Annotated in this window: 94 protein-coding genes, 8 tRNA genes and 1 other RNA gene (1 of these 103 cut by a window edge); 25 read left to right on the forward strand and 78 right to left on the reverse strand. The window is 44.3% G+C overall.

Features of this window, described 5'->3' with window-relative positions:
* From lpdA to ampD, 5 genes are all read right to left on the reverse strand, one after another.
* Positions 1 to 813, reverse strand: partial view of a dihydrolipoyl dehydrogenase gene (gene lpdA, locus VPNCDNU1_RS16415; protein WP_101112464.1) — the 5' portion only. The gene continues 618 nt to the left of window position 1, outside the view; 813 of the gene's 1,431 nt are visible here — the first part of the coding sequence; the start codon lies at positions 811 to 813; its stop codon lies off the left edge, out of view.
* A 247-nt stretch (positions 814 to 1,060) separates the two neighbouring features.
* On the reverse strand, positions 1,061 to 2,671 hold the full coding sequence (aceF, locus tag VPNCDNU1_RS16420) for a pyruvate dehydrogenase complex dihydrolipoyllysine-residue acetyltransferase (protein ID WP_104401321.1): 1,611 nt from the start codon (positions 2,669 to 2,671) through the stop codon (positions 1,061 to 1,063).
* Positions 2,672 to 2,702: 31 nt separating this feature from the next.
* Positions 2,703 to 5,366 (reverse strand): pyruvate dehydrogenase (acetyl-transferring), homodimeric type, encoded by a 2,664-nt coding sequence (gene aceE, locus VPNCDNU1_RS16425; RefSeq protein ID WP_104401322.1) that lies wholly within the window; start codon positions 5,364 to 5,366, stop codon positions 2,703 to 2,705.
* 54 nt (positions 5,367 to 5,420) lie between these two features.
* A complete protein-coding gene (gene pdhR / locus VPNCDNU1_RS16430) occupies positions 5,421 to 6,188 on the reverse strand; it encodes a pyruvate dehydrogenase complex transcriptional repressor PdhR (RefSeq protein ID WP_104401323.1) in 768 nt (255 codons plus the stop codon).
* A 312-nt stretch (positions 6,189 to 6,500) separates the two neighbouring features.
* Positions 6,501 to 7,058, reverse strand: a complete 558-nt coding sequence (gene ampD, locus VPNCDNU1_RS16435) for a 1,6-anhydro-N-acetylmuramyl-L-alanine amidase AmpD (RefSeq protein WP_104401324.1) — start codon at positions 7,056 to 7,058, stop codon at positions 6,501 to 6,503.
* Between the two features lie 219 nt (positions 7,059 to 7,277).
* Here ampD and nadC point away from each other — a divergent pair, with 219 nt between their 5' ends.
* From nadC to yacG, 8 genes are all read left to right on the forward strand, one after another.
* Positions 7,278 to 8,165 carry a carboxylating nicotinate-nucleotide diphosphorylase gene (nadC, locus tag VPNCDNU1_RS16440; protein WP_104401325.1) on the forward strand — a complete coding sequence of 296 codons (888 nt, stop codon included), beginning with the start codon at positions 7,278 to 7,280 and terminating at the stop codon, positions 8,163 to 8,165.
* A 294-nt stretch (positions 8,166 to 8,459) separates the two neighbouring features.
* Complete coding sequence (locus tag VPNCDNU1_RS16445; protein WP_104401326.1) at positions 8,460 to 8,882, forward strand: pilin; 423 nt, start codon at positions 8,460 to 8,462, stop codon at positions 8,880 to 8,882.
* Positions 8,882 to 10,570, forward strand: a complete 1,689-nt coding sequence (gene pilB, locus VPNCDNU1_RS16450; RefSeq protein ID WP_104401327.1) for a type IV-A pilus assembly ATPase PilB — start codon at positions 8,882 to 8,884, stop codon at positions 10,568 to 10,570. Before VPNCDNU1_RS16445 ends, pilB begins: the two co-directional genes overlap by 1 nt.
* Positions 10,571 to 10,579: 9 nt before the next feature.
* The gene (locus VPNCDNU1_RS16455) at positions 10,580 to 11,812 is read left to right on the forward strand and encodes a type II secretion system F family protein (protein ID WP_104401328.1); all 1,233 of its coding nucleotides are present in this window, start codon (positions 10,580 to 10,582) and stop codon (positions 11,810 to 11,812) included.
* 305 nt (positions 11,813 to 12,117) lie between these two features.
* A complete protein-coding gene (locus VPNCDNU1_RS16460) occupies positions 12,118 to 12,987 on the forward strand; it encodes a prepilin peptidase (protein WP_104401329.1) in 870 nt (289 codons plus the stop codon).
* A gap of 51 nt (positions 12,988 to 13,038) precedes the next feature.
* Positions 13,039 to 13,638 carry a dephospho-CoA kinase gene (gene coaE / locus VPNCDNU1_RS16465; protein WP_104401330.1) on the forward strand — a complete coding sequence of 200 codons (600 nt, stop codon included), beginning with the start codon at positions 13,039 to 13,041 and terminating at the stop codon, positions 13,636 to 13,638.
* Between the two features lie 37 nt (positions 13,639 to 13,675).
* On the forward strand, positions 13,676 to 14,416 hold the full coding sequence (gene zapD / locus VPNCDNU1_RS16470; RefSeq protein WP_104401331.1) for a cell division protein ZapD: 741 nt from the start codon (positions 13,676 to 13,678) through the stop codon (positions 14,414 to 14,416).
* A 69-nt stretch (positions 14,417 to 14,485) separates the two neighbouring features.
* Positions 14,486 to 14,680: a DNA gyrase inhibitor YacG gene (yacG, locus tag VPNCDNU1_RS16475; RefSeq protein WP_101112476.1), complete on the forward strand. Its 195-nt coding sequence runs from the start codon at positions 14,486 to 14,488 to the stop codon at positions 14,678 to 14,680.
* Between the two features lie 107 nt (positions 14,681 to 14,787).
* Here yacG and mutT read toward each other — a convergent pair whose 3' ends face one another.
* The 6 genes from mutT to ffh form a co-directional block, all read right to left on the reverse strand.
* The gene (gene mutT, locus VPNCDNU1_RS16480) at positions 14,788 to 15,201 is read right to left on the reverse strand and encodes an 8-oxo-dGTP diphosphatase MutT (protein ID WP_104401332.1); all 414 of its coding nucleotides are present in this window, start codon (positions 15,199 to 15,201) and stop codon (positions 14,788 to 14,790) included.
* Positions 15,202 to 15,621: 420 nt separating this feature from the next.
* Entirely contained in the window at positions 15,622 to 15,975 is a 354-nt protein-coding gene (gene rplS, locus VPNCDNU1_RS16485) for a 50S ribosomal protein L19 (protein ID WP_101112478.1), read from the reverse strand.
* A gap of 41 nt (positions 15,976 to 16,016) precedes the next feature.
* Complete coding sequence (trmD, locus tag VPNCDNU1_RS16490) at positions 16,017 to 16,760, reverse strand: tRNA (guanosine(37)-N1)-methyltransferase TrmD (RefSeq protein WP_101112479.1); 744 nt, start codon at positions 16,758 to 16,760, stop codon at positions 16,017 to 16,019.
* Positions 16,761 to 16,786: 26 nt separating this feature from the next.
* Positions 16,787 to 17,341 carry a ribosome maturation factor RimM gene (gene rimM, locus VPNCDNU1_RS16495; RefSeq protein ID WP_101112480.1) on the reverse strand — a complete coding sequence of 185 codons (555 nt, stop codon included), beginning with the start codon at positions 17,339 to 17,341 and terminating at the stop codon, positions 16,787 to 16,789.
* Between the two features lie 25 nt (positions 17,342 to 17,366).
* Positions 17,367 to 17,615, reverse strand: coding sequence for a 30S ribosomal protein S16 (gene rpsP, locus VPNCDNU1_RS16500; RefSeq protein ID WP_101112481.1), 249 nt, complete (start codon positions 17,613 to 17,615; stop codon positions 17,367 to 17,369).
* A 280-nt stretch (positions 17,616 to 17,895) separates the two neighbouring features.
* Entirely contained in the window at positions 17,896 to 19,281 is a 1,386-nt protein-coding gene (gene ffh, locus VPNCDNU1_RS16505) for a signal recognition particle protein (RefSeq protein ID WP_101112482.1), read from the reverse strand.
* Positions 19,282 to 19,449: 168 nt separating this feature from the next.
* Between ffh and VPNCDNU1_RS16510 the strand changes: the two genes are divergently transcribed.
* From VPNCDNU1_RS16510 to VPNCDNU1_RS16520, 3 genes are all read left to right on the forward strand, one after another.
* On the forward strand, positions 19,450 to 20,244 hold the full coding sequence (locus VPNCDNU1_RS16510; RefSeq protein ID WP_104401333.1) for a cytochrome C assembly family protein: 795 nt from the start codon (positions 19,450 to 19,452) through the stop codon (positions 20,242 to 20,244).
* 99 nt (positions 20,245 to 20,343) lie between these two features.
* Positions 20,344 to 21,609, forward strand: coding sequence for an HlyC/CorC family transporter (locus tag VPNCDNU1_RS16515; protein WP_104401334.1), 1,266 nt, complete (start codon positions 20,344 to 20,346; stop codon positions 21,607 to 21,609).
* Positions 21,610 to 21,824: 215 nt separating this feature from the next.
* Entirely contained in the window at positions 21,825 to 23,060 is a 1,236-nt protein-coding gene (locus VPNCDNU1_RS16520; protein WP_104401335.1) for a YbiU family protein, read from the forward strand.
* Between the two features lie 80 nt (positions 23,061 to 23,140).
* Here the strand turns inward: VPNCDNU1_RS16520 and luxS are convergent, their stop codons facing one another.
* The 28 genes from luxS to VPNCDNU1_RS16660 all read right to left on the reverse strand — a co-directional run bounded on the left by luxS (position 23,141) and on the right by VPNCDNU1_RS16660 (position 51,758).
* Positions 23,141 to 23,659: an S-ribosylhomocysteine lyase gene (luxS, locus tag VPNCDNU1_RS16525; RefSeq protein ID WP_101112486.1), complete on the reverse strand. Its 519-nt coding sequence runs from the start codon at positions 23,657 to 23,659 to the stop codon at positions 23,141 to 23,143.
* Positions 23,660 to 23,683: 24 nt separating this feature from the next.
* Complete coding sequence (locus VPNCDNU1_RS16530; RefSeq protein WP_272897577.1) at positions 23,684 to 24,289, reverse strand: transglycosylase SLT domain-containing protein; 606 nt, start codon at positions 24,287 to 24,289, stop codon at positions 23,684 to 23,686.
* Between the two features lie 5 nt (positions 24,290 to 24,294).
* Positions 24,295 to 25,863: a glutamate--cysteine ligase gene (gene gshA / locus VPNCDNU1_RS16535; protein WP_104401337.1), complete on the reverse strand. Its 1,569-nt coding sequence runs from the start codon at positions 25,861 to 25,863 to the stop codon at positions 24,295 to 24,297.
* Positions 25,864 to 26,077: 214 nt separating this feature from the next.
* Positions 26,078 to 28,930 carry a M16 family metallopeptidase gene (locus VPNCDNU1_RS16540; RefSeq protein ID WP_104401338.1) on the reverse strand — a complete coding sequence of 951 codons (2,853 nt, stop codon included), beginning with the start codon at positions 28,928 to 28,930 and terminating at the stop codon, positions 26,078 to 26,080.
* Positions 28,931 to 28,940: 10 nt separating this feature from the next.
* Positions 28,941 to 29,378, reverse strand: a complete 438-nt coding sequence (locus tag VPNCDNU1_RS16545) for a YqaA family protein (protein ID WP_104401339.1) — start codon at positions 29,376 to 29,378, stop codon at positions 28,941 to 28,943.
* Positions 29,372 to 30,325: an NADP-dependent oxidoreductase gene (locus VPNCDNU1_RS16550; protein ID WP_104401340.1), complete on the reverse strand. Its 954-nt coding sequence runs from the start codon at positions 30,323 to 30,325 to the stop codon at positions 29,372 to 29,374. The genes VPNCDNU1_RS16545 and VPNCDNU1_RS16550 overlap by 7 nt, the downstream gene beginning before the upstream one ends.
* 111 nt (positions 30,326 to 30,436) lie before the next feature.
* On the reverse strand, positions 30,437 to 31,567 hold the full coding sequence (locus tag VPNCDNU1_RS16555; protein ID WP_101112492.1) for a sodium ion-translocating decarboxylase subunit beta: 1,131 nt from the start codon (positions 31,565 to 31,567) through the stop codon (positions 30,437 to 30,439).
* 9 nt (positions 31,568 to 31,576) lie between these two features.
* Positions 31,577 to 33,373 (reverse strand): sodium-extruding oxaloacetate decarboxylase subunit alpha, encoded by a 1,797-nt coding sequence (oadA, locus tag VPNCDNU1_RS16560; protein ID WP_104401341.1) that lies wholly within the window; start codon positions 33,371 to 33,373, stop codon positions 31,577 to 31,579.
* A 32-nt stretch (positions 33,374 to 33,405) separates the two neighbouring features.
* Complete coding sequence (locus tag VPNCDNU1_RS16565) at positions 33,406 to 33,663, reverse strand: oxaloacetate decarboxylase subunit gamma (RefSeq protein ID WP_104401342.1); 258 nt, start codon at positions 33,661 to 33,663, stop codon at positions 33,406 to 33,408.
* Positions 33,664 to 34,041: 378 nt separating this feature from the next.
* Positions 34,042 to 34,118 (reverse strand) — tRNA-Arg (locus VPNCDNU1_RS16570).
* 51 nt (positions 34,119 to 34,169) lie between these two features.
* Positions 34,170 to 34,246: transfer RNA gene (locus VPNCDNU1_RS16575), tRNA-Arg, on the reverse strand.
* A gap of 37 nt (positions 34,247 to 34,283) precedes the next feature.
* Positions 34,284 to 34,360, reverse strand: a tRNA-Arg gene (locus VPNCDNU1_RS16580).
* A 52-nt stretch (positions 34,361 to 34,412) separates the two neighbouring features.
* Positions 34,413 to 34,489: transfer RNA gene (locus VPNCDNU1_RS16585), tRNA-Arg, on the reverse strand.
* 37 nt (positions 34,490 to 34,526) lie between these two features.
* A tRNA-Arg gene (locus tag VPNCDNU1_RS16590) sits at positions 34,527 to 34,603 on the reverse strand.
* Between the two features lie 66 nt (positions 34,604 to 34,669).
* Positions 34,670 to 34,762 (reverse strand) — tRNA-Ser (locus VPNCDNU1_RS16595).
* Between the two features lie 27 nt (positions 34,763 to 34,789).
* Positions 34,790 to 34,866 (reverse strand) — tRNA-Arg (locus VPNCDNU1_RS16600).
* A gap of 55 nt (positions 34,867 to 34,921) precedes the next feature.
* Positions 34,922 to 35,014: transfer RNA gene (locus tag VPNCDNU1_RS16605), tRNA-Ser, on the reverse strand.
* Between the two features lie 180 nt (positions 35,015 to 35,194).
* Positions 35,195 to 35,392, reverse strand: a complete 198-nt coding sequence (gene csrA / locus VPNCDNU1_RS16610) for a carbon storage regulator CsrA (RefSeq protein WP_104401343.1) — start codon at positions 35,390 to 35,392, stop codon at positions 35,195 to 35,197.
* Between the two features lie 86 nt (positions 35,393 to 35,478).
* Positions 35,479 to 36,675 carry an aspartate kinase gene (locus tag VPNCDNU1_RS16615; RefSeq protein WP_104401344.1) on the reverse strand — a complete coding sequence of 399 codons (1,197 nt, stop codon included), beginning with the start codon at positions 36,673 to 36,675 and terminating at the stop codon, positions 35,479 to 35,481.
* Between the two features lie 135 nt (positions 36,676 to 36,810).
* Positions 36,811 to 39,393 carry an alanine--tRNA ligase gene (gene alaS / locus VPNCDNU1_RS16620; protein WP_104401345.1) on the reverse strand — a complete coding sequence of 861 codons (2,583 nt, stop codon included), beginning with the start codon at positions 39,391 to 39,393 and terminating at the stop codon, positions 36,811 to 36,813.
* 255 nt (positions 39,394 to 39,648) lie between these two features.
* Positions 39,649 to 40,110 (reverse strand): recombination regulator RecX, encoded by a 462-nt coding sequence (gene recX / locus VPNCDNU1_RS16625; protein WP_104401346.1) that lies wholly within the window; start codon positions 40,108 to 40,110, stop codon positions 39,649 to 39,651.
* Positions 40,111 to 40,224: 114 nt separating this feature from the next.
* Positions 40,225 to 41,265, reverse strand: a complete 1,041-nt coding sequence (gene recA, locus VPNCDNU1_RS16630) for a recombinase RecA (RefSeq protein WP_101112499.1) — start codon at positions 41,263 to 41,265, stop codon at positions 40,225 to 40,227.
* A 372-nt stretch (positions 41,266 to 41,637) separates the two neighbouring features.
* Positions 41,638 to 42,141 (reverse strand): nicotinamide-nucleotide amidase, encoded by a 504-nt coding sequence (pncC, locus tag VPNCDNU1_RS16635; protein WP_104401347.1) that lies wholly within the window; start codon positions 42,139 to 42,141, stop codon positions 41,638 to 41,640.
* A 67-nt stretch (positions 42,142 to 42,208) separates the two neighbouring features.
* A complete protein-coding gene (locus VPNCDNU1_RS16640) occupies positions 42,209 to 43,261 on the reverse strand; it encodes a toxic anion resistance protein (protein ID WP_371410799.1) in 1,053 nt (350 codons plus the stop codon).
* A gap of 21 nt (positions 43,262 to 43,282) precedes the next feature.
* Entirely contained in the window at positions 43,283 to 43,993 is a 711-nt protein-coding gene (locus tag VPNCDNU1_RS16645; protein ID WP_104401349.1) for a phospholipase D-like domain-containing protein, read from the reverse strand.
* On the reverse strand, positions 43,994 to 48,865 hold the full coding sequence (locus VPNCDNU1_RS16650) for a DNA repair ATPase (protein WP_104401350.1): 4,872 nt from the start codon (positions 48,863 to 48,865) through the stop codon (positions 43,994 to 43,996). It abuts the gene before it with no gap.
* Positions 48,866 to 48,929: 64 nt separating this feature from the next.
* A complete protein-coding gene (locus VPNCDNU1_RS16655; protein WP_104401351.1) occupies positions 48,930 to 51,083 on the reverse strand; it encodes a peptidase in 2,154 nt (717 codons plus the stop codon).
* A gap of 30 nt (positions 51,084 to 51,113) precedes the next feature.
* A complete protein-coding gene (locus VPNCDNU1_RS16660; protein WP_237324158.1) occupies positions 51,114 to 51,758 on the reverse strand; it encodes a DUF1449 domain-containing protein in 645 nt (214 codons plus the stop codon).
* 376 nt (positions 51,759 to 52,134) lie between these two features.
* On the opposite strand from VPNCDNU1_RS16660, the gene mutS reads away from it, so the two are divergent.
* On the forward strand, positions 52,135 to 54,666 hold the full coding sequence (mutS, locus tag VPNCDNU1_RS16665) for a DNA mismatch repair protein MutS (protein ID WP_104401402.1): 2,532 nt from the start codon (positions 52,135 to 52,137) through the stop codon (positions 54,664 to 54,666).
* Positions 54,667 to 54,747: 81 nt separating this feature from the next.
* Here mutS and VPNCDNU1_RS16670 read toward each other — a convergent pair whose 3' ends face one another.
* The 14 genes from VPNCDNU1_RS16670 to rlmD form a co-directional block, all read right to left on the reverse strand.
* Complete coding sequence (locus VPNCDNU1_RS16670) at positions 54,748 to 55,269, reverse strand: hypothetical protein (RefSeq protein WP_104401353.1); 522 nt, start codon at positions 55,267 to 55,269, stop codon at positions 54,748 to 54,750.
* Positions 55,270 to 55,460: 191 nt separating this feature from the next.
* Positions 55,461 to 56,447, reverse strand: a complete 987-nt coding sequence (rpoS, locus tag VPNCDNU1_RS16675) for an RNA polymerase sigma factor RpoS (RefSeq protein ID WP_104401354.1) — start codon at positions 56,445 to 56,447, stop codon at positions 55,461 to 55,463.
* Positions 56,448 to 56,506: 59 nt separating this feature from the next.
* The gene (locus VPNCDNU1_RS16680) at positions 56,507 to 57,433 is read right to left on the reverse strand and encodes a peptidoglycan DD-metalloendopeptidase family protein (RefSeq protein ID WP_104401403.1); all 927 of its coding nucleotides are present in this window, start codon (positions 57,431 to 57,433) and stop codon (positions 56,507 to 56,509) included.
* 16 nt (positions 57,434 to 57,449) lie between these two features.
* Positions 57,450 to 58,076: a protein-L-isoaspartate(D-aspartate) O-methyltransferase gene (locus VPNCDNU1_RS16685; RefSeq protein WP_104401355.1), complete on the reverse strand. Its 627-nt coding sequence runs from the start codon at positions 58,074 to 58,076 to the stop codon at positions 57,450 to 57,452.
* On the reverse strand, positions 58,077 to 58,823 hold the full coding sequence (gene surE / locus VPNCDNU1_RS16690) for a 5'/3'-nucleotidase SurE (protein WP_104401356.1): 747 nt from the start codon (positions 58,821 to 58,823) through the stop codon (positions 58,077 to 58,079).
* A gap of 98 nt (positions 58,824 to 58,921) precedes the next feature.
* Complete coding sequence (gene truD / locus VPNCDNU1_RS16695; protein WP_104401357.1) at positions 58,922 to 59,974, reverse strand: tRNA pseudouridine(13) synthase TruD; 1,053 nt, start codon at positions 59,972 to 59,974, stop codon at positions 58,922 to 58,924.
* Positions 59,975 to 59,977: 3 nt separating this feature from the next.
* On the reverse strand, positions 59,978 to 60,454 hold the full coding sequence (gene ispF / locus VPNCDNU1_RS16700) for a 2-C-methyl-D-erythritol 2,4-cyclodiphosphate synthase (RefSeq protein WP_104401358.1): 477 nt from the start codon (positions 60,452 to 60,454) through the stop codon (positions 59,978 to 59,980).
* Between the two features lie 10 nt (positions 60,455 to 60,464).
* Positions 60,465 to 61,190, reverse strand: a complete 726-nt coding sequence (gene ispD, locus VPNCDNU1_RS16705; RefSeq protein WP_104401359.1) for a 2-C-methyl-D-erythritol 4-phosphate cytidylyltransferase — start codon at positions 61,188 to 61,190, stop codon at positions 60,465 to 60,467.
* Positions 61,191 to 61,202: 12 nt separating this feature from the next.
* Complete coding sequence (gene ftsB / locus VPNCDNU1_RS16710; RefSeq protein ID WP_104401360.1) at positions 61,203 to 61,490, reverse strand: cell division protein FtsB; 288 nt, start codon at positions 61,488 to 61,490, stop codon at positions 61,203 to 61,205.
* 158 nt (positions 61,491 to 61,648) lie between these two features.
* Complete coding sequence (gene eno / locus VPNCDNU1_RS16715; protein WP_101112515.1) at positions 61,649 to 62,950, reverse strand: phosphopyruvate hydratase; 1,302 nt, start codon at positions 62,948 to 62,950, stop codon at positions 61,649 to 61,651.
* 77 nt (positions 62,951 to 63,027) lie between these two features.
* On the reverse strand, positions 63,028 to 64,668 hold the full coding sequence (locus tag VPNCDNU1_RS16720) for a CTP synthase (protein ID WP_104401361.1): 1,641 nt from the start codon (positions 64,666 to 64,668) through the stop codon (positions 63,028 to 63,030).
* 215 nt (positions 64,669 to 64,883) lie between these two features.
* Complete coding sequence (mazG, locus tag VPNCDNU1_RS16725) at positions 64,884 to 65,690, reverse strand: nucleoside triphosphate pyrophosphohydrolase (RefSeq protein WP_104401404.1); 807 nt, start codon at positions 65,688 to 65,690, stop codon at positions 64,884 to 64,886.
* 199 nt (positions 65,691 to 65,889) lie between these two features.
* On the reverse strand, positions 65,890 to 68,109 hold the full coding sequence (gene relA / locus VPNCDNU1_RS16730) for a GTP diphosphokinase (RefSeq protein ID WP_104401362.1): 2,220 nt from the start codon (positions 68,107 to 68,109) through the stop codon (positions 65,890 to 65,892).
* 128 nt (positions 68,110 to 68,237) lie between these two features.
* Entirely contained in the window at positions 68,238 to 69,557 is a 1,320-nt protein-coding gene (gene rlmD, locus VPNCDNU1_RS16735; protein WP_104401363.1) for a 23S rRNA (uracil(1939)-C(5))-methyltransferase RlmD, read from the reverse strand.
* A gap of 202 nt (positions 69,558 to 69,759) precedes the next feature.
* On the opposite strand from rlmD, the gene barA reads away from it, so the two are divergent.
* Positions 69,760 to 72,543, forward strand: a complete 2,784-nt coding sequence (gene barA / locus VPNCDNU1_RS16740) for a two-component sensor histidine kinase BarA (RefSeq protein ID WP_104401364.1) — start codon at positions 69,760 to 69,762, stop codon at positions 72,541 to 72,543.
* A gap of 87 nt (positions 72,544 to 72,630) precedes the next feature.
* On the opposite strand, the gene VPNCDNU1_RS16745 is transcribed toward barA, so the two are convergent.
* The 14 genes from VPNCDNU1_RS16745 to rpoE all read right to left on the reverse strand — a co-directional run bounded on the left by VPNCDNU1_RS16745 (position 72,631) and on the right by rpoE (position 85,528).
* Complete coding sequence (locus tag VPNCDNU1_RS16745; RefSeq protein WP_167404815.1) at positions 72,631 to 74,100, reverse strand: sensor domain-containing diguanylate cyclase; 1,470 nt, start codon at positions 74,098 to 74,100, stop codon at positions 72,631 to 72,633.
* Between the two features lie 121 nt (positions 74,101 to 74,221).
* Positions 74,222 to 74,632, reverse strand: a complete 411-nt coding sequence (locus tag VPNCDNU1_RS16750; protein ID WP_104401366.1) for a hypothetical protein — start codon at positions 74,630 to 74,632, stop codon at positions 74,222 to 74,224.
* Positions 74,633 to 74,640: 8 nt separating this feature from the next.
* Positions 74,641 to 75,891: a hypothetical protein gene (locus VPNCDNU1_RS16755; RefSeq protein ID WP_104401367.1), complete on the reverse strand. Its 1,251-nt coding sequence runs from the start codon at positions 75,889 to 75,891 to the stop codon at positions 74,641 to 74,643.
* Between the two features lie 76 nt (positions 75,892 to 75,967).
* Complete coding sequence (gene acpS / locus VPNCDNU1_RS16760; protein ID WP_104401368.1) at positions 75,968 to 76,348, reverse strand: holo-ACP synthase; 381 nt, start codon at positions 76,346 to 76,348, stop codon at positions 75,968 to 75,970.
* Between the two features lie 359 nt (positions 76,349 to 76,707).
* Entirely contained in the window at positions 76,708 to 77,439 is a 732-nt protein-coding gene (gene pdxJ / locus VPNCDNU1_RS16770; RefSeq protein ID WP_104401369.1) for a pyridoxine 5'-phosphate synthase, read from the reverse strand.
* Positions 77,436 to 78,164 carry a DNA repair protein RecO gene (recO, locus tag VPNCDNU1_RS16775; RefSeq protein WP_104401370.1) on the reverse strand — a complete coding sequence of 243 codons (729 nt, stop codon included), beginning with the start codon at positions 78,162 to 78,164 and terminating at the stop codon, positions 77,436 to 77,438. Before recO ends, pdxJ begins: the two co-directional genes overlap by 4 nt.
* Before the next feature lie 143 nt (positions 78,165 to 78,307).
* Positions 78,308 to 79,273, reverse strand: a complete 966-nt coding sequence (gene era / locus VPNCDNU1_RS16780; protein ID WP_104401371.1) for a GTPase Era — start codon at positions 79,271 to 79,273, stop codon at positions 78,308 to 78,310.
* Complete coding sequence (gene rnc, locus VPNCDNU1_RS16785) at positions 79,266 to 79,943, reverse strand: ribonuclease III (protein WP_104401372.1); 678 nt, start codon at positions 79,941 to 79,943, stop codon at positions 79,266 to 79,268. The genes era and rnc overlap by 8 nt, the downstream gene beginning before the upstream one ends.
* Before the next feature lie 10 nt (positions 79,944 to 79,953).
* On the reverse strand, positions 79,954 to 80,859 hold the full coding sequence (lepB, locus tag VPNCDNU1_RS16790) for a signal peptidase I (protein WP_104401373.1): 906 nt from the start codon (positions 80,857 to 80,859) through the stop codon (positions 79,954 to 79,956).
* A gap of 95 nt (positions 80,860 to 80,954) precedes the next feature.
* Positions 80,955 to 82,748, reverse strand: coding sequence for a translation elongation factor 4 (gene lepA / locus VPNCDNU1_RS16795; protein ID WP_104401374.1), 1,794 nt, complete (start codon positions 82,746 to 82,748; stop codon positions 80,955 to 80,957).
* Positions 82,749 to 82,840: 92 nt separating this feature from the next.
* Positions 82,841 to 83,344 carry a SoxR reducing system RseC family protein gene (locus VPNCDNU1_RS16800; RefSeq protein WP_104401375.1) on the reverse strand — a complete coding sequence of 168 codons (504 nt, stop codon included), beginning with the start codon at positions 83,342 to 83,344 and terminating at the stop codon, positions 82,841 to 82,843.
* Positions 83,345 to 83,350: 6 nt separating this feature from the next.
* Entirely contained in the window at positions 83,351 to 84,310 is a 960-nt protein-coding gene (gene rseB / locus VPNCDNU1_RS16805; RefSeq protein WP_104401376.1) for a sigma-E factor regulatory protein RseB, read from the reverse strand.
* Complete coding sequence (locus tag VPNCDNU1_RS16810; protein ID WP_104401377.1) at positions 84,307 to 84,924, reverse strand: RseA family anti-sigma factor; 618 nt, start codon at positions 84,922 to 84,924, stop codon at positions 84,307 to 84,309. Before VPNCDNU1_RS16810 ends, rseB begins: the two co-directional genes overlap by 4 nt.
* Positions 84,925 to 84,949: 25 nt before the next feature.
* Positions 84,950 to 85,528, reverse strand: a complete 579-nt coding sequence (rpoE, locus tag VPNCDNU1_RS16815; protein WP_104401378.1) for an RNA polymerase sigma factor RpoE — start codon at positions 85,526 to 85,528, stop codon at positions 84,950 to 84,952.
* 319 nt (positions 85,529 to 85,847) lie between these two features.
* On the opposite strand from rpoE, the gene nadB reads away from it, so the two are divergent.
* The gene (nadB, locus tag VPNCDNU1_RS16825; RefSeq protein WP_104401380.1) at positions 85,848 to 87,458 is read left to right on the forward strand and encodes an L-aspartate oxidase; all 1,611 of its coding nucleotides are present in this window, start codon (positions 85,848 to 85,850) and stop codon (positions 87,456 to 87,458) included.
* 422 nt (positions 87,459 to 87,880) lie between these two features.
* On the opposite strand, the gene VPNCDNU1_RS16830 is transcribed toward nadB, so the two are convergent.
* On the reverse strand, positions 87,881 to 88,141 hold the full coding sequence (locus VPNCDNU1_RS16830) for an FAD assembly factor SdhE (RefSeq protein WP_101112536.1): 261 nt from the start codon (positions 88,139 to 88,141) through the stop codon (positions 87,881 to 87,883).
* A gap of 241 nt (positions 88,142 to 88,382) precedes the next feature.
* Between VPNCDNU1_RS16830 and ygfZ the strand changes: the two genes are divergently transcribed.
* The 3 genes from ygfZ (at position 88,383) to VPNCDNU1_RS16845 (ending at position 90,581) form a co-directional block, all read left to right on the forward strand.
* Positions 88,383 to 89,348 carry a tRNA-modifying protein YgfZ gene (gene ygfZ, locus VPNCDNU1_RS16835; protein ID WP_104401381.1) on the forward strand — a complete coding sequence of 322 codons (966 nt, stop codon included), beginning with the start codon at positions 88,383 to 88,385 and terminating at the stop codon, positions 89,346 to 89,348.
* A complete protein-coding gene (locus VPNCDNU1_RS16840) occupies positions 89,338 to 89,817 on the forward strand; it encodes an aminoacyl-tRNA deacylase (protein WP_104401382.1) in 480 nt (159 codons plus the stop codon). Before ygfZ ends, VPNCDNU1_RS16840 begins: the two co-directional genes overlap by 11 nt.
* 557 nt (positions 89,818 to 90,374) lie before the next feature.
* Positions 90,375 to 90,581: a DUF1107 domain-containing protein gene (locus tag VPNCDNU1_RS16845; protein ID WP_104401383.1), complete on the forward strand. Its 207-nt coding sequence runs from the start codon at positions 90,375 to 90,377 to the stop codon at positions 90,579 to 90,581.
* 98 nt (positions 90,582 to 90,679) lie between these two features.
* Here the strand turns inward: VPNCDNU1_RS16845 and VPNCDNU1_RS16850 are convergent, their stop codons facing one another.
* The 3 genes from VPNCDNU1_RS16850 to VPNCDNU1_RS16860 are packed head-to-tail and all read right to left on the reverse strand — an operon-like array spanning position 90,680 to position 93,657.
* On the reverse strand, positions 90,680 to 91,894 hold the full coding sequence (locus VPNCDNU1_RS16850) for an FAD-dependent 2-octaprenylphenol hydroxylase (protein WP_104401384.1): 1,215 nt from the start codon (positions 91,892 to 91,894) through the stop codon (positions 90,680 to 90,682).
* A 1-nt stretch (position 91,895) separates the two neighbouring features.
* Positions 91,896 to 93,074 (reverse strand): 2-octaprenyl-6-methoxyphenyl hydroxylase, encoded by a 1,179-nt coding sequence (ubiH, locus tag VPNCDNU1_RS16855; RefSeq protein WP_104401385.1) that lies wholly within the window; start codon positions 93,072 to 93,074, stop codon positions 91,896 to 91,898.
* A gap of 13 nt (positions 93,075 to 93,087) precedes the next feature.
* Positions 93,088 to 93,657, reverse strand: coding sequence for a YecA/YgfB family protein (locus VPNCDNU1_RS16860; protein WP_104401386.1), 570 nt, complete (start codon positions 93,655 to 93,657; stop codon positions 93,088 to 93,090).
* Between the two features lie 237 nt (positions 93,658 to 93,894).
* On the opposite strand from VPNCDNU1_RS16860, the gene zapA reads away from it, so the two are divergent.
* The 5 genes from zapA to serA all read left to right on the forward strand — a co-directional run bounded on the left by zapA (position 93,895) and on the right by serA (position 97,274).
* Positions 93,895 to 94,197: a cell division protein ZapA gene (zapA, locus tag VPNCDNU1_RS16865; RefSeq protein WP_101112543.1), complete on the forward strand. Its 303-nt coding sequence runs from the start codon at positions 93,895 to 93,897 to the stop codon at positions 94,195 to 94,197.
* A gap of 4 nt (positions 94,198 to 94,201) precedes the next feature.
* Positions 94,202 to 94,385: non-coding RNA, 6S RNA (ssrS, locus tag VPNCDNU1_RS16870), on the forward strand.
* A 3-nt stretch (positions 94,386 to 94,388) separates the two neighbouring features.
* Positions 94,389 to 95,012, forward strand: a complete 624-nt coding sequence (locus tag VPNCDNU1_RS16875; protein ID WP_104401405.1) for a 5-formyltetrahydrofolate cyclo-ligase — start codon at positions 94,389 to 94,391, stop codon at positions 95,010 to 95,012.
* A 121-nt stretch (positions 95,013 to 95,133) separates the two neighbouring features.
* Entirely contained in the window at positions 95,134 to 95,790 is a 657-nt protein-coding gene (rpiA, locus tag VPNCDNU1_RS16880; RefSeq protein ID WP_104401387.1) for a ribose-5-phosphate isomerase RpiA, read from the forward strand.
* A 254-nt stretch (positions 95,791 to 96,044) separates the two neighbouring features.
* Complete coding sequence (gene serA, locus VPNCDNU1_RS16885; RefSeq protein ID WP_104401388.1) at positions 96,045 to 97,274, forward strand: phosphoglycerate dehydrogenase; 1,230 nt, start codon at positions 96,045 to 96,047, stop codon at positions 97,272 to 97,274.
* 108 nt (positions 97,275 to 97,382) lie between these two features.
* Here serA and VPNCDNU1_RS16890 read toward each other — a convergent pair whose 3' ends face one another.
* Positions 97,383 to 98,078 (reverse strand): oxidative stress defense protein, encoded by a 696-nt coding sequence (locus tag VPNCDNU1_RS16890; RefSeq protein ID WP_104401389.1) that lies wholly within the window; start codon positions 98,076 to 98,078, stop codon positions 97,383 to 97,385.
* Positions 98,079 to 98,160: 82 nt separating this feature from the next.
* Positions 98,161 to 99,057, reverse strand: coding sequence for a LysR family transcriptional regulator ArgP (locus tag VPNCDNU1_RS16895; RefSeq protein ID WP_104401390.1), 897 nt, complete (start codon positions 99,055 to 99,057; stop codon positions 98,161 to 98,163).
* A gap of 137 nt (positions 99,058 to 99,194) precedes the next feature.
* On the opposite strand from VPNCDNU1_RS16895, the gene VPNCDNU1_RS16900 reads away from it, so the two are divergent.
* Both VPNCDNU1_RS16900 and VPNCDNU1_RS16905 read left to right on the forward strand, forming a co-directional pair.
* Positions 99,195 to 99,824, forward strand: a complete 630-nt coding sequence (locus tag VPNCDNU1_RS16900) for a LysE/ArgO family amino acid transporter (RefSeq protein ID WP_104401391.1) — start codon at positions 99,195 to 99,197, stop codon at positions 99,822 to 99,824.
* Positions 99,825 to 99,851: 27 nt separating this feature from the next.
* A complete protein-coding gene (locus tag VPNCDNU1_RS16905) occupies positions 99,852 to 100,340 on the forward strand; it encodes a YbaK/EbsC family protein (protein ID WP_104401392.1) in 489 nt (162 codons plus the stop codon).
* A 106-nt stretch (positions 100,341 to 100,446) separates the two neighbouring features.
* Here VPNCDNU1_RS16905 and mscS read toward each other — a convergent pair whose 3' ends face one another.
* From mscS to epd, 4 genes are all read right to left on the reverse strand, one after another.
* Positions 100,447 to 101,313, reverse strand: a complete 867-nt coding sequence (gene mscS, locus VPNCDNU1_RS16910; RefSeq protein WP_101112550.1) for a small-conductance mechanosensitive channel MscS — start codon at positions 101,311 to 101,313, stop codon at positions 100,447 to 100,449.
* A 297-nt stretch (positions 101,314 to 101,610) separates the two neighbouring features.
* On the reverse strand, positions 101,611 to 102,687 hold the full coding sequence (gene fbaA, locus VPNCDNU1_RS16915; RefSeq protein WP_101112551.1) for a class II fructose-bisphosphate aldolase: 1,077 nt from the start codon (positions 102,685 to 102,687) through the stop codon (positions 101,611 to 101,613).
* Between the two features lie 152 nt (positions 102,688 to 102,839).
* Complete coding sequence (locus tag VPNCDNU1_RS16920) at positions 102,840 to 104,000, reverse strand: phosphoglycerate kinase (RefSeq protein WP_104401406.1); 1,161 nt, start codon at positions 103,998 to 104,000, stop codon at positions 102,840 to 102,842.
* 139 nt (positions 104,001 to 104,139) lie between these two features.
* A complete protein-coding gene (epd, locus tag VPNCDNU1_RS16925; RefSeq protein WP_104401393.1) occupies positions 104,140 to 105,165 on the reverse strand; it encodes an erythrose-4-phosphate dehydrogenase in 1,026 nt (341 codons plus the stop codon).
* A 303-nt stretch (positions 105,166 to 105,468) separates the two neighbouring features.
* On the opposite strand from epd, the gene VPNCDNU1_RS16930 reads away from it, so the two are divergent.
* Positions 105,469 to 105,705 (forward strand): hypothetical protein, encoded by a 237-nt coding sequence (locus VPNCDNU1_RS16930; protein WP_104401394.1) that lies wholly within the window; start codon positions 105,469 to 105,471, stop codon positions 105,703 to 105,705.
* A 60-nt stretch (positions 105,706 to 105,765) separates the two neighbouring features.
* On the opposite strand, the gene VPNCDNU1_RS16935 is transcribed toward VPNCDNU1_RS16930, so the two are convergent.
* Positions 105,766 to 106,244 (reverse strand): transketolase-like TK C-terminal-containing protein (locus VPNCDNU1_RS16935; RefSeq protein WP_272897578.1); only part of this gene is annotated, 479 nt, incomplete at its 5' end.

A 106,244-nucleotide genomic window follows, 5' to 3' on the forward strand; every position in this document is an offset into this window, starting at 1 on the left:
AATAGCAACAAGAACAGCATCATAGCGCTCAGCTTCTGCTGGTGCTTTTTTGCCTTCCATTGATACGTAGATACCATCTTCTTTAGCTTCAACAGCCGTCACTTTGGTTTCCAGCATCAAGTTGAACTTATCTTTAACTCGCTTGGTGTAAACCTTAACGATGTCTTTATCAGCTGCTGGGATCACTTGGTCAAACATCTCAACAACGTCAACCTGAGAACCTAGAGACTGGTATACCGTGCCCATTTCAAGACCGATAATACCACCGCCCATAATAAGCAGTTTGCCCGGAACTTCTTTAAGCTCTAGTGCATCAGTAGAATCCCAAATACGTGGGTCTTCATGTGGGATAAACGGAAGTTTAATTGGGCGAGAACCTGCCGCAATGATAGCGTTGTCGAAGTTAACTGTTGTTGCTTCGCCTTCACCTTCTACAAGAATAGAATTAGGACCAGTAAATTTACCGTAACCGTTAACCACTGTTACGTTACGCATCTTAGCCATACCGCCAAGACCGCCCGTCAATTGGTTAACCACTTTTTCTTTCCAGATTCGGATTTTGTTGATGTCCGTTTGCGGCTCACCAAATACCACACCGTGATCAGCCATTGCTTTCGCTTCTTCGATCACTTTAGATACGTGTAGCAGTGCTTTAGATGGGATACAACCCACGTTTAGACACACTCCACCTAGGGTGGTGTAACGCTCGATAAGTACCGTTTCTAGACCTAGATCCGCACAACGGAACGCAGCAGAATAACCAGCAGGACCAGAACCAAGTACAACAACTTGGGCTTTAATTTCTTTGCTCATTTTGACCTCTTTTAGTCATTATCCCTAACAGGCTGAGTGGGGGTTCAATGAATTCTTTTTTAGAACGTTTTATTTTCAGACCGAAACAGTTTACAGAGTTGTTAAAGGTGTGAAAAGTAAATCCATTTAGCCTGTGAGCCAGACAACAGTTCGATTGAGATTCGCTTGTTATCAACAAGGCTAAATCAAACTGTCAGCTTGTAATGTAAGGGCGGCTTATAGCCGCCCTGATTTTACGTATCTTGACTTATAGCACCAAGCGACGAATATCGCTCAGACAACCATTCAAGTAAGTGATGAAGCGCGCACCTTCTGCACCATCAATCACACGGTGGTCGTATGAAAGAGACAATGGCAGCTGTAGACGCGGTGTGAAATCTTTACCATTCCATACCGGCTTCATTTCGGACTTGGATACACCTAAGATTCCAACTTCTGGCGCATTTACGATAGGAGTAAACGCTGTTCCGCCGATACCGCCTAGGCTAGAAATAGTGAAACATCCGCCTTGCATATCACCAGCAGTCAGTTTACCTGCACGTGCTTTCTTAGATACAGCCATTAGCTCTTCAGATAGCTCGTAAATGCCTTTCTTGTTCACATCTTTGAATACAGGAACAACAAGACCGTTTGGCGTATCAACTGCGATACCGACGTTCACGTATTTCTTAAGAATGATACTTTCACCATCTTCTGAAAGAGAAGAGTTGAATGCAGGGAACGCTTCTAGCGCTTTCGCTACTGCTTTCATGATGAACACAAGTGGCGTGATCTTCATGCCTGAATCTTTCTTAGCTTCGATTGCATTCTGCTCTTTACGGAATGCTTCTAGCTCAGTGATGTCTGCGTTGTCCCACTGTGTAACGTGAGGGATCATTACCCAGTTACGGTGTAGATTTGCACCAGAAATCTTCTTAATCTTAGAAAGTTTCTGAACTTCGGTTTCACCAAACTTGCTGAAATCAACTTTTGGCCAAGGAAGCAGACCTAACGCAGAACCGTCGCCACTGCCTGAAGCAGCAGAACCAGACTCTAGACGCTTAAGGGCATCTTTAACGTAAGACTGAACATCTTCTTTCAAGATGCGGCTCTTACGACCAGAACCTTTGACCTTAGATAGGTTTACGCCAAATTCACGAGCAAGACGACGAACAACTGGAGAAGCATGAGCGTACTCGTTGTTCTCTTGGAAATCACCCGTAGAGGCAGCTGAGGCCGCTGAGGCCGCTTTTGGTGCTTCCGTTTTTGCTGGTGCCGCCGCAGGTACAGCAGGGGCTGCTTGAGCTGGGGCTGCTGCAGGTGCTGGCGCAGCACCTTCTACAACAAACGTCATGATTAGAGAGCCAGTCGACACTTTGTCGCCCGCGTTAATCTTGATCTCTTTTACTGTACCAGCGAATGGTGCAGGAACTTCCATTGACGCTTTGTCGCCTTCAACAGTGATAAGAGATTGCTCTTCTTCTACTGCATCACCAACTGCAACCATGATTTCAGTAACTTCAACTTCGTCGCCACCGATATCTGGAACATTAATTTCTTTCTCTGCAGACGCAACAGGTGCTGCCGGCGCTGCTTCAGCGACAGGAGCCGCTTCTGCTGCTGACGCAGGTGCAGCTTCAGCCGCACCTTCTGCTTCAAAGATCATGATCAAAGTGCCAGTCGTTACTGAATCACCTTCAGTCACTTTAATCTCTTTCACTACACCCGCTTGAGATGCAGGAACTTCCATAGAGGCTTTGTCACCTTCTACAGTAATGAGGGATTGTTCTTCTTCGACCTTGTCGCCAACGCTTACAAGAATCTCAGTAACTTCAACCTCATCTGCACCAATGTCAGGTACATTAATTTCGATTGCCATTGCTTATCTACCTTCTAAATTAAGCGTTGTCTTATGCGTATAGCGGGTTAGTTTTTTCAGTGTCGATGTTGAACTTTTTAATGGCTTCAACAACTACTGATTTCTCAACATCACCGCGCTTCGCTAGTTCAGTTAGTGCCGCGACTACTACGTAACCTGCGTTCACTTCGAAGTGACGACGTAGATTTTCACGGCTGTCTGAGCGACCGAAGCCGTCAGTACCAAGAACCTTGAAAGATTCAGCTGGAATGAACGCTCGAACCTGCTCAGAGTAGTTCTTCATGTAATCCGTCGCAGCAATAGTTGGCTCATCACCAAGTACTGTTGTGATGTATGGAACTTTCGCTTCTGCTTCAGGGTGAAGCATGTTGTAACGCTCTGCATTCTGACCATCACGAGTTAGCTCGTTGAAAGAAGTTACAGAGAAGACATCTGACGCCACACCGTACTCTTCACTTAGGATAGTCGCCGCTTTACGAACTTCGTTCATGATTGTGCCAGAGCTCAATAGTTGAACTTTAGACTTATCACCCGCGTAAGATTCAAGCTTGTAGATACCCTTGCGAATGCCTTCTTCAGCGCCTTCAGGCATTGCTGGCATTGCGTAGTTTTCGTTCATTACGGTTAGGTAATAGAACACGTTCTCTTGATCTGTACCGTACATGCGACGGATACCGTCTTGCATGATTACCGCTACTTCATAAGCAAACGTTGGATCGTAAGAAATACAGTTAGGGATGGTGTTCGCCAATACGTGAGAATGACCATCTTCGTGCTGTAGACCTTCACCATTCAATGTTGTACGACCAGCCGTTGCACCCAATAGGAAGCCACGCGCTTGTTGGTCACCTGCCATCCACGCCATGTCGCCAACACGTTGGAAACCGAACATAGAGTAGTAGATGTAGAATGGGATCATTGGTAGGTCGTTGGTGCTGTATGACGTTGCAGCAGCAACCCAAGATGCCATTGAACCTAGCTCGTTGATGCCTTCCTGTAGAACCTGACCAGAAGTCGCTTCTTTGTAGTAAGAAACAATGCCTTTATCTTCAGGCGTGTATTCTTGACCGTGCGGGTTGTAGATACCGATCTGGCGGAATAGACCTTCCATACCAAATGTACGTGCTTCATCACAAATAATAGGTACAACGTTTTTACCGATGCCTTTATTCTTAAGAAGAATATTTAGCGTACGAACGTAAGCCATCGTTGTTGAGATTTCACGCTTTTGCTCGCTCAATAATGGAGCAAATTCTTCTAGCTCAGGAACCTTCAGCTCTTGAGTGAAGTTAGGCAGACGCTGTGGCGTGTAACCTTTTAGATCTTTACGGCGTGCGTGAAGGTATTCGTACTCCGCTGAACCTTCTTCTAGTTTCAGGTACGGAAGTTCTTTCACTGCGTCATCAGTTAAGATGTCTTGAAGACCTAGGCGATCACGTAAATGAAGTACGTGAGTCATATCCATTTTCTTAACTTGGTGCGCGATGTTCTTACCTTCAGCCGCTTCACCCATGCCGTAACCTTTTACAGTCTTAGCTAGGATAACCGTTGGGCGACCGCTAGTTTCTGCGGCATTTTTGTATGCAGCGTAAAGCTTAGATGACTCATGACCACCACGCTTAAGAGCGAAGATTTCGTCATCGGTCATATCTGCAACAAGTGCTGCTGTTTCTGGGTATTTGCCAAAGAAGTGCTCACGTACGTACGCGCCATCTTTCGACTTAAATGTTTGGTAGTCACCATCTACAGTCTCGTTCATAAGCTGTAGCAGTTTACCTGTCGTGTCTTTAGCCAGTAGAGCATCCCAGTTGCTACCCCAGATAACTTTAACAACGTTCCAGCCAGCGCCCTTAAATAGACCTTCTAGCTCTTGGATGATGCTACCGTTACCCATTACAGGACCATCTAGGCGCTGAAGGTTACAGTTGATTAGGAAGCATAGGTTGTCTAGCTTCTCACGTGCTGCAAAAGATAGAGAACCACGTGATTCTGGCTCATCCATCTCACCGTCGCCTAGGAAAGCGTATACACGTTGAGCAGAAGTATCTTTCAAGCCACGACCATCAAGGTACTTAAGGAAGCGCGCTTGATAGATTGCTGAAATTGGACCTAAGCCCATAGATACCGTTGGGAACTGCCAGAACTCAGGCATAAGTTTAGGGTGTGGGTATGATGGGATACCTTTACCGTCTACTTCTTGACGGAAGTTATCTAGCTGATCTTCAGTTAGACGACCTTCAACAAATGCGCGAGAGTAGATACCTGGAGAGATATGACCTTGGTAGTAAACCAAATCGCCACCGTCTGTCTCATTAGGAGCACGGAAGAAGTGGTTGAAACATACTTCGTAGAATGCCGCCGCTGACTGGTAAGAAGCCATGTGACCACCTAGGTCTAGGTCTTTCTTAGAAGCACGTAATACGATCATTACCGAGTTCCAACGAATAATGGCACGAATACGGCGCTCTAACGTTGTGTCACCAGGGTAAGCTGGTTCTTGATCGGCTGGAATCGTGTTGATGTAGTTAGTTGTGATGCCTGTTGGCATATCAACACCATCAAGGCGTGCTTTATCTAGAACTTGCTCTAACAAGAATTGTGCACGTTCTACACCTTCTTCACGAACGACTGACTCAAGTGCCTGAAGCCATTCTTGAGTTTCAAGTGCGTCTACGTCATGCTTCGTATCAGACATGGCGATCTATCCTTCTGTTGGTTGGATCTACTTTAAACTTGTGACAAGCCGTGATTACGACTCGTTACCTCGCTGAATTCTACGCAAAGAGCGTTCTCTTCTTGACTCTTCACGAGTTAAATCCAGCAATGTTTCTTCGATATAAGCTAAATGTGAGTGAGACATTTCACGCGCCTGTTCAGGCTGACCAGAAACAATCGCATCCACAATATTAGCTCGATGTTTACTGACTCTATCCACCACTTCTACGCGGCGATGCAATAGCTTTAAATTTTGTAAGACATTTTGCTCAAGCAACGGAGACAAGCTACGCACGATATGCAGCAAAACCACATTATGTGCCGCCTCAGTTAAGGCAATAAGAAACGCCATAACCGCAGAAGCTTCTACTTCTACGTCTTTTTTGTCTTGAGCTTCACGAATTTGCTCTAAGCAGAGTTGGATTCGCTCAAAGTCTTCATCGGTACCACGCAAAGCAGCAAAATAAGCAGATAACCCTTCCATCGCGTGTCGCGCCTCCAGCAAATCAAGCTGGGTTTCGGAATGGGTCGACAATAAGTTCAACAAAGGATCGGAAAAGCTCTTCCATAGGGATTCACTAACGAAAGTTCCACCGCCCTGGCGACGAGTTAACAATCGTTTTGCTTCCAGCCTCTGAATCGCTTCTCGGACCGAAGGACGCGAAACATCAAACTGCTTCGCTAGCTCTCGTTCCGGCGGCAGTTGTTCCCCCGGAGAGAGTGTTCCTTCCAGTATCAACCGCTCCAACTCTTGTTCAATAACATCAGAGAGTTTCGGCTGACGAATCCTTTGATAAGCCATATTTATTGTTCTTCTACTCTTGCAGTCAATTGGTAATACCAATTTCAAATTGGGCGAAAAAATAACATAATTAAAACGTTTCTGTCCAGATAAAACTTGACGCACATCATTGAACGCAGAACAAATTAACCTGGACGTAACAAGAGTGCATTAAAACAGCAATAAAATTGGTCTTACCAATTAATATGTCGCTCTGTGTGACATAAATTAAAGTTATGACAATTTGTTTTTTATGGTAAGTAGAGCTTAGTCACATCTTGGTATTTGACACATTAAACAAGATTACTATCCGGCTAACACGCTGAAAATGTGCTAGTTCGATCCAGTTTTGAGAAGATTGCGAAAATATCGCCAATCAAATGTGAGCCCAGGATCTGACTTTCTCAATGGGGCTATATATTGGTGCCCAGTAATTCTATGTTCTGTGATACTTGGGTACTGGCATTGTAATAACTTAGTTAATTCGACTAATGCGCTGTATTGCTCAGGCGTATAACTGTCAAATTCACACCCTTCCAGTTCAATACCAATAGAATAATCATTGCAGCGTTCGCGCCCAGCGAAACTCGATACCCCTGCATGCCATGCCCTTTTGTCAAAAGGAACAAACTGCACTATTTCACCAGTACGCCGAATCAAGCAATGAGCAGACACTTTGAGGTTTTTAATGACATCAAAAAACGGGTGAAGGGTAGGGTCCAGACTTCCTGCAAAAAAATCATTAACAAATGTGCCGCCATATTGACGAGGAGGTAAGCTAATGTGATGCACAACCAATAAAGAGATATCCTCACCTTCGGGTCGCTCATCGTAATAAGGGGATGCCACTTTATTTATATCAGTAAGCCAATGAGATTCATCGATTTTCATGTTGGTTGATTCTTACAAAACCATTTAGTGAACAGAGTATATACCCAGTAATATACCCAAGTAACCTCAATATGCAGGCATAGTTCACGCTAGAAAAAGCCGAACGAATTAGAGTTAATACTCAACGTAACTAAGTTAGATACAGATAAATAGCTGAATTATCCTCCAAGCCAGAGTATGATGCAGACAATTTCAACCTCTGGTATTTACTGAATTGCGATGAAAAACACACACAACAGCCAAGAACGTCTTGACTACCTAAAACAGCAACTTCCATTGGAAATTACACGTGCGGTCACAGACACCTTAAAAGAAGATTTAGGGGGAACACTTGATCCCGCGGCAGACATTACCGCAGCGTTAATTCCAGAGGATGCAACCAATACCGCAACGATTATTACGCGAGAACACGGCATCTTTTGCGGTCAAGCATGGGCAGACGAAGTGTTCAAGCAACTTGGTGGCGAAGTAAAGATAGAGTGGCACGTTCAAGATGGCAATAAAGTAGAGCCAAATCAAACGCTGTGTACGCTGTCCGGCCCCGCTCGTGCTCTTTTAACTGGAGAGCGCAATGCCATGAACTTTATTCAAACGCTTTCGGGCTGCGCCACGTTGGTTGCACAATACGCTGAAAAGTTGCAAGGCACAGATTGCCGCCTGCTTGATACCCGAAAAACCATTCCCGGTTTACGAAGTGCGCTTAAATATGCTGTCGCTTGTGGCGGCGGATTCAATCATCGTATTGGTGTTTTTGATGCTTACTTAATAAAAGAGAACCATATTGTTGCTTGTGGTGGTATCCGTAAAGCCATTGAAGCAGCCAAAAACCTAAATCCAGGGAAGCCCGTTGAGGTTGAAACTGAAAACCTAGATGAGCTAAAAGAAGCGATTGAAGCAGGCGCAGACATTATCATGCTCGATAATTTCTCTACAGACATGATGCGTGAAGCCGTCAAAATTAACGCAGGTAAAGCGGCGCTAGAAAACTCTGGAAACGTTACTTTAGAGACGATCCGCGAATACGCGGACACCGGAGTCGACTATATATCGGTTGGCGCCCTCACTAAGCATTTGAAAGCAATGGATCTTTCCATGCGGTTTCAATAGCGCAAGTTCGAGATAAAAACCTGATTTGAGCGTTGTCACAAATCTGAAATACTTTATAAATGTAAACTTATGATTGAAAAGGGAGCGCTGCTTCCTTTTTTTAGCCTTATCATAAGGTTGCGACTGATATCACCCACCCCATTTGAACTCACTCGCACTGACTTAGTAACCTACTGAAACAAAGGTAAAAATTCTTAAAGCCTCCTCCAGCAATTTCTTAATTACAGTTTCCTTACCCTTGGCACGCTCCTATCCTCGCTCTGTTTTTATACGACCTTATGAACGGAGTTATTTATGAAAAATAAGAAACAACAGGGCTTTACACTGATAGAGCTGATGATTGTGGTAGCAATTATTGGTGTGTTATCTGCCGTAGCAATCCCCGCTTACCAAAATCATGTTAAGAAGTCTGAAGCAGCTACAGGTTTGGCGACGGTACGCGCCTTAGTAACCAACGTAGATATGTACATCCAAGAAAATGGTTCTTTCCCTACAGACCTAACAAAAGTAGGAGCTACTGACCGGATGAATAAATTAGGAATAATTTCACTTACACAAGATGCTAGTGCAGCATACGGTAATATTCAGTTTCTCTTTGACAAATCATCTATAAACCCAGCAAAAGCGAAGCTTGTTAAAAGTGCAAGCGGTTGGGCTTGTAGCTTCACGGATACTACTAATATAGAAACATCAGAAATACCTAAAAGTTGTAAATAATGCACACCAATTTAGCTAGCATTCTTCGCCAAGCCGATATCATTGGTGAAGAACATGAACTGGCTATTATTGAGCGCATAGGTAGCACCGGGGGCACCGTCCCTAGTGCTATCGCTGCGCTTGGTATTATTCCTGCTTTTGAATTGACTCAGCATATTGCTGAGATTTTTGGTTTATCTGTCATAGAAACCAATCAATACGACTACCTTCCATTATGTGAGCAACTTGGTCTACGAGATCTGATCACTCGCTACAATGCGCTGCCCGTTGAATCCACCAACAATACTCTATTTATTGCGCTATCCGACCCAACGATCGTCGAAGCAGAAGAAGAGTTTCGCTTTGCCACCAATCAGCAAGTCGAAATCCTGCTTTGCGATGAAAGAGAATTAACCAGCTGCATTCGTAGAATGTACGGAAAAAATAGGGTCGATAGCAGTACTGGCGCTAAGGAAATCACGCAAGAAGAACTCGCGGATTTAGTTCAAGTGAGTGACGATGAATTCGAATCGGCAGAAGATCTCAGCTTAGACGATGCACCTGTCAGTCGCTTTATTCATCAAGTTTTGTTCGATGCAGTGCGTAAAGGGGCTTCAGACATTCATTTTGAGCCTTACGAAGAGACGTACCGTATTCGAATGCGATGCGACGGTATTCTTATTCAAGCCAATAGCCCAGCTCCGCAGTTAGGGCGAAGGCTAGCCGCACGATTAAAAATACTCTCAAAACTGGATATTGCAGAACGTCGTTTACCTCAAGATGGTCGCATTAAGCTAAAACTCAGCGACACAACCGCGATCGATCTTCGAGTGTCCACTCTGCCCACACTTTGGGGAGAGAAAATTGTTCTGCGTTTACTGGACAGCAGCAGTGCGAATTTGAACATCGATATGCTAGGCTACAGCGAAGAACAAAAAGCCTTATATATTGAAGCACTACGTCGCCCTCAAGGGATGATTCTGATGACTGGTCCAACAGGGAGCGGTAAAACCGTTTCACTGTACACTGGGCTTAGCATTCTCAACACAGTCGAACGCAATATTTCGACCGCCGAAGATCCGGTAGAAATCAATTTAGCCGGTATCAACCAAGTGCAAATCCGCCCTAAAATAGGTTTCACCTTTGCAGCTGCGCTTAAGTCTTTTTTACGACAAGATCCTGACATAGTGATGCTGGGTGAGATACGAGATTTTGAAACAGCGGAAATCGCCATCAAGGCAGCTCAAACGGGGCACTTGGTTCTATCGACATTACACACAAATTCCGCGGCAGAAACGGTGATCCGGCTAGGTAACATGGGGGTTGAACCATATAACCTCGCATCTTCACTCAGTTTGATCATCGCTCAACGTTTAGCAAGACGTTTGTGCCCACACTGTAAAATACCGCATCAACTATCCCCAACACTGTTAGACAAGTATCGAATTGAATCTGACATCCCCCTTTTTCAAGCGTCAAGTCAAGGCTGCGCTGATTGCAACGCTGGGTACAGCGGTCGAATTGGTATTTATGAAGTCATGCCTTTTGATACTGAACTGCAGCAAGCTGTTTCTCATAAAGCCAGTATTGCTGAAATTGAAATGCTGGCGGTAAAAAACGGCATGAAAACACTCAGTCAATCAGGTATTGAAATATTGAAGCAAGGCATCACGAGCTACCAAGAGCTTCAACGCGTTTTGTATTTGTAAGGAGACATTTTGGATCGTTCAGCTACCCCTCGCCTCAAACTTTACAACTTTCGCTGGAAAGGCATTAACAGTTCAGGAAAAAAAGCCTCTGGGCAATTTCTGGCGTACACCGAAGTTGAAGTACGCGATAAGCTTCGAAGCCAACAAGTTCAAATTAAAAAAGTCAGAAAATCTGGCATTTCGTTGCTCGATAAACTGAGTCACAAAGTTAAAAAGAAAGACATCATGGTGTTCACCCGCCAAATGGCAACCATGCTAGGAACCGGTGTTCCCATCGTGCAATCCTTAAAAATGGTGTCGGATAACCATAACAAAGCAGAGATGAAATCTATTCTATCTCAGGTGAGTAAAGCTGTTGAAGCTGGCACACCAATCTCCAAAGCACTTAGCACATCCAACAGCCTGTTTGATAGCTTTTACACCGACTTGATTGAAACAGGTGAGCAGACTGGTAATTTGTCTGATGTTTTTGAGCGTATCGCTACCTATCAAGAAAAAAGCGAGCAGCTTCGATCCAAAGTCATTAAAGCGATGATCTATCCGGTAATGGTACTTTTGACTGCGATTGGAGTGTCTGTTCTGATGCTCAAGTTCGTCATACCCGAGTTTGAAACCATGTTTTCGGGTTTTGGTGCTGAATTGCCATGGTTTACTCAACAAGTACTCAAACTCTCGCACATAGTGCAAAACGACTTGTGGAAAATGATATTAGGAATCGCTACGCTGTCTATCGCTTTTAAATTTATACGCAAACGTTCATTTAAATTTCGATTAAGAAGTTCGAGGTGGGGGCTTAAATTCCCTATTATCGGAGGCGTTTTTAGTAAAGCTGCCATCGCCAAATTCAGTCGAACACTGGCCACCAGCTTTAATGCGGGAATCCCTATCCTTAACGGTCTAAAAACCAGCTCTAAGACTGCCAGTAATTTGCATTACCAAGTTGCTATCGAACAGGTTTATAAAGATACAGCAGCAGGCATGCCTATTTATATAGCCATGAGAAACACGGAAGCTTTTCCGGAAATGGTATTGCAAATGGTCATGATTGGAGAAGAAACAGGTTCACTCGACGACATGCTCAATAAAGTCGCAAACGTCTACGAATTTGAAGTCGATAACACCGTTGATAACCTCGGAAAATTACTTGAACCACTGATTATCATTTTTCTTGGTGTTGTAATTGGTGGGTTAGTCGTCTCTATGTACTTACCAGTGTTTAACTTAATGAGTGTATTGGGCTAATATACCCAAGTAACCTCAAGATGCTAGGTTCAGCGAGAGTTAACTGGCTTTCAGGCAAGGCATCGATTTGAAGATCTGGTGGTTCTAAATCAAGAATCGATAACGCAGTATGAAAGCCAGTTAAACTCGCCCTTGGGAGCCCATATTCTGCCTCACTTCATCGTCAAAGAACTTGGAAAGGGCTCGTCATTCCGCTGCGTTCTTTTCCTTGAATTGAAACAGAATATGAGGCTCTGAATCCTGTACCTTGAGGTCACTTGGGTATATTCCCATTCGCTATGCACACTTCACCTTAGAGATCATATATGGACGCTTTTCACTACTACCCTTGGCTGTTTCCGTTGATGGCTGCTGTATTTGGGTTGGTCATTGGTAGTTTTTTGAATGTCGTGATTTACCGTCTTCCAAAGATGATGGAAAACGAATGGCGACAAGAGTGTGCTGACTCTTTTCCTGAGTACAACATTGAGCCTTCAACAGAGAAGCTCACCTTAAGCGTCCCACGCTCTACTTGTCAAAAGTGCAACACACAAATCAGAATTCGGGATAATGTCCCCGTGCTCAGTTGGTTGCTTCTACGCGGTAAATGCCACGCTTGCGGCACTGCGATCTCCGCTCGTTACCCGCTTATCGAATTGCTTACAGCTGGTCTCAGTTTTGCTGTTGCAAACCATTTCGGGTTTAGTTATTTCTCTATTGCCCTTCTATTTTTTACTTTTGTACTTATCGCTGCCACTTTCATTGATTTCGACACTTTACTTCTCCCCGACCAACTCACATTACCGCTTATGTGGGCTGGGATAGCACTTTCGCTCTTTGAAATCAGCCCTGTATCCCTCACTGATTCCGTGATCGGTGCAATGGCAGGCTACTTGTGTTTATGGAGCGTTTATTACCTGTTTAAGCTGCTTACTGGCAAAGAAGGGATGGGATTTGGCGATTTCAAATTACTTGCAGCACTTGGAGCTTGGCTGGGTTGGCAAAGTTTGCCCATCATCATCCTGATGTCATCGCTAGTGGGTGTTGTGTTTGGCGTGATTCAGCTAAGATTGCAGAAAAAAGGCATCGAACAGGCCTTCCCTTTTGGTCCTTACCTTGCCATCGCAGGTTGGGTTACCCTATTGTTTGGAAAAGACATCACAAGTTGGTATTTTTCACATTTCCTTGGCATTTAGTTGTGAATCAAAGATAGACTGTTTCACCATTGCAGACTTAAAAGGCAAAGAATGGCATTTGTTGTTGGTTTAACTGGAGGGATTGCAAGCGGGAAAACAACCGTAGCGAATCTTTTTCAAGAACACTTCAATATCGATATTGTCGACGCCGATGTTATCGCTAGACAAGTTGTGGAGCCTCACTCTGAAGGATTAAATAAAATTGCAGGCTATTTTGGCACTGATATATTAAATTCAGATGGTTCATTGAATCGTGTAGAACTTAGAGCAAGAGTTTTTGAGAACGAAAATGAAAAACTTTGGCTTAATAACTTGCTTCATCCCATGATTCGCCAGAAAATGAAACAAAGCTTAATGCAGATACAATCACCTTACGGTCTATTGGTTGTGCCTTTGCTTGTAGAAAACCAGTTACAATCAATGGCAGATACCGTGCTGGTTGTCGATGTATCAAGAGATACACAAATACAGCGTACCGTGAGTCGGGATAATGTCCCTCAAGCGCAAGTAGAGTCTATTTTGAATGCACAAGCAACACGCGAAGATCGCTTGAGTCACGCGAATGATGTAATAGACAATGATTCACCAGAGAGTGACCTATTGTCGCAAGTTACAGCGCTACACCACAAATATTTATCAATGAGCCACTAGCTCATAACACTGCGAAAGGAGCACAAAGGCGTTTTTCATGACCACTCATAAATTTGAACATCCATTAAATGAAAAAACTCGAATTTACCTTAGAGTGGAGTCGCTATTGCGACAAATGAGTCACGCTGCAACAAAAGTGGATACTGTTCAATATCCGCTGTTCTTTCGCCCTATTTTTGATTTGCTTGAAATATTTGAGCAAATTCAAATGAAATCTGAGCTTGCCAAAGACCTAGAGAAACAACGTTTATCCTATAAATCTTGGCTCAATGTGGATGGCGTTAATCAAGATATGCTGCAAGCCGTTCTTTCCAACATCGATGATGTTCATAGAGATCTCATGGCGGCAGAGCGTTTTGGTCAATCTTTGAAAGAAGATCGCTTCTTAAGCACAATTCGTCAACGATTCAATCTACCAGGCGGTTCATGTTGTTTTGATTTGCCTTCTCTGCACTTTTGGCTACATCAGCCTGATGAGAATAGAAAGAGAGACATTGAAGGCTGGCTTGGAACTCTACAACCTCTGACTTCCGCATTGCACCTTTGGTTGCAACTGACACGAGAAACTGGGCACGAAAAGCCGATCATCGCCCGTGCAGGTTTTTACCAAAGTGATGCAGAAGAAGCCAATATTCTACGCTTAAACATCCCTTTGGAATACGGCGTTTACCCGATGATTTCAGGTCATAAGAATCGCTTTGCGATAAAGTTCATGTGCTTTGAGTCAGGGCAAGCTTACCCACATGATATCGAATTTGACTTGGCTATTTGTAGCTAGACTCTGTACTTCTTGTCTTGCAAAACATGCTAGAATCAACACTCATCAGAACCTAATCAAAAGCACACTATGAATAACGTTACTATCGTAAAATGCCCAACTTGCCAAGCTGATGTGCAATGGGGAGAAAAAAGCACTTTTCGCCCTTTTTGCAGTAAAAAATGTCAACTTATTGATTTTGGTGAATGGGCTGAAGAAGAGAAATCGATTGCAGGTGCTCCAGACATGTCCGATTCTGATGGTTGGTCAGAAGACGCTCACTAGGTAATTCAGGTCCCCCACTATGCATGAACAAAGAGACGCCATATTCGTCTCTTTGAGCAATTCAACAAACTCTTTCACAACCTCTAATCTCGTCTATTACTGGTCAGTTATTTCGAGGTTGCCGCACCGTAAATATTCATCACCTTTTCCAAGATGGGTACGTTGGCTTCAGGGAAATCATATTGTTGAAGATCCACTATATTCACCCAGCCCCCTTGTTGCCCCTCTTTACCGTAAGGCTCTTCTTCAAAATCCGTCACAACAAAGAAATCAAACTCTAAAGACTTATCTGGATAATCGTGTTTCAGTGATTCCAAATGACTCAATGTGGTCACCTTTATCCCAATCTCTTCAAAAAGCTCTCTAATGGTTGCATCCTGAGCCGTTTCACCTTGTTCCACCTTGCCACCTGGAAACTCCCACAAGCCACCTTTGTGAGCTTTGTCTGCCCTCTTAGTGATGAAGACTTGGTCTTTAGCCGGATTCAATATAACAGCCGCGGCAATATGAAGACGTTTCATTTAGTTTCCTTTTTTATGACAAGTAATGAGCTCAACAAAGCTCTAAAAGATGACTGAGAGTGTATACCCAATTGACCTCAAGATGCTTGGTTCAGCGAGAATTAACTGGTTTTCAGACAAGACACCGATTTAAAGATCTAGTCATTCTAAATCAAGAATCGGTAACGCAGTATGAAAGCCAGTTAAACTCGCCCTTGGGAGCCCATATTCTGTCTCACTTCATCGTCATAGAACTTGGAAAGGACTCATCATTCGCCGGCGTTCTTTTCCTTGAATTGAAACAGAATATGAGGCTCTGAATCCTGCATTTTGAGGTCACTTGGGTATATACCCTATAGACACCCTAACACTATTCTCCACCTCAAAAAAAACGGGTTCCCAATTTGGGAACCCGTTTTTACTATGAGAATGCAATCAGCATTACTTCTTAGCAAGTTTCTCTTTAATACGAGCTGACTTACCAGAACGCTCACGTAGGTAGTACAGTTTGGCACGACGTACTGCACCACGGCGCTTAACTTCAATGCTGTCAACAATTGGAGAGTGAGTTTGGAACGTACGCTCAACGCCTTCACCGTTCGAGATCTTACGAACTGTAAATGCAGAGTGTAGACCACGGTTACGAATAGCGATTACAACGCCTTCGAATGCCTGTAGACGCTCACGGTCACCTTCTTTTACTTTAACCTGAATTACAACAGTGTCACCTGGTGCAAATTTAGGTAGATCTGATTTCATTTGCTCTTGCTCAAGAGCTTTGATGATGTTGCTCATTTTGTAAATTCCTAGAATAAACTGATACTAAATTCAATAGGTTACTTGCTTCGATGCTCTCTAATGAACTCGGCAAGTAATAATTCCTGTTCGTCAGTCAGAGCTAGGTTTTCCAGAAGCTCTGGTCTTCTAATCCAGGTGCGACCTAGCGATTGCTTTAACCGCCAGCGACGAATGTCCTTGTGATTTCCAGACTTGAGTACACTTGGTACTTCAATACCATCCAACACTTCAGGGCGCGTATAGTGCGGGCAATCTAACAAGCCATTAGCAAAAGAATCTTCCTCTGCCGACGCGAAATCTCCCAATACCCCAGGAACAAACCTAGAGACAGAATCAATTAGCGTCATGGCTGGTATTTCACCACCCGTCATCACAAAATCTCCGATTGACCATTCTTCATCAATCTCAGATTGTATGATGCGCTCATCTACCCCTTCATAACGACCACAAATCAGAAGTAAATTCTCATTCGTTGCCAGTTCTTCAACTCCTTTTTGGTCGAGTTTTCGACCTTGGGGAGAAAGGTAAATGACTTTCGTCTTTCCCGGTGAGGCTTGTTTGGCTGTTTGAATGGCGTCGCGCAAAGGCTGAACCATCATCAACATACCAGGACCACCACCGTAAGGCCTATCATCAACAGTGCGATGTTTGTCGTGAGTGAAATCTCTAGGATTCCATGTCTCTACCGACAAAAGACCTTTTTTAACCGCTTGACCTGTTACTCCAAAATCCGTAATAGAACGGAACATTTCAGGAAAAAGGCTAATTACGCCAACCCACATGTGTTCTCTCGCTCTAAATTTTGAAGCTAGAATCCAGGATCCCAGTCAACTTCGATCCGTTGAGCTTCGCGATCAACTTGAATGATCACTTGCTCTTCAAGGAACGGAATTAATCGTTCCTTTTGGCCAAAAGCATCTTTTAGATTCGCTTTTACAACCAAAACATCGTTCGAGCCAGTTTCTAATAGGTCAACGACCTCACCAAGGTTATACCCTTTAGTGGTAATAACTTGCATACCGAACAATTCACGCCAGTAGAACTCATCTTCTGACAATTCAGGTAGAGAAGCGGGGTTTATTGCAATTTCAAAATTGGTTAGTAGGTGAGCTTCCTCGCGGATCTCTAGACCTTCTAATTTACACACCATCCCTTTGTTATGGCGCTTCCAGCTTTCAACTTTGCATTCCACCCAATCACCCTTTTGTTTAATAAACCAAGGGCTATAGTCAAAAATACTTTCAGCATTGTCTGTGTAGGAGAAAACCTTAAGCCAGCCACGAATGCCGTAAGAAGCACCAAACTTACCTACAACAATTTTCTCGACTTGCTCGCTCATTGTTTCTTTATCCTTCATCGACATAAACTAATTATCTTCTTTAAAAGAATTAAGCCGCTTTTTGAGCGTCTTTAACTAGCTTAGCTACGCGGTCAGAAACAGTCGCGCCTTGACCAACCCAATGGTTAACGCGATCTAGGTCTAGACGTAGACCTTCTTCTTGACCTTGAGCAGTAGGGTTAAAGAAACCCACTTTCTCGATGAAACGGCCAGTTGCAGCTTTGCGGCTGTCCGCTACTACGATTTGATAGAATGGACGCTTCTTCGCGCCGTGACGTGCCAAACGAATGGTTACCATGTCGTCCTCTTTGCTTTCTCAAAAATAAATATAACCCCATCAACTCCTCCTATTACCGAGGAATTTGGGGTCTCGTGCCAAAATAAAGCTCCGGAATTTTACTCTTATTACTAGTCATTGCAAGGCTTTTAGCTATTTTTTCACCACATGAATACGCGACATTTTTATGTGAGCGCGATAACAACTTGAAAAAATACTGACCTCGCATTGGTTTTGTTTAGCATAAAAGTAAAAAAAGGAAGCAAATTCATTCGCTTCCTTTTTCATATAACAGCTATTGCTATCGACCGAACGGATTAAACCCTCCGCCCGCGCCTCCCATTCCACCCATCATACCTTGCATATTTCTCATCATGCCTTTCATGCCACCCTTCTGCATTTTTTTCATCATCTTCTGCATTTGAGTGAATTGCTTCAGCATGCGATTAACGTCTTGTACTTGGGTACCCGAGCCCGAAGCGATACGCTTTTTACGTGAACCTTTAATGATTTCTGGGCGCTGACGCTCTTTCATGGTCATGGAATTAATGATGGCTTCCATTTGCTTGAACATCTTGTCGTCTACTTTATCTTTCACGTTATCTGGTAGTTGGGACATGCCTGGCAACTTGTCCATCATTCCCATCATGCCGCCCATGTTCTGCATCTGACCAAGCTGCTCACGGAAATCTTCCAAATCAAAGCCTTTTTTCTCTTTGAATTTCTTTGCCAGTTTTTCCGCTTTGTCTTGGTCAACATTGCGCTGTAAATCTTCGATAAGTGACAGTACGTCACCCATTCCCAAAATACGAGATGCGACACGATCAGGGTGGAATGCTTCTAGAGCATCGGTTTTTTCACCCACACCCAAGAATTTAATTGGCTTGCCTGTGATATGGCGGACAGATAACGCTGCACCACCACGCGCATCACCATCTACTTTCGTTAAGATAACACCCGTCAATGGAAGCGCGTCGCCAAAGGCTTTTGCTGTGTTCGCCGCATCTTGACCTGTCATCGCATCAACAACAAACAAGGTTTCAACTGGTGTGATGGCAGAATGAAGTTCTTGGATTTCTTCCATCATTTCATGATCGACAGCGAGGCGACCCGCAGTATCGACGACAAGAACGTCATAGAATTTTTTCTTCGCATGATCGATAGCGGCATTGGCAATATCGATAGGCTTTTGGTCTGCCGAAGATGGGAAGAAATCAACGCCAACATCACTGGCTAACGTTTCAAGCTGCTTTATCGCGGCTGGGCGATATACATCCGCAGAAACGACCAATACTTTCTTCTTGTCGCGCTCGGTCAGTAGCTTAGAGAGTTTACCGACACTGGTGGTTTTACCAGCACCTTGTAAACCCGCCATCAAAATCACAGCAGGAGGTTGAGCCGCAAGGTTAAGAGCCTCGTTCGACTCTCCCATCACGGCTTCTAGTTCACTCTGAACTATCTTGATGAACTCTTGGCCTGGTGTCAGAGATTTAGAAACTTCAACACCGACCGCGCCTTCTTTCACGCGTTTTACGAAATCTCGAACGACAGGAAGTGCAACATCGGCTTCAAGCAGAGCCATTCGCACTTCACGTAGTGTGTCTTTGATATTATCTTCGGTCAGTCGACCTTTACCGCTGATATTTTTCAGCGTACTGGATAGTCTATCCGTTAAATTCTCAAACATTACTTATTCGCCTAATCAATGCGATACTTTGCCGCGAGTATACAATATACGCACACGGGTGTCTGTCTTCTGTGTTATGAATCCTTGAAGTGACTTCAGTATCTATGCTATGAACTTGCAGGTCACTTGGGTATAATCCCTTATTCTGACAGTAAAATTGTGGAAACCATGGAAAATTTGATTGCGGTTATAGCTGTTATTCTTTATTTCTTGGCCGTCGCGACCATCGTTCCAGGCCTTGCTAATCAAACAGGTATTAAAACGCGTACCGTATTTGTCAGCGCTCTTTTAGCTTTGGTTTTCCATGCTTGGCTTCTTAGCGATCTTATCTTCGACGGTTCAGGGCAAAACCTCAGTATTCTCAATGTAGCTTCTCTCATCAGCTTTATAATTTCACTGGTGATGAGCGCCTCCATGTTCAAAACACGTTTATGGTTTTTGCTCCCAGTAGTTTACGGATTTTCAGCAATAAATTTATCTGCTGCCACATTTTTGCCAAGTGCCTACATTACGCATTTAGAAAACGACCCAAAGCTTTTGATCCATATTTCTTTAGCGTTGTTTTCATACTCAACGTTAACTATCGCTGCGCTTTACGCCCTGCAGCTAGCATGGCTGGATCACAAACTCAAAGCAAAAAAAGCCCTAGCCATTAACCCTAATCTTCCTCCATTAATGATGGTGGAAAGACAACTTTTCAAGATCATTTTGATTGGAACTGTACTCTTATCGGCAACATTGCTGACAGGCTATGTATTTGTTCAAGACATGTTCACACAAGGTAAAGCACACAAGGCTATTTTGTCTTTTATCGCTTGGATTATCTATACCGTGCTTTTGTGGGGACACTATCAGCAAGGCTGGCGTGGAAAAAAAGTGACTTGGTTTGCAGTAAGTGGTGCGACACTGCTCACTCTTGCGTACTTTGGAAGCCGCTTTGTGCGAGAGATCATTCTTAGCTGATTTATACTTGCTTTTCTTTTTCAACCACTCTAAAAAGTTTGAGAAGACCGCTTTTGCTCATTACTTCACCAATTCAGTAATATAAGGACAGTTACAACTTTGGATGATATATCAACGGGCGTTTTATTTGCCCTGCTGGCGGTGCTGATCGTCATTTCCGGTTACTTTTCTGGTTCTGAAACTGGAATGATGTCGCTCAACAGATACCGTCTTAAACACCTGTCTAAAGAAGGACATAAAGGTGCTCGCCGAGTTGAGAAACTACTGGATCGTCCAGACCGATTGATCGGTCTGATTCTGATTGGTAACAACCTAGTCAATATTCTCGCGTCTGCAATCGCAACTATCTTAGGAATGCGCTTATATGGTGATTTAGGGGTTGCGATAGCCACAGGTGCGCTAACTCTAGTCGTCCTTGTCTTTGCAGAAGTCACACCAAAGACTCTTGCTTCTCTTTACCCTGAAAAAGTCTCCTACGCCAGTTCTGTTGTGCTGACTTTACTGATGAAAGTACTGTCACCATTAGTATTACTCGTTAACTTCATTACTAACGGGTTCTTGCGTATCCTTGGCATAAGAGCCAAACACGGCGACGATGATCATTTGAGTTCTGAAGAGCTCCGAACTGTGGTGAATGAAGCTGGCGGGCTGATTCCTCGCCGACACCAAGACATGCTGATTTCGATTCTAGATTTGGAACACGTTACAGTAAATGACATCATGGTGCCTCGTAATGAGATTACTGGTATCGACATTAACGACGATTGGAAATCTATCGTTCGTCAGCTAACGCATTCACCTCATGGCAGAGTTGTTCTCTACCGAGACCAAATTGACGAAGTCGTAGGAATGCTCAGGCTGAGAGAATCTTACCGTCTGATGCTAGACAAGAATGAATTCACCAAAGAAACCCTCTTAAGGGCCGCTGATGAAGTGTATTTCATTCCTGAAGCGACGCCATTGAATGTTCAATTACTTAAATTCCAACGAAACAAAGAGCGTATTGGTCTGATCGTAAATGAATACGGTGACATCATCGGCTTGATTACACTTGAAGATATTCTAGAAGAGATCGTCGGTGAATTTACCACCTCTATGGCACCGAGCCTTTCTGAAGAAATTACGCCACAAAATGACGGAAGTTTCTTAATTGAAGGTAGCGCCAATATCAGGGATATCAACAAGGGATTGAGCTGGGAACTTCCAACCGATGGTCCAAGAACATTAAACGGGCTAATCCTAGAGCACCTTGAGGATATTCCCGAAAGCCAGTTAAGCATTCAAGTTGCAAGCCACCCAATGGAAATTATTGATTTTACTGAGAACAAAATAAAACTGGTCAAAGTTTATCCTTCTCATCAGTAGTAAATAAATGTCCGCCCTGATGATTCAGGGCGTTTCTCTCGCGCAAAACCATTCTTATGACTCCAACTTACCTTCACCTCAGATTCAAAAGTGAGAATTACGCTCCTTTAATTTTCCATGATTATGAATAGCGTGAACAAACACTCAATTCAAAGTTGTCTTTCAAGCTAGCTTTTCTAGACACGTGTCGCTTTATTGCAAAGGAGAAGCTTAACATGGCACTATCGACGGACAACATTTCAGCTCAAATTACAGCTCTCAAAAAGCAGCTTCAAATCGAACTTCCTGATTATCAGCAAAAATTTGAAGAAGTAGCAGAAGCATTGAAGTCAGAAGTCGCTCGAATTAAAGATGAAGAGATGAATGGTCACTCGGTGCCCATATATCAATATTCAGACATCGAGAGTGGCTTCAATGAACAGCAGTGCTTTAAGATTCAACGGGCCGGTTGCGTTGTCATCCGAGGTGTTTTGCCGGGAAGCGAAGTGACCGAGCACAATACTGCTTTGGAGCGCTACATTATTAAAAATGGTTACTACGACCATACCCCAAAGGTTGAAGATAATTATTTCAGCCAGTTGAAGTCAGATAAACCTCAGATTTTTGGTCTCTATTGGTCTAAAGCTCAAGTTTGGGCTCGTCAGCATCAGAATATGGCGAAGCTTCGCAGTCATCTCAATCGGCTATGGGAGTTTGAACATGAAGGGCAGAAAGAGTTTAATCCAGATTTGGAAGTGAGCTATGCAGACCGAGTTAGACGCCGAAGCCCAGGTGATACCTCACTGGGTCTATCACCTCATGTCGATTCCGGTTCCATCGAGCGTTGGTTAGAACCCAATTATCGTCAGGTTTATCGCAATGTTTTCAATGGTCAATGGAAAGAATATCAGGCATTTGATGCTAGACATCGCATCGCCGTTGAAGAATTTAATTCATCGGCTGTTTGCAGTGTATTCAGAACCTTTCAAGGCTGGGTAGCCTTAACACCACAAGGTGCCGGAGACGGTACATTGCAGCTTATACCTACAACCGTTTCCATGCCTTACATGCTGTTAAGAGCGCTGCAAGATGATATTAAAGAAGATGATTTATGTGGGGCTCAGCCAGGTCGAGCGCTAACTGTAAACAAGAAATGGCATGACCTATTACTTCAAGGTTTAGTTAGCATCCCAAAGATGGAGCCTGGTGATACTGTGTGGTGGCACCCAGATACCGTGCACGCTGTAGAAGATAAGCACTCTGGAAATGGCTACAGCAATGTCTTGTTTATTGGTGCTGCTCCAGACTGTGAGAAAAACCGACGATTTCAATCAAAACAAAAAGACGCTTTTCTCGCCGGTAGAAGTTGCCCCGACTTTTCACCAGAAGATCATGAAATCAGTTATCAAAATCGAGCCACTCTAGAAGATTTAACGGATCTCGGAAAACGTCAGATGGGATTCATAAAGTAAGAATAAAAAGCCCGCAACATCAGCGGGCTTACACGTATATCTTGAAGTTATTTATTTTCAATGAATAGAGAACTAAGCCCTTACTTGATGCTGAGTTCTTTTAACATTGACTCTGGCAACGCCAGTTCATCGTTTTTATTTACAGCAATACCAGCATCGATAATCGCAGTCGCAATCGCTTTTGCTTCATCAAGGGAGTGCATGTCTGCAGTCCCACACTGATACTCATTCAATTCTGGAATTTGATTTTGGCTCTCTACCTTCAGCACATCTTTCATTGCTGCTAGCCAAGCTTCTGCTACTTGAGATTCTGTTGGCGTACCAATGAGACTCATGTAGAAACCGGTACGACAGCCCATTGGAGAAATATCGATAATTTCCACATTAGAACCATTCAAATGCGCACGCATGAAACCAGCATAAAGGTGCTCTAACGTATGTATGCCTCGCTCTGAAAGAATGTCTTTGTTAGGCGCGGTGAATCGCAAATCAAACACAGTGATCGTATCCCCTTTTGGTGTCTGCATGGTTTTCGCCACGCGAACCGCAGGAGCGTTCATCTTAGTGTGATCAACGGTGAAACTATCTAGTAATGGCATCGGATAAATTCCTTGTTATATCGGTTAAAAAAACCAGCTCCTGCTGCTTTCCAACTCGTCTTTACATTGTTTAAGTTGCCAGCCATAATTTTTTGCTTGCTGCTCGACTTTTCGGGCAACTTTTTTAAGCGATGGTTTGCTGGCATAGGTCTTGCGCTTATAACCGCCGCGACCTTCGTGATAAGCTAAATATTGATTATAGGCATCCCATTTTGAAACGCCCAATTGTCGCTGGGTTTCGTGAGTATACCAACCTACGAACATAATGGAATCATCGAAATTCGTTCTTGACCCACCATGATTGGTCGCTTTTTGAAAGTCACTCCATGCAGGATCTTGAGCTTGCGCGTAACCGTACGCACTACTCACTCTACCCCAAGGAATAAACCCTAATAAATAATCTTTTGGTGGTCTGGCATCGTGGATAAAACTGCTTTCTTGCTTAATAAAAGCCATGGCAACATGAACAGGGGTTCCCCATTCGTCTTCCATATCTTTAGCGTCATCATACCAGCTTGGTTTCTCTTTAAAGATATCGCACAAGTTGTGCTGTTTCTTAGGAGGTGCGGTAGCGCATCCCATGAGTACAGAGCTGGTCAATATAACCAATAACAGCGGTTTCATCTTCATTCGTTCTATTGCTTCAAATAGGCAAAATAGTCATCTAGAAACTCATCAAACGGCTGTGTTTCGTTAGCTTCTATGCGAGATTGTGCTTCTTTAGAATCCAGAACTTCTTGCTCCATCATCTCTTCGTTGTAGATCTGATATTCGTGATTCAGATGCACTTCTTTATACGCTTTCCCTAAATGCATACCAATGCCAACAATACCGCCATGCTCTTTAGTTTGAGCGAGAAGCTGACCAGAAATCGTTAATTCAGGCTGATCTATCCAAGTTTCCAGTTCATCGCATACTTTTTGGTAATCTGTCGAGCCATGTTGCTCATCCATAATTTCAGCAATTAAGCGAAGCTCTTTGAATACTCGATGTCCCCAATCCTGAAGCGTAAGTCGTTCACCTTTACAACCAATTTGGAGCTCTAAGCCCACTTTACGACCTTCTAGGATCACTTTGCTCCAGTTATCTCGCCAACATTCGAGCTCACAGTTATCCATTTCTTCGGATTCAGACAGTACACACCAAGTAAGGAATAAGTCGAGGAATCGAATCTGCTGTTCATTAACCCCTACAGGGCTAAATGGGTTCACATCAAGCGAACGTACTTCAATGTATTCAACCCCACCACGATGAAGCGCTTCAGAAGGTTTTTCACCGGAATGAGTAACACGCTTTGGACGGATTGGTGCATACAGCTCGTTTTCGATTTGCAGGACATTCGAGTTTAGCTGGCGGTATTCTCCATCCACTTTTACACCCAATTCAGCAAATTCTGTCGATGGTGTATGGATAGCCGCATTCAAACCCTCAAGATACTGATTCAAGCTGTTGAATCCAATCTTTAACTCACTTTGAGCGCTATTGGTGTAGCCGAGGTCGCTTAAGCGAAGCGATGTAGCTTCAGGTAAATAGAGCGTTTCACCGATATTTTCAAAGGGTAGTTTTGAATCTCGACCTTGAATAAAGGATGGGCACAATGCAGGAGATGCTCCGTAAAAGAATGGGATCATCCAACCAAATCGATAGTAGTTTCGAATTAAGCCAAAATACGCATCCGACTTCGAATCTTCACGGCTTTTTTGGTCTTGCTCATCGTATAACGCATCCCAAAAGCTTTCAGGAAATGAAAAATTAAAGTGAACACCAGAAATTACCTGCATCAAACTGCCGTATCGACGCTTTAAACCTTCACGGTACAAGGTTTTCATTTTACCAGTGTTTGATTCACCGTACTGAGCCAGCGCGATATCGTCTTCATTCTTTATGAAGCACGGCATTGACAGCGGCCAAAACTTTTCACCATCCAATTTCTTCTGCGTAAAGTGATGCACATCCGATAACTGGCTTATTACGTCATTTACCGAATGAGAAACAGGAGTAATAAATTCCAACAATGATTCAGAAAAGTCGGTTGTTACCCAGCGATTAGTGAGTGCCGACCCTAACGTTTTAGGGTGAGGAGTCAGTGCTAGATGACCATCTGAAGTGTAACGTAACGACTCTCTTTCCACGCCACGTCCATACTGCTCAAAAATAGAAGGGTCTTTTGCGACTTTCTGAAATCGCTTGGAGAATACAGTCAAAACTCAGTTCACTTATCTGTTTAGTATCAGGCTAGAATAATCATTCTGGTCTTTGATTACTATGAAATTGAAGCAAATACTAATAAATGAGAAATTGCGCCTCCCCTCTATTGGTATTCATGTTGGAGATGCATACCAAACTCACGTTTTGCATGCATCTCTAGGGTCTGTTGACCCAAGGATCAGTTAACCCTAAACAACAGTTATGTGTGCTCTATTGCTCGATTTCAAGTTTTTCGATAGGCAGTCCAAACTTTTTCAACTTTGGTGCCAGTTTTTCAGCGTCACCCACGACTATGATTTGGAAATCCGATGGGTTAAACCATTTTGCAGCCACTTTGTTCAGTGTGGCAAGCTCAACGGATTGCAATAGGTTATCTCGCTGTTCTAGATAACCCTCTTCTAAAGAATAAGTAAGGATTCTTGAAAGCAACTGAGATTTCTTCGATGGGGTTTCATACTTCAGTGCGTCTGCCTGACCACGCGCTAATCGCATAAACTGCAGTTCTTCTTCCGTTAACCCACTCGTTGATACTTCATTGAGCTCATTGATGATTTCATCCAATGACTCTACTGTTACATCAGCTCGTACTTCGGCAGAGAATACGATCAATCCCGTTTCTTTCATCCCATACACATACCCGTATGCACCATACGTGTAACCTTTTTCTTCACGGAGGTTTTGGTTAATTCGACTATTGAAGTTCCCAGATAAATTGTAGTTTGCTAACTGTCCTAGGTGCATTTCACCTGTCGTATCGAAAGGCAGCCCTTGCTTGACCAATCGAATTGCACTTTGTGGTGCTCCGGGCTTATCTACTAGGAAGATTTTTTGTCCTTCAAGTGGTTGAATCACCTGAGGTGTATACAGTGGTGCTGAATTGCCCTTCCAGTCGTTCAAGAATGACAGTGATTTCTTCGCGTCGCGCTTCTTAATATCGCCAACAACGACAACTTGCGCGCCTTGCGGCGTATAATGCTCATTGTAGAATGTTTTGACATCTTCTAGCGTCAAACCATTGATTGACGTTGTCGTCCCATCACTCGATCGACCGAAACGGCTACCGTTGAATAGCACCTGACGAGTCGCCTGCGAAGCTAACCAGCTTGGCTTTTGATGTTCATAGACAATGCCTTGGATCGCTTGCTGCTTAACTCGCTCAAAATCACTTTCACGAAACGCCGGTTCACGGATCATTTCTTCTACCAATGCCAAGGTTTCAGCAAGGTTCTTCTCTAGCCCAGACACGCTAATAACCGTTGAATAAGAGCCTGCATCAAATGAAACATAACTTCCTAAACGGTCTAGCTCTGTTTGAATTTCTTCGGCAGAGCGTTTCAGCGTACCTTCTGTCATCATGGTTGCTGTTAAGCCAGCCAACCCTTCTTGCCCTTCTGCAACATAACGATTTCCGGCAGGCAGTTTAATATCAAGCTGAACGGTTGGTGTTTCATCACTGACTGTTCCAAGAATTTCAACACCACTGTCTAAATAGATTCGGTATAAATCGGGCATCGTTCCTTTGACGGCACCTGAAACTTTTGGCACGACCGAACGATCAAATGTATCAACCGCTTTGCGATAAGCAAGATCAGACTCTTTTACTTTTTGATATTCAGGTAAGGTGCGCTTCGGCGTAACAAAAGTCGCTGGCTTAACTGCCCAGTCGGTTTTGTTTTTCGGTACAACACTCAAGACCACTTTGTGATTGTTTACTAGGTAATGCTGATAAGCAGATTGAACACTGTCTGGAGTAACCGCTCTAAGCTGCTCCAACTGCTCTTCAATACGATCCGGTTGACCAAAAAAGGTCTCGTTCGACGCCAGTTGAGTCACTTTACCTCGAACACTTTCAAGCCCAAAGATAGCGTTTGCTTCAGCGCGGCCAATCATCGTCTCAAGCTGATATTCAGACACACCTTTTTCCGACCACGTTTTCAGGCTATCCATTAGCTCATTATAAATGGGCTTAAGGTTCCCTGATTCCCCCGCCTTTGCCATAACATAAACGCTGAAAGTACAGGCGAGTTCTGCACAATCTTGGAAAGCACCGACATCCACCGCTTTTCCAGATTGAACAAACTGCTGATAAAGCATGCTGTTTTTGCCATCACCCAGTGCGGTCGAGAGCATTTCTAACGAGGCATTTGAATCGTGCCCTTGGAACGTTGTTGGCCACGAAACCATAACCATAGGTTGTTGGATTCTATCTTCCAACGTGATGTAGCGATCTTCTGTTAATGTTGCTGGCTGCTTTTCCGCTTTTTTCACTTCAGGTCCAACAGGAATGGAGCCGAAATATTGGTTTATCCAATTTAATGTTTCTTCAGTATCAAAGTCACCACCGATGGTCAGGGTCGCGTTGTTAGGCCCATACCACTGGAGGAAAAAGGCTTTCAAGTCATTCACATCGACTCGATCGAGATCTTCGACATAGCCAATCGGCTGCCAAGAATATGGATGACCTTCAGGGTACATGGCTTCGCCAATGCGTTCCCACATCAACCCATACGGTCGGTTTTCGTAGTTTTGTGCACGTTCGTTTTTAACGGTATCTCTTTGGATTTCAAATTTTCGTTGAGAAACGGCATCAAGCAAAAAGCCCATGCGGTCTGACTCTAACCAAAGCATTTTTTCCAATTGATTTGCAGGAACCGTTTCAAAATAATTGGTGCGATCTCTGTTCGTGGTTCCGTTTAATGTTCCGCCCGCTTCTGTGATGATTCTAAAATGCTCTTGATCACCAACATTTTCGCTTCCTTGAAACATCATGTGCTCAAAGAAATGTGCAAAGCCAGATTTTCCTATTTCTTCACGTGCACTACCCACATGATAAGTCACATCGACATGCACAAGAGGGTCTGAGTCGTCTGGGGCAAGAATGACCGTTAGTCCATTATCTAGTTGGTATTTTTTGTATGGAATCACAACCTTGCCAGATTGTGGCTTAACCTCTTCAACAAGGGTAATCCCTTCGGGTACTGAAGAGAAAAAAGAGACGGGTGCAAGAGAAGAACAACCCGCGACAAAAAGTGACGCTGCTGCACCAAACCAAACTTTTCTCATGAAGACTCCTTTAAAAACCGACGAATGCTGCCGCGATCACGCTATAACGTATCGCTTTGCCTATGGCGATGAGAATTAGACAAGGTATAAATTTCATTCTGAGCCAGCCTGCCGCTAAACAAAGCGGATCACCCACAATAGGCAGCCAACTGAATAGAAGAGTGATATAGCCATATTGCTTTATCCACTGTAAAGCTTTATGACCATATTTTTCCGAATGGGTTCGATTTGGAAGAAAAAGTCCAATCCAATAGTTGGTCAAACCGCCTAATGTGTTACCAAGGGTGGCGACCAATACAAGTTCATATACGGGGTATTGATTAAGTTTTAAGGCAACCAACAAGCTGGCTTCGGATCCGCCAGGCAACAATGTCGCACTTAAAAAACCAGTAGAAAAGAGGACCCATAAAGCAGATTGGCTAAACCATTCAATAAAGCCATCTAACATTTCATATCGAGCAGCACTTTGCCTCGGGTGTGGCCACCTTCAACATGTTCATGCGCCTTAGCAACATCGGTATAAGAGAATATTTTTTGAACTTCCGTTTTTACAATGCCGACACTTACCATATACAGCATTGTATCTAGCTGCTCAGTATCGGGCTCTACCAACATGCCACTTGCTTCAAAACCCAACATTTTGGCTTTATCACAAATAAGCTCAGCCGTGATAGTCGGAACTGTGATGACTCGCGCGTTGTCTTTCAAGCATTTCAAAGCATCTAACGCAGCATCACCACCCACTAAATCAATCAACACATCGACATCTTCAACACGCTCAGATACAGGAGCAAACTGATAGTTGATCGCATGCGCCCCAAGTGTTGCTAAGTAATCTAGGTTATCTTCGCTGCATGTTGTAAAGACTTCTGCTTGAGCGGCTACGGCAAATTGAATCGCTAAATGTCCAACACCACCAGCACCTGCCAATATCAAAACGCGATCATTCCCAGTGACTTTTGCCTTATTTAGCGCTTGGGCTGCCGTTTGACCTGCAACGGGTAAGACCGCTGCCGCTTCAAGCGTCACGCTATCTGGGACGAGACTAAGATTCTCTTCCTTCACGCAAACATATTGGCTATAACCGCCCGCCTGAGTAGGAAAGCCGATAAGACCAGCGACAAAACTGCCAGCCTTAAATTCTTCTGCGCCTTCACCACATTTTTCCACAACGCCCGAGATATCGTACCCCGGAGTCCAAGGGAGGTTGTCTTTGTTGGCTTCAGCCGCCCAACCTAGTCCTTTTCTTGTTTTAACGTCAATCGGGTTTACCCCAGCAAAATGCACTTTAACCAATACTTCACCCGCTTTAGGCTCCGGTATTGCTTCACTTTGAATGGCTAACACGTCAGGCTCACCAAACTGGGTAATCACCACTTTTTTGTTGTCCGTCATACACAAGTTCCCTTGATACTCAAAAAAATGAAAGGGATGCAGAAGCATCCCTTTGACTATAAACCATTTTACAATGTTTGGTTAACCATCAGATCTCAATTTCGTTGAACGTTATCCCACTAATGCCAACAAAATACCTGCAGCAACCGCACTTCCCAATACTCCCGCCACGTTAGGTCCCATCGCATGCATAAGAAGGAAGTTTTGCGGATTCGCTTCTAAACCCACTTTGTTTACTACCCTAGCAGCCATAGGAACAGCGGATACACCAGCCGCTCCAATCAGCGGGTTGATGTCTTCTTTAGAAAACTTATTCAGTAGCTTAGCCATCAGAACACCTGCACCAGTACCAATACTGAATGCGACAGCACCAAGAGCCAAAATACCTAAAGTTTCAAAGTTCAAGAACTGTTCAGCTTGAAGTTTAGAGCCCACACCAAGACCTAAGAAAATCGTCACTATGTTGATAAGCTCGTTCTGCGCTGTGCTTGAAAGGCGATCCACCACGCCAGCTTCACGCATCAAGTTACCAAGACAAAACATCCCAACTAAAGGCGTAGCCGAAGGTAAGAAAAGAATCGTCATTAGCAATACAGCTAATGGGAACAGTACTTTCTCACCTTTACTTACGTGGCGAAGCTGAGCCATCTGAATTTTACGTTCTTCAGGGTTGGTCAGTGCCTTCATAATAGGCGGTTGAATAATTGGAACCAACGCCATGTAGCTGTATGCGGCAACCGCAATCGCGCCTAACAAATCTGGTGACAATTGGCTGGCTAAGAAAATAGCCGTTGGCCCATCTGCACCACCAATAATAGCAATGGATGATGCGTCAGCCATGTTGAATTCCATGCCAGGAACATAGTTGAGTAGAATTGCACCAAATAAAGTAGCAAATATACCGAACTGTGCCGCAGCCCCTAACCAAAGGGTTTTAGGGTTGGCAATAAGCGCACCAAAGTCTGTCATTGCCCCGACTCCCATAAAGATAAGGAGTGGGAACACACCAGATTCAATACCGATGTAATAGACTAAATAGAGCAAGCCACCTTCATCGGTAAACCCAGCATTAGGGATATTCGCTAAAACGGCACCAAAACCAATAGGTAGTAATAGAAGAGGCTCAAAACCTTTTGCTATTGCAAGGTACAAAAGCCCACAACCCACAAGGATCATACAAATTTGACCGAACTCGAAGTTGGCGATCCCTGTTTCAGCCCAAAGGGTCAACAATCCTTCCATGATGCTCCCTTACGCTAGGCTTAATAGTGGTGCACCTACCGTCACGGCATCACCTTCTTTCACGTGAATATCTTGAACAACACCGCCACGTGCAGCACGAACTTCTGTTTCCATCTTCATCGCTTCAAGAATAAGTAAAACATCACCTTCTGCTACTTCTGAGCCAGGTAGAACGTTCACCTTAAAGATGTTACCAGCTAATGGAGCAGGAACAGCTTCAGCATCACTCGCTGCCTGTGCCGCTGGAGCAGCAACTGGCTGAGGTGAAGAGGTTGGTGTCACAGATGTAAGTTGTCCCTGAGGACCCACTTCCACATTGTAAACCTGTCCGTCTACTTTCACGCTATAGGCTTCTACTCCACCTTGCGCTGAAGCTGTAGCAACAGGTGCTGGTGTCGCTTCCGTTACAACAGGCTCTTTACCTGGAGCAGGTTCAAATGCGTCTGGGTTATTTCGGTTTTTAAGGAACTTAAGCCCCACTTGCGGAAACAGTGCATACGTTAGAACATCATCGACTGTGTCTTCTGCTAATGATATTCCATCCTCTTTCGCTTTCGCGATAAGATCATCTGTCAGCGTATGCAATTCTGCATTCAAAAGATCCGCAGGGCGACAAGTAATCGGTTCAGCACCTTCAAGGACTTTGGCTTGAAGATCAGCATTTAGCTCTGCTGGTGCAGCACCGTACTCACCTTTCAATAAACCCGCTGTTTCTTTAGTGATGCTCTTGTAGCGCTCACCTGTTAAGACATTGATCACGGCTTGTGTACCTACTATCTGAGATGTAGGGGTAACAAGTGGAATATAACCAAGGTCTTCGCGTACTCTAGGGATCTCTTCTAAAACTTCATCCAAACGATCCGCTGCACCTTGCTCTTTTAACTGACCTTCCATATTAGTCAGCATGCCGCCTGGTACTTGCGCAATAAGAATACGAGAATCCACACCTTTTAGCTGTCCTTCCCACTTGGCGTACTTCTTGCGAACTTCTCGGAAATAAGCAGCAATAGGTTCTATTTGGTCAAGCTTTAGGTTGGTGTCTCGCTCAGTGCCTTGCAACATAGCAACCACTGTTTCAGTTGGTGTATGACCGTAAGTACAACTCATGGATGAAATAGCAGTATCAAGAATATCGATGCCTGCTTCTACGGCTTTCACTGCCGTTGCCGTCGAAAGCCCTGTGGTTGCGTGGCAGTGCAATGCTAAAGGCACATCACATGAAGATTTAATTCGGGTAATCAGTTCTTCTGCTTCATAAGGCTTAAGAAGACCTGACATGTCTTTAATACAAAGAGAGTGGCAACCAAGATCCTCTAGGCGTTTAGCCAAGTCGACCCATGTATCGGTATTGTGAACAGGGCTGGTTGTATAAGACAATGTACCTTGAGCATGTGCACCAACGTCAACAGCAGCTTTCACTGCTTTTTGGAAATTGCGCACATCATTCATCGCATCAAAGATTCGGAACACATCCATGCCATTCGCATGGGCACGTTCCACAAATTTCTCTACTACATCATCTGCGTAATGACGATAACCAAGAAGGTTTTGACCACGCAATAACATTTGCATTGGCGTGTTTGGCATGGCTTTTTTAAGCTCACGTAAACGCTCCCACGGATCTTCTCCTAAGAAACGAATACATGCATCAAATGTTGCGCCACCCCAGGTTTCTAATGACCAGTACCCGACTTTATCTAACTCCGCCGCGATGGGTAACATATCTTCAATACGCATACGCGTGGCAAACAGTGACTGGTGTGCGTCGCGCAACACCACGTCGGTAAGAGCAAGTGGTTTAGACATGCTGATTAACTCCTTTTAATTTTTATCCGACATTACTTCACAGCAGACGCACGGTGTTGATGTATAGCAGCTGAAATTGCCGCAACCACCTGTGGCTGAACTCCAGAAGTACTGGATTGAATTTTTTTTGCTTGTACTGGTGCAATGCTCGGTTGGGGTGCTTCTTCTGGCACCAACTTAGACAGTAACCGAACAAGATAAACGAGAATGGTTAGGAATACGAAAACAACGGCCATGCCAGTAAGCATAAGGACCGCTGCATCTCCTAGCAGGCTTCCAATATTAGTCATGTTGCTTCCTTTCTATGTCATCCTGACAATAACTTACGCGCACACTCCCTCAATATAGTGGGCATAAGTGGTCTAGGATTATCTCGATTGGTAAAATTTTGTCAATTTTGTTTAATAAGCTATTTAATATTCTGCACAAACATGCGACTTTTTTGACTACTTATTGCATACAAATACGCCACATAAAGCTGATTTCACCATAGTTACTGTGGCTTTTACCAAACATAATGAAATTCTGTATCGAATACTGAGAGGAACTTAAAAAAATAATTTTTATTCTTTAAAAACAACAAGATGTAAAAATAAAGATAATAAAATGATAATGAGATGTTAATGGGTATAAAAAAAGCCTCGCGAATGCGAGGCTTTTTGTTGAAATGGCGCGCTCGGAAGGATTCGAACCTTCGACCGCCTGGTTCGTAGCCAGGTACTCTATCCAGCTGAGCTACGAGCGCGCAATGTTCGACATTACTTAAGTAACATCAGGATCTAATGACCCTTAATAGTGGCGCGTCCTGGAGGATTCGAACCTCCGACCGCCTGGTTCGTAGCCAGGTACTCTATCCAGCTGAGCTAAGGACGCGAAGACTGTGTGGCAGATGCCTTACAGTTTTTGAAAATGGCGCGCTCGGAAGGATTCGAACCTTCGACCGCCTGGTTCGTAGCCAGGTACTCTATCCAGCTGAGCTACGAGCGCGCAATGTTCGACATTACTAAATGTAACATCAGGATCTAATGACCCTTAATAGTGGCGCGTCCTGGAGGATTCGAACCTCCGACCGCCTGGTTCGTAGCCAGGTACTCTATCCAGCTGAGCTAAGGACGCGAAGACTGCATGGCTGATGCCTTACAGTTTTAAATAATGGCGCGCTCGGAAGGATTCGAACCTTCGACCGCCTGGTTCGTAGCCAGGTACTCTATCCAGCTGAGCTACGAGCGCGCAGGTTGTGAACTATATCACATTTCATTTCTTCAGAAACAAAAAAATTGACCTCTGGCCAATAAATGGCGGTGAGGGAGGGATTCGAACCCTCGATACGGCTACAAACCGTATACTCCCTTAGCAGGGGAGCGCCTTCAGCCTCTCGGCCACCTCACCGCATTACATTCCAAAACTTAGGAATAATGGCGCGCTCGGAAGGATTCGAACCTTCGACCGCCTGGTTCGTAGCCAGGTACTCTATCCAGCTGAGCTACGAGCGCGCTTTGTCTTATTAGATGTTGAAAATATCAACCTTTATAAGAACATCTGCAAGAATGGCGGTGAGGGAGGGATTCGAACCCTCGATACGGCTATAAACCGTATACTCCCTTAGCAGGGGAGCGCCTTCAGCCTCTCGGCCACCTCACCGTCTTGCGGAGGCACATATTACGATTTACCAAAAATATGTCAAACATTTTCTTGGCATAATTTGCAAAAAATAGCTTAAGCGTTGGGTATTTAATCAAAGCGGCGGGAAATTAAACTTTTCCTGTTACACACCATTTAAACCGTTATTAAAAAGGCCAGCGTTTGCTGACCTTTTTAATGTTAGTAGTTACCTGAAGTAGAACCACCGTTGCCTTTCTCGGCTTGTATACGCATGTAGATTTCTTCACGGTGTACCGATACTTCTTTTGGCGCATTAACACCAATTCGAACCTGGTTACCTTTAACACCAAGCACGGTGACAGTTACTTCATCACCGATCATAAGAGTTTCACCTACGCGGCGAGTCAAAATTAGCATTCTTGTGCTCCTTGAGTAATCTCTGATTTATTTTTCTCTATGATGTCACCATCTTAGACAATTAACAATTCCATAATGTTATTTGTCTATGAAACCATTAGCTTTTGGTGTCCATCAAGCTCTAAATGTCCAGCTACAATAAAATTGTGAAGATGATTTGAAATCTCTTCTATTCTCTCTGGTTCAATGAAGTATGTACATGAGCGGTTGCTCTTCACTTCACCTAACAATGGAATTTGATGCTGTGCGAACTCATCAGTAAGCACAGCATGCGCTTCTTGAACTCGGCAGCCAATACAGCTGATTGCTGATACCTGAGTGGTCTTTTCAATACTCTCAGAAGCAATAAGTGATAACTTCGCGAGGGAGCTCTGTGGAATAACAATATCCGATACGTTCACATCTTCCGCTGTCGCCCAGACATCAATCCCTAACATTTGGCTTTGATCTCGAATGGACTGCAATGCGCTTGATTTAACCTCAACGACAATCAAATCGCGCTGGATAGCAAGCCCGCATATCGGACTATCAGACTGCTCTCCGGTCACCAAGGTTCCCGAATCCTCTGAAAATGAAGAAAGAACACGTAAAGGGACACCGTATTTCCAAGCATGAATAACAGAAGGTAAGTGTAATACTTTCGCGCCTTTCCTCGCCATTTCTTCCATACTAGGAAAGTCAATTTCCACTAGCTTATGTGCACTTTTTACGATGCGAGGATCACATGTATAAATACCATCAACATCGGTAAAGATTTGACATTCTGCCGCGTTTAACGCACCAGCAAGTGCCACTGCGGTAGTGTCCGATCCTCCGCGTCCAAGGGTGGTAATATTGCCACTTTCAGAGACCCCCTGAAAGCCTGCAACGATCACTACGTGGTCATTATCTAAATAGCTCTGAATGGTATTGGTATCGATTGATTCAATAGACGCGTCGTTGTGGACGTCATTTGTCTTAATACCCGCTTGGCTGCCAGTAAGCGACACTGCATTTACACCTTTTTTGTTCAAGGTCATGGCCAAAAGTGCCATTGAAACTTGCTCGCCTGCTGATAACAATACGTCTAACTCTCGGGCAGTTGGTACAGAATCTATCTGTTGAGCCAACCCTAACAATCGGTTTGTTTCGCCTGACATTGCAGAAACGACGACCACAAGCTGCTTCCCTTCTTGCTTGGTTTTTATGATGCGCTCGGCAACTACCTCAATGCGCTCAATCGAACCAACCGAAGTTCCGCCGAACTTCTGAACTACTAAAGATTCACGTAATGACTGTGTCACCTTTCTTCACCATCCTAGGGCTTAATCCCCGTTGTTATTACACAAAAGCGATTGAACACGAAGCCATCATATTCAAAGCTACTAAATACAAATGCCACTGACTTTATCAGCCAGTGGCAGTCAAAAATACAAAAGTTACAAACGCTCTTCTAGCCACGCATCAACAGACGACAAAGCTTCTGGCAGTGCAGTGGCATCCGTACCACCGGCTTGAGCCATGTCTGGACGACCGCCACCCTTGCCACCGACTTGTTGAGCAACCATGTTAACTAGCTCGCCTGCTTTTACCTTACCAGTCAAGTCTTTAGTTACGCCCGCAATCAAGCCAACTTTGTCTCCAGATACGTTACCCAGCATAATGATACCGCTGCCCAGTTGATTTTTTAGCTCATCAACCATGCCACGCAATGCTTTATTGTCAGCACCGTCTAACTTAGAAACCAATACTTTTACGCCAGCGATTTCTTTCACTTGGCTTGTTAGGCTCGCACTAGCTTGAGAAGCCAGTTTATCTTTCAACTGCTGAATCTCTTTTTCTAAAGCTTTTGCTTTGCTCGCTGCTTCAGACAATTTGGCTTCGAACTTGTCATGGCTCGCTTCAATCGCGTCTAACGCACCTTCACCTGTTACCGCTTCAATACGACGGATACCTGCTGCGATACCACCTTCTGAAACGATCTTAAATAGGCCGATATCACCAGTACTGGACGCATGAATACCACCACAAAGCTCAGTTGAGAATTCTCCCATCGACAGCACACGAACTTCGTCGTCATACTTCTCGCCAAATAGCGCCATCGCACCTTTCGCTTTAGCAGACTCAATATCCATGATGTCCGTATTAATTGCGTGATTGCGACGCACATGCGTATTCACCAGGCGTTCAACTTCTTTGATTTCTGCCGATGTCATCGCTTCCAAGTGAGAGAAGTCAAAACGCAAGTTGTCAGCTTTCACTAATGAACCTTTCTGAGCAACATGTTCACCTAAAACGTGACGAAGCGCAGCATGCAATAAGTGGGTTGCTGAGTGGTTTAAAGAGATAGCCGCGCGGCGCTCTGCATCCACATTGGTCGATACGCTGTCGCTTTTCGCTAAAACACCTTCAGAAAGAACACCGTGATGAGCAATGGCATTCCCCAGCTTTTGTGTGTCTTCCACTATGAACAACCCAGTGTCTGTTTTTAACACGCCGGTATCACCACACTGACCACCAGACTCGGCATAGAAAGGTGTTTCACCTAGAACAATGATCGCTTTGTCACCAGCGGACAGAGATTCAACTTCTTCCCCTTCCACAAAAATGCCTGTAACAGAGCTCTGACCTTCGGTTGCTGAATAACCTTGGAATTCAGTTGTCGCATCAATCTTAATAGATGCGTTGTAGTCGGTGCCAAATTGACCTGCTTCACGAGCACGCTGACGCTGTGCTTCCATCGCTTTCTCAAAACCTTCTTCGTCGATCGCAAGTTCTCGCTCACGAGCAACATCATTGGTTAAGTCAGCTGGGAAACCGTATGTGTCATAAAGCTTAAATACTGTTTCACCATCCAGAACGTTACCTTCAAGGCTATCTAATGCGTCGTTCAGAATGGTCATGCCGCGTTCAAGAGTACGACCAAAGTTCTCTTCTTCGATTCGAAGTACTTTTTCAACAATGGCTTGTTGTTTTTTCAACTCAACGCCTGCAGTACCCATCACGTCAGCAAGTACGCCAACCAATTTGTGGAAAAATGCTCCCTGCGCACCTAGCTTGTTGCCATGACGAACAGCACGACGAATGATTCGGCGAAGTACGTAACCACGTCCTTCGTTAGAAGGCATCACACCATCAACGATTAGGAATGCACAAGAGCGGATATGGTCAGCGACAACACGAAGCGATTGATTAGATAGATCGTCATAACCGGTCACTTCCGCCGCGGCTTTGATTAATGTTTGAAATACATCAATTTCATAGTTTGAGTGTACGCCTTGCATAATCGCAGAAATTCGCTCAATACCCATTCCGGTATCTACAGAAGGCTTTGGTAGCGGCTCCATCGTGCCATCGGCATGACGGTTAAATTGCATGAAAACGTTGTTCCAGATTTCGATGAATCGGTCACCATCTTCTTCTGGTGTACCTGGACGTCCACCCCAAATGTGATCACCGTGATCGTAGAAGATCTCAGTACAAGGACCACACGGACCTGTATCGCCCATTTGCCAGAAGTTATCTGACTCGTATGGCTTACCACCTTCTTTATCGCCAATGCGAACGATACGATCAGCTGGAACACCCACTTTCTTGTTCCAGATTTCAAACGCTTCATCGTCGGTTTCGTAAATCGTCACCAACAAGCGATCTTGAGGCAGTTTTAGTACAACTGTCAGGAATTCCCAAGCAAACGCAATCGCGTCTTCTTTGAAGTAATCGCCAAAACTGAAATTACCCAACATCTCGAAGAAAGTGTGGTGGCGAGCGGTAAAGCCCACGTTTTCTAAATCGTTGTGCTTACCGCCAGCACGTACACAGCGTTGAGACGTAGTCGCTCGGGTGTAGGCTCGTTTTTCTAAGCCTAGGAAACAATCTTTAAATTGGTTCATTCCTGCGTTAGTGAACAGCAGGGTTGGATCGTTATGTGGTACTAACGATGAACTGTCTACGATTTGGTGTCCTTTGCTTTCAAAGAACTTGAGGAACGCGTTGCGAACCTCGTCAGTGCTCATGTACATGCAGCTCTTCCTGAAAATAGTCGAGTTAGAATTTTGCCACATTGTATACCCAACCGACCTAAAGATGCGAGATTCAACAAGAATTTATTCGCGCAACGAATCACCGTTTCTAAAAGAAAAATGAAAACAGAATCTTAGGAGAATCGAATTAGAAGAGTATTGATAGAAAAAGGAAGATAAGGAACAACAAGTGGTATTGCTAATAAGATATGGGGATTAGAACAGAGCGTGTGTTGGGCTTCCTATATTCGCGCTCTATTCTTCATCACTTAATGCGTAGCTAATCTGGTCAAAACTGTAACCACGATATTGTAAAAAACGCACTTGTTTAGCGTATTCCTTCTGGTCTTTGGCTTTTATGCCTTTAAACTTTTTTTCTGCTGCCGCTTTTGCCAATTCAAACCAATCTTGTGGCTCCTCTTGCATTGCTTCTTCAATCACCGATTCCGATACGCGTTTTTGGTTCAACTCTTGTCGAATGCGTCGCTCGCCATGACCTTTGTAAACGTGTTGGCGTATCTGGCTTTTGGCGTAGCGAAGATCATCGAGATAATTATGATCAATACAGAAATTCATCGCTTCTTGGATCTGCTCTTCATCGTATCCTTTAAAGGCCAGTTTTTGGTAAAGCTCGTATTCGCCATGATCACGTCGACTGAGCAGTTGAATGGCGGCTTCTTTACTTGAAAGGGTAGGAGGATTTTTCTTTGGATACATACTCAAAACTTCAACGAAAACTGGCGATATAAGTACTTTGACTGGATATAAGTGCTTTAGCTAAATACACAAAAGCCCTGCATTGCAGGGCTTTTATAAATCAATTAAGAGAAATTAAAACTCTTCTTCTTTTGGCATTTCGCCGACTTCTGGCTCTTCAGGTTGTGCTACAACCAAAAGCATATCACGAAGCTTGGTGTCGATCTCTTTCGCTACATCTGTATGCTCACGAAGGTATTTACCTGCATTCGCCTTACCTTGGCCAATCTTGTCGCCATTGTAGCTGTACCAAGCACCGGCTTTCTCAACCAACTTGTGCTTCACACCCAAGTCGATAAGTTCACCTTCGCGGTTAAAGCCTTGACCATACATAATTTGAGTCTCAGCCTGCTTAAATGGCGCAGCAATTTTGTTCTTAACCACTTTAATGCGAGTCTCGTTACCAACGATTTCGTCACCATCTTTGATAGAACCCGTACGGCGAATATCAAGACGAACAGATGCGTAGAATTTCAGTGCGTTACCACCTGTGGTGGTTTCTGGGTTGCCAAACATTACGCCAATCTTCATACGGATTTGGTTGATGAAGATACACATACAATTTGACTGTTTAAGGTTACCCGTTAGCTTACGCATGGCTTGAGAAAGCATACGTGCTTGAAGACCCATGTGGCTGTCGCCCATCTCACCTTCAATTTCTGCTTTTGGTGTTAGTGCTGCTACGGAGTCAACAACCATAACGTCGATGGCACCTGAACGGGCTAATGCATCACAGATTTCTAGCGCTTGTTCACCCGTATCTGGCTGAGAGACAAGTAAAGCATCGATATCGACACCCAGTTTCTTCGCGTAGATAGGGTCCAACGCATGTTCTGCATCGATGAACGCACAGGTCTTGCCTTCACGTTGTGCTGCTGCGATAAGCTCTAGAGTTAGCGTGGTTTTACCCGAACTCTCTGGACCATAGACTTCTACGATACGCCCCATTGGCAATCCACCAGCACCCAAAGCGATATCCAGTGAAAGTGAACCTGTAGAGATGGTTTCAACATCCATCGTACGGTTATCACCAAGGCGCATGATAGAGCCTTTACCGAATTGCTTTTCAATTTGTCCAAGTGCTGCGGCTAACGCCTTTTGTTTGTTATCGTCCATCCGTATCTCCACACAACGTGTTCGTGATTATGCTGGCTATTATACTGTTGATTCATACAGTGTCTATACCTGTATGAAAAAATTTCTCGATTGAGCACTTAACTCTGTAGGGTCTGTTGATCTTTCGAGATGATTTTTGCAGCAATTTGTGGGTTATTTATACAAGGCAGAGCTCGTTCGGTGTAGTCGCTCTACATCAACGAGCGATAACGCAGTAGAAATAAGCCACAAATGCTGCCCAAAGGGTTCGCTTCTATGCCTTTTACTCTTTGTTGCAAGGTATTTGCTTAGAATGACTAGGCGTCACACCTTGCGTCGCGATTAAAAGGCATAGAACTCGAACAAAATTTAACCACGAAAGTTCAACAGACCCTAGGAGTGCTCACTTTTTTCATCTGTTAGGTACTGTAGCAAAGTCTGCATGGCATGCTCGACTGCGTATTCACGGACTTGAGCGCGATCACCTTCAAAATGACAAGTTTCAACTTTTTTCCATCCTTGCTCTGACATCCAAGCAAAGCAGACAGTCCCTACAGGCTTTTCTTCAGTACCACCACCCGGACCTGCCACACCACTGATTGAAACACCAATGGAAGCAAGAGAATGTTGCAGTGCACCGCTGACCATTTCAATCACCACTGGTTCACTTACCGCACCGTATGACTCAAGGGTTTCCGGCTTGACTGACAGCATCTCCATTTTGGCTTCGTTGCTGTAAGTGACAAACGCCCTATCAAACCAAGCTGAGCTGCCTGCAATATCCGTCATCGCCGTCGCAACTCCACCACCAGTGCACGACTCAGCCGTTGTCATAACGGCTTTATGCCTTTGAAGCGCTTCGCCTAATTGTTGGCTTAATTCTCTTTGAGACACCATATTTCAACCCCATAAAAAATGCCCAGAACAACGCTATTCTGGGCATTTTATTTATTCGCAACAACCGTTAATTTTCAAGAGTCTGAGACAGCGCTTCTTTCAGTTCTTGCTCCGCTTTTTCGATAACAGACTGTGCATGCGCACGTTGTTCTCGCCCTTCTTTCACTCTCGAAAGCGTGTTGTTCAGCGTTTCAATGGTCAACTGATTCACGGTTTCTAGCGACTCTAAATCCAAAATGCCACGCTGGTAGTTTTCAGAAATTTGCTCTTCTAGCACTTTCAGCTTCTCAGCATTCTTTACGTATTGTTGATTGGTGTAATCTTTAACAGCACGTGTCACCTTGAGGGCTTTCTCTTTTTCGTAGTTAGAAATAGCAATCAAGAATTGGCGCTTCCACAATGGGAATGTGTTGTGCACGATATCCTGAATGTCTTCCATCAACATTTTATTGCCTTCTTGAGACAAACGGATCTGAGGAGCAGTTTGAATCGCCGCCATTCGAGTCAGTTCAAGATTGTGTATGCGTTTTTCTAAGCGGGCGACCGCTTGAACCGCATCGCGATGTTTTTGAGCATCCAATGCATCAGACGACTTCTCAGCTTCCACTAATAGGGCAGGAAGCACATCGGAATTCATTTGGTTCAGTTTCCACTTACCTGCGGCAATGTAGTCATCCAGACCATTCAATAACGCTAAGTTTTCATCGTAAAGCGTATCGAGACGGCTAATGTCGTGACCAAGCTTAAGCTCCTGTGCTTCCAGTTTTCCTGAAAGCTGTTCTAAATGTTGCTTCACCGTATCAAAGCTGTCTGAGAATTTTTTGAACGAATCAAACAACTCACCGATGAGTGGCAAACTGGATAAAAAACTTTTCTCTTTCAAGTAGTCAAACTCTGCGCTGTTCATCGAGCTGACCATTGATTGTAAGATTTCACCAGCTTCACCTGTATCTCTAATACGCACTTGGTCAAGTACGGTATCGGAAAAATTGGTAATGCTTTCCAGTGCTTCTTTACCAAATGTAATAGTAGCCAAGCTATCGAACGGGTCGAAATTTTGTGCTAATTCCAGAACCTGAGGACTGAGGGCGTCTTCTGTTGCTTCATCGGTTTTAACCATATCGGTCATTGAGAACTCTCCTTATGCAATTTCAGGTTGATGGAATGGAAACTTTTGCCAAAGCTGTTCAAACTGCTTTTGATACGGCTTAACAAAGCGCGCGTCATCCGTCAGCGTAATGTCTTCTTCATTGTACTTAGACGCACTACGCGTCCAGTTAAAACTGCCATTTAACAAGCGAACACCATCGAAGATCGCAAATTTATGATGCATATGATAAGAAGTGGTATCAACCTTCACTTCCACACCTTTCTCCACCAAATAATTCACATCGTTACCCTTATCAAAGATCTTATCGTTGTCTGTCACAACTCGAACTTTTACACCACGTTGATGAGCTTTGATGATGTGCTTCGTCAATTCGTCGTCTGCAATGGTAAAGACGCAGATATCAATCGTGTGACGAGCTTGATTAAGCTGCTTAATGATCCCTTCCGCACAAGAACGTCCGGGAGAAAACCAGCACCCAACTAAATCACCACCCGCATCCGATTTTGCGTTATCCAGCACCTTGATGGTCTTTTCAAGCCAGCGTACGATGCTGCTTGCATCGGCACCGTCATTGATATTTTGATGAGCCAGTTTAAAACTTTGATTGCGTAGGAATGAGCGATCTTCCTGGTTGAGCTCGGCATTACTTAACTTGTCGTTAAGTTCACGTCTTTCAGAATCATCCAAGCGGTGATCTTCAATCGATGACTTAAGCAGTTCATGCAGTTGTTCCCTATTCACCTATTTATCTCCTAATCCTTGAGTGACGCGACTCATTGTTTGGTTAAGCGCGGCGAGTTGTTGCACAACCTGCCCTGCCCTATCTTCAGAATCTCCCATCAGCTGATTACGCTGATAGCCTTCTCTTATCTCATTCCAGCGAGCTTGTTGCTCCGGTGTCATTCCGCCACGAAGTTCTGCCAACTTCAGCAAGTTTTCTTCGGTGCCGTTTGTCAGTGTTTGGGCTTCACCCTGATAGTGATCTTGCAAAAGTGTTTGAAGCTCTTCTTCGGTCATCACCGATGAAATCTTCTCTGCTAACTTATTCATGTTTCGATAAGAACCTTGCAACTTAAATGGTGGTTCTACACGGTATTGATCCGCGGTAGCGGCAGACGCGATGTATTGTTGGTTAACTTTAAGTACGGTTTGCTGCACAGTGAGCAGCTTCTGCAACGTCGATACGATTTCAGAAGACTCAGTCGCAGAGTAGGAGTGAGACATATCACTCAATGGAATGCCTTCACCATTCGCCATTCGTACAAAGCGATACAAGTCGTTCAGATCACGAGTCGCAAGTGGAGCAAGAACAGGGTGAGAAGTCAGCGAGTTCTCGACAAAGCTAAGTTCAAACGCCTCTTTCTGATCCGATAACATGTCACCTAGGTTGTAGATGTCTGCACGGTTTGCCAACATATCTGGGATTCGGAACATATCGCCAGATTCCGTGTACGGGTTACCGGCCATCACGACTGAGAACTTCTTGCCGCGCATATCGTAGGTCTTTGTTTCCCCACGCCACGTGCCTTCAATTCTCCTTGTGCCATCACACAGAGATATGAATTTCTGCAAGAATTCGGGATGGGTGTGCTGAATGTCGTCGAGATAAAGAAGAACGTTGTTCCCCATTTCAAACGCGAGGTTGATCTTCTCAATCTCTCTTGCGGCATTTTGATCGGGTGCATCACGAGGATCAAGCGATGTGACTTGATGCCCAATCGACGGACCATTGATCTTCATAAAGACCAAACCCAACTTATGCGCCACGTACTCGATCAAGGTGGTTTTACCATAACCCGGTGGAGAGATAAGAAGCAGCATACCCATCAAATCGGTCCGCTTGTTTTCTCCGACCGTGCCCATTTGCTTCGCAAAGTTGTCACCAATCAACGGAAGATAACTTTCACTGATCAATTTGTTGCGAACAAAAGAGGTAAGCGGTCTTGGTTTGAATTCGCCAAGTCGGAAATCTGATTTCGCTTCTTGCAGCAATTCCGCTCTCTTATTGAGGTACGACTCAAATTGCGGAATCGTAATACTGCGGTGAAGTTCACAGCGCTGCAGAAAATCGTCTAGAACTAAGCTCAACTTACCTTGCTCTAGATTTCCATGTTCGCCCAGTAACCCTTCAACCTCACAAGTCAGCGAAAATTCAACAGGGCTAAGGGAAGATTCTGGTTGCTCTTTCCAAACCGCTATCGCCGCGGCTTCAACGACAAACGCTTCTCCACGGCTTTGCTGATCTGTGTAGGCAGTCAGCCATTGAAGGTGATCTTGCATGCTGACTTCAGGTGCAGCTTGACTAGAGCTCCAGCCCAAGCTGCGGCGGAATTGTAAATAGTCATCACATAACTCCATCGCATCACGGCTGACTTCAATTCGATCGTCCGATTTAGCTAGGAGCTGAATCAAATAGTCACTGGCATCAGCCAGTACGCCACGCCCAAACTGAGCGAGATTGGGCTCTAATTCTTTTTGTAGCTGTTGGTACGCATCAGGCGATTGCAAATGCGTTTTAAGCAAATTCGCGTTGTTTGCTTTCGCCTTCCAATCAGAAAGATCTTTGCGTTCTTGAGCAATGAGCCACATCCAAGCTGTCGCTCGTTCTTTTTGTCCAAATCGAAGCGAACCGGCTTGCTCAAAAACGGGAAGAAGTTGATTTAGAATCTTTTCCGCGTCGTGATCATGAATACCTTTGACGTAGCCCTCTTTATAGCGAGGCGCTGAAAAACGTTGAACCAAACTGAGTAGTTGACCCGATTTTCTCGCTGCCAGTAGCGCATCAACATCAAAGTCATCCGCTAAACTCATTGCGGAATGTAGGATCAAGTAGGATAAATATTCTGCACGATAGATGGTGTCTGTTTCAGAGGCAACATCCAATTTAGATATATTTTGCAGTGCGAGGAATTCTTCATCTTCAATAGATTGATAGAAATCCGTTCCTGAAATATGGGTATTCAGCTCACCAGCGTGCTCTACCAATGTGATGTCCAACGGTTGCTGGTTTACACTGAATCGGTGTTTACCTAAACGAAGAATCTTGCCACCGTCTTCAAAGATGTCTTGGTTATCTCGCAGAGAACGAAGCGATTGGTCTTGTACCGATTTCAGTTTTGCATCAACACTGTCTGCCTTTACGCTGTCACCCAAATCGCGTATGGAATCCGACAACTGGCGCAATTTCATTACCATTGCGTCGGTGGCAAAATAGCTGTTTAACCCAGCTACATCATCAAATCGAGCGACACGTTTTTCAATGCTATTGAAGGTGACATTAGCCGCTTGCAACAAGTTTTGAATCCGGCGCTGCTGAGCACTCACCAACTGCTGTTTGTGGTTCTCCAGCGTGGACTGGATTTCATCGCGCTTGGTGTAGATTTCTCCAAGAAACTCATCAAAATCTGCAAATCTAGATTCGAGCTTTTCAAGCTGACCGATTAATTTGGCTAGCTGGTTATCACACTCGTCCGGTGTCGTCGCTTGCTCCATGGCACTGTTGACCGATTGTGCAAGTAATTTGAACTGAGCGCCAAATTCTGCTTTGGCTTCGTCGCTACGTAACCCGCTATTTTTGTTTCTGAGCTTCGCCGATACCGCATTCAACATGGACGATACTTCGGTCGTCATGTCTAGAATTCGAGTCGACTGTGTCGGATCTTCGGTTTCAATGTCGGTGACTTCTTCTGTCACTAACTGAAGCTCTGAACGAAGCTGTTCTACTTGAGCTTGAAGGTCTTGAATATCCGACGTTTTTTCTACTGTCTCTAGCTGTTCTTCAACCGACTGGATCTGCTTCTTAAAGGGCTGGTATGCTTTCTCATCTTGAAGCAATTCAAGCAACTGTAGATTCAAATATTGTCGCTGCTCATCCAGCGACGCTAACAGCCCGTCAACCTTCAACGTATTGATGTAATGATGTTGTCGCAGCGCCATGGTGTTACCCACCTGCGCTTTCACTTCAGAAAGAAGCGTTAACAGGCTTGCGGCTTGATCTTTCGGCGCTAACTTTACTTTGCCAATCAATGCCGTGACGGCTTCAGATTCTTGCTCTAGCGCGTGTAACGCATGGACTTGAAGCTGCTGAACTTTGGCAAATTCATCAATGATTTTATCGGATGTAGACATTACCTCTTGGATGGCATCACCTAGCCCTAGCGCATAGTCGTGAGCTAACCAATGGTAATGATCCAATGTTGCCTGACACTGTTTCAGCAACGCTTCGTATGCCGCTTGGGTGACTTCCTCCGTCGATGCGAAATGACAAATCGACAGAACCGACGACAACGCTCGTACTAATTCTGCATTGCCCAGATTAAACAACGGGCTAGAGGCATCACTTTTCGCGCTGTGGCGGCTGTAATAATCCGGCGTTGAATACGGGGTTTCCCATATTCTCATCGGGTGAATCGTAGAAGCTTCTGCGTTTTCAGAAAGTTGGAATACCAATAAACGACCGTCTGGATACAAACTGTAGCCGTGGCTTTCCATTGGCGCAGAAAACTGCTTTTCAATCATGTTGTAGGTATAAACAACGTAATACCCTTTCACCATGTTGAAAAAGATGTACATAAGATCTTCGCCATTCGGAGAGGCTATCTTCTGGAAGAATTTAAGATCCTCCCACGGCATATCGAAATGCTTGCTCTCTCCATTGGCTAAAACAAAACCATGGGAGTAAAGAATACCGTGCTCTTCAGGCAGTTCTTTTGCACTTACGTCTAACGCATCCGCTCGTGTCACGGCTTGGTTTAGTGGGTTGTATAGAAAATAGCGTTCTTGCTTTTCTCGGTTGGGTAGAACTCTAAGAGCAATCAGATCACCAATAAACGCATAAGCAATACTCGCATCAGCAACACTTTGGTGAGGGTCGTCCACCTCTTCGCGGTAGATCCCTTTCCCCTCTTCGGTATTGTCTTCTACTTTGATGGTAAGGTCGCCACCTACACATTCCACAAAAAGCTTATCTTTGATAGAAACGTGAGGGTATTTCCCTAAAACATGATCGTCACGTGTGGTTTCAATCCAGTCGAAGTCATGCTGAGTTGCTGACTCTAATGAGGTGTGTCCAAGCGAATCAATATACTCAATAGAGTGCTTGTTCAGTTGGAATCGGAATACTTTGCGATCTTCCGCACGCATTCCAATTTGGAAAGCGATATACAGCGTGCTTTCTTGCCGAGAAATTTGTGCCAACTTGGCATCTTGGTAATAGGTAAACAGCTCGGTAAATTCATGCACAAACCGAGGTTCAGAGAGAAAGCTCTCTTTCAAACTGATGGGTTCTATTCTGAACGTGCCATCATTTTCATGAAGTTGGTAAAGGCCAAATACATCTTCTAGAGCCGGTTGCGATTTCATACCGACATGCACTTCGTAACCGAACAACAGTTGCCGGTTAACCTGCGCCATATCGACGGGAACACATCGCGCTTCCGTCTGTACATTAGCTTTGCCAATCAAAGAGAGTTCTTGACCACCAAAAACCTGTTGACGTTGCTGATTGAATTGTTGAGAAATGTCTTTAAGTTTGCTGCCTTGTTGAGAAAGGCGAGACTTCAGCACCTCGTAGGCACCGCCTTCAGTGACAGCCTGCTGCGTTGTTTCTGACATGCTTATACCTTTAAAACCCACACTTACAGGAAGTAAGTGTGGGTGATGGACTCAATAGGGGCGATTAAGATTCAGAGCTATCAGAGGTGTTTACCGTCTGCTGAATTTTCTTCAGAAGTTCTGTTGCACCACCTTGAGAATTCAGTAAGCTCGCCAAAGCTACATTACTTAAGTCACTGCTTTTCAGTTCAGTATTTTCCAGAATGTCTTTGATGTCTTGCGGCAAGCTGCGATCGCCGTTCATGTATTCCGCAACAAGCGGGTTCAAGACTTTCGACTCTTCAAATTTCACATCCATTGACGCAGAATCAATCACAGTGCGGCGAATTTGCTCCATACCGTCGCCACCAAATAGTTTGATGTCTGCAGCTGCCAAGGCTTGTGCCAACGCTTTCGCGCTTTCACTTGAAACGTCTCTTTGAGCATCAATTCGTGCCAGATCCAGCTCTTTCTCTTGCTGAAGCTGCATAACCCACTTGTCGTGTTCACGTGTTTGGTCATCGTATTTCTGAGCCGCTTCAAAACGTGCAGTTTGCGATTCTGCTTCAGCCAGACCTTTCGCGCGTAGTGCGTTCGCTTCGGCTTCACCAGCACTTTGCAATGTGTATGCTTCTGCCTCACCGGTTTCACGTATCGCTTGCGCACGTTCACGATCCACTTCCACTTGCGCCAAACCAGTTGCACTGATTTCTTCTTTCTCTGCAAGCGCCATGCGCTCTTTCGCAGCGGCTTCACGCTCTTTCAACAAGTATTGCGCTTCTGCTTCTTTCGCTGCAGCTTCTAGTTCTGCTTCCGCTTGACGCTGGCGCACAACTTTTTCTGCATCCGCTTGTTTGGTTACCACTATATGTGCAGCTTCTGCTTCACGAGTTTTCACCGCTAATTCGTTTTCGGCATCACGCGTCTTCACTTTCAGCTCTGCGTCTTTCTCGATCAACAAACGCTCAGCTTTTTCTTTGGCTGCGTCTTTTTCAGCACGTGCTGCTACAAGCAACTCAAGTTGCTTCGCTTCTGCAACGGCTTCAGCCTCAACCATAGAAACGCGCTTCTTACGGTTAACTTGCTCGTTGACACGCAAGTTCTCTGTCTCTTCTTCTTCACGTGCGATCTTTCTTTCAATTTCTACGCGTTGTGAACGCGTTTCAGCGACGGATTTCAGAGCTTCTTCTACAGAAGTTTCTTTTTCCATCTCTTTTTGTACCACTTCAGAAGAAGTACGAACTTTTTCAGTTTCCACCGCACGGCTTAGCTCTTCTTCTTGAATCGCAACCTGACGCTTATTCGCGATACGCGTCATTTCGACTTCCATCTCTACGCTTTCACGTTTCTTAGAGACTTCTTCTTCGGTTTCTAATTTCGCGAGCTGAGAGACACGTTCGTATTCTTGGCGCTTCTCTTCAGAAAGTGCATTTTCTTGCGCTTCAATAATTTCAATTTCACGCTGAGTACGTGCAATGCTTTCTTTTTCTTGCTTGTCTAGTTGAAGGCGGTTTGCTTCTGCTTCAACGTCTTTTTTCTTGATGGTTGTGCGCTCGTCTTGGCGGATCGCATTGGTTTCCGTGTTCTTCTGAGCAGTAATAGAAGAAATTTTGCGGATCCCTTCAACATCTAGAATGTTATCTGGGTTGTGTGCTTCAAGTGACGTTTGGTCAATCTTGTCTATAACTACATCATAGATTTTGAAACCATCCATTTCGCTACCGATAACTTGTACAACGGCATCACGGAATGTGCGTCGGTTGGTTAGCAGCTCTTCAAACTCAAACTGCTTAACCGCTGTTTTCAATGCTTCAGAAAACTTAGGTTGGAAATGCTCTTTAAGGCGGTCTAGGTTAGATGCTTCATTCGCTGTGAAGAGTTTCGCTACGCGAACAATGTCGTCTTCTTCATGGTTAACACCAATATAGAAATCCACTTTCAAGTCTGCGCGGATATTATCGCTGCAATGCAAGCCTTCGTATTCTTCGCCTTCTTGGTCTTTACGACCACTGCGAACAACCGATATTTTCTTACGTGTGATATCCATATATTCGAATCGGTTTACAACCGGCCAAACAAAGGTACCCGTTAGTGATGCTCGTGTTCTGTCGATGCCATTTACGATTAAGGCTTCACCTTCAATTCTGACTTTTTTATAGCGAGAAGTAAGGAAAATAAGAACCATTAAAAATAGCACGACACCGGCTAATATGAACACCATACTGGGTGATAAAACCATGACCAACTCCTTAAAGGGTTTTAATTGTATTTATGCTTTCGCAACGAAATAGCGCTGCGATTCATTATCTTTCGACACGATGACTACTTCATCGCCATGTTGAATATCTTGTTTACTGCTGGATACCACATCAAGCAATACTTCATTTCCATTATGAAGAATAATGACCTCTCCACCGACATCTTGACTGACTTGGCTGCTGTGCACTTTTGCTCTGAGCCCTATGTAGTCAATCTTGGCAAAGGCGTTTTCTTTGTTAAAGAACGGAGCCAATGGTTTGAGCAAAATCGATGCTATGTATAAAGCTATATAAGCAACAATCGGCAATGAAATGGCGCCAAAGACAACAGACAGTGTGTCGGACAAAGAAGAAAGTAGAAGTGTATCGAGGTAGTACTCGATAATAGTTGCAACAAACAGGCTAACGCACAATGCAATAGGCAGAGGAACTTTGGTTAAAATGGGGGGCAGAATTAGGCTGCCACCCGTCATATTATCCAAATCAACGATATCCAGTTCACCTAATAAGCCTTCAAATACATCAAAGACCAAATCAATGAGCATAATGACAAAGAAGATGATAAAAGGAATAAAAAAGACGTTCGTCGGAAACGAAAGTAGTACCGACAAAAACAGTTCAAAAGCCATGTGTTTATCCAATTTGTTGTTAGTCATTGCCTAGCCGGGCTAATGCTAACGTTATCTATTTAAGATTTATTTTCAAAACGATACAGAACGACCTAATAAAATAAAAGTCAGTTACAGGGTTTATTGATGCGCTTCAAAAAAATACATTGAATTTATTATCAATGAGAAATTAGTTCAGAATTCATATTTAAGAATTGCTATCCCGTGGAACGAAATCGTGTTCCGCTTAAACCCGCGTTAATATGCACCTATCACATCCTGTCTGTTGGATTGCAACAAGCCCAAAACGTCATTGCTTTCTGGCTGGCTGGTTAATATCATTTACGCCACATTTTTGTCTGATAAGACAATCAAAAAGGAAAAACCAGTGACAACCAGCACCGCGACGCAAAAACACACGCCGATGATGCAGCAATACATGAGGCTCAAAGCGGAAAATCCTGACATCTTGCTTTTTTATCGCATGGGGGATTTTTACGAACTCTTTTATGATGATGCAAAGCGGGCGTCTCAGTTACTGGATATTTCTCTGACTAAGCGTGGTGCCTCTGGCGGTGAGCCGATCCCTATGGCGGGGGTTCCTTTCCACGCTGTAGAAGGCTACTTGGCAAAACTGGTTCAACTCGGTGAGTCGGTAGCGATATGCGAGCAAATTGGCGACCCTGCCACCAGCAAAGGACCAGTAGAGCGTAAAGTCGTTCGTATAGTAACACCCGGCACCGTCACTGACGAAGCTCTTCTTGCTGAACGAGTCGACAACCTCATTGCCGCCATTTACTACCACAATGATAAGTTTGGGTACGCTACACTCGATATGACGTCGGGTCGATTTCAGCTCATGGAACCCGATACAGAAGAAGCCATGGCGGCCGAACTGCAGCGAACCTCCCCTAAAGAATTACTTTTCCCTGAGGATTTTGAACCGGTTCATTTGATGGCAAGCCGAAATGGTAACCGTCGCCGCCCTATCTGGGAATTTGAATTGGACACCGCAAAGCAGCAGCTTAATCAGCAATTTGGCACGAAAGACCTGGTTGGCTTTGGTGTTGAAAAAGCAGAGTTAGGCTTATGTGCCGCCGGATGCCTGATTCAGTACGTAAAAGACACGCAGCGTACCGCTCTGCCACACATTCGATCATTGACCTACGATCGCCAAGATCACTCTGTGATCTTAGATGCCGCCACTCGACGTAATCTAGAAATCACTCAAAACCTGGCAGGCGGGTCGGAAAATACCCTCTCGGAAGTGCTTGATTATACGGCAACCGCTATGGGTAGCCGCATGCTCAAACGTTGGCTGCACCAACCAATGCGTCAGTTGGATACCTTGAACCAACGATTAGATGCGATTTCTGAAATAAAAGAGAGCGCACTTTTTGGTGAGTTACACCCTGTGTTAAAACAGATCGGCGACATAGAACGAATTCTGGCAAGGCTGGCTATTCGCAGTGCAAGGCCACGAGATCTGGCTCGCCTTCGCCATGCGATGCAACAACTTCCTGAGCTCTCAGAGATCCTCGAGAGTGTGGCTCATCCTTACCTTAAAAAGCTTGCCGGTTTTACCTCTCCTCAAGGTGAGCTCTGTGATTTGCTAGAACGTGCCATAAAAGAAAACCCGCCAGTGGTTATTCGTGATGGCGGTGTGATTGCTCAAGGCTACAGTGCTGAACTCGATGAGTGGCGCGACCTCGCGGATGGTGCAACGGAGTATCTAGAAAAGCTCGAAGCTGAAGAACGCGATCGACACGGCATCGATACACTCAAAGTCGGCTACAACAATGTTCATGGCTTTTTCATTCAAGTGAGCCGTGGTCAAAGCCACCTTGTTCCACCTCACTATGTTCGCAGGCAAACATTAAAAAATGCCGAACGTTACATCATTCCTGAGCTAAAAGAGCATGAAGACAAAGTTCTGAGTTCGAAATCTAAAGCGCTTGCGATAGAGAAAAAACTTTGGGAAGAATTGTTCGATCTACTTCTACCTCACCTTGAAGCCATGCAAAACCTTTCCTCTGCATTATCACAGCTGGATGTTTTGCAAAACTTAGCCGAGAGAGCAGAAAGCCTAGACTATTGCCGCCCGACCTTAAGAGACGAAATTGGCATCCACATTCAAGCAGGTCGTCATCCAGTGGTTGAACAAGTGATGGATGATCCCTTTATCGCCAACCCGATTGTTCTGGGTGAAGAGCGTAAAATGCTGATCATTACCGGTCCCAATATGGGTGGTAAATCCACCTATATGCGTCAAACTGCGTTAATCACGCTAATGGCGCACATTGGTTCTTATGTACCAGCTGAATCCGCTGTTATCGGATCAACAGATAGAATTTTTACCCGAATTGGCGCATCCGACGATTTAGCTTCTGGTCGCTCAACCTTCATGGTCGAGATGACTGAAACCGCCAACATTCTCCATAATGCCACGGCACGCAGTTTGGTTTTGATGGATGAGATTGGACGCGGAACCAGTACCTATGATGGGTTATCGCTAGCATGGGCAAGTGCGGAATGGCTGGCAAATAACATTGGCGCGATGACCTTATTCGCAACACACTACTTTGAGCTAACCGAACTTCCAAACCAGTTGCCAGCATTGGCTAACGTGCATTTAGACGCTGTCGAACATGGTGACACCATTGCCTTTATGCATGCTGTTCAAGAAGGTGCCGCGAGCAAATCTTATGGTTTGGCGGTTGCGAGTTTGGCCGGTGTACCAAAAACCGTCATTAAAAATGCACGCGCTAAATTGAATCAACTTGAACAGTTGAGCAACCAACAACCCAACTCCCCTAGCCAAGTGGATGTAGCAAATCAATTGAGTTTGATTCCAGAACCAAGCGATGTTGAATTGGCACTTGCCGATATCGCTCCGGATGATCTTACCCCACGACAGGCATTGGATGCGTTATATCGATTGAAGAAAATGCTATAACTGAAGAAGCGGCTGTAATTGAAGAAGCGGTTGCGATTTGAAACGTAAAAAGGGCGAGAATATTCTCGCCCTTAACATTCATTATTCGAAAGAAAGATTCACCTTATTTGTTACCCCTCTTTCTACGTCCACGTAGCCCGTTGCTGCAAGCTTGTTTCCTGCATACGCTTCCGCTTTTACATAGTAGCGACCGCTATTGACGACCGCTAATGCACTCATTCGATGGAAAGTCACTGGCTTATCAACAATGTAACCTTCAGCCGTAATTGGGAACAAGTACATTTTCGCGTTCAACTCTCCGCCACTGTCCAAATGGATCGATTTACCAAATTTCACTTCAGTTAACCCTTTGGGGTTTTTCGCTTTAGATAGCGACACTCTGCCAAAATCGGGGGAATGAACGGTTGCCTCGGTAATGTAAAACGCCGTCTTTTGAGTTGAACGTGTTTCTGTAACTGCGTTATCTGTAGATGACGAAGAACCACCAAACACCGCGTCAATCGTTGAATTGCTAATATCCTTAACAATTTGATTTTGTTGCGTGGAAGAACATCCTGTTAAAACTAAAGCCGATACAATAGTGGGAAGAATTAAACGTTTCATTAAAGTCCTTTGAATCTTTTTTATTAATATCGCAAAACATTTTGCTTAAAAATTAAACCCAAATCAAACATACATTCAATGAATACATTAGGAGTGTTAACAAAATAAGACTACTTAGATCCCAAAAATACAAATTCTATGGGCAAACAAAAAGAGCTGCCATTGGCAGCTCTTCCTTCACATTTCAACGCCTAGTCGTTTTCGACATTAAATAGTGATTCCATGTTCAGCCCTTGTTTCACTAAGATCTCTCTTAAACGGCGAAGGCCTTCAACTTGGATCTGACGAACGCGTTCACGAGTTAGATTGATTTCTCGTCCCACTTCTTCCAAAGTGGACGGTTCATAGCCAAGAAGACCAAAACGTCGTGCAAGCACTTCTTTCTGCTTAGGATTCAGGTCATCAAGCCAGTCAATTAGAGAATGTTTTATATCGTCATCCTGCGTACAAACTTCAGGATCAGAGTTATTTATGTCTGGAATGATGTCGAGTAGTGCTTTTTCACTTTCGCCACCAATTGGCGTATCCACAGAACTGACTCTCTCGTTAAGACGAAGCATCTTACTCACGTCATCAACAGGTTTATCCAGTTTTTGTGCGATTTCTTCAGCCGTCGGCTCGTGATCAAGCTTCTGAGAAAGCTCTCGAGCTGTTCTAAGATAAATATTCAGCTCTTTTACAACGTGAATGGGCAGTCGAATGGTTCTTGTTTGATTCATCAACGCCCGTTCAATGGTTTGACGGATCCACCAAGTTGCGTAAGTTGAGAATCGGAAACCTCTCTCTGGATCAAATTTCTCTACTGCACGGATTAAACCTAAATTACCTTCTTCGATAAGATCGAGTAGTGCAAGACCACGGTTACCGTAACGGCGTGAAATTTTCACAACTAATCGCAGGTTACTTTCGATCATTCGTTTGCGGGCAGCTTCGTCACCGCGAAGTGCGCGACGCGCATACAAAACTTCTTCTTCGGCGGTAAGCAGTGGAGAAAAACCAATTTCTCCTAGGTAAAGTTGAGTGGCATCTAAGCTTTTCGATGTGACTTCAAAGTCTTCTTTTTGCTCAGATTGTTTTTCAGGTGTCAGAGCTCTTGTTTCTGCGGCAGGTTGTTCCATTGCAACCGCTTCTACTTCAAACTCTTCTTCGACTTTCGTTACTGCATTGCTGATACTCATAGTGCCTCCCCCTGGCGAGTTCGCAAGACATTACTACTATCAATGTCGTTGAATTGTAACTAGGGCAAGTAGCGCTTAGGATTCACTGACTTTCCCTGATAGCGAATTTCGAAGTGTAGACGAACACTGTTGGCGCCAGATGAACCCATTGTTGCGATTTTCTGACCAGCTTTTACACTTTGTCCTTCTTTTACTAGCAAGCGTTCATTATGGGCATAAGCACTGAGGTAGTTGTCATTATGTTTGACGATGACAAGATTGCCATATCCGCGCAGTGCGTTACCTGAATAAACGACTGTTCCTTCCGCAGTAGAGACTATGGATTGACCTCGCTGTCCCGCAATGTCTATCCCTTTATTTCCCTGCTCTCCTGTGGAAAAACCTTTTGTGATTCGACCCTTAGTAGGCCATAACCACTTAGAAATCTTAGTATTATTCTTTTTTGTTGTCTTAACAGGTTTGTTAACAACCTGTTTACTTTTATTTTCAACATACTCCTTTGATCTAGATTGATCAAGCTTCTTTGTTGATTCTTTTTTAACCGGTGGCTTTTCTTTCCTTTTCGGCTCACTCGCTTTTGATTTGGGAACACTTGCAGCTGTCGCTGTTGCTGCCCCAGCTGTAGCCGCTGTTGCTGCCGATGCAGTAGTCACTGCCGCTACTTTAACAGAGTCAGAACCTGAGCCAGCTAAATCTGGGGCGACATAAGCAGGTTGCCATAATCGGATTTTTTGGCCGGGGTGAATCGTATAAGGAGAGGAAAGTCTATTGTATTTAATGAGTTGATTAACGTCCTTGCCCGTTACATAAGCAATGAAATATAGAGTGTCACCTTTTTCGACTTCGTAATAGCTACCACGATAGCTGCCACGTTCTACTTGCTCATAATTCTTCCCTAGGCTAGAAACTGGTGCAGGGCTGTGCGCTGCACATCCTACCAGAGTAGTAGCGAGAATTATTTGAAAAAGCGAAGCTGTTTTTTTCAGTGACACTCAATACCCTTTAAGCTAAATCACCCGCAACCAATGGTACAAATCTAACAATTTCAATTACTTCTGTAACTATCTCGTTGTTAAGTTTTTGTACTTTGATCAAGGTTTGTTCGGCTTCGCCGACAGGGATCACTAAGATCCCCCCTTCATCTAACTGGTCCACTAGTGCTGCTGGAACTTCACTGGCTGCGGCTGTAACAATAATGGCATCAAATGGCGCTTTTGCTGCCCAGCCTTTCCAACCGTCACCATGTTTGGTCGAAACATTATAGATATCCAGTTGCTTCAACCTACGTTTAGCGTCCCACTGCAACGACTTAATACGCTCAATAGAATAGACATGATCCACCAGTTGGGCCAATACTGCAGTTTGATACCCCGATCCCGTCCCCACTTCAAGTACCTTACTGTCAGTACGAAGATTTAGGAGTTCAGTCATTTTTGCCACAATGTAGGGCTGAGATATTGTCTGTCCTGCTCCAATGGGCAATGCGTTGTTATCATAAGCCTGATGCATCATTGCTTGTGAAACAAAGGATTCTCTTGGCAATCGTCGAATGGCATCCAATACATTGATATCTTGGATACCCATTCCCTGTAAAAATTCAATTAATTTATTGGCTTGCGGATGACTCATCTACCTATTCCCCTTTAACCAATGCTCCATGCTTGGTAAAGATTCATGCGCCGTCAAGTCTACTTGGAGCGGCGTTATAGACACTAATCGATTTGAAATTGCATGGAAGTCGGTTCCTTCCCCTGCATCTTGTTCTTTTCCAGGAGGACCTAACCAATAAATTTCATGCCCTCTTGGATCGCTCTGCTTAATCATGTCTTCTGCATGATGGCGAGCCCCAAGTCTTGTCACTTCGAAAGGCGTAAGATCTTGAATCGGAATATCTGGAACATTCACATTAATCAATCGATTGGTCGGAATAGGATGGCTAAGATGCTGCTCAACCAATTGTTTTGCGACATGTGCAGCGGTTTCAAAATGATGCTTGCCCGCCAACGATATTGCGATCGACTGAACCCCAAGAAAGTGACCTTCCATCGCCGCTGCGACGGTTCCTGAGTACAGAACATCATCACCTAAGTTTGCACCATGGTTTATACCAGAGACAACAAGGTCCGGCTTATCTTCTTTCAACAATTCATTCAACGCAAAGTGCACACAGTCCGTTGGTGTTCCTTGCACTGAATATACGTTTTCTTCTAATTCGATGACACGCAGAGGTATTTCAAGTGTCAGGGAGTTGGAAGCACCGGAACGATTCCGATCTGGAGCAACAAGAATAACGTCAGCAATATCTGACAATGCACGCTTTAGTTCATGTATGCCTTGAGCATGAACACCATCATCATTGCTCAATAATATTTTCATCTATATCTCTACCCAATACCGAAAGGGTTAATACGCTACGAAGATTATGCGCTATCAAGGTTGAGTGTACTTTAAGCTAGTACTCTCTGTTTCGAATCCTAAGAAGGCGAAAATTGACGCTCTTCTTCCTCAGCATTCACCAATTCACGCATAATAGAAGTAGCAAAACATCCAGAAGGTAACCAGAATTTGAGTGCGATCTCATTATCCTGTACATCCCACAGCAATTCTTTCGGGAAAAGCTGCACTGCTCGACGTTCATGCCGCATTCTGTTGCCACGAATAAGCGCCATCAAATCAGGCTCAGCGTCCAAGCAAGGCTGCTCTAAGTCCAATACAACATCAGATGTTGGCAAAGCGTTATCACCTGCCATGGCTGCCGTTATCTCGGCTTCACCGTCAGAAACAAGTTTCTTGCTGTCTGCAAGATTGGCTTCTGTCACTTTGAACGTACCTTCTGCGTTTAAAAGGATGTCGCCAATGAGTGGTGATTGCCACACACCCGATTCAATTCGCTTGGAAAGAATGTGATTGAATATCCACGAGCGTGCACTAGAAAGATACAAGCTGCGCTTGTTTTGATTGCGAGTGCGCACATTTTCACGTCCCCAACGTCGAGCTTCTTCTACGTTGTTCCCATCACGTCCAAAGCGTTGCGCACCAAAGTAGTTTGGCACGCCATGGCGAGCAACATTGTCCAAACGCGATACCACACTAGGAATATCCGTGACTTGTGTCAGCGTTATCTCAAAGAAATTGCCTTTCAAATCTCCCGGTCTTAATTTTTTGTTATGACGGGTGATGTCGAGAATTTCGATACTGGGATACTGCGTTAGAAATGCTGAAAAGTCGGGAGTATCGCCTTTTGGCAAGTGGACACTTAACCATTGTTCCGTCACGGCATGTCTATCTTTTAAGCCTGCCCAGCTGACGTCTTTTGATTTCACGCCACATGCTTTAGCCAATTCATTCGCAACAAAACTGGTATTTTCACCTGTTTTTCGAATTAGCAACATTAAGTGCTCTCCAGCACCTGTAAATGAAAAACCCAAGTCTTCTTTCACAACAAAATGTTGCGGCTGTGCTTTCAGCTTTGCCTCGGCTTGAGGCTTTCCATTCGAATACGCAAATGGGGCGAGAATATCGTTCATAATTTACTTCTTGATGATTAAAGCTACTGCTTCTGTCGCAATGCCTTCTTTTCTACCAGTAAAACCAAGACGTTCAGACGTCGTCGCTTTCACATTAACGTTGCTGATATCGGTTTCTAGATCTTCTGCTATAGATTCACACATTGCGTTAATGTGAGGTGCCATTTTAGGCGCTTGAGCAATTATCGTGACGTCGACGTTGCCAATGACATAGCCTTTTTCTTTAACTAGGCGGTATACGTCTCGCAACAATGCACGGCTATCTGCACCTTTCCATTTATCATCGGTATCAGGAAAATGACGACCAATATCACCTTCAGCGATAGCACCAAGTAGTGCATCGGATAGAGCATGGAGCGCCACATCACCATCGGAGTGAGCAACAAGGCCAAACTCGTAAGGCACCTTGACCCCACCAATGATAACTGGTCCTTCACCACCAAATTTATGCACGTCGAAACCGTGTCCAATTCGAATCATTTTGTGTTCCTTAATCATTCCGGCTCAGATAGAACTCAGCGAGTGCTAAATCTTCTGGTTGAGTAATCTTAATGTTGTCAGAGCGACCTGTTACTAATAGAGGTTGATAACCACATCGCTCCATAGCCGAGGCCTCGTCTGTAATAAGCGCACCTTGTACAAGTGCCTCATTAAGAACCTCTTGCAACTTTTTACAGCGAAACATTTGTGGTGTTAGTGCATGCCACAGGTTTTCACGTTCCACTGTACTTTTAATTTGTTGGCTAGAATCACTGCGCTTCATGGTGTCTTTGACAGGCACAGCCAAAATGCCACCAATAGTATGCTCTTTACATGTCGTAATAAGCCTATCAATATCACCATGTGTGATACATGGACGCGCCGCATCATGTACTAGAACCCACTCGATATGTTCAAAGTGAGTATTTATATAATTCAATCCGGAAAGAACCGAATCAGCTCTCTCAATCCCGCCCACTACTCGTGTTATTTTCGAGTGTTCCGCAATAGCAAGGTCAGAAAAATACTCATCATTTTCGCTCACTGCTATCACGATATGAACGATCATTGGATGAGAAAGAAGAAGGCGAACCGTGTGCTCTAATATGGTTTGATCACCAATAGTGAGATATTGTTTGGGGCAATCCGCTTGCATGCGGCTACCAACACCGGCCGCTGGAACGATGGCTATCACACCATCTGCATGAGAACCTGTTTGAGAATCTGTTTTTGTCATTACTTTATCTGATTATCTGGAACTGCTTTCTTCACCAATAATACGGAAGAAAGTTTCGTCATCTTTAATTAACCCTAGCTCATTTCGAGCTCGTTCTTCGATGGCATCCAAACCTTGGCGAAGATCATCAATTTCCGCGAACATTTCTTGGTTGCGCTGACGCAGCTTCTCATTCACCTTTTCTTGGATGGCGATGTCTCTTTGAGTTGTCGCTAGATCTAGCTCGCCATTCTTACTGAACCAAACAGCATATTGCAAAGCAATCAGTAATCCGACTAAGACTATGGCAAAGAATCGCATGGCGTCATCCAAGAAAAAAACGTAGGGGCATATATACCATATTCAGGCGGTTAGAGCGAAGAGAACGGCAGAGGTTTGGTCAAGCAGATACAAAAATGCCCCGCACGTGCGAGGCATTTTTTAAAGCATGAAAGCTAAGCGTTTAATTCAGTTAAGAATTAAGCTTGACCTTTAACTTCTTTAAGACCGTTGTAAGGTGCTTTTTCACCTAGAGCTTCTTCGATACGAATTAGCTGGTTGTACTTAGCAACACGGTCAGAACGGCTCATAGAACCAGTCTTGATTTGACCTGCAGCAGTACCTACCGCTAGATCAGCGATAGTTGCGTCTTCAGTTTCGCCAGAACGGTGAGAGATTACAGCTGTGTAACCTGCGTCTTTAGCCATCTTGATTGCAGCTAGAGTCTCAGTTAGAGAACCGATTTGGTTAAACTTGATAAGGATAGAGTTAGCAACGCCTTTCTCGATACCTTCCGCTAGGATCTTAGTGTTAGTAACGAATAGATCGTCACCTACTAGTTGAAGCTTGTCACCTAGTAGTTCAGTTTGGTGCTTGAAGCCAGCCCAATCAGACTCGTCAAGACCATCTTCGATAGAAACGATTGGGAATTGGTTAGCTAGCTCAGCTAGGTAGTGGTTGAACTCTTCAGAAGAGAAAGTCTTACCTTCGCCCTTCATGTTGTAGATGCCAGCGTCTTTGTCGAAGAACTCAGATGCAGCACAGTCCATAGCTAGAGTCACGTCTTTGCCTAGCTCGTAACCAGCATTAGCAACAGCTTCTGCGATAACTTCTAGTGCTTCAGCGTTAGACTTAAGGTTAGGAGCGAAACCACCTTCATCGCCAACTGCAGTGCTGTAGCCTTTAGACTTAAGAACTTTAGCTAGGTTGTGGAATACTTCAGCACCTACACGTAGCGCTTCTTTAAGAGTCTTAGCACCAACTGGTTGGATCATGAACTCTTGGATGTCAACGTTGTTGTCTGCGTGCTCACCACCATTGATGATGTTCATCATTGGTAGAGGCATAGAGAATTGACCAGGAGTGCCGTTTAGCTCAGCGATGTGCTCGAACAAAGGCATGCCTTTCGCTGCTGCAGCTGCTTTAGCGTTCGCTAGAGATACCGCTAGGATAGCGTTAGCACCGAACTGAGATTTGTTCTCTGTTCCGTCTAGGTCGATCATGATGCCGTCAACGTCAGCTTGAGCTTTCGCGTCTTTACCAACTAGAGCTTCAGCGATTGGACCATTTACAGCGTCAACTGCTTTAAGAACACCCTTACCTAGGAAACGTGCTTTGTCACCGTCACGTAGCTCAAGAGCTTCGCGAGAACCAGTAGATGCGCCTGATGGTGCAGCCGCCATACCTACGAAACCGCCTTCTAGGTGTACTTCAGCTTCTACAGTTGGGTTACCACGTGAGTCGATGATTTCACGACCTAGAACTTTAACGATCTTAGACATTAATGTTTCCTCTCGTTCAAATATAAATGTCAAATTTAAAGGGTAGCCGCACTGCGTTCGCGACTACCCGTATCCTTTTACTTCTCTAATTCGTCACGCTGGAATTCACCAGCCGCTTTTACGAAACCTGCGAATAGTGGGTGACCATCGCGAGGTGTTGAAGTGAACTCTGGGTGGAATTGAGCCGCTACAAACCATGGGTGAGCTGGATTCTCAATCACTTCGACCAGTTTCTTGTCTGCTGACAAACCAGATACTTTTAGACCTGCTTTTTCGATTTGTGGACGAAGATTGTTGTTCACTTCATAACGGTGACGATGGCGCTCATGAATCGTTGCGCTACCGTACATTTCACGTGCTTTTGTCCCTTTCGCTAAGTGACAAAGCTGTGAACCGAGACGCATAGTACCACCAAGATCTGAAGTTTCGGTACGTTCTTCAACTTTACCTTCACCATCAACCCACTCAGTGATCAAACCTACCACAGGGTACTGTGTCTCTTTGTTAAATTCTGTTGAATGCGCACCTTCCATACCCACGACATTACGTGCGTATTCGATCAATGCGACTTGCATACCCAAACAAATACCTAAGTAAGGCACCTTGTTTTCACGTGCATACTGCGCAGCACGGATTTTTCCTTCGATACCACGATCGCCAAATCCACCAGGAACCAAGATAGCATCTAAACCTTCAAGGGCTTCTTCACCTTTGGACTCGACGTCTTGAGAATCTACGTATTTGATTTTCACGCTTAGACGGTTTTTAAGACCTGCGTGTTTCAACGCTTCGTTAACCGATTTGTAGGCATCCGGAAGTTCGATGTACTTACCCACCATACCGATGGTAACTTCTGCTGTTGGGTTCGCTTCTTCGTAAATAACCTGTTCCCATTCAGACAAATCCGCTTCTGGAGCATCTATGCCAAAACGAGTACACACAAGATCATCAAGACCTTGAGCTTTAATTAACTGAGGGATTTTGTAGATAGAATCTACATCTTTCATTGAGATAACCGCTTTTTCTGACACATTACAGAAAAGGGCAATCTTCTTACGCTCGTTTGCAGGAATGATACGATCACTGCGGCAAACAAGAATGTCTGGTTGGATACCGATAGACAGCAGCTCTTTAACAGAGTGCTGAGTCGGTTTGGTTTTCACTTCGCCTGCCGCTGCAAGGTAAGGAACGAGAGTCAGGTGCATAAACATCGCACGCTCACGGCCTAATTCAACAGCTAGCTGACGAATGGCTTCCATAAACGGTAGAGATTCAATGTCACCTACTGTGCCACCCACTTCAACGATAGCCACATCGTGACCTTCAGAACCTGCAATTACGCGATCTTTGATTGAGTTGGTGATGTGAGGAATAACCTGAATAGTCGCACCCAAGTAATCGCCACGACGTTCTTTACGTAGAACATCTGCATAAACACGACCTGCAGTAAAATTGTTACGCTTAGTCATCTTGGTGCGAATAAAACGCTCATAGTGACCAAGGTCTAGGTCTGTCTCTGCGCCATCTTCCGTGACGAACACTTCACCATGCTGAGTAGGGCTCATTGTGCCTGGATCAACGTTGATGTAAGGGTCAAGCTTCATCATAGTCACTTTAAGACCACGAGCTTCAAGAATAGCGGCCAAAGAAGCTGCTGCAATACCTTTACCTAGAGAGGATACAACCCCACCAGTAACAAAAATGTAATTTGTCGTCATGTTTAACCTGAAATTGGTTGAATGAGGGAAATGGAATTCTTCTGGACGGGATGCAAATATACCAGAAGGCCGTTACCGCCACAACGTGAAACTTATCACACTCAATATTTTTATTTTTTGCTTCAAATCAAATGAGCAATCTTCAATACGTTAGATAACTTTACGTGCTACTGCAAAAGAAATTCGTGTTTTTCAGCATTGGTAGAACCAGTGAATTATCCGCTTTTTCTTTTTTCATCCACTTTAACTTCGTCCCAAAGCGTATCGAGTTCTTCAAGAGAACACTCCCCAAGAACCTTGCCTTCCGCTTGTACTTTCTCTTCCACCAGCCTGAAGCGGCGTTCAAATTTGGTGTTGGCTTTGCTGAGCGCAGATTCAGGGTTTGCGTTCAAATGACGAGAGAAATTGACTACAGCAAAGAGTAAGTCACCCAATTCCTCTTCCACTAAATTTTGATCGGGCGTGACTTGCAGCGCTTCTTCCATGACCTCATCGATTTCTTCTTGAACCTTATCAACGACGGGACCTAGCGTTTTCCAGTCAAATCCGTATTGGGCGCATTTTTTCTGGATTTTGTTTGCACGGGACATCGCAGGTAAAGACGTGGGTACAGCGTCGAGAATACTCTCCTCAGAAATGCCTTTCTCCGCTTTTTCCTTGGCTTTCTCTTGCTCCCAATTCGCATTTATTTCAGCGTCGCTGCCAAATTCTGCATCTGAAAAAACATGTGGATGACGTCGAGTCAGTTTTTCATTCACCCCTTTCACAACATCATCAAAATCGAACAAATCTTGCTCTTTTGCCAATTGACTGTAGAAGATGACCTGAAACAGCAAATCACCCAACTCTTCTTTCAAGTTGCTCCAATCACGCTTATGGATGGCATCCACCACTTCGTATGTCTCTTCAATGGTATGAGGCACAATACTGTCAAAGTCTTGCTTCAAGTCCCAAGGACAGCCCCCTTCCGGATCTCTTAGTTGCACCATAATTTGCTTAAGCTGTTCAATTGGATGACTCATTTCTGTTCCTTTGACAAAGTTATATAAAGAAAAAGACGAGCAATATAACTGCTCGCCTTTCATTTTACTGCTCCCTTTCGCAAAGCAGTTGCCGTTTTAACAAGGCAACAAGCGAGTGAGACTCCTGAGCATAGCTGGCTATGTGATGGAGCGAATGAGCGCCGTTAACGCAGTAAAAATGGCAAATGCGAAGTGAAAGTTAGCCTAAACGTTTCACCGACATCACATCCTTGATCTGCTCAACTCGCTTCGTCACCCGCGTAAATATTTCCACATTGGTGACTTCTAAATCGAAATCCATTATCGACATTTGCTTTTTGTAATCCGTCCGGCTTTTCATGCTGGTGACTTTGATTTTCTCGTTTGCAAACAAGGTGGTGATATCTTTTAGCAAGCCGCCTCGCTCTAGACCTTCAACCCGAACTGTAATGATGTAGGAACCGACGAAACCACTTCCCCAGACGGTATCAATGATACGCTCTGGCGCATGGTGCCTTAGCTCCTCAAGCTGTTCACAGTCGCTTCGGTGAACAGAAATACCACGCCCTTGAGTGATGTAACCTGAGATTTCATCGCCCGGTATGGGCTGGCAGCAACGCGCTAGGTGCGTCATCAGGTTGTCCACACCTTCAACAACCACTGCGTCCTTTTTCGGGCGACTTTGAGCTGGGGCTTTGTTCTCTTTTTCCTGAAGGCGCTCTAGCGCTTGTTGGTCTTCTTCTTCGGCGGTGGGTTTGTTCACCAATGCATTGATGTGATTGACGATTTGATTGATTCTCAAATCACCACTGCCGATACCGGCATAGAGCTCGTCTGGCGTATTCACATTGAATCGTTTCAGCGCATATTGGTCGGCATCTTTTAGGGATGCACCGATTTTCGCTAATTCGGTTTCCAAGATTTCACGCCCTGCTTCGAGGTTTTTCTCTCGGCTTTGCTTACGGAACCATGCATTAATTTTGGCTCGCGCACGACCTGAGTGCACGAACCCTAGCGATGGGTTTAACCAGTCGCGAGAAGGGTTAGGCTCTTTCGATGTAATGATTTCAACTTGGTCGCCCATGGTGAGTTTGTGAGTAAACGGTACTATTCGACCCGCCACCTTCGCACCAATACAACGATGCCCAACTTCTGAGTGAATGTGGTAAGCAAAATCAAGCGGCGTTGCGCCCATTGGTAAATCGACCACATCACCTCGTGGGGTAAAGGCATAAACGCGATCATCAAAGACTTGGCTTCGCAATTCATCCAGCATTTCACCAGAATCGGACATTTCTTCCTGCCAGTCCAGAAGTTTACGTAACCATGTGATCTTCTCATCATAGCCACTGCGACCACTTGAGGCGCCTTCTTTGTATTTCCAGTGCGCCGCGACTCCAAGCTCCGAATCTTCATGCATTTGCTTGGTTCGGATTTGAATCTCAATGGTTTTGCCTTCTGGTCCTAATATCACCGTATGAATAGACTGGTAGCCATTAGGTTTCGGGTTGGCAACGTAGTCATCAAATTCACTCGGTAAGTGCTTGTATTTGGTGTGTACAACTCCTAAAGCGGCATAGCAATCTTGCAGCTTGTCGGCAATTATTCGTACTGCTCGAACATCAAAGAGCTCATCAAAAGCCAAGCTCTTTTTCTGCATTTTTCGCCAAATACTGTAAATGTGCTTAGGACGACCACTGACTTCTGCATTGATACTGCAGACTTTCATTTCTTTGGATAGATCCGTGACAAAATCATCAATGTACTGTTCACGAACAATGCGTCTTTCTGACAGTTGTTTGGCAATTTGTTTGTAGGTTTTTGAATGCTTATAGCGAAAGGCGTAATCTTCAATCTCCCACTTTAGCTGACCAATCCCCAAGCGGTTGGCCAAGGGTGCGTATATATTGGCACACTCTTTCGCCGCTGCTTGGCGCACTTCATCAGACTCGTCTTTCACTTCGCGTAAATTACAAATCCGCTCAGATAGCTTAATGACGACACATCTAAAATCGTCAACCATTGCGAGAAGCATTCGTCGTACGTTATCAACTTGCCCAGACGCTGCCGATCCATCCAGTGTGACATTGAGTTGACCGATTGCCGCCATTTCTTCGACACCATCGATCAACTTTAATATCTCTTTGCCATATTTTTCTGTTAACTCTTCGCGGTCATAAAAGCCGGATGTGACCACGGGGAATAACTGAGCAGAAATGAGCGTCGGCGCATCCATAGACAAGGTGATGAGGATTTCGATCATCTCTCGACCGCGCCACAGCAATAGTTGCGCTTGAGGTTCATCACTAAGAATTTCTTCACAGTGACGATAAACCGCCAGCAATTTATGGCTGGTTTTTTCATCTTGTTTTAAGCTGGCTATCCAACTGTCTAATTCAAATTCTTCAGTATTTAAATGTGCACCGCGTACAGCGACCATGTTTCTTTCCTATCTAGCAACAGACATACAGGTAAGTCACCTGTCGATTCTCCAGCAAAATATCCAAGCAGCGGAACGTTGCCGTGCTTTAGCCGATATTAGGGTTTGTTGACCTAGTATGCGTGAAGTTAATCTTTTTCAAATAGCGCCATGCTTTCTAAATGGCTGGTATGGGGAAACATATCAAGCATCCCGATTTTTTTAAGTTTGTAGCCTTGTTCAAGTAAGCTCTGACTGTCACGTGCAAGCGTAGCAGGATTACAGGAAACATACACGACCGCTTTCGCTCCTAATCGCGAAAGTTGGTCGACAATACCGGCTGCACCTGCGCGTGCGGGATCAAGCAATATTTTATCAAATCGTTCACTTGCCCAAGGCGCTTTAGACATGTCTTCTTCTAAGTTAGCCTGATAAAACTGGACGTTGTTGATCTGGTTTAAGGTCGCATTGTTTGTGGCAACATCCACCATATCTTGAACACCTTCCACGCCAATGACAGCGCCCGCTTGTTTCGCTAACGGCAAACTGAAATTACCAAGCCCACAGAATAGGTCCAACACACGCTCATCAGCCTGTGTGTTCAACCATGTTAAGGCTTGAGCCACCATTTTTTCGTTCACTTGAGCATTCACTTGAATGAAGTTTGTTGGCTCAAACGGCAATTCAACCCCAGCTTCTTTATAGAAAGGCTGTATGCCAGATACCTTGTTCAATACATCTGCTGCTGGCATTAGATATAGGGTAAGAGCGTGTTCTTCTGCAAATGCCATCAACTGCTTCTGGTCTTTGTCACTCAATTCAGAAGTATGGCGAAGCAAAAATACTAGAGTGTTGTCTGCTTTTACGAGTTCAACATGCCCAAGGCTTTCTTTTCGAGAAAATGCATTAAGTAATGCTTTTGTTGGCTTTAGTAGCGCTTCAAGTTCTGGGGCAAGCACAGCGCAGCTATCAATATTCGCAATGCGCTTACTCATTTTTTCACGAAAGCCAAAATTCAGCTCACGCGTTTTTTTATCGACCTGCACACTAATTCGAGTGCGGCGGCGGTAACCCATACTTGCGCCTGTTACTTCTTTTTCAAGCGCGAGCTCGCTACCTGAAAACTTTTTCATCAGCTGTTGCAGAGTCTGGTTTTTGTGCTCAACTTGAGCGGTTTGATCCAAATGCTGTAGGTTACATCCACCACATGAATCGTAGTGTTTGCAAAACGGACTGACTCGCTCTGAACTGTCTTTCTTGATTTTGATGAGTTTTGCCCGCGAAAATTTACTTTTTTGCTCGGTAAACTGACCAATAACCGATTCACCGGGCAACACGCCATCAATAAACACGGGGCGCTTATTGTGGTAAGCAATGCCCGCTCCGTGATGATCGAGCTTTTCTATATTGAAAACCTGATGCTTGGTTTCAACCGATGATTTTTTCTTTGGCTGATAAAAACGCGCCATACTGTAATTGCCTATTTTGCTTCAGTGTTTTCTCATTCAGGGTCACTATTTCCCCCCTCAGAGATTGTCGAATTCGGCAGACTTGATTAAGCTAACCGTTTCTTCGTTTATAATGGGTTGTATAGCTTGACTACTCTTACGTAATGTAAGAAAGCTTGAGCCATTAGCTTCTATTTTCCCATATCCAGACAGTAATGAGAACATGACACGATACGGCTTAAGAGCACGCGTAATTACCCTCACCTTAGCCCCAACTCTTATTGTCGGTCTATTGCTGAGCGCCTTCTTTACGTCTAATCGCTATAACGACCTTGAATCACAACTGATTTCAACTGGTAAAAGCATTATTGAACCTATCGCTATCGCCAGTGAAATCGGTATGGATCAGCGCAGTCGAGAAGCCGTTCGTCGATTAATAAGCTACGCCCATCGAAAGAATTCCGACATCGTTCGGAGTATTGCCGTATTCACATCCGATCATGATTTGTTTGTGACATCTAACTTCCACCCCGATTTCGAGTCGTTGACGTTTCCAAAAGATCAGCCCATACCATTACTCAGTACAATTGATTTGGTTGACACCGACTTAGTAATACGCACACCCATTCTGGCAGAGGGAAAATACGCGGATTCCAACGGACCTCAAACCGAGCTCAATCAAGCGTTGGGCTATATCGCGATTGAACTCGACTTATCTGCGGTTCGATTGCAGCAATACCAAGAAATTTTTGCCGCGTTATTGGTGTTAATTTTGGGGTTGGGTCTGTCTGCTCTGTTTGCTTACCGCTTAATGCGTGATGTTACTTTACCCATCACTCATATGAAGAACATGGTGGATAGAATTCGGCGCGGACATTTAGATGTGCGGATCGAAGGGAAAATGCATGGTGAGTTGGATGCTTTGAAAAATGGCATCAACGCGATGGCGATGTCGCTGTCTGAGTACCATGTTGAAATGCAGCACAGCATTGATCAGGCAACATCAGATTTGCGTGAAACACTTGAGCAACTTGAAATCCAGAACGTCGAGTTGGATATTGCGAAGAAACGTGCGCAAGAAGCCGCGCGAGTTAAATCCGAATTCTTAGCAAATATGTCTCACGAACTCAGAACGCCTTTAAACGGTGTGATTGGGTTTACCAGACAAATGCTAAAAACTCGCTTATCGTCTAGCCAGCAGGACTACCTCCAAACGATTGAGCGCAGTGCCAACAACTTACTGAGTATCATCAATGACATTCTCGATTTCTCGAAACTTGAAGCAGGGAAGTTGGCGCTAGAAAATATTCCATTCGATTTCCAAGAGTGCCTTGAAGAGGTTGCTAGCTTACAAGCCACCAGCGCGCATGAAAAAGGGTTAGAACTGACACTTAAGATTGACCCTAAGATCCCTGCTGGTGTCGTGGGTGATCCGCTGCGAATTCAGCAAGTACTCACAAACCTTGTTGGTAACTCCATCAAATTTACAGAGCGCGGAAATATCGATATCAGTGTTGAGCTGCGCACATTCAAAGAAGACTCCATTGAATTGCAATTTATGGTGCGTGACACGGGGATTGGTATTTCTGAGCGCCAACAAGCGCAGCTATTCCAAGCATTCAGCCAAGCCGATGCCAGTATCTCTCGTCGATATGGTGGAACCGGATTAGGTCTGGTTATCACTCAGAAGCTAGTGGGTCAGATGGGTGGCGAAGTCAGCCTAACTAGCCGACTACACCAAGGTTCGACGTTCTGGTTTACCTTGCGTTTAGCCACCAGTGATATGCCTGTTGCCAGCGATGTAGACACGCAAGTACTTAAAGGCAAAAAGCTCTTACTGATTGAACCAAACATGCAAGCTGCCTCCGTAATTCAACAGCAGTTGATTAACGAAGGGCTGCTGGTTACCTATCGTTCAAGCATGCCGGAGCACATAGAAAACCATGAGTTCGTGTTGTTAAACCTGCCACCAAACCAAAAATGCGATATCACGTCTGTTGAACAGTGGATAACTAGGGCTCGAGAAATTGCAAACAACATAATACTGGGTTTACCAAGTACCGAGTTGGCATTATCAGAACAATTGGTTACCGAGCACCATGTACAGTGCATCACCAAACCACTGTCGCGACGTAAGTTATTGCAAGCGCTAACACAGTACCATTCTTCTCAAGAGCTGATTCTTCCTATTATTGATTCAGTTGATCATCAACAAAAGCTTCCGCTCAAAATCATGGCAGTAGACGATAACCCAGCTAACCTTAAGCTCATTGCAGCATTGCTACGTGAAAGAGTGGACCATGTTGTGACATGCAGTAATGGCGAACAAGCCGTCGCGGCTGCCCAGCAACAAGCATTTGATATTGTTTTGATGGACATTCAAATGCCGAAAATGGATGGAGTTATGGCATGTCTGGAAGTTAAGAAAACCAAGCTTAACTCTCATACACCTGTCATTGCTGTAACCGCTCATGCCATGGCTGGCGAGCGAGATCGCCTTCTAAAAGCTGGAATGGACGACTATTTAACCAAACCAATCGAAGAGCACATTCTTCAGCAAGTACTGGTGCATTGGAGCCCGCATACTGACGAAAACCAAGTCGATAAGTTGGAGATCAGCGAGCAAGTTCAGCCAGACCACTCCGCAGACGAAAGAAATAGCACGGTCATCATTGATTGGAATCTTGCATTGAAGCAAGCAGCAAACAAAGAAGACTTAGCTCGTGAAATGCTGCAAATGCTGGTTGACTACATTAAAGAAGTGGATCAATTTGTTGAAGGCGTCATTAATGGTGACGAACAAGATAATGAACAACTGATTCATCACATTCATAAACTCCATGGTAGCTGTTCTTACAGCGGTGTACCAAGGCTCAAAAAAGTCTGCGCCGAAATCGAAAAGGCATTGAGATCCGGCTCAGATATAGAAACTGTCGAACCGGAGCTGTTTGAACTTCAAGATGAAATGGAAAAGGTCATTGCTAGCGCGCAGCATTATATCAAGTAGGATTACGATAGCTTAGTTGATTTTAGTGACGTTGGTTTTAGTAACGCTTCTGGACGCTATATCACACGAGCATAACCAATCTCCTTGTTATGCTCGGCGCAGCTCTGGGCGATAAAATGCGTATCCATTCTTACCGTTTTGCTTCACGTGGTACATTGCCTCATCGGCTTGCTGGAGCAACGCGTCAAACTCAATATCATCAAGACGTGCATAAGAGACACCGACGCTGCCACCTATATTCACAGAAGAGCGTGATGGTAATTCTATAGATCGAGCGCAAATTTCAACAATCTGTTCAGCGATATCGGTCAACACATCTGAGTTCATTTGCTCTAACGCTAAAATAACGAGCAATTCGTCTCCCCCTAACCTCCCTATCACATCCTGTCGCCCTCTCGCGACTCGCTTTAATCGCCGAGCAATAGTACAAAGTACTTCATCACCCGCAGCATGGCCATGCGTGTCATTAACGTCTTTAAATCCGTCTAAGTCGACCATCATGGTGGCGACGTAAACCGCCTCTTTTTGGCTTACCAATCGAGCAAAGAAGCGCTCACAACCACGACGGTTTTTTAGCCCAGTCAGGTTATCTTCTAAGGCGAGTAACATGGTATCTCGCTCTTTTTGCACTCGAATGGTTATGTCGTACATGATTCCTTCGATTATCCATTCACCACTGTGTTCATCCTTGTGGGCAGACAGCAGTAAATGCACCCATTGCTCATTGTTGTATTTTTTATTGATACGCAGATCGCCAGCCGCCACATCCCCACTAGAAATAGTTTGTTCCGACATTTGCCATGCCAGCTCTGGGTTTTGGAAAACATGCTCAAAGAATGGCTGAGTTTCTAAGATAGCGGTTAGCTCGAAGCTTTCTTTTATCAGGCGACCAAACAACGTGGGGTTGCTATGGATCAAGTGACCGTTCTTATCCAACACAAGAATACCAACTTGCGTTGTTTCAAATATGTGGCGATAGTGACGTTCCATTCGCTCAATGGTGGCCCGTAAATTTCGCTCAGTTTCTATGGCTTGGTGCGAAGCCTCCACAAAGCGGTTGACGCTCGCAGTTACTAGGCCTATTTCATTGTCTCGGTTTTCATTATTGTAAGGCAGCATGTCGTCTCGACCAGGCTCTACCTTAGATAAGTTTTCAGCTAATTCCTTTAAAGGCGCACCTACTACTTTACGAACAGCAAACGCGGTTACCACCATTAGCATCAACAACTGACTGACCAACATAACCAGTTGAATAAACACTTTCTCTTGTGTTACCGAGTCTAAGTATTTCTGGTTAACATCAAGAAGAAGGTGCCCTATCACTTCATCTTTCACAGGTGATACCAAGGGAAATCGAGTCAAGTTTTTCCACTGCTCATTGCTGCTCGTAAGCTTAGAGAGGCTAAACTCAACACCATCTAGCCCCTTCAGTTTTACGCCATTAAACTCATCATGAAGAAGTAATGAGCTCATCACTTCGTCAGCAATTTCTGGATTATCAACATACAGAGCAATGGAAGCTGAGTTGGAGACAGTAAGCACCAACTTTTCTTCCATTCCCTTAACGTTCAAGCTCGCTCTCTCAAAATAAAAAAGTGATAAGAAGCTTGCCGCCAATATTAAATACATTAGCGAAAACAAAATTACAGTAACCAGAAGCCGATTGGCGAGCGCTTGTCTATTCATCATCATTGATCGTTAAAATCACTTTTAATTTTGAATGCGAGGGTTTGTTCCGTACATATCCAAGAGCTGATTTATCTCTTAATAGACGCTTTATTAACTCTTCTTCACTTTTCATAACCAAGGGCGCACGTACTCGACCTGAGAATTTAAGTTTTGCCCAGTGTGCGTTTACCTGACTCAATGACAGATCGCTGATCTCTTCATAAAATGATTCTCTCACTTCTCCATTTCGCTCTAGAATCGTGATTCTTCGACTCAGCTTTCCTCTGCTTCGACCAAGGTACAGCCCGGCGAGTTGCTCTTTTGTGATACTTTCAAGCTCACTGCGATCGCCGACTACAATATAAAGGTCAGCAAACGCATAAGGGCTCATCAACAATAAGGCAAAACTCAGCAATCTCATTTCACCACCTAGAAGAGGAAACTGGCTGATAATGAGTACACCTGTACCCTCGTTTCGGGTTTAGGTTCTAGTAAATTGGTTGCCCAAAGTCCATGCCCTGTATCTTCAATATGAACCCAATCAATTTGCGCCTTAAGACTTATCTGCTCGCTGATATCCCAACGTGTACCAAAAGACCATATGGATTGGTTAATCAAAGTGGCATTAATTGATGTGATTGCCCCTTGCTGCAATTGCGCTAACTGAGGATCAGGTAAAATGCTCCAATCGTATTGTGCTTCCAACTTGTCAGTTTCCGGGTTAAACCATGACCGAATCATATAGGGTGTAAACTCATTAAACCGGCGACCGAGACTGATATACCCTCCTTGCCCTTCAGGCAACAAATCTTTATCGGTTTTTACCTTTACAAGTTCACTCAACAAATGCCAAGTGCCATCATTGTATTCAATCCCAATTTGACCATATCTAACCATACCGCCAGTCACGCTCATTTTTTCATTCAGAAGATTGGCTTCATCGCTGATAGGGCCTAGTCCCGAGCTACCCACTGTTTGCAAGCCATCTTTTAATGTACTTACTTGTGGTGGGAGATCAGAGTCTACTCTTAGTTGAGCAAAGGAAGCGCGTGCTCGCCACATATCCCAATTTGCAACCAAGCTCAATGAAAGCGCACTGTTGCTGTAGAATCGGTTGGGTTCATAGCCCTCATGTAAGTCCGTTGTCGCTTGAGTTGAACCGTATTGGAAAGCAGTAGAAAAACTGACATCGTCGACATAGAAACGATAGGTGAAATCGATTCCATCGATATTTTGCAAAGGGATCCAGCTGTATATTTCTTGAGGAAGTCGCACCCAAAGATGACCATAATCGACACGACGTGTGTCAGCGAACCAAAATACGTTGTACCCCACTCGACCTACACGAATGTCAAAATCAGATGTTGGTCGATACGCTAAGAAGGCAAGCTCTAAGCCATCCAGCAACTCGTCCCCCGCCCTCTCAGCGATAACATACTGAGCGGTCACATCCCATTCGAAATTGATGTTGTAGTTTATCTGAGCGCCGATTTTGGAATCAGGTAGAAATGAACCATCACTATCGGGATCGGCTTTTTGCGTAAGATCACGCATATAACCAAAGCTGTCGCTGGTATCGTAGCTATAGCCAACATTGCCAAACCCTGAGAAATTCCAGTCTTCAGCAAGAACCGAAGAAGAAAGCAATGTAAATAGTAAACTTATCCCTGTTAACCTCATACACCCGTCTCATATTATTATAATTTGGCTCAACTGGTTAGGTCGCCACTAATATGAGTGTAGAACAGTGATTGAGTTATCGCTCAAAGATTACAGTAGCAACCGCGTAATGGCGTTCGTCAGAAATAGAAAGGTGGATATGAGTCACACCAGCACTTGTTGCGTATACTAATGCTTGATTATGAAGGGAAAGTACAGGTTTTCCATTGGCGTCATTAGACACAATAAAGTCATGAAAGGTAACCCCTTTCGCAATTCCTGTACCCAATGCTTTAGATGCCGCTTCCTTCGCAGCAAAACGTTTGGCGAGAAAGCGAGACTGCTGCTTTGTCGCATGAAACGTAACCAACTCAGGCTCTGTTAGAATGCGCTTCGCAAATGCTTCTCCAAGTTTAGATAGGGATTTTTCGAAACGATCTATTTCGGCAATATCCGTTCCTAATCCTACTAAAGGCATAAGTTCTCCGCTGATAAGCTAGGGTCTGTTGACCTTTCGTGGTTAAATTTTGTTCGAGTTCTATGCCTTTTAATCGCGGCGTAAGGTGTGTAGCTTAGTCGTTCTAAGCAAATACCTTGCAACAAAGAGTAAAAGGTATAGAGCGGGGACGCCTAGTCGAACCCTTTGGGCAGTATTTGTGGATGATTTCTACTGCGTTATCGCTCATTGATGTAGAGCGACTACACCGAATAAGCTCTGCCTTGTATAAATCCCCCACAAATTGCTGCAAAAATCATCTCGAAAGATCAACAGACCCTAATACAAGATGAGAAAGAGCCACTACAATATAAATGCGGTGGCTAAATTAGAAATGTCTTTTAGCGACGAGCTTCAAGCATAACGGCTTTCATATCGGCAACTGCTTTATGTAAGCCATCAAAAACAGCGCGCCCCATAATAGAGTGACCAATATTCAACTCATACACTTCTGGTAATGCCGCAATAGGTGCAACGTTATGGTACGTCAAACCATGTCCTGCATTGACTTTAATACCAATACTATCGGCATAGCTTGCACCAGCTGCGATTTTTTTCAGCTCGTTGGTTTGCTCGCATTCCGTCGTCGCCTCTGCGTAGTGACCTGTGTGAAGCTCAATGTATGGTGCACCACACGCTTTTGACGCATCAATTTGCTCACGATCTGCATCAATAAACAGAGACACTTTAATACCTGCATCTGTTAATTTTTGTGTCGCAGCCTTAATTTTTTCTAACTGACCAACGACATCTAAGCCGCCTTCCGTTGTAAGTTCTTCACGCTTTTCAGGCACTAAGCAAACGTATTCAGGCTTAGTTTGCAACGCGATTTCGACCATTTCATCTGTCACCGCCATTTCCAGATTCATTCTGGTTTGAAGCGTTTCACGTAGGATCCTGACGTCGCGATCTACAATATGACGGCGATCTTCGCGAAGGTGAATGGTAATGCCGTCGGCACCTGCACGTTCTGCAATTTCTGCTGCGTGCACTGGATCTGGATATTTGGTTCCACGTGCGTTTCGCAAAGTGGCGATATGATCAATGTTTACCCCGAGTAGAATTGAGCTCATTTTTCAATACTCCGTGCTCCGGGAAAGCCTGTTCTTGGGAGAAACAGTTCCCTACTTTTTAGTGGTTTGCCGCCAAGATAAGGCTTTAGTGCTATACGTGTAAAGCGTTTTGCTGCTTTAAGTTGTTCTTTGGTTGTAAAGCGACGTTCACTAATTGCAATTAACTCGTTTCCCAAGAATGTCAGATTATCTCGCCTCACACTGGCAATGAAACCTTTTTGCTCTCGATAGCGGTAAGTCATATCTGGCTCGACCATTTCCCCAGTTCCCGCACAATGCATAAAATCGACCCCATAACCCAAGGAAGAGAGCAAAGCGAGCTCAAATCGCCGCAATGCTGGCTCTGGGTTTTCGGCTTGTGCCAGTTCCGTCAATGCGAGTAAATAGTCGTGAAATAATGCAGGGTAAGGCGTTTCACTTTCTACCACTCGACCAATCAACTCATTCACATACATTGCAGAATAGAGGTGTATACCTGAAAGAGGAAGCCCAAGACTAATGGGCTCAGCTTGGCGTAATGTCCGCATGCTTCCTTTACCCGACCACTTCATTAAAAGTGGCGTAAATGGCTGCAGTGCACCTTTTAGGTTGGAACGTTTGCTTCGAGCGCCTTTTGCCATAACCGACATACGGCCATGCTCTTCACTGAACACATCCAAAATTAGGCTGGTTTCACTGTATGGTCGACGATGCAAAACAAAGCACCGCTGTAACCCATCAGACATATACGACTCTCTTAAGTAACCTTGAACAACATGAAATAACCTTGAATAACAATATTGCGTGTTATGTCCACAAATACAAAACTCGTATAGCAGACACAAAAAAGGGAGCATTACACTCCCTTCTAACTTACACCAATTTGGCTTTAAAGGTCATCAATGTAACCTAGGCTTCGAAGAGCTCGCTCATCATCGGCCCAACCAGATTTTACTTTTACCCACGTTTCTAGGTAAACCTTGCGCTCAAAAAGCTCTTCCATATCAAGGCGGGCCTCTCGACCAATGGTTTTGATTTTCTCCCCACCTTTCCCGATCACCATTTTTTTCTGACCAGTACGCTCAACTAAGATCAATGCATTGATGTGAAAGCCATCGGTTTCAGGGTTGTAATCAAATCGTTCGATCTCAACAGTTACCGAATAAGGCAGCTCTTCACCAGTGAAACGCATGAGTTTCTCACGGACAATTTCAGATGCCATAAAACGCTGAGAACGATCGGTTACGTATTCTTCTGGGAAGTGGTGTGTCGCTTTTGGCAAACGCTCTCGCACGTGCTTACGCAACACATCAATATTCTTGTCGTGTTTCGCCGAAATGGGCACGACGTCTACAAAGTCCATTTTTTCCGACAAAGACTGCATATGAAGCATCACTTCGTTGCGATCTTTTACGTTATCAACTTTGTTCACACACAACACAACTGGGAAGTTTGCCTTGCTGAGTTTGGTGAAGACCATCTCATCATCATTCGTCCAGTGTGTGCCATCTACCAAGAAAAATACTAAGTTAACATCACTCAATGAGCTGTTTGCAGCTCGGTTCATTAAGCGGTTAATTGCTCGCTTTTCTTCAATATGAAGCCCTGGTGTATCAACAAAAATCGCTTGATAGTCACCTTCCGTATCCACTCCCATAATACGATGTCGCGTCGTTTGTGGTTTACGAGAAGTGATAGAAATCTTTTGTCCCAACAGTTGGTTGAGCAACGTTGATTTACCTACATTGGGCCGGCCAACAATAGCGATGAATCCGCAATGTTGGTTTTCAGCTGAAGATTCCTGCTTGTCAGATTCGAAATACGCATCCAAATCAAATTCTTTTTCATCAGACATTGGTTAGAAGTCCTAATGCTAATTCAGCCGCTGCTTGCTCCGCTTTGCGACGACTTGTACCTTTGCCGATAACAGGTTCATCCAGCCCTGCAATTTCACACGCCACCGTAAATTCTTGGTTGTGTGCTTCACCTTTAATTTTAGTCACAGAATACGCAGGAAGAGGTTTTCTTCTACCTTGTAGGAATTCTTGTAACCGCGTTTTAGGATCTTTTTGCGATACGCCTGGCTGAATGGCGACCAATCTTGAGTGATACCAGTTCAGGACAACCTTGCGAACCATCTCGAGATCACTGTCAAGATAGACGGCTCCAATGATTGCCTCCACGGCATCTGCAAGAATGGAGTCACGACGGAATCCGCCACTTTTCAGCTCACCTGGACCTAATTTTAAGTACTCTCCCAAGTCGAATTCTCGACCTAGTTCAGCAAGGGTATTGCCACGAACTAATGTTGCACGCATGCGGCTCATATCACCTTCGTTCACTTTCGGGAAGCGGTGATACAAATCATCAGCAATGACAAAACTTAAAATTGAATCGCCCAGAAATTCAAGACGCTCATTGTGTTTACCATTGGCGCTACGATGTGTCAGCGCCAAATGGATCAGCCCAGCATCATTAAATTGATAACCGAGCTGTTTTTCTAATTTACTGATAGGAGTATTCATACTCTCTCTATTAATGTATGCCACCGGTGCGGTTAAACCTTACACCAGTTGGAATCCAAGACGGCAACGTACTGTCTTGATCTCGTTCAAATTCAAAGCTAATCCAAATTCCGACCGCTTTGCCTACTAAATTGCCTTCAGGGACAAAACCCCAAAAACGACTGTCGGCACTGTTGTCACGGTTATCCCCCATAACAAAGTACTGACCTTGTGGTACCACCCACTCACGAACACCCGGGCGAGGCTGGTACGCTCTCACGTCGTCGCGAGTCAATGGATGCACTAAAATTTGGTGAGTTTCTTCACCCAGTTTTTCATCAATCTGAATCATCGGAATACCGATTCGTTCATCTTGGAAAATACTTTCTGTCACATTAGACGTTTCAATAGCATTACAGCTTGATTCCCCTTGACGCTGCACACAAAGTTCTTTCTTTTCACTGTAACGAACCACATCACCCGGTAGACCAACCACACGTTTGATGTAATCAATATCTGGGTTAGGCGGGAATTTAAATACCACAATGTCACCGCGCTCAGGTTTACCCGTTTCAACCAATTGAGTACGCCATACCGGGTCTTTTAATCCGTAAGCGTATTTTTCAACCAATATGAAATCGCCCACGAGCAACGTCGGCATCATTGAACCTGATGGGATCTGAAACGGTTCATAAATAAAGGAACGCAGAACCAAAACAAAGGTAATCACAGGGAAGATAGAAACACTATTTTCTACCCACCAAGGTTGGGCAGCCACTTTCGCTTGCAAAGATGTACTGAGACCTTCGTGAGTCTGACCTTCAATCGCACCCAGTTTTTCTTGGCGCTTTTTCGCTAAGACCAGTTTTTCAAGCGCCCATACAATGCCCGTTACTAATGTAACGATCACAAGTATGAGTGAAAATGTATTAGCCATTTACTTCCCTTCGTATTCTTTAGTGAAAAAGAAGAAAGGGTATCCGATACCCTTTCTGCCTAAGTCTTTGTTTGAGTGTAAAAGTACGAAAAAGTTTAATCTTTTCCTACATGAAGAATGGCAAGGAATGCTTCTTGAGGCAGTTCCACGTTACCAATTTGCTTCATGCGCTTCTTACCTTCTTTCTGCTTCTTCAGAAGTTTCTTCTTACGGCTCACGTCACCACCGTAACATTTTGCGATTACGTTCTTACGAAGCTGCTTCACTGTTGAGCGTGCGATAATGTGATTACCAATCGCCGCCTGAATAGCGATATCAAACATTTGACGAGGAATGAATTCTTTCATTTTCTCAACAAGCTGACGACCGCGTGTCTGTGAATGAGCCTGATGCGTGATCATTGCCAAAGCATCCACTTTGTCACCATTTAGAAGAACGTCAACGCGTACCATGTTCGATGGCTCAAAGCGTTGGAAGTTGTAATCCAGTGAAGCATAGCCACGAGATGTTGATTTTAGGCGGTCAAAGAAATCCAGAACCACTTCTGCCATCGGAATATCGTAAGTTACCGCGACTTGGTTGCCGTGGTAAACCATGTCCACCTGAGTACCACGCTTTTCAACACACAGTGTGATTACGTTACCCAAGTAGTCCGCGGGAACCAAAATGTTACAGCGCGCAATTGGCTCACGAATTTCTTCGATATCATTGATCGCGGGTAACTTAGCTGGGCTATCGACATAAATCATCGTTTTATCCGTCTTTTCGACTTCATAAACTACTGTCGGTGCGGTCGTGATCAGATCCAGATCGTATTCACGCTCTAAACGCTCTTGAATGATTTCCATGTGCAACATGCCAAGGAAACCACAACGGAAACCAAAGCCAAGTGCTGCTGAGTTCTCTGGCTCGTAGAACAATGATGCATCGTTTAGGCTCAGTTTCCCTAATGCATCACGGAAGTTTTCATAGTCGTCTGATGATACTGGGAATAAGCCAGCGTAAACCTGAGGCTTTACTTTCTTAAAACCAGGAAGCGCAACTTCAGAGCCATGCTTTGCCAGTGTTAGTGTATCACCTACAGGAGCACCGAGAATGTCTTTAATTCCACAAACAACCCAGCCTACTTCACCCGTTCTAAGGACATCGGTATCGACTTGTTTTGGTGTAAAGATACCTAAACGATCTACACCCCAAATCTGCCCTGTGCTCATGACTTTGATTTTGTCATTTTTCTTGAGCTCGCCATTTTTAATACGAACCAAAGAAACGACACCAAGGTAGTTATCAAACCAAGAATCAATAATAAGAGCTTGCAGTGGCGCGTCTGGGTCACCTTCTGGAGCTGGGATTGAAGCAACAATGTTTTCTAAAACATCGTCAACACCAATGCCGGTTTTGGCGCTACAACGTGTCGCTTCCATAGCGTCAATGCCGACGATCTCTTCAATTTCTTCAGATACACGCTCTGGATCCGCTGCAGGAAGGTCAATCTTGTTCAAGATTGGTACCACTTCCAGATCCATCTCAATGGCTGTGTAACAGTTTGCTAGGGTCTGAGCTTCTACGCCCTGCCCGGCATCGACAACCAAAAGCGCACCTTCACAAGCCGCTAATGAACGGGAAACTTCGTAGGCAAAATCTACATGCCCCGGGGTATCGATGAAATTAAGTTGGTAGGTTTCACCATCATTTGCGGTGTAGTTTAGCGTCACACTCTGAGATTTGATGGTGATGCCACGCTCTCGCTCTAAATCCATGGAATCAAGAACCTGAGCTTCCATCTCACGATCACTGAGTCCACCACAAACTTGGATTAAGCGGTCTGAAAGGGTCGACTTACCGTGGTCGATATGGGCGATTATCGAAAAATTACGAATGTGCTTCATAGGTTGGTGTGACTAAACTCTTACAAAAATGGATGGGAGAAATACCGTTCATTTGTTGGTATTTCGATCAAGTTGGCAGATTCTACCCAATTTCAGGGCTTGTCGCTATCAGGAAATGTAGCAATTCCTGTCAAAGGACTCCCTAGCACGCGAATTAGGGACACTTTATCCTCAGATTCTCGCTCTAGTTTACCGGTCCAATGCTTAGCGCAAAGGGTTCCTACCCACGCAAGCAGCACTGATGCGGCTATGACAGCCAACTCGCCAGAACCTAACATTGGTTGAAGCCAGAAATGCCCTAAGAGCGCCCCTAAAAACAAAAATGCGATGGGAGACAAATAAATCAAAGCAGCCGACTGCAACAATTGTTTTTCTGGCAAACCGATCTCCACAACTTGCCCCGGAGTTAAAGATTGCTTTGACTCCAAATACCAAGCGTGCGCTTTATTGCCAAAAGCTTTCGATACTACGCCAGTACCGCAACTTTTTTGAGATGAACAGCTGGAGCAACTGGTTTGTTGCTCGCAGCTCAATTGGATACGAAATCCAGATTTGGAGGTGTGACTTGCGACCACCGTCGCTAGTGCCGTCATCATAATGAGTTACTGGGTTTTGTTAGCCGTCATGGTGACTGATTGTGCCACACGTTTGGCCGTTGAGGGAGGAATATCACCGACAACAGAAACCTCTACATTACCACTGACAAAGCTATGCAAAGTACGGCGACCTTGGCGAACCAGTTGCCCCTTCAAAGAAAGGTCATCTTTTTCAGATACATACACAGAGAAGCTAAAAAGGCCATCGTTAAACATCTGGCTTTCAACCACTTTATTGGTCATACCCATTCTGTATCGATTCATTGGATTTGCTTTAAACCCATTAGGGACCCAACCCACTTGCCAAAACGAACTTTTGGCTTCACTTTCAGGCAATGAAATAGCGTCAGGCAATTGAGCTTCACCCAATCTTGCAAGCAAGTCAAAAATCTTGTCGTTTACTGCGTAGGATATGGTTCGATATTGTTCCAAAACTTCGCCATCACGATCCACTAAATCTGCACGAAGAGGAAGGTGAGTGCGCTCATCGACCCAAAGAACATAAGAATATCTTTGTCCATCTTTCGGGACGATACGAATGACTTGGCAAGGCGTGCCCGCTTCGCGCGCTCGACCCAGTTTTACAAAATCGTAGTGATCTTCCAACACCGTTACATTGGTGTTGATCAATGGGATCAGAGGTGCAACCATTTCCCCAGATTCGATTGAAAATGGATCTACTCCTGGTTCAAAGTAACTTATTTCGTTATCTCGTCGAATAACCTCACGAGAAGGACCGCTAAGGTATACCAAGCGAGCAAATTGCTTGTCATCTCGGCGACCATGTCGGTAAAGGAGAGGTTCTATACTGTTTTTCTTGATTTGAATATATGACAGCTCATAGCTCAATTGCTGGCTTGCTTCGTTCATTTGATGCAACAACGCCTCAGCAGAGATTTCCTCTGCAGAGGCGGCGTATCCATTCAAACTGAACAGTGCCAGCACACTGATCAGGATTTTTTTCATTCTAGATCCGATTTAGTAGAGTGCGCGACTTCTTCGTTCATAACTGCACTATTGAGGCGCAATTGCATACTGTAATCTTGAAGTAACGCGTTAACACGCTTACGTTGCTCCATCAACTGTGCTTCATTAGAAGAAGGGGCAATAGACTCTTGTGCCAAACTTACAGGCTCAGCACTACCAATCACTGGAATAGTTTGCAGTACTGGTAGTTCATTTTCTGACTGCACACCGCTTTGACCGTTGTATTGCTGCACACCTAGAATCACAACCAGTGAAACACAGGCAGCCATGGCAACTTGACCAAATTGAGTCATCCAACCAGGCATACTTACACGTGCAACCTCAGGAGTCGGCTGTGACTCAATAGCAGGGGTGACAACATGATCCGATACGTGCATTGGAGAATGAGCCGGTTCACTGTCTAACGCCAACGCAACACTGTTTGCAATATCCCAATCGGCGCGTTTTGGATCTTCCCCCCTCATTACATCACCAATTAAGTGATAGTTCTGCCAAGACTTCAGACCTTCTGCATCGTGTTCCAGTTCTGAAATCAGAGCCTGATCCACGCTTTCTCCATCCATGAGTGCTGAAAGTTGTTCTTTGTCAGCCATTATTTTCACCATTTAACTCATTGGTCTAACGCTGTAGAAGTGGTTGAATTTTCTTCTCAACCGCTTCACGAGCACGGAATATACGAGAACGAACCGTCCCGACAGGGCAATCCATAACCTCGGCTATTTCTTCATAGCTAAGACCATCCAATTCTCGTAATGTCATTGCTGTTTTTAAATCTTCTGGTAACGCTTCAATCGCTTCGAAAACAACCTGTTTCAATTCTTTGGACAGCGTAATGTTCTCTGGGTTCGATATTTCTTTTAATGCGCCACCAGTTTCGTAATATTCGGCCTCTTCTGCATCCAAATCGGTTGCGGGAGGTCTGCGCCCTTGGGCAACAATATGATTTTTAGCTGTATTAACGGCGATCCGGTATAACCAAGTATAAAACGCACTTTCTCCCCGAAAATTTGGGATGGCTCTATACGCCTTAATAAAAGCCTCTTGTGCAACGTCTGCAACATCACCAGAGTTGTTTATATATCGAGAAATCAAGTTGCAAACTTTGTTTTGATATTTGATAACCAAAAGATTGAATGCTTGTTTATCTCCTCGTTGGACACGCTCAATTAGTACTTGATCGGTTAACTGCTCGCTCATTCGAGCGTCCACTCCTATTGTTATTTGCCCCTACCTTCACAGGTATGAACATTAAGTTCTGTCAAATGTAGTATTGACACCACCGCCTACATGAGCACTATTGTGACTGATATAGTCAAAGAAAGTTCAATCCGACGAATTTTTTTTAACAAATTTGTCTGGCAATGTGATGTAACCTTCATTGTATTTGCTCAAACGGGTGCAGATAAAGATAATAATCACCACCAAGAAGATATGCGTTACAGGATTAGCGAAACGCTAATTGCTTATAGAGTCAATTTGGGCAGGCTCTAAGATAACCTGGGATTTTTAAAGTTATATGAACGATAACCGAGAACATCAATGCGATGTATTAGTGGTTGGCAGTGGAGCGGCAGGATTGTCTCTCGCATTACGAGTAGCGCCACATGGCAAAGTCATCGTGTTGAGTAAAGGACCTCGTAGTGAAGGGGCCACATACTATGCTCAGGGCGGTATTGCTGCAGTATTTGACGAATCGGACAGCATTGAATCGCATGTTCAGGACACCCAAATCGCTGGTGGTGGAATATGCGAAGAAGATACCGTTAAGTTCATTGCCGAGAATGCAAAAGAAAGCGTTCAGTGGTTAATCGACGGTGGGGTACCCTTTGATCGCGAAGAGAATGATTCGGACGAAAGCCCGCGCTACCACCTAACGCGGGAAGGCGGCCATAGCCACCGACGCATTCTACATGCGGCAGATGCAACAGGCATGGCAATGCAAACATCTCTTCAGGATAACGCGCACAACCATCCAAATATTCACGTATTGGAACGCCACAATGCCTTGGATCTAATCACTGAAGACAAAATTGGCGGTGATAAGAAAAAAGTCATTGGTGCGTATATATGGAACAGGAATCAAGAGCACGTCGAAACCGTCAGAGCTAAGTTTGTTGTGTTAGCTACGGGTGGCGCTTCTAAAGTGTACCAATACACATCTAACCCTGATGTATCCTCAGGGGATGGAATTGCAATGGCATGGCGAGCAGGTTGTCGCGTTGCTAATTTAGAATTCAATCAGTTCCACCCAACGTGTCTCTTCCACCCTGAAGCTCGCAATTTCTTGCTGACTGAAGCTTTGCGAGGCGAAGGAGCGTATTTAAGAAGACCCGACGGCTCGCGTTTCATGCAAGATTTTGATGAGCGAGGCGAGCTCGCACCGCGTGATGTCGTTGCACGTGCTATTGATTTTGAGATGAAGCGGCTGGGTGCAGATTGCATGTACCTAGACATTAGCCATAAAGACCCTGAATTTGTCACGAAACACTTTCCAACCATTGATATGCGCCTGAAAGACCTTGGCATCGACATGACTAAAGAGCCGATACCCATCGTCCCAGCAGCCCACTATACCTGTGGTGGCGTCATGGTTGACCAACAAGGTGTAACGGACTTAAGTCATCTTTATGCAATAGGTGAAGTGAGTTATACCGGTCTACATGGTGCAAACAGAATGGCCTCTAACTCTCTTCTCGAATGTGTTGTGTATGCACGTTCTGCAGCGGATGACATCATTAACAAAATTAGTGATGCCAAGCTAGCAGGATCCTTACCTGAATGGGATGAAAGCCAAGTTCTTTGTTCAGATGAAGAAGTTGTGATTCAACATAACTGGCACGAGTTGCGTTTGTTTATGTGGGACTACATGGGAATTGTACGAACCGATAAGCGATTAGAGCGCGCATTGCGCCGCATCCAATTGCTACAACAAGAAACTCACGAGTATTACAGTAATTTCCGTGTATCCAATAACCTATTAGAGCTTCGTAACCTACTGCAAGTAGCAGAACTCATGGTTCGTTGCGCTATGGAACGAAAAGAAAGCCGCGGCTTGCATTACACATTGGATTATCCAGAACTGGCTGAAAATAGCGGACCGACTATTTTAACTCCCGAAAAATTTTAGTCTTTACAATTTTACGATGTAGCGAACACATTTAAAGAGCACTTGTTGAGTGCTCTTTTTTATTGCCTTTTTGCCAACGCAAATAGCGGAGTAACGCTCGGTATTCTTTGTCAGAACAGGCATCTCGCCAAACCAAGATCCTCGATTTGTCATCAAAAATGAGCAAAGTCATCAAAGCAGAACATTCTAGCCACGCACGATCCAATATCTTCTTTTTTCTATTGATTCTGAACTCACCACTCTCGCTCCATGTGAGTAAAATTTCAGAAGAAGGTTGTATGAATTTAGATAGCAAAGGAATCAGAATTGCTGTGAACACAAATAGCGTTAGGGCAATTGGTGCTGGGGAAGCAGCAAGTGCCCAACTAAGTATTGCCAGAATAAAAAGCTGACATAGCCGGGCACTGAGGGACAGTTTTAAATTAGCGAACTTTGCTGAGGTTGTATGCAACGACTTTGTCTATCATAGAAGCATGGCTTAGATTGTCGCTCCTTCCGTGCCCCATAATCCAAGTAAATAAATCAGGATCATCACACTCAAGAAGAGAAACAAAATCTTTTTGTTCTTGTTCCGACAAGCTTTCAAATTGCTCTTCAAAAAATGGCATGATAACTACGTCAAGCTCTAACATCCCACGGCGACATGCCCACTTAATTCGGGCTTTTTCTTCGGCGGTGTACATTATTATTCCTTTGATGACTCCTTTGTGTGGGCAGTGTATCAATCTCATTACCCGACAGCTATTATGCGAGTCACAGAGTGTGATTTGCTCTCGTCATTTAGGTTAACCAATTTCAACTTTTCCTTTACTAATGGAAAGCATAAAAAGTAACGTTGCTTCGTTCTGCACATGGAACGCCTTGAGGTTGCCTAGGTATAGCATTAACATACTTACATCAAACATCTCTTAAGGTTTAGAAACAATGGATTGGCTTGAAAACTTATCTTCCATCTCATTATCCACTCAGACTGAGTTACCAGAATTCGCTATTTGCCCTCTCCCTTCGTGGGGCACCATTACTTTTGTAGGCGAAGACAAAAAATCGTACCTTCAAGGTCAAGTTACGTGTGATGTGGTTTCATTAGAACTTTCTGAGTCGACTTACGGTGCTCATTGTGATGCAAAAGGGAAAATGTGGAGCATATTTAACATGTTCCACCACAATGAAGGCTATGCCATGGTGCACCGTAAAAGTGCACTGGCAACCGAGCTTACCGAGATTAAAAAGTACGCAGTATTCTCAAAAGTCACCATTGAGGAAGGGGCTGATGTACTTATTGGTATAAGCGGTAAAAACGCCGAAGGTTGGATTGACACGCTCAGTGATAATCGCAGCAATGTGCGTAGCATAGACGGTGGAACGGCCGTTCGCATAAGCAATAAACGTTGGTTATTGTTGCTAGAATCATCGATCGCAGAACGTTTATTTGAAGATCAACACGATGCTGTGGTTCATGAATCACTGTGGGACAAATATGATATTGAGGAAGCGCTTCCTCGTGTCGATGAAAAAGAGCAATCTCAACATATTCCACAAGCAATGAACCTCCAAGCCTTGGGCGGTATTAGTTTTACCAAAGGTTGCTATACCGGTCAGGAGATGGTTGCACGAGCGAAATATAGAGGAACCAACAAGCGAGCACTGTATCGTGTCGCAGGCGATATTCTTGATACCCTTCCCGAACAGGCAGAAATAGAGCGTGCAGTGGGCGAGAATTGGCGTAGTGCAGGTCATTTAATCGCACAATTTGAATATCAAGACAATGCAGCTGAGGGGCTGATTATTTTGCCAAACAACCTTGAAGAAGGAACACCACTTCGAGTGAAAGGTCAAGAAGGTACAACTTGGACAATATTGCCTTTACCTTATTCCTTAGATGAAGACTAACTCAACAATTCAAACTCGTATTACCCAATACTTAAGTGAGCAGCAAGTGCCCTTTCACTTGCTCCCTCACAAAACCCCTGCAACCAGTATTCACGATGCTGCCCGCCAACGGGGGATTTCGCCAAACATTATGGTGAAATGCATTCTACTCAAAGACATGAGTGGAAGTTATGTACTCGCATGCGTCTCTGGGAATGATCAAGCCGACCCTAGAAAGGTACGCGCCGTATTGAGCTCTAGGCGAATCACCTGTGCGTCAGCTCAGGAAGTTGAATCTGTGACTGGCTATTCAGTGGGCTGTGTCGCTCCTATTTTATTAGAAACGACAATACCCATTATTTTTGATAAGAGGATCACTTCGTTAGAACACGTGACTATCAGCAGTAGCTCTAATATGGCAGGGGTTGAGCTCAATTTGGATGATCTTTTAAAACTTGTCTCGCCGACAATCAGTGAAATTTCACGTTAGAATCCAGCGCAAAACCAATAAAACCCGCTCACTTTTCATTATTTAAGTGATCTACCTCACGTTTAATAATTTTACCAAGTGAATTTTTATCTTATTTAAATGAATAAATAGTGATCTCGACAATTATGATGTAGTGTAAATGTTACTTGTTAATATGAGTTCCCCTTGCTCAGTTGAGCTTAAAGCCCTCATTTAACAAGGAAAGTGAATCCGCTGAATTAATCAGTTAAATCCACTTTTTGTGTAATGCATCTGTGACTATTCGCCCGATATTTATATCGGGCTTTTTTTTCATGAAACTTTTTTATTTCTGACATGGTCTATTCTTATATATGTCATAAAATCATGACACGGTATTGCTGCATGATTTACAGGGGCTAGCGGCATAAAATGAGGAGAGCGTCACATCAATGAGACGTTTATATCAATAAAATGCTAAGAGCGGCACAAAACGCTAAAAACATAGCATTAAGCTGTATTTAACCCCTGTTCAGTCACAATACTGACACACGAAATTTCGTATAATTCGTGGCGCAACACATAATAAGGATAAAAGTATGAGACTGTTTAAGCGCTATACACCAAGTATGATAGCTAAACACGTAAGTCGGTTGTTTAAAGGTAGGATTTATATTTACGGCGTGGGGAAATTTGAATTTGATAATGGCAAGTTAATTCTTCCTGAAAAAGCGGAGAAACGACACTTCAAAACCGTTAAAGAAATTAATCAAGAAATCATGCGGTTAAGATGTGCGTATGCATAATTATTAAATGTGCAAAAAGAATTTTAAAGGGTCGACTTGTCGACCCTTTTTCATGCCCGTAACTTTTTACTGAGCCGACTTTCTAGCGTGATTATTTTTTAACGCTTAGCTTTGGTCGCGTCAGGTAAGTTCCCTTTCAATCCCATAGCATGCTGTATCAACTCATTTTTGACCATTGGCACGGTATTGCCTATTGTCAAACCAACCCCTCGAACCCATTTTTTAACGGGATGCTCTCCAGAAAACAATTCTTTAAAACCTTGCATAGCTGCAATCATTTTTGCTGCTTCCGCTTTTCTCCAGCGCTCAAATGGGCGTAAGTTGCGTCTTAGACCGATATCTTCACCACTTTGCCACAATCGCTCCACCTCTTGCACCAAACTAGCAGCATCGAGCAAACCTAAATTGACCCCTTGTCCCGCCAATGGGTGAATGGTGTGGGCGGCATCTCCAACCAACGCGATTCGATCACGCACAAAATCACGCGCATAACGCATCTTAAGAGGATAGACTTGCCGATCACCCTGTACTTCGCATAATCCAAGCTGCCCATCGAAGGCGGTCGTTAGGGCTTTATTGAATTCGCAACTGTCCAAATCCATTAATAATTCAGCTTTCAAAGGGTCAATAGACCAAACAATAGAGCAAAGATCTGACTCACCCAAAGGCAAAAATGCAAGAGGTCCATCCGGTGTAAATATTTGCCGCGCCACACCGCCATGAGGTTCTGCCGTTCTGATGTTTGCAACGATAGCGGAATGACCGTAATCCCAGTGAGTTAAGGGAATATCGGATTTATTACGTAGCCAAGAGTTCGCACCATCAGCCCCTACCAACAACTTAGTCGTAAATGACTGACCGGATTCAAGAGTGACCCAAGCTTCCGTCTCTCCCATCACCACGTCTTTACATCGTTCTGGTGCGAAAAGAGTAACATTATCTTGGCTCTTAACTTGCTCAAGCAACGCTAACTGAATCACTCTGTTTTCAACGATGTGCCCAAGATCTTTTTGATGGATTTCTGAAGCTGAAAATTCAATTTTTGCGAAGCTGTCTTGCTCCCAGACTGTCATGGCGTCATATGCCGAAGACCGGCGGGCTTCAATGCCTGCCCACGCGCCAACATTCTTGAGGATGTTTTCACTGGCTCGGCTCAATGCAGATACACGAACATCTGGCAGTTCGTTCAAGTGTTCTTCTGGCAACTTCCCTTCAACGACAGCAATTCTTAAATCGCTGTCTTGAAGTAATGCTGCAACCGTTAACCCTACCATTCCGCCGCCAATGATGGCGATATCAAAACTTTGCATCATATTATCTTTCTACCATACCGAGTGTTCGTGCCAAAAAAGGGCTTTTCATCGAACCTAAGGCCTCAAACCCCATCAATCCAATATTTCGCCCCACTCTCATTGGAATAAAATCATTCGAAAAAAGATGAACCAGGCCAGATGTCAGTTCAATCGTGCTTTTTCTATCTTGTTCTCTTCTCTTTCGATATGCACTAAGAACACTATAGTGACCAGGATCCTTAATATTGGCTAAGATTTGCTCTGCAAGTGTCGCGACATCTCGAATGCCTAAATTGAACCCCTGACCAGCAATGGGATGCAAAGTTTGCGCTGCGTTGCCCACGGCAGCAAATCGATGCGATACGATGCGGTCACGAGAACGCAACAGCAAAGGGTAAGATGCCCGCTCTCCAACTTTTGTAAATTGCCCCAAACGCCAGCCAAAACATTGCTGTAATTTGGTCAGGAAATCCTCATTGGAAAGCTTGGCGACATCTTCAACCGATTCAGGAGATAAGCACCACACTAGTGACATCCGGTTGTCAGACATTGGCAGCAAAGCAAGAGGACCAGACTCCGTAAACCGTTCAAACGCGTGTCCAAGATGGGGTTGGGACAAACTGACATTCGCTATGAGTGCAACTTGCTCGAAGTCGTGCTCTTGCAAGGGTAAGCCAATACTCTGGGCAGATGGCGACAACGCGCCGTCTGCCGCAACAAGCAGCTTTGCTTCAATTGAAGCCCCTGACGACAATGTAATTGTCACCGTATTGCTTTCTCTCGACACATTGCTCACGGAATCAGGGCAAAGAAAATCAATGTTATCGGCTCCATCTAATAGCGACTGAAAAACTCGTCCAACATCCGCTAATTCAACAACATACCCTAGCGCGTCCAAATTCAGAGCGTGCTTGGTGATATCGGTTAAACCGGCATGCCCTTTGTCGGATACGTTGATATGCTCGATAGGCGTAGTAAAAGGCTGGATTTGCTCCCAGAGCCCGACCTCTTCCAGTATTAGCGAAGTGCCATGTGAAAGCGCAATAGAGCGAGAATCAAAGCCAGGATGAAGAGAGTGCTCGACCTGAAAAGGTTCAACAACAGCAATAGACAATGCACCGTTGCTTAGTCGATTCAATGCCAATGCTAGTGTTGCACCCGCCATTGCTCCACCAGCAATGACCACATCATATTGTGTCATGAGGCTTTCCTACTTAGTGAATAGTCGGCTTTTTGTTTTCACTCGGTTTCACACCATACTCGGCATGCACCGTAAATACGCACGCTTTAACGTGCTCGATCACTTGCTCGAGCAAATCGGCTTGCTCTTCTAAATCGTCTTCTTCATCAATACCCAACTTAGAAATTTCTTCCAAATCACCCAGAGCTTCTTTTACATCTACTGGTGCTTTGTTTATCGCTTGGTTGGCTAACCCTAAACCAGAAATAAAGTGGTTCACCCATTCAGACAACCCATCAGCGGTAGCAAACAAATCAGAATCCGACTCCGACAACATTAAGGTCAACTCAAATTGATCATTTGCCAGCTCACTTAATGTTGCTTTTAGCAAGCTTTCAGCAACACCAACGGTACTTATTGGCCAACCTAGCCCATCATTTGTGTAATCAAATAACAGAGGCTGCCAGCTGTTATCGTTAATCGCTAATCCGCCGCTTAGCATTCCGGTCAATAAGCCATGTAACTCAGCGGGTGATACCGCAAGTTGTGCTGTCTTAAGTTCATTAACGAGTTGCGGAAAAGCAGGATAATTCACTTCACTCATAAGGGATTCGCTATAATGTAAGTTAGTTGGGCTAATCCTATCACTTAAGGCGCTTAGCGAAAATGTATAGCTGAACATAGCGTGTTCAATTTGTTGATTTCGTGTGTAGTTAGTCCCGCAATATTAGGAAACAAAGATGGAAGGGCTTGAATCTTAAGGTCGGTTTACCTATAGTTTCCTCCCTGACAGAAGTGAGCTTGTACTCCCTGTCTTTGGTTTGGTCGAGAGTGTACCGTAATGAGTAGTCAAGCAGTTGAAGTTGAAATATTGGGGAAGCTTACGCGAGTGAATTGTCCACCGGGGCAAGAAGAGTCACTGCTAAAAGCCGCCGAAGATTTGAATACGCGATTGAATGAAATGGCGGAAAGAACTAAGGTAACCAATACAGAAAAGCTATTAACGATTGCTGCTTTGAACATCTGTTACGAATTGCAAATCTCTAAGCAAGAAGTACATGGTCAAACCACAGAAATAACAGAGCGAATGGAATTGCTCTCGGCGTCACTGGATGGTGCGCTCAAACAGCTAGGACGCGAATAACAGTTTTACCCTGGAGTGTGCGTCAGCGGATTTAAGTCCCTGAGCCGATAAGCAATAATTAAGGGTTAGTACTTGAAAACTATTGAGCAAGCTCGGCTCGTACCGAGAAGCCTACGGTTATCATTGCTGATCCGCCTTGAACCAGCTGGTTCAAGGGCCACAATCCTCAACGGCACTCTGGGGTTCCTCATATGAAATCTTTTACGCCTTCAAAAGCATCAGCAGAGCAGCGGCAATGCATCCGAAAGAACATACGCAGCAAAAGGCGAGAACTTTCCAATGCAGAACAAATCGAAGCCTCTCATTGTTTGCTGACGCAACTAAAAAAGCACTCTGGCGCTACCGATGCCAACACCGTCGCACTATATCTTGCCGTTGATGGTGAGCTCGACCTAACACCAGTTATCGAATGGTACTGGAGCATGGGGAAAAAGGTCTGCTTGCCCGTGCTTCACCCTTTCTCCAACGGGCACTTACTTTTCTTAGAATACACACCAAAGACAGATATGGTTGCCAATCAATACAAGATTGCAGAGCCCAAATTGAACACGTCTCAAATTGTGCCTGTTAACGAGATTGATATTATCTATACCCCACTAGTCGCATTTGACGATCAAGGGCAAAGGCTTGGTATGGGCGGGGGTTACTACGATCGAACCCTAGCGTCTTGGGAAGCGACATCAGGGAATCAGGCAATTGGTTTGGCTCACGATTGCCAACAGGTCCCTCTTCTTCCTGTGGAAGCTTGGGACATTCCTCTACAAACTATCGTGACCCCTTCAAAAACTTGGCGGTGGAATAGCGTTAAGCCATAAACAAATACGTTAGCTAGTCGACTTCAGTATCAATATATTCACGTAGATCACTGCACCTTTACATAACTTGCAGGTATAATCGCGCAACTTTTATTTATTCACCTAAATTCTGGAGAAAGGCATGACTCAAGATGAAATGAAAAAAGCCGCTGGCTGGGCTGCACTGAAGTATGTTGAGAAGGGCAGTATTGTTGGCGTTGGTACGGGCTCGACCGTCAATCACTTCATCGATGCACTCGGATCAATAAAAGAAGAGATTAAAGGTGCTGTTTCTTCTTCAGAAGCGTCAACCAAAAGGCTGCAAGAGCTTGAGATTGAGATCTTTGAATGCAACGACGTATTCGAGCTAGATGTATACATTGATGGCGCTGACGAAGTAAACCCAAGCCGCGAAATGATCAAAGGTGGTGGTGCGGCTCTTACGCGCGAAAAGATTGTAGCCGCTATCTCAAAGAAATTTGTGTGTATTGTAGACGGAACAAAAACCGTAGACGTATTAGGTGAGTTCCCACTTCCTGTTGAAGTGATCCCGATGGCTCGCTCCTATGTTGCAAGAGAATTGCTCAAGTTAGGTGGCGATCCGGTTTATCGTGAAGGTGTGGTAACAGACAATGGCAACATGATTTTGGATGTGTACGGATTAAAAATAACAAATCCAAAAGAGCTAGAAGACAAAATCAATGCGATCGCGGGCGTCGTAACAGTTGGTCTATTCGCACACCGAGGTGCAGATGTCGTGATAACTGGCACACCTGACGGTGCAAAAATCGAAGAGTAAAACCATACATTTTGGTGTTCGATAATTGCATTTTTATGCGATGGTTAACACCAATTTCCGTCATTTGATTACAAACGGCACCTATAGGTGCCGTTTTCTCTTATTTTTCTTTAAGAAATTATTCCTTATTCCGTAATTTTCTTACCCAAAGCGAATATTTTTTGTTACTTTATTGTTCAATATATACAGAAGGAAAACGTTTGCGTGCCTCTTCTGTACTCAGCTTATAGCCCGAAGTTTAAGGACGATAATCAATGGCCAAAGTATCACTGGATAAAGATAAGATAAAAATTCTCCTTCTCGAGGGGCTTCACCCTTCTTCAGTTGAAGTTTTTCAAGGGGCCGGTTACAGCAACATCGAGTATGTAAAAGGTTCATTGGCGGAAGAAGATCTGTTAGAAGCCGTTAAAGACGTGCATTTCATCGGTATTCGTTCCCGTACTAACCTTTCTGAAAAAGTTTTCCAAGCGGCGGAAAAATTGGTCGCTGTTGGGTGTTTCTGTATCGGAACCAATCAGGTTGATCTTGGCGCTGCTGCAAAACGTGGTATTCCAGTGTTCAACGCTCCTTTTTCCAACACCCGAAGTGTGGCTGAGTTGGTATTGGGGCAAATCCTTCTGTTGCTTCGTGGTATCCCTGAAAAGAACGCACTGGCACACCGTGGAATTTGGAAGAAGAGTGCAGACAGCTCTTACGAGGCACGTGGTAAACGTTTAGGTATCATTGGTTACGGTCACATCGGTACTCAACTGGGTATTATTGCTGAAAACTTAGGCATGCGTGTCTACTTCTACGATATTGAGAATAAGCTTTCATTGGGTAACGCAACCCAAGTTCACACTATGAGTGAACTGCTAAACAAATGTGATGTGATTACGCTGCACGTTCCTGAAACGGACGGCACTAAGAATATGATGGGTGAAGCTGAATTCGCTCGCATGAAGCCAGGTTCTATTTTCATCAACGCCGCTCGTGGTACTGTCGTTGATATACCAGCTCTCGCTTCAGCATTAGAAACCAAACATCTTTCTGGTGCAGCAATCGACGTATTCCCTGTTGAACCAAAAACCAACGCTGATCCGTTTGAGTCTCCATTGCTTAAGTTCGATAACTGTATTCTGACTCCTCACGTTGGTGGTTCCACCCAAGAAGCACAAGAAAACATTGGTGTTGAAGTTGCTGGGAAACTAGCAAAATACTCAGATAACGGCTCAACTCTATCCAGTGTCAACTTCCCAGAAGTTTCACTGCCTGAGCACAGAGGAACATCTCGCCTACTTCACATTCATGAAAACCGCCCAGGTATTCTGACGCAAATTAACACCATCTTCGCTGAAGAAGGAATTAACATCGCAGGTCAGTACCTACAAACCAGTTCTGAAATGGGTTATGTGGTTATTGATGTTGAAGCGAATCGCTCTGAAGAAGCATTACTAAAGCTGAAAGAAATCGAAGGTACTATTCGAGCTCGTATTCTTCACTAATAAATGAAAGGCAGTATTGGCTTTCTTAGCTAAATTAGCACTTTCTTAGTTAAACTAAAAAGGGGGATACCAATCGGTGTCCCCCTTTTTAATTAAAACTTCAATCGCCTAATCTTTCAGCTTGTAAATCACATCCACCCTATCACGGATAACAATGCTGGAATCTTGATAGGTATTGGATGCCTTTTCTGCACCAAGTGCCATGCTTCGCATTAGCATTGGACGGTTTGAATTATTGTCGTAACTGATTCTCCAAACGCCATCCACTTCACGCTCAAAACCTTTCGCGAGAAATTTCGCTTTCTGAGTCGCATCTTTGATTGCCGCTAAACGCGCTTGTTCTTGATACTTGGATTCGTCTTTTACTTTTAATTGAATATCGTCAATGCGATTAATCCCATCACCTAAGGCACCATCCAAATAACTGTTTAAGTTACCTAAAGCTTCAACGGTCACCGTAACACTGCGGGAAGCTTGATATCCAACCAGTTCGACTTTGCCACTTTTAGGGTAGTGATACTGCGGCGCTAAATACAAATTAGTGCTGGCAATGTTATCTCGCTTAACTCCGGCAACAGTAAGGCGCTCAACAAAGGAGCTCACAGCTTTATCTACCGCTTGCTTCGCTTGCTCTGCTGTCAACATGGTTTCTACCACTTGAACAGTAAACTCTGCCATATCTGGTACAGCTGTAACTTCGCCGTGCCCCGACGTAGAAATATGCGGAAATGAAAGCTCTTCTGCTTTAACAGGAGCCATCATTACTCCCATGAGCAACACACCGATCATCGATAATTTTTTCATGCCGTTCTCCTAAGGGTTCGTCGCTATAATAGACGCTAACATCAGAGATTGATTCCATTCATATTCATATTTGACACAAAGTTTACTGAGGGAGATGCTGCCTCGCGTATTGAATAATTGACTGGGATACTTCTTTTAGTACCCCACTCTCTAACTGCCAATGATGCCAGTACATGCGATGAGAGAGGAAAAAACTCGGTGTGATGTCTATCAACACCCCTTGTTTGAGTTCAGATTCTATTTGCTGCCTGGGGATCAAACAATAAGCCACACCACTGATAGCCAATTTAACAAATGCCTCTGAGCTTCGAACTGTATGCTTCAATACGCTTCCAATTGGTAAGTTGAAATGTTGATGAACAAATCTTTCATGCATATCATCATGCTGATCAAAAGCCACTGCTGGCGCTCGTTTTAACGCTTCTCTATTCACACCTTCGGGAAAATACATCTGACAAAAGTCTGGGCTTGCCACACACAAATAATCCACTCTTCCTAGGTAGTCGGCGTCACATCCTGACATCGGCTGAGAATCAAGGCTTATTGCTCCAACCACTTCACCACTTCGAAGCTTATCAATGGTTCTTCCTTCATCATCTACCACTAAATTCAGCTCAATTCGCTTTTGTTTCAGCAGCGGCGATAAGCTGGGTAAAAGCCAAGTTGCAAGGCTATCGGCATTGGTCGCCAAGGCGACAGACAATGGGCGCTCACTGTTTTCAGCGCTAAGCTCGGGTAAAAGCTCTTCTTCCAGTAAGCAAACTCGGCGGTACAACCCCAGTAATTTCTTACCAGCTTGAGTCGCTCTAGGTGGCTGCTCCCGAACTAATACGGGCTGCGCCAACCATTTTTCTAACTGTTTAATCCTTTGAGATACGGCCGATTGGGAGATACATAACTGCTCCGCGGCTCGTTCAAAACCTCTTTGATTAAGCACGCTGTCTAGCGCTTCAATCCATCGATAATCTAACCCTCGCATATTTCCCTCTACTCTCGCACCCAAGATATAAGTTTAACTTATCATTCATTAAAATTATTAGTTTAATTTATTTTCTTATTCCCCTTATCCTTGCGGCTCATTTCTTGATATTTCTATTTTTAAGTAAGGGTAACGTTGTGAACTTCTGGGTGTTATTGCAAGGTTTTGGGTTAGGCGCAACTATGATCATTCCGATTGGAGCGCAGAACGCGTATGTGCTAAACCAGGGCATTAAGCGCAATCACCATCTGACGACCGCGACGATCTGTAGCTTATTGGACGTTTTCTTCATCTCTCTAGGTATTTTTGGTGGTGGAGCAATTTTGTCTCAAAATGAATTGCTGCTCACTTCTGTCACTCTGGGTGGCATCGCTTTTTTGACCATCTATGGGCTTATGTCTCTAAGGAGTGCTTTTGCTCCAGCAGAACAAAGAGAATCTAGCGCCCAAATCACAGCAAGAGGAAAGCGTGCAGTCGTTTTAGGGGCGCTCGCAGTTACCGTTCTTAACCCTCATCTGTATTTAGATACGGTCGTCATTTTGGGCTCTATCGGAGGACAATACGAAGGACAAGATCGTATTGCTTTTGCTATAGGTACAGTACTGGCGTCATTTGCTTGGTTTTACAGCTTATCCCTTGGCGCAGCAAAGTTGGGACCTACACTCTCTAAACCTAAAGTAAAGAAAGGGATTGATATTGGTGTGGCCGCAATGATGTTCACTATCGCAATAATTCTCGCGAATGGGTTATGGCAGCAATACATGTAGATGCTTGTTCAAACATAAGGATATGACATGGATGTAATTCAACAGATTTACCAACGGAACATCGATCTTTTAAACGAACTGAACATCCCATTCAATGAATGGCAACATCGCCCAATTTTGGATTTTGCGACAGATGAAGTGGTTGCCAAGGAATTGGGCTGGACAGGTACGTTGTCTAAAAGCTTATTTTTGAAAGTTAAGGGTGGTGGTTACGCACTTTACTTAACCGATAAAGATAGCCGCCTCAATGCTAAAGGAATTAAAGAGCTTTTAGGAAAGCGTGTATCTATCTGTAATAATAAAGAAATGACAGCGGAAACAGGTTGTTTAGCTGGGGCTGTTTGCCCGTTCACATTACCTCATTCAGTCCCCATCGTTTTGGATATTGCACTTCTGAAGCATGATGAGCTGCTTTATACACCAGGGGATCCTGCTGTAACGATTGGAATTAAGGTTGTCTATTTAGAAAAGCTGCTGGAGTCTCTAGAGAATCCGATTCATACGTTATCTGAATAGCTGACACTCAAGATAAATCACAAAACAAGATTCAAAAACAAAGGCGCTTAACTGAGTAAGCGCCTTATTTCAATGAAAGAGTCTTAATCCACAAAGCAAGTCAAAATTAATCAACTTTATTCAAGTGCACATCCATTTGAGGGAATGGAATTTCGATACCCGCTTCATCAAGCGCTTCTTTAATTGCTTGAAGAGAGTCGAAGTAAACATTCCAATAGTCAGCGGTTTTCACCCAAGGACGAACAACAAAGTTCACTGAAGAATCAGCAAGTGCAACCACACCAATCGTCACGCCTGGATCTTTCAAAATGCGCTCATCTTTTGCCAATGTCTCTGCGATGATTTCTTGAGTTTTCTTAAGATCAGCGTTGTAAGAAACACCAATAACATGGTCAATACGTCGTGTTTGGTGGCGAGAGTAGTTTGTAATTGGACCGCCAATAACACCACCGTTAGGCACTACAACCATCTTGTTGTCTGGTGTAGTAAGAACGGTTTGGAAAATCTGGATAGACTCAACAGAACCGGATACGCCACCAATTTCAACGTAATCGCCCGACTTGAATGGACGGAACGCGACGATAAGGACACCTGCTGCGAAGTTAGACAGAGAACCTTGCAGTGCCAAACCAACCGCTAAGCCAGCCGCACCAATAACCGCAACCACTGAAGCAGTTTGAACGCCCAAACGACCTAATGCTGCAATAAGAACAATAACGAACAGCAAGTAACGAACCAGCGCATGGATAAACTCCACCACCGCTTTATCCATGTTCTTCTTCTTCATCACTTTCGCTACGCTGTTAGCGATAGCTTTAACAATGATGTTACCGATAAACAGTATCAGTACTGCTGAAATGATGTTTACACCATACTGAATGATCAGATCTGAGTTGTTTGTCAGCCAAGATTCCATTTTACTGACTCCTCCTGCTAAGTTTAGGTTATCAACCACTGATGGTTCGCTTGCCATTCCTTTTTACCTCTAGGTTTCTTATTTGAATATATGTACCTTATCCAAGTTAGTGACTTCACTAATTTAGGGCGGTGCATCTCTGCGACAGAATTTCGACAAAATATCTTACAATTGAACTCAATGAAAGTCATCGACACATTAATATTGAGACTACAACTTAAAAACTTGGGCTTTTAGCGAAAGGATTATGCAATCAACAGAGTAATACTCATCCAACTCTAGCGGTGTTTGAAAAGATAGCAAGCATAAAAAAGCCCGCTCAATGAGCGGGCTTTTCAGTTTAATTCGAAAGAATTAAAGAACGTCTACTGCATTCAGGTCAGCGAATGCTTGCTCAAGGCGAACAACCATTGAAGACTGTGCAGCACGTAGCCATACGCGTGGATCGTAGTACTTCTTGTTAGGCGCATCATCACCAGTAGGGTTACCAATTTGACCCTGTAGGTAATCGTGCTTGTCCGCTTCGTATGCACGGATACCATCCCAAGTTGCCCACTGAGTATCAGTATCGATGTTCATTTTGATAACACCGTAACCGATAGACTCTTGAATTTCTTCTTGAGAAGAACCAGAACCACCGTGGAATACGAAGTTTAGAGCGTTAGGTGCAATACCAAACTTCTCTGCACAGTATGCTTGAGAATCACGCAGGATTGTTGGAGTCAATACAACGTTACCAGGCTTGTATACACCGTGTACGTTTCCGAAAGAAGCAGCAATTGTGAAACGAGGGCTGATAGCATTCAACTTCTCGTAAGCGTAAGCTACGTCTTCTGGAGAAGTGTATAGCTCAGACGCGTCCATATCAGAGTTGTCTACGCCGTCTTCTTCACCGCCAGTACAACCTAGTTCGATTTCAAGAGTCATGTCCATTTTAGCCATGCGCTCTAGGTACTTAGCAGAAATTTCGATGTTTTCTTCTAGAGACTCTTCAGAAAGGTCAATCATGTGTGAAGAGAATAGAGGCTTACCAGTTTGAGCAAAGAACTCTTCACCAGCATCTAGCAGACCGTCGATCCAAGGAAGTAGTTTCTTAGCCGCGTGGTCAGTGTGTAGGATTACTGGTACACCGTAAGCTTCAGCTACAGCGTGTACGTATTTTGCACCAGCAACAGCACCAAGAATTTGTAGACCTTGGCCTTCAAGTTTTAGACCTTTACCTGCGAAGAAAGCAGCACCACCGTTGGAGAACTGAACGATAACTGGCGCTTTAACTTTTGCAGCTGCTTCTAGTACTGCGTTTACAGAGTCAGTACCAATACAGTTAACCGCTGGAAGTGCGAAGTTGTTTTCTTTAGCAACTTCAAATACTTTCTGAACGTCATCACCAGTGATAACACCTGGCTTTACGAAGTCGAAGATCTTAGACATGGATGTAATCCTATTTATCTGTCGTTTTAAAATAAAACTGATTAAGTTTAAATTCTTGCAAACGTTTGCTCACAACGCGGGGTATTCTAACAGAGAACCATTTGGCGTGCAGCAAACAAGAAAGCGGGATTCACTCCCGCTTTCAGTTATTCTTACTTAGCACGCTCTTCAAGCATGGCTACTGCTGGCAGAACTTTACCTTCAACGAATTCAAGGAATGCGCCGCCACCTGTAGAGATGTAAGAAACATCAGCCTTGATACCGAACTTGTCGATTGCTGCTAGTGTATCGCCGCCACCTGCTACAGAGAAACCTGCAGATTCCGCGATTGCTTTAGAAATGCCCGCTGTGCCCGCTTCGAAGTTCTTGAATTCGAATACGCCTACAGGGCCGTTCCAAAGGATGGTTTTTGCGTTGCCGATGATTTCAGCAAGAGCAGCTGTTGAATCTGGACCTAGGTCGAAGATCATGTCGTCGTCTGCAACTTCAGAAACGTGTTTGATTTCAGCTTCTGCGTTCTCGTCAAATGCTTTAGCACATGCAACGTCAGTCGCTACTGGGATAGCACACTCTTTCATTAACGTCTTAGCAGTGTCAACTAGATCCGCTTCGTATAGAGACTTACCTACGTTGTGACCTTCAGCAGCGATGAACGTGTTTGCGATACCACCACCAACAACAAGTTGGTCTGCAACTTTAGATAGAGACTCAAGAACAGTCAGCTTAGTAGAAACCTTAGAACCACCTACGATAGCTACTAGTGGACGCTCTGGGTTATCCATAGCTTTACCTAGTGCTTCTAGCTCAGCAGCAAGAAGAGGACCAGCACATGCAACAGGAGCGTGAGTACCAACACCGTGAGTTGATGCTTGTGCACGGTGAGCCGTACCGAATGCGTCCATCACGAAGATGTCACATAGAGATGCGTATTGCTTAGAAAGCGCTTCTTCGTTCTTTTTCTCGCCTTTGTTGAAGCGAACGTTTTCAAGAACAACAAGTTCACCAGCGTTCAGCTCAAGACCATCTAGGTAGTCTTTAGCTAGTTTAACGTCGCAGTCTAGTGCGTCGTTTAAGTAGTTAACTACAGGAGCTAGAGAGAACTCTTCGTTGTATTCGCCTTCAGTAGGACGACCTAGGTGAGAAGTAACCATTACTTTTGCACCAGCTTCTAAACAAAGCTTGATAGTTGGTAGAGATGCTAGAATACGAGCATCTGAAGTTACTTTACCGTCTTTTACTGGTACGTTTAGGTCAGCACGGATAAATACGCGTTTACCTGCTAGTTCCAGGTCAGTCATCTTGATTACAGACATGGTTTGTCCTCTCAATGTTTCAATTTTAAAGTTTGGTAGCCCAGCATCATGCTCAGCCAATAAATTCTTTCTCTGGTGCTTACTTTGGGGCAAAACACATTTATTTCAAGCCCCAAAATTAAAACTTTTACCGCTTGATTTAACCCAATTCGTGCATGGTAATCGCGGTATCCAGCATCCGGTTAGCGAAGCCCCATTCGTTATCACACCACACCAGCATCTTAACAAGATGTCCGTTGCTCACTCGTGTTTGTGAACCGTCCACTATGGCACTGTGGGAGTCGTGATTGAAGTCGATGGAAACTAACGGCGCCTCAGTATAGTCAACAATGTTGTCTAATGTACACCGAGAAGCGTTAATAATGGTTTGATTTACGTCATTAACTTTCACATTTGTATTTATTGTTACACTCAAATCCATTGCAGTGACGTTTACGGTAGGTACTCGAACCGAAATTGCTTCAAATTTGTTAGAAAATTTCGGGAATATACGTTCAATACCCAAATGCAGTTTTGTATCGACTGGAATGATAGATTGACTGGCTGCTCGAGTACGTCGCAAGTCTGGATGATAAGCATCAATCACTTGCTGATCGTTCATAGATGAATGGATGGTCGTGATGGTTCCCGAATCGATACCAAAGGCATCATCAAGTACCTTTATGATGGGTACGATGCAGTTTGTCGTACAGGAGCCGTTGGATACGACTTTGTGTTCTGCTTTGATGGATTCATGATTCACACCATAAATAATGGTATTGTCTAAATCACCTGCACCCGGATGCGAAAACAGGACTTTCTTGGCACCTGCCGCAATGTGTTTTTGCCCATCAGCTTGAGAGCCATACACACCTGTACAATCCAGTACGATGTCAACCTCTAAATCTCGCCAAGGAAGTAACTCAATATCTTCTAGATGCAGAATACGAACAGAATCACGCTCACCGCTCTCGTGATGAATGAAAAGATGCTCTTGGTCGTGAGATATCTTTTTAAAAAATCGACCATGCGAGGTGTCATATTGGAGAAGATGCGCCATTGCTTCTGGCTGCGCGAGCTCATTGACGGCAACCACTTTGATCTGTTGGTTTTTACTGCTTTCATAAACCGCGCGCAACACGTTGCGCCCTATTCGACCAAATCCGTTGATCGCGACTTTTAGCATCTCTGCTGCCCTCACATAAATTGCGTGGTACAGATAGTAACTGATATTACTGAAAGTTCACAGGTAGCCTTAGTGTTATCAAGCTCTTTCTTTCCATAAAAATGACTTGCAGAAAGAATGCTAAGCCCTCCAATGAAAGCAATGGCTGCTCGTAACCTTTGATGTAACAAAGCGATTCTTAAAGTTGAAGTCACTCGCATTCAACTATGCCACTAGTTGAGTTTTTTAACATTCATATTTATAAAACCAAGTAACAACCCTTTGGCGCTTTCTACCCTCATTTTCTCACCAAAGGACAAATAGATGACGGAATGGTCTGCCGAACAGTATTGCAATACGTGCCGAAAAACGACATCACATACAGAAACCTTGGTACGCAAGCCAAGTAGTTATGACAGAGATGTTTCATTACTGGGCAGAATAAAGCTCTCTCTTCATACCATTATTAATGGCGGCAGTTACTACGATATGGATCGCTATGTCACTTGTAAAACGTGCCATACAAAAGAGCTAAAGAATCAGGGTAACGAATTCGAATAGACATAAAAAAAAACCGAACCAGAGATGGTTCGGTTTTTTCTTTATAGGCTTGGGAGGTGGTTACGCCAACAGTTCGTTAGCGGTCTCGACTACGTTTTCAACCGTAAAGCCGAACATCTTGAACAGTTCGCCTGCTGGTGCAGATTCACCAAACGTTGTCATACCGATGATACGACCGTCAAAGCCGACGTACTTGTACCAGAAGTCAGCAATACCCGCTTCCACTGCAATACGAGCAGTCACGTCTGAAGGCAGTACCGATTCACGGTAAGCGGCGTCTTGCTTGTCGAACGCATCCGTTGAAGGCATAGATACTACGCGTACTTTCTTACCTGCTGCAGTCAGTTGCGCTGCGGCTTCGATGGTTAGCTCAACTTCAGAACCCGTTGCAATCAAGATAAGCTCTGGCTTGCCATCGCTGTCTTTCAGGATGTAGCCGCCTTTGGCAATGTCAGCCACTTGCGTAGCATTACGCTCTTGCTGTGCTAGGTTCTGACGAGAGAAGATAAGCGCCGTTGGACCATCTCTGCGTTCGATAG

Source organism: Vibrio penaeicida (assembly GCF_002933855.1).
Lineage (GTDB): Bacteria > Pseudomonadota > Gammaproteobacteria > Enterobacterales > Vibrionaceae > Vibrio > Vibrio penaeicida_A.

Excerpts from the sequence above, each read along its gene's own strand:
- serA (WP_104401388.1), top strand. The coding sequence starts at position 96,045 with ATGGCCAAAGTATCACTGGATAAAGATAAGATAAAAATTCTCCTTCTC.
- eno (WP_101112515.1), bottom strand. The coding sequence starts at position 62,950 with ATGTCTAAGATCGTTAAAGTTCTAGGTCGTGAAATCATCGACTCACGT.
- VPNCDNU1_RS16540 (WP_104401338.1), bottom strand. The coding sequence starts at position 28,930 with ATGAGAAAAGTTTGGTTTGGTGCAGCAGCGTCACTTTTTGTCGCGGGT.
- rpoS (WP_104401354.1), bottom strand. The coding sequence starts at position 56,447 with ATGAGTATCAGCAATGCAGTAACGAAAGTCGAAGAAGAGTTTGAAGTA.
- VPNCDNU1_RS16720 (WP_104401361.1), bottom strand. The coding sequence starts at position 64,668 with ATGACGACAAATTACATTTTTGTTACTGGTGGGGTTGTATCCTCTCTA.
- VPNCDNU1_RS16565 (WP_104401342.1), bottom strand. The coding sequence starts at position 33,663 with ATGACTAATATTGGAAGCCTGCTAGGAGATGCAGCGGTCCTTATGCTT.
- zapA (WP_101112543.1), top strand. The coding sequence starts at position 93,895 with ATGAGTAGTCAAGCAGTTGAAGTTGAAATATTGGGGAAGCTTACGCGA.
- acpS (WP_104401368.1), bottom strand. The coding sequence starts at position 76,348 with ATGCCTTTAGTAGGATTAGGAACGGATATTGCCGAAATAGATCGTTTC.
- csrA (WP_104401343.1), bottom strand. The coding sequence starts at position 35,392 with ATGCTAATTTTGACTCGCCGCGTAGGTGAAACTCTTATGATCGGTGAT.
- VPNCDNU1_RS16640 (WP_371410799.1), bottom strand. The coding sequence starts at position 43,261 with ATGGTTAAAACCGATGAAGCAACAGAAGACGCCCTCAGTCCTCAGGTT.
- rlmD (WP_104401363.1), bottom strand. The coding sequence starts at position 69,557 with ATGGCGCGTTTTTATCAGCCAAAGAAAAAATCATCGGTTGAAACCAAG.
- VPNCDNU1_RS16685 (WP_104401355.1), bottom strand. The coding sequence starts at position 58,076 with ATGAGTCATCCGCAAGCCAATAAATTAATTGAATTTTTACAGGGAATG.
- ubiH (WP_104401385.1), bottom strand. The coding sequence starts at position 93,074 with ATGACACAATATGATGTGGTCATTGCTGGTGGAGCAATGGCGGGTGCA.
- VPNCDNU1_RS16830 (WP_101112536.1), bottom strand. The coding sequence starts at position 88,141 with ATGTACACCGCCGAAGAAAAAGCCCGAATTAAGTGGGCATGTCGCCGT.
- rpoE (WP_104401378.1), bottom strand. The coding sequence starts at position 85,528 with ATGAGCGAGCAGTTAACCGATCAAGTACTAATTGAGCGTGTCCAACGA.
- VPNCDNU1_RS16445 (WP_104401326.1), top strand. The coding sequence starts at position 8,460 with ATGAAAAATAAGAAACAACAGGGCTTTACACTGATAGAGCTGATGATT.
- VPNCDNU1_RS16655 (WP_104401351.1), bottom strand. The coding sequence starts at position 51,083 with ATGGTTTTATCACCCAGTATGGTGTTCATATTAGCCGGTGTCGTGCTA.
- VPNCDNU1_RS16510 (WP_104401333.1), top strand. The coding sequence starts at position 19,450 with ATGGAAAATTTGATTGCGGTTATAGCTGTTATTCTTTATTTCTTGGCC.
- barA (WP_104401364.1), top strand. The coding sequence starts at position 69,760 with ATGACACGATACGGCTTAAGAGCACGCGTAATTACCCTCACCTTAGCC.
- VPNCDNU1_RS16845 (WP_104401383.1), top strand. The coding sequence starts at position 90,375 with ATGAGACTGTTTAAGCGCTATACACCAAGTATGATAGCTAAACACGTA.
- epd (WP_104401393.1), bottom strand. The coding sequence starts at position 105,165 with ATGCTAAAAGTCGCGATCAACGGATTTGGTCGAATAGGGCGCAACGTG.
- mscS (WP_101112550.1), bottom strand. The coding sequence starts at position 101,313 with ATGGCAAGCGAACCATCAGTGGTTGATAACCTAAACTTAGCAGGAGGA.
- VPNCDNU1_RS16875 (WP_104401405.1), top strand. The coding sequence starts at position 94,389 with ATGAAATCTTTTACGCCTTCAAAAGCATCAGCAGAGCAGCGGCAATGC.
- recO (WP_104401370.1), bottom strand. The coding sequence starts at position 78,164 with ATGTCTGATGGGTTACAGCGGTGCTTTGTTTTGCATCGTCGACCATAC.
- lepA (WP_104401374.1), bottom strand. The coding sequence starts at position 82,748 with ATGAAGCACATTCGTAATTTTTCGATAATCGCCCATATCGACCACGGT.
- nadC (WP_104401325.1), top strand. The coding sequence starts at position 7,278 with ATGAAAAACACACACAACAGCCAAGAACGTCTTGACTACCTAAAACAG.
- mazG (WP_104401404.1), bottom strand. The coding sequence starts at position 65,690 with ATGAGTCATCCAATTGAACAGCTTAAGCAAATTATGGTGCAACTAAGA.
- ffh (WP_101112482.1), bottom strand. The coding sequence starts at position 19,281 with ATGTTTGAGAATTTAACGGATAGACTATCCAGTACGCTGAAAAATATC.
- VPNCDNU1_RS16890 (WP_104401389.1), bottom strand. The coding sequence starts at position 98,078 with ATGAAAAAATTATCGATGATCGGTGTGTTGCTCATGGGAGTAATGATG.
- ispF (WP_104401358.1), bottom strand. The coding sequence starts at position 60,454 with ATGATTCGAATTGGACACGGTTTCGACGTGCATAAATTTGGTGGTGAA.
- pilB (WP_104401327.1), top strand. The coding sequence starts at position 8,882 with ATGCACACCAATTTAGCTAGCATTCTTCGCCAAGCCGATATCATTGGT.
- VPNCDNU1_RS16550 (WP_104401340.1), bottom strand. The coding sequence starts at position 30,325 with ATGACGGACAACAAAAAAGTGGTGATTACCCAGTTTGGTGAGCCTGAC.
- yacG (WP_101112476.1), top strand. The coding sequence starts at position 14,486 with ATGAATAACGTTACTATCGTAAAATGCCCAACTTGCCAAGCTGATGTG.
- VPNCDNU1_RS16660 (WP_237324158.1), bottom strand. The coding sequence starts at position 51,758 with ATGACTAACAACAAATTGGATAAACACATGGCTTTTGAACTGTTTTTG.
- recX (WP_104401346.1), bottom strand. The coding sequence starts at position 40,110 with ATGTATCCAAAGAAAAATCCTCCTACCCTTTCAAGTAAAGAAGCCGCC.
- aceF (WP_104401321.1), bottom strand. The coding sequence starts at position 2,671 with ATGGCAATCGAAATTAATGTACCTGACATTGGTGCAGATGAGGTTGAA.
- VPNCDNU1_RS16650 (WP_104401350.1), bottom strand. The coding sequence starts at position 48,865 with ATGTCAGAAACAACGCAGCAGGCTGTCACTGAAGGCGGTGCCTACGAG.
- VPNCDNU1_RS16810 (WP_104401377.1), bottom strand. The coding sequence starts at position 84,924 with ATGGCTGACAAAGAACAACTTTCAGCACTCATGGATGGAGAAAGCGTG.
- era (WP_104401371.1), bottom strand. The coding sequence starts at position 79,273 with ATGTCTGATGAAAAAGAATTTGATTTGGATGCGTATTTCGAATCTGAC.
- pncC (WP_104401347.1), bottom strand. The coding sequence starts at position 42,141 with ATGGTGTCTCAAAGAGAATTAAGCCAACAATTAGGCGAAGCGCTTCAA.
- rpiA (WP_104401387.1), top strand. The coding sequence starts at position 95,134 with ATGACTCAAGATGAAATGAAAAAAGCCGCTGGCTGGGCTGCACTGAAG.
- fbaA (WP_101112551.1), bottom strand. The coding sequence starts at position 102,687 with ATGTCTAAGATCTTCGACTTCGTAAAGCCAGGTGTTATCACTGGTGAT.
- luxS (WP_101112486.1), bottom strand. The coding sequence starts at position 23,659 with ATGCCATTACTAGATAGTTTCACCGTTGATCACACTAAGATGAACGCT.
- aceE (WP_104401322.1), bottom strand. The coding sequence starts at position 5,366 with ATGTCTGATACGAAGCATGACGTAGACGCACTTGAAACTCAAGAATGG.
- VPNCDNU1_RS16530 (WP_272897577.1), bottom strand. The coding sequence starts at position 24,289 with ATGAAGATGAAACCGCTGTTATTGGTTATATTGACCAGCTCTGTACTC.
- alaS (WP_104401345.1), bottom strand. The coding sequence starts at position 39,393 with ATGTACATGAGCACTGACGAGGTTCGCAACGCGTTCCTCAAGTTCTTT.
- rseB (WP_104401376.1), bottom strand. The coding sequence starts at position 84,310 with ATGAAAAAAATCCTGATCAGTGTGCTGGCACTGTTCAGTTTGAATGGA.
- relA (WP_104401362.1), bottom strand. The coding sequence starts at position 68,109 with ATGGTCGCTGTACGCGGTGCACATTTAAATACTGAAGAATTTGAATTA.
- VPNCDNU1_RS16800 (WP_104401375.1), bottom strand. The coding sequence starts at position 83,344 with ATGATGACGGCACTAGCGACGGTGGTCGCAAGTCACACCTCCAAATCT.
- zapD (WP_104401331.1), top strand. The coding sequence starts at position 13,676 with ATGACCACTCATAAATTTGAACATCCATTAAATGAAAAAACTCGAATT.
- VPNCDNU1_RS16670 (WP_104401353.1), bottom strand. The coding sequence starts at position 55,269 with ATGAAACGTTTAATTCTTCCCACTATTGTATCGGCTTTAGTTTTAACA.
- truD (WP_104401357.1), bottom strand. The coding sequence starts at position 59,974 with ATGAACGATATTCTCGCCCCATTTGCGTATTCGAATGGAAAGCCTCAA.
- VPNCDNU1_RS16750 (WP_104401366.1), bottom strand. The coding sequence starts at position 74,632 with ATGAGATTGCTGAGTTTTGCCTTATTGTTGATGAGCCCTTATGCGTTT.
- rplS (WP_101112478.1), bottom strand. The coding sequence starts at position 15,975 with ATGAGCAACATCATCAAAGCTCTTGAGCAAGAGCAAATGAAATCAGAT.
- VPNCDNU1_RS16930 (WP_104401394.1), top strand. The coding sequence starts at position 105,469 with ATGACGGAATGGTCTGCCGAACAGTATTGCAATACGTGCCGAAAAACG.
- pdxJ (WP_104401369.1), bottom strand. The coding sequence starts at position 77,439 with ATGAGCTCAATTCTACTCGGGGTAAACATTGATCATATCGCCACTTTG.
- VPNCDNU1_RS16520 (WP_104401335.1), top strand. The coding sequence starts at position 21,825 with ATGGCACTATCGACGGACAACATTTCAGCTCAAATTACAGCTCTCAAA.
- VPNCDNU1_RS16460 (WP_104401329.1), top strand. The coding sequence starts at position 12,118 with ATGGACGCTTTTCACTACTACCCTTGGCTGTTTCCGTTGATGGCTGCT.
- ispD (WP_104401359.1), bottom strand. The coding sequence starts at position 61,190 with ATGACAAAAACAGATTCTCAAACAGGTTCTCATGCAGATGGTGTGATA.
- mutS (WP_104401402.1), top strand. The coding sequence starts at position 52,135 with ATGATGCAGCAATACATGAGGCTCAAAGCGGAAAATCCTGACATCTTG.
- surE (WP_104401356.1), bottom strand. The coding sequence starts at position 58,823 with ATGAAAATATTATTGAGCAATGATGATGGTGTTCATGCTCAAGGCATA.
- VPNCDNU1_RS16905 (WP_104401392.1), top strand. The coding sequence starts at position 99,852 with ATGGATGTAATTCAACAGATTTACCAACGGAACATCGATCTTTTAAAC.
- coaE (WP_104401330.1), top strand. The coding sequence starts at position 13,039 with ATGGCATTTGTTGTTGGTTTAACTGGAGGGATTGCAAGCGGGAAAACA.
- trmD (WP_101112479.1), bottom strand. The coding sequence starts at position 16,760 with ATGTGGGTTGGCGTAATTAGCCTTTTTCCTGAAATGTTCCGTTCTATT.
- rpsP (WP_101112481.1), bottom strand. The coding sequence starts at position 17,615 with ATGGTAACCATTCGTTTGGCACGTCACGGCGCGAAGAAGCGTCCATTC.
- rnc (WP_104401372.1), bottom strand. The coding sequence starts at position 79,943 with ATGAATACTCCTATCAGTAAATTAGAAAAACAGCTCGGTTATCAATTT.
- mutT (WP_104401332.1), bottom strand. The coding sequence starts at position 15,201 with ATGAAACGTCTTCATATTGCCGCGGCTGTTATATTGAATCCGGCTAAA.
- VPNCDNU1_RS16745 (WP_167404815.1), bottom strand. The coding sequence starts at position 74,100 with ATGGAAGAAAAGTTGGTGCTTACTGTCTCCAACTCAGCTTCCATTGCT.
- ftsB (WP_104401360.1), bottom strand. The coding sequence starts at position 61,490 with ATGCGATTCTTTGCCATAGTCTTAGTCGGATTACTGATTGCTTTGCAA.
- VPNCDNU1_RS16895 (WP_104401390.1), bottom strand. The coding sequence starts at position 99,057 with ATGCGAGGGTTAGATTATCGATGGATTGAAGCGCTAGACAGCGTGCTT.
- VPNCDNU1_RS16850 (WP_104401384.1), bottom strand. The coding sequence starts at position 91,894 with ATGATGCAAAGTTTTGATATCGCCATCATTGGCGGCGGAATGGTAGGG.
- ygfZ (WP_104401381.1), top strand. The coding sequence starts at position 88,383 with ATGGATTGGCTTGAAAACTTATCTTCCATCTCATTATCCACTCAGACT.
- VPNCDNU1_RS16840 (WP_104401382.1), top strand. The coding sequence starts at position 89,338 with ATGAAGACTAACTCAACAATTCAAACTCGTATTACCCAATACTTAAGT.
- lepB (WP_104401373.1), bottom strand. The coding sequence starts at position 80,859 with ATGGCTAATACATTTTCACTCATACTTGTGATCGTTACATTAGTAACG.
- VPNCDNU1_RS16555 (WP_101112492.1), bottom strand. The coding sequence starts at position 31,567 with ATGGAAGGATTGTTGACCCTTTGGGCTGAAACAGGGATCGCCAACTTC.
- VPNCDNU1_RS16860 (WP_104401386.1), bottom strand. The coding sequence starts at position 93,657 with ATGAGTGAAGTGAATTATCCTGCTTTTCCGCAACTCGTTAATGAACTT.
- VPNCDNU1_RS16755 (WP_104401367.1), bottom strand. The coding sequence starts at position 75,891 with ATGAGGTTAACAGGGATAAGTTTACTATTTACATTGCTTTCTTCTTCG.
- oadA (WP_104401341.1), bottom strand. The coding sequence starts at position 33,373 with ATGTCTAAACCACTTGCTCTTACCGACGTGGTGTTGCGCGACGCACAC.
- recA (WP_101112499.1), bottom strand. The coding sequence starts at position 41,265 with ATGGACGATAACAAACAAAAGGCGTTAGCCGCAGCACTTGGACAAATT.
- nadB (WP_104401380.1), top strand. The coding sequence starts at position 85,848 with ATGAACGATAACCGAGAACATCAATGCGATGTATTAGTGGTTGGCAGT.
- VPNCDNU1_RS16920 (WP_104401406.1), bottom strand. The coding sequence starts at position 104,000 with ATGTCTGTAATCAAGATGACTGACCTGGAACTAGCAGGTAAACGCGTA.
- VPNCDNU1_RS16545 (WP_104401339.1), bottom strand. The coding sequence starts at position 29,378 with ATGTTAGATGGCTTTATTGAATGGTTTAGCCAATCTGCTTTATGGGTC.
- pdhR (WP_104401323.1), bottom strand. The coding sequence starts at position 6,188 with ATGGCTTATCAAAGGATTCGTCAGCCGAAACTCTCTGATGTTATTGAA.
- rimM (WP_101112480.1), bottom strand. The coding sequence starts at position 17,341 with ATGTCGATGAAGGATAAAGAAACAATGAGCGAGCAAGTCGAGAAAATT.
- ampD (WP_104401324.1), bottom strand. The coding sequence starts at position 7,058 with ATGAAAATCGATGAATCTCATTGGCTTACTGATATAAATAAAGTGGCA.